Source organism: Streptomyces sp. G45 (assembly GCF_049542095.1).
In the GTDB taxonomy this organism is placed as follows: domain Bacteria; phylum Actinomycetota; class Actinomycetes; order Streptomycetales; family Streptomycetaceae; genus Streptomyces.
The window spans coordinates 8,525,462-8,638,472 of the sequence record NZ_JBMUZU010000001.1 but is presented as its reverse complement, the minus strand read 5'-3'; the positions used below and the strand labels follow the sequence as shown (position 1 = coordinate 8,638,472).

Genomic DNA, 113,011 nt, shown 5'->3' with positions numbered 1-113,011 from the left:
GGGAGCGGATCTCGGGCGCAAGCCGGTAGATCTCGCTCTGGTTGGTGATGTGCAGGGCCTGCGCCGCGAGGTCGAGCACCACGACGCCGAGGACGAGGACCGGCAGCACGGTGCCGCCGAGGCCCAGCGGCAGCCACACCACGAGCAGCAGGACGGACGAGGCGCCGGTCACCACCGGCGCCAGGCCCCGGTCCGCGAGCCGCCCGGCACGGGCCGCGGCGAGCGCCCCGGCGAGCCCGGCCAGGCCGAACAGGCCGATCACCCCGGGCGAGTACGCGTACGGCGGATCGGACAGCAGGAAGGTCAGGGCGGTCCACAGCACGCTGAAGGCCCCGAACGACAGCGCCCCGTACGCCGCGCGCAGCCGCAGCACCGGCTCGGCGGCGAAGAGCCGGAACACCGAGGCCACCAGGCGCCGGTAGCCGGGCGCGCCCTCCTCCTGGTAGCGGGGCAGGAACAGGGCCGTCGCGCCCGCGAGCAAGGCCATCGTTCCGGCGGCGCACCAGTACACGGCGTGCCACCCGGCCCACTCGGCCAGCGCCCCGGCCGCGGTGCGGGCGAAGAGGATGCCGCACAGCAGTCCGGCCATGACGGTGCCCACGACGCGGCCGCGCTCCTCGGGGGCGGCCAGCGACGCGGCGTACGGCACCATCACCTGGGTGCTGACGGAGCACAGGCCCACCAGGCCCGCGCCCAGGAACAGGGTCGGCTCCGAGCGGGCGGTCGCCATGAGCACCAGGCTCGCCGCGCAGGCCGAGGACAGCACGACGATCAGACGGCGCCGTTCGAGCAGGTCGCCGAGGGGCAGGATGAGCAGCAGGGCCGCCGCGTAGGCGCTCTGGGCCACGGTCACCAGGAGACCTGCCTGCCCTTCCGGCAGTCCGAGGTCGGTGCCGATGTCGGCGAGCAGCGGCTGCACGTAGTAGTTGTTGGCCACGGACAGGCCGGTGCCGACGGCGAGCAGCGCGACCACGCCGCGGCCGAGGCCGGTGGCCGGTCGGTGCCGCGCGGGGTGCGGGGTGAGCGGTGCGGTCATGGCTGCTTTCCTCGTACGGTCACCGTGGGGGTGCTCCTCGTGCGGGTCACGGTGGCGGGCTCTCCTCGGCCCGCGCCTTCGCCAACCGCTCCTCGATACCACGCCCTTGCCAGCGCGGGTGGACCACCACGCGCGGGGGCGCCGCCGCTCGGCCGGTGGGCGGTGGCCCGGCGCAGCCCACGAGGAAGCCGCCCAGGGCCGCCACGTGCGTGGGCGCCCCTCGGTCGGAGGCGGGGTCGGCGGGCGCCCGCGCCCCCAGCAGCCGCCGGATGGCGCGGCGGTCCGCCCCGGTCGCCGCCCTGATGTGCGGCGCCGCCGACCGGTCGCGCGGCGCGGCGGACAGCGCCTCGCGCAGGATGGCGGCGTGGTCGAAGGCGAGGCGCCGCTCGGCCCCGGCGTCCGGGAAGTGGTCCGGGGGCGCGGGCAGCGGCTGCCACCAGGCCGCCGCGGCGTCGTCGCCGCCGCGCACCCGTGGCGCCGTGGGCAGCAGCGCCGCGTACGTCAGGCTGACGTAGCGGCCGCGGGGGTCGCGGTCCGGTGCGGTGCGCCAGGTCAGCGGCACGAGGTCGGCGTCGGTGGCGTCGAGGCCGGTCTCCTCGCGCAGTTCGCGGCGGGCCGCGGTGGCGGCGTCCTCGTGGGCGTCGACCTTTCCGCCGGGCAGTGCCCAGCGGCCCTGGAACGGCTCCTTCCGTCGGCGGACCAGCAGCAGGTGCCAGCCGTCGTCGTGCGCGAGCACCACCAGGTCGGCGGTCAGGACGGTGGTGCTCATCGGGCCCTCCCTGCGGTCGGCCGGGTGCCGCCCGCCCCGCGGTCAGGGGCTCGGGGCGGCACGGAACGCGGTCAGGCGCGCGGCGAGTTCGTCGGTGGAGCCGAGGTAGTCGACCCCCGGCAGGCGGGTGGTGTGCTCGCCCACCGCCCAGACGGTCGTTCCGGCGTCGACGGCCACGATCATCTCCTGGAGCGCGCCGTGCGAGCCGGGGACGGCGACCATGGCGTGGGCGACGCTGGCGAGCACGATGTTGCGGCCGTTGGCGGTGAGGCCGGTGTCGAGGCGGAGGTCCACCTCGGCGTGCGGCTGGGTCGTGCGGTTCGCGAGGCCCGGCAGCAGGCCGAGCACGCGGCCGCCGCTCTCCTTCGCGCCGCGCGCCGCGGCCTCCATGGCGCCGCCGAGCCCGCCGGTCACCAGCAGGCAGCCCGGCTGCCGGGCCACGATCCCGCCGACCTCGTGGGCCAGTTCGTACACCTCCGGCGGGCAGTTGCGGCCCTTGCCGACGACGGCGATGAGGGTGTCCGGCCACTTCTCCACGCGTGCCTCAGCTCTCTCTCGCGGTCCCTCTCGCGCGCAGCCCGAGGGCGAAGAGCGCGTCGACGAAGCCGATCATCCGCTTCTCCCGGCTGACCTTCGGCGAGGTGTCGGAGTGCTCTCCCTGGGACTCGTACAGGTGCAGGCGCTCCTCGGACACGGCGACCACCCGGCGGCCGATCTCCTGGAACTGCTCCTCGTTGATGCGTCCGCAGTCCAGGGCGTCCGTGCAGCGCCCGTACGCGGCGAGCGGGCCCACGGTGTGCACGGAGCAGGTCTGCAGCGCCTGCCGCATCTGGTCGGCGAGTTGGCGCACGTCGTCGTCGGCCGGGGGCGCGGGCCGTGCTCCCTGGTCCATGTGGCTCACCTACCTCCCCAGGAAGGCCGGTTTCTCCGCGACGGCGCTGGCCCACAGCGGCGCCCAGTAGAGTTCCTCGCGCAGTACGCCGCGCCGGTCGATCACCGTGACGACCTCCTGGCTGGGGGCGCTGGTGCGCAGCGCGATGCAGCAGTGCGCGCTGCGCAGGATCAGGGCGATGCCCTTCGGCTGGAGCCGCGCCTCAAGGAAATTCACCGCGTCGACGACCAGCCGCTCGTTGAGCTGGGGCTGGCGCGCGAGGTAGTTGAGGCCCTTCTTGAGCTTGGAGTAGCCCGCCACCTTGCGGTCGGGTACGTAGCCGAGGTGGGCGATCCCGAAGGCGGGCGCCAGGTGGTGCTCGCACAGCGACACGTAGTGCACGTCGTTCACCAGGACCAGGTCCTGCATTCCGGGGTTGTCGAAGACCTTGAAGTCCTCCTCGATGTCGATGTCGCCCGGATTGATCGACTGTGCGTACAACTCGGCGACCCGGCGCGGGGTCTGGGCCATCACCTCGCTCTTGTCGCCCTGGCCGAGGCCGCGCAGCAGCTCGGTGATGGCGTTCTCTATCACGTCCACGTCCACCGGCTTGGGGGAAGCGGTAAGTGGGGGTGCTCTGGTTCCGCCATCGTGCCACCCTTCAGGTCCTCGTGGCCCGCACCTCGGGCGGAACGCTCGGGACACTTCTGTGAAGACAGCTACTGGGAAAGCCGCGTTACTAGGGAAACCGGGTAACTCGGGAAGGCGTGCTCCTGGGGAAGCCGTGATACTCGGGAAGCGCTGAGCGCACCGAGCAGAGGCCAGGCTAGAAACGCTTCGGTAGCCGGTCAACCAGTGAGCGGTGAAAACCCGTCAGACGTTGTTGTGACGCCTGTGCACGGTAATGCGCCGGAGTCGTTTCCCTTTCCCCGTCCACCCCGCGCGGGGGTCGCGCTCACTTGTCCTGATAGCTCGCCATGCCTTCCTTGACGCGCGGGGAGAAGAACAGCGGGCCGATGGCGTCAGCCCAGGCCATGCCCTCCGGGGTGAGCCGCAGCACCGTGTCCTCGTCGGCGTGGAGCCAGCGCTTCTCGCGGAGCAGCGCGAATTCGGCCGGAAAATCGTCCACGGGCGCCGTGCCGAAGAGCCGCCGGTAGCCGCTGACCGACAGGCCGACGGTCTCCAGGAGCCACTGCAGGACGTGCATCCGGCGCCGTTCGCCGTCGTCCATCCGGAAGGCCCACTGGACGCGGCGGAAGGCGTCCGACGGGGTCGCGATGTAGTCGTCGATGATGCGCCGCACCTCCGGCACGGCCACCGCGTAGTCGGTGGTGTAGTGCAGGGAGGTGGTGAACGAGCGGGCGCCGACGCCGAGTCCGACCATCCCGGCCTGCTGGTTGTACTCGCCGATGCTCGTGTCGTCGGCCCGGTCGGCGGCGGGGGTCCCCAGGCGCCGGAAGACCCGCATCGACGTCTGCTCGTACCCGGCGGCCAGCAGGTGGTCGCGGCCGTACCGGTACAGCCGCAGCCGCTGCTGGTCCCACTCCTTGCCGTCCTTGTCGTGCCGGGCGCTCAGGCCGGTCAGGGGGCGTACGTACAGCGGGTACAGGTAGATCTCCTCGGGCCGCCAGGCGAGGGCGGCGTCCAGGGAGACGCGGAAGGAGCGCTCGGTCTGGCCGTCGATGCCGTAGATCAGGTCGATGTTCAGGACGGGGAACGCGGCCTCGCGCAGCCTGGCCAGGGCCGCCTCCACCTCCGCGCGCCGCTGCGGCCGTACGGCGGCGCGGGCCTCCGCGTCGACGAAGCTCTGCACGCCGATGCTGAGCCGGGTGGCGCCGCGCTCGGCGAGCACCGCGAGGCGGTCGGCGGTGGCGGTGGCCGGTGAGGTCTCCACCGACCAGGGGACGGCGGCGAGGTCCGCGCCGAGGGCGGTCTCGCAGAGGTCGCAGAGCCGGGTGAGTTCGGCGGCGGTGAGGTAGGTGGGGGTGCCCCGCCGAACGCGGACATCAGGAAGCGCACCGGCCGTCCGCTCGCCTCCAGCGCTTCACGGGTCACGCGCGCCTGCCGTTCCAGCGTGTCCAGAAAGGCGCGGGTCGTGTCTTCCGGAGCTCCCGTGCGGGTGAAGAGATTGCAAAATCCGCAGCGCATCTCGCAGAACGGTATATGCACGTAGAGCGAGAGGGAGTCGAGCTGCTCGTGCTGCCATAACTCGCTCAGTAACGGCCCGTCGTCCAGGCGTCGGTAGGCCTTTTGGTGCGGGTACACGTAGACGTACTGCTGATAGGGGGTCGGAGGGGAAACCGGACTTCCCTCGGCCGTCCGGACGGGAGCGGTGGCGGTCATGGACAACACCTTCCCTCTTCCTGAAAGGGAACGGGAATACGACTGCGAAGAACGATAGCGGTAGGGGGAACCGACGCGTAGGCGTGAATGCGGCCCCGTGCGCCGGAGGCGGTCGCGGTGGCCGCTCGGCGCGCCGGGACGGGTGAAAGGAAACCGGCGCCCGTAATGACCCGAGGGGGTAACGGCATTGACTGTGAGAGTTCTCGTCGCCGCGGGCGGCGGCGGTGACGCGATCACCACCGCGATGGTCCACGCGGCGCTGCACGGCGACGAGTCCCCGGCGCTCGTCCTGACGTACGCCTGGGAGCGCCTGGTGGTCGATCCGGTGCCCGGCCCCCGGCGGCACACGGACTTCACCGGCACGGTGCGCCTCAGCGACGAGCTGTATGTGATCACGCCCGGGTCGGCGCCGGTGCCTCCGGCGGGCTCGCTGCTGCCCCGGCTCGCGGCCGATCTGCGCCCCGCGCTGGGCCTCATCGACCCGTACGGGGGCGCGGTCGGCCTCGCCCGGCAGATCGCCCAGGCCGTGGAGCACTGCGGCGCCGACCGCGTCGACGTGGTGGACGTCGGCGGGGACGTGGCCGCCGACGGGTGCGAGCCGACGCTGCGCAGCCCGCTGGGTGACGCTCTCGTCGTGGCGGCCTGCCGACGCGTGGGCGTGCCGTGCGACGTGTACGTCGCGGGGCCGGGGCTCGACTCCGAGGTGCCCGCGGCCGATCTGCTGCCGCGGCTGCCGGAGCCGGAGTTCGTCCTCACCGCCGCGCACACGCGCTGCGTCAGCGGGGTCTTCTCCTGGCATCCGTCGGAGGCGAGCGCCCTGCTGGTGGCGGCGGCCCGCGGTGTCCGGGGCGTGTGCGGCACCCGTGACGCGCCGGACCCGGTGGTGCTCGGCCCGGCCAGCGCCCAGGTGTACCGGCTGCCGCTGGCCCGTGTCCTGGAGGTCAACCGGCTCGCCCGGGCGCTCGACGGGACCGCCGGCCTGGCGGAGGCCGAGGAGGCCAGCCGCTCGGTGTGCGGCTTCTCCGAAGTGGCCCGCGAGCGTGACCGCGCCCGTCGGCTGGAGACGGCGCCCGGCCCGCGCCGGGACGGCGCCCTGGACGGCGCCTCCCTCTACCAGCGGTTCCTCACCTGGGAGCGGGCCACGGCGGCGGCGGGCATCCAGTACGTCACCACCCGCCGCTTCGCCGAGGAACTGGCCCTGACACAGGACGCCCTGACGACGCTCCGCGCCCACCTGAGCAGCACCACCCCGGCCCGGTCGGTGCCGCCGCTGTGGCAGCTCCGGGCCGCCACGGGGCCTGCCCGGCGGGGGAGGTGAACCGCGTCAGAACGTCCGCGTGGTGTGCCACGTGGCCTCGCTGCCGGGGCTGCCGGGGTGGGCGAGGTCGGTGCTGACGCCGCGGAGGCGGCGGTCCGGCTGGAGGGAGCCGATGCAGCGGCCCTCACGGCCGTCGGCCCAGTCGATGAGGAAGGAGATGTACTCGCCGTCGACGAAGCCCTCGGTGACGGTGCCGGTGGAGCGGCTGTCGGTGGCCGTGCCGCTGAGGTTGCCCCGGGCGTCCTGCGTCAGGGTGAGCGTGGCGTCGATCCCTGTGCTCTGGTACATGGTCCAGGTGCCGCTGGCGTTGAACCCGGGGGCCTTCACCTGGGGCGCGGCGGGTGCGGAGTGCGGGCGGGCGGTGGGCGCGGCGCCCGCGGCGGGCGCCAGGAGGGTGCCGCCGAGACCGGCGGCGAGGGCGACGGCGGCAGCGGCGCACCTGGTGCGCGTACGGAATCCCTTGTGCATGCGGAACCCCCTCCATGCGGGGCCAGTTGATCCGACATGAGCGGTACGTCCATGAGCGGTACTGCGGGGCCATCAGCAGGATAGGCCCCCCGCCCCGCGGCACAGTTCACTCATTCGTGTGAGGCCGTCGGGACCGCGTGACACCGTGTGCGACCGCGGCCGACGCCGGGAGGGTCGCCACCGCCCCCTGAGCGATGGCCCGGCGATCAGACCACCGCGCCCGCCACCCCCGTGCGCCCCTCGGGGACACCGGCGATCGTCACGATCACCTCCTCGCGGACGGCCTCGCCGAGCACGTCGGCCAGGGCGTCGGTGATGGCGGCGACCAGGCGGGCCGGGGCGTCCGGGACCTGGGGCAGGTGGTAGGCGGCCTCGCGCATGCTGAGCGTGACGTGCGGCGCGACCCGGTCGGTCGGCTCGCCTCCGACGCCCCGCCGACGCTGCGGGACGCCGATGAGGTCCACGCCCACGAGCCGGGAGAACTCCTGGCCGAAGACGGCGCCGACCGCGTCGGTGAGGGCGCTGATCAGCTTCGGTTCGACCGTCCCGTCGAGTGTCTCCTCGCGGATGTGCAGGCTGAAGTGCGGCATGGGGCAGCTCCGTTCACGCCGTGGATACGATGGAAACCAACTGGCTTTGCCAGCAAAACCTCTTTGCACTCAAAGGTAAATCTCGAAGGGTGTGCGATGTCAAGACCCACGGCGGGCGGCGCCGCGGCGGCGGACGACGGGAGCCACAGGAACGGCGGGCACGACGGGAGCCACAGGAACGGCGGGAACGGCGGGAGCCACAGGAACCGCGGGAACGGCGGGGGCGACGGACGCGGCGGGCACGGCGCGGGCAACGGGAACGGCGGCGCCGGGGTCGACGACGCCGTTCGCGCCCTGCTGCTTCTCATGCCCCGGTTGGTCGGCCGGGCCAAGAAGATCCCCGTGCCCGAGGCGCTGCGGTCCTTCGCGCTGGCGCCGCGCCACCTGTCGCTGCTCTCCTATCTGCTCCTCGACGGTCCGATGACCGTCAACGAACTGGCCGCCCGGCTGCGCGTCGCGCCCACCACGGCCAGCCTGCTGATCGGCGACCTGAGCCGGAAGGGCATCCTGGAGCGGCGCGAGGACGACCGGGACCGGCGCCGACGGATCATCGGGATCGCAGCCGAGCACCAGGCCGCGATCGCCGCCTGGCTGGCGCCGGGCGCGGCGGCGTGGCGCACCGCGCTCGCTCCGCTGACGCCGGACCAGCGCCGCATGGTCGTCGACACGTTGCTGGCGTACGAGGCGGCGGTCGGCGGCGGGGAGAGCGAGCAGGGGTGAGCCGGAACCCGGGCGCGGACGGCCTCGGCCGGGCCCGGGGCGCGGCCGTGCGGCTCACACCCTGCGGTGCACGTGCAGCAGGTACTCCTCGCGGTGCAGCGGATTGTGGTCCGTGCGCTGCCGGGTGCGCGGGGTCGCGGCGGGGCGGTGGTGGTCGAAGGCGGTCTCCAGGACGCCCTCGCCGCCGGTGAGTTCGGGCAGCTCCTGCTCCAGGCCGTGCACCTGGTCGGCGGGCAGCGCGCCCTCGACGACGTACGCGTCACCGTGGGCGACCGGCGGTCCCGGCACCGCGCGGCGGCGGGCGAGCGCCAGGGACACGGGCGCGTACGCCTCCTGCGGCAGCTCCAGGCGGAAGTGGTGCATCGGCTCGTGCACGACCGTGCCCGCCCGGCGCAGCGCGCCCATCAGGACCAGCGGCGTCAGACCGCGGAACTCACCGGCCGTGCTGCGGATGCTGCAGAAGCCGGAGTGGGTCATCGTCACCACGCAGTCGGGCACCCGCCAGCCGTACAGGCCCTGCCGCAGCGTGGTGTGGACGGTCTCCTCGACGGCCCGCATGTAGGCGGGCGGCAGCGAGCCGAGTTCGACCTCCCGGCGGAAGACGACGCCGCCGCCGTCCTCTCCCGGCTCGACGCGCAGTCCCACCGTGGCGTAGAACGGGTTCCCGTCGTGGTCGAGGACTTCGTACGCGGCTCCGGTGCCGCTGACCCGCTCGACGCAGATCGGCGTGGTCGCGCGGAAGGAGACCGCGATGCCGTACTCGTCGGCCAGGGTGGCGGCGAGCACCTCCTTCTGCACCTCTCCGTACAGGGACACCGACAGCTCACGGCCGCCCGCGTCCTGGCGCAGCCCGATCAGCGGGTCCTGCTCGGCGAGTTGGGTGAGGGCCAGGTGCAGGGCGCCCTGGTCGGCGGGGTCGGCGGGCACCACGGCGGTCTCCAGGGACGGCGGGGCGAAGACGTGGCCGTACGCCCGCCCGTCCGGCTCCCGGCCGATCACGTCCCCGATGCGTACGGAGCCGAGGCCGCGCAGCATCGCGATGGACCCGGCGCGCGCCGCCGTCCCGCGTGTCACCGCGCCCCGTTCGAAGACCGCCACGTCGGTGACCTTCGCCTCCGCGCCCGCCACCAGGACGCGCTCGTAGGCGTGGAGCCGACCGGAGAACAGCCGGGTGTACGCGATCTTCTCGCCGCCCTCGCCGCGCTCCACCTTGAACACCCGCCCCGACAGCGGTCCTTGGGCGTCGCCGGGCGCGGCGGGCAGCAGGTCCTTGATTCCGTCGACGAGGTCGGCGATGCCGGTGCCGGTGATGGCCGAGCCGACGTACACCGGGTGCACCCGCCCCGCGTGGGTCTGCGCGGCGAGCGCGGTGCGCAGCCGTGCGTGTGTGGCGGCGCGCGGGTCGGCCACGTACGCCTGGAGCAGGGCGTCGTCGTGGAGGGTGAGGGTGTCGAGCAGGCGCCGGGTGAACGCGGGGTCGTCCGGGGCGAAGGCCTCGGCGCGGGCGGCGCGCGTGCCGAGGCCGCTCGCGATCCGCCCCATGGGGAGCACCGGCACGCGGAGCTTCCGCTCGATCTCCGCCAGGACCCGCTGGTCGTCGGCGCCGCGCCGGTCGGCCTTGTTGACGAACACCAGCGTGGGGAGGGCGAGCCGCTTGAGCGTGCGCATCAGGAGCCGGGTCTGCGGCTGCACCCCTTCCACGGCGGACACGACGAGCACGGCGCCGTCGAGGACGCCGAGGACACGCTCCACCTCGGCGATGAAGTCGGGGTGGCCGGGCGTGTCGACCAGGTTCACGGAGACCGCCGCGTCCCCGTCGCCCAGCGGGAAGTTGGCCACGGCGGACTTGATGGTGATGCCGCGGCGGCGTTCCAGGTCCAGGGTGTCGGTGCGGGTGCTTCCGGCGTCGACGCTGCCGATCTCGTCGATGACCCCGGCCGCGTACAGCAGCCGCTCGGTCAGGCTGGTCTTACCGGCGTCGACGTGGGCGAGGATTCCCAGGTTGAGCGTGCGTGGCGTGGTGCGCACAGAGCGTCATGTCCTTCAGGTCGATGGTCGTTCCTTTCGTGGGGGACATGAACGGTCGGCGCATCCGGCTCGGCTCCTTCGTCGTGAGGGGTGGTTCAGGGAGAACCGTCACACAGGGGGAGCGCTGGCGTCGACGGAATTTCGGCGGGGCGCCGTCACGCGGCGGGGCCGCCCGGCTTGCGGGCCACGCCTCCGTAGAAGCCGATGGTCTCGCTTCCGGGGGGCGGCGGGGCGTCGGGGCGCCAGTACGGGACCTGCGCCAGGCCCGGTTCGACGAGGTCGAAGCCGTCGAAGAACCGCTCGACCTCGGGGCGGGAGCGCAGGTTCAGGGTGGCGGTGGCCTTGCTGTAGACGGCCTGCGCGGCGGTGCGGTCGGCGAAGTCGCCGGTGGCGTGCGACAGGATCAGACAGCTTCCGGGGGCCAGCGCGTCCCGCAGGGTGGCGACGATCCGCTCGGGCCGCTCCGCGTCGGTGACGAAGTGCAGGATCGCGACGAGGAGCAGGGCGACGGGCCGGTCGAAGTCGATGACGCGGCGCACGTCGGGGTGGTCCAGGACGGCCCGCGGGTCGCGCAGGTCGGCGAGGACGGTGCTGGTCGCGTCGGAGCCGCCGAGCAGGGCGTTGGCGTGGGTGTGCACGATCGGGTCGTTGTCGACGTACGCGACGCGGGCGTCCGGCGCCAGTGCCCGCGCCGTCTCGTGGACGTTGGGCGGGGTGGGCAGGCCGGTGCCGATGTCGAGGAGCTGGCGGACGCCGCCGCCGACCACGTGGCGCACGGCGCGCTGGAGGAAGGCGCGGTTCGCCCGGACGCCGATGCGGGCCTCGGGCGCGGCGGCCACGAGGTCCTCCCCGGCGCGCCGGTCCACCTCGTAGTTGTCCTTGCCGCCCAGCAGGTAGTCGTAGATCCGCGCGGGGTGCGGTCTGCTCGTGTCGATCTCCCCGGCACGTATGCCGTCCTGCCTCACGCGACGCTCCTCTCCACGGCCGTGCGGGCGCGAGGGCCCCGATGCCCCCGCCGCCCGCCGACGGCTGCGCACAGCCTGCCACACCAACTCCCCCGCCCCTGACAGCAGTTCCTGGTCAGGGGCGGCTTCGGTGGCGGGTCCCGGCAACAAACCACTGGCGGGCCCGGCCCCCGCGCACGACCATGTGCGCATGAATGATCACCCCGAGCGCTGGACCCAGGCGACCGTCTATCCCGACATGTGGACCGACCCGGACGACGACCCCCGCGACAGCGACGGCGTCAGCCCGGACGGCGAACTGCCGACGCTCCAGGACTTCCTGCGGAACTACCGCATCACCCTGCTGATGAAGTGCGAGGGCCTGGACCCGGAGCAGCTGGCCCGCCGTTCGGTGCCCCCGTCGACGATGTCGCTGCTCGGCCTGGTGCGGCACCTCGCCGAGGTGGAGCGGGACTGGCGCAACTGGATCACCGACGGCGAGCCGCTGCCGAAGCTGTACGGCGCGCGCGACGCGGACTTCCACGGGGCCGTCGCCGACCAGGCGGTGGTCGACGCCGCGTACGCCGACCTGGCGCGCGAGCAGGCCGCGCTCGACGCGGCGCTGGCCGAGCACCCGGACCTGGGCGAGCGGGTCGGCAAGGACGGCATCGCGATCCGCGAGCTGATCGTCCACATGATCGAGGAGTACGCCCGGCACTGCGGGCACGCGGACCTGCTGCGGGAGTGCGTGGACGGGCGCGTCGGCCAGTAGGCGGGACCGGCGGCCGCGGAGGGCGGCCCGGGTTACCCGGCGGCGCCCGCCAGGGCCGTGCCCGCGACGGCGGGGGCCAGCTCGCGCCACTCCCGCTCCGGCAGCCCGGACGGATCGGCGGTCAGCACCTGGAGGCAGACGTGGTCGGCCCCGGCCTGGAGGTGCCGCTCCACGCGGCGGCGGATCGCGTCCGTGTCCCCGTAGGCGACGATCGCGTCCAGCAGGCGGCGGCTGGGGCCGCCGACGATGTCCTCGTCGCCGAAGCCGAGGCGGCGCACGTTGGCTTCTTGGTGGGGTGCCATGGCCAGGTATCCGGCGACGTGCCGCGCGGCCACCTCGCGGGCCCGGTCGAGGTCCGTGTCGAGCACCACGGCCTGCTCGACGGCGAGGCACGCGTCCGGGCCCATGATCTGCCGGGCCCGCGCGGTGTGCTCGGCGGGCACGAAGTAGGTGTGGGCGCCCCAGGTGCGCGCGGCGGCCAGGGCCAGCGTCTTCGGGCCGAGGGCGGCGAGGACGCGGCGCGGCGCCGGGTCCGGTGCGGGGCCGTGCGCGGGGGCGGCGTCCATGGAGTCCAGGTAGGCGCGCAGGGTGTGCACTGCCCTGCCGCGGGTCGGCACGGGGTAGCCGTCCACCTCGTGCACGGTGGCGTCGACGCGGTGCCCGCCGAGGCCGAGGACGTAGCGGCCGGGGAACGCCTCGCCGAGCGCGCGCTCCGCGGCGGCCGTGGTGTTCGGCTCGCGGAAGGCGATGTTGGCGATGCCGGAGGCGACGGTGACACGCCGGGTCGCGGAGAGCAGCAGCCAGGCCTGGCCCACCGCGTCGCGCCCGAACGCCTCTCCGTACCAGAGCGCGCCGTAGCCCAACTCCTCCACTTCCGCGGCCGATTCGCGCACCCGCCCGGCGGGCTGCCCGTCGTAGGCGAAGGTCCAGATCCCGACCCGGCCGAGCTGTGTCGCGGCGCCGTCCGTCATGCCCACTCCTTGATCACGTCTTTGATCACGCTTTCCGGAGAACCTCTCCGGTTGACGTCGGCTACGATACGGAGAACTTCTCCGCTTGGCTATCCCCGCAGGGCCACCCCGCTCCGAAGGGCAGGACGATCGATGACATCGATGACGCCGGGAAGCGGGCGCGGCCTGGACGCGCCGCGCCGCACGGACGCGCGCCGCAACCGGGAGCGCCTGGTGGCCGCCGCGCAGGAGGTGTTCGCCGAGGCGGGCCCGGGGGCGTCCCTCAATGAGATCGCCCGCCGCGCCGGAGTGGGCCCCGGGACGCTGTACCGCCACTTCCCCCACCGCCAGGCGCTGTTGTCGGCGGTGCTCAGGGACCGCGTCCAGGCGCTGTGCGAGCGGGCGGAGGGGCTGCGTGGAGCCGAGTCCCCCGACGACGCCCTGGCCGAGTGGCTGGCCGCGTTCCTGGCGCACGCCCGGGCCCATCAGGGCATGGGCAGCGCCGTGATGGTCGACGAGCCAGGCGTCACCGGCTTCGACTGCCACCGGCTGATCCTGGACGCGGCGGCGGCCCTGCTCACCCGGGCGCAGGAGCACGGCACGGCCCGCGCCGACCTGACCGCCGACGACCTGGTCCACCTGGTCACCGGCATCGCGCTGGCCACGGCCCACGACGAGGACGCCGGGCGCGCCGGGCGCCTCCTCGGCCTGGTGCGGGACGCCGCGCACGGGGCGCCGCGCGGCGGCGACTGAGGCCCTACGGCGACCGAGCCCCGCGGCGACTGGGCTCCGCGACGGCTGAGCCCCAGGGCGGCTGAGCCCCAGGGCGACCGAGCCCCGCGGCGGCTGAGCCCCGGGGCGGCCGTCAGCCCCTCGCCCGGTCCCCTTCGCGCTCCACCGGCAGCCACAGCTCTGCGTCCGCCTCCGCCCCGTCCGGGGACATGCGGGTGCGCAGGATCTCGGGGCCGGGGCGGCTGCGGTACGGGTTGGACGGGAACCACTGCGTGAACACGTCCCGCCACAGCTCCTGGATGGCCCGCGGCACGGGCCCCGAGGTGGTGAACACCGCCCAGGTGCCCTCGGGGACGGGCAGGACGACCGTCCCCTCCGGGGCGTCGGCCGAGGTGATCACCCCGTGGTAGTAGTCGAGTTCGGTGCCTTCGGCGCGGCTCGGGTCCAGGTCGTCGCAGACCGCGACGACGCCCCGCGGCTCGTCGTCCGACAGTTCCTCAAGCCGCTCCACGTCCCGCGGGTCGATGCCGCGGACGAAGTCGACGATCGCCTGGTTCGGTCCGCTGTGCACCAGAGGTACGCGGGCCTTGCGGCCCACCACGCGGAAGCCCGGCCGGTCCACGACGCGGTAGCGCATGCTGCTGTTCCCTTCGACGGTGAGGCGGAAGGACAGCCGGGGCTGGGCCACGAGCGCGGCGCCGGTGCGGCGGGCCTCGCCGGGTCCGACGCCGTGCAGGGCGCGGAACGCCCGGGCGAACGCCTCGCCGGAGCCGTAGCCGTAGCGCACCGCGATGGCCAGCAGCGGCTCGCGCCCGGCGAGCACCTCGGCGCCCGCGACCGTGAGCCGTCGGCGCCGCACGTACTCCGACAGCGGAACGCCCGCGAGCGCGGAGAACAGACGGCGCAGGTGGTACTCCGACGTGGCCGCGACGCGCGCCAGTTCAGCCACGTCGATCTCCCGGTCGAGCCGCCGCTCGATCAGCTCCAGGGCCTGGTTGAGCCGCTCCAGCACGCCCGGCCTCCTTCCTCTTTCGTGCTCGCCACGCTAGGCGGGCGATCCCCCGCGGCACCCGACATTCCCTGCCCGATGCGGTCGGGTGCGCGCGTCCGCCCACGGCTGCCGCATCAGCCGCACGACCCGTACAACCCCCGCGCCCGGTGGCGTGTCTTCCTCTCTGACGCCTCCGTCACTGGCATCTTCGTCACTGACACCCGCGCCACCGGCACCTTCGCCATCGGCGTCTCCGCACTCGTTCCAACGGGGGAACACATGAGCCTGAACCGCATCCGCACCCGTCGTGGCACGGCCGTGGCCGCTGCCCTCCTCATGGCCGTGGGCCTCGGCGCCGCCGCTGCCGCACCGTCCAGCGCGGGCACCGCGGCACCGCGGACGCAGACGATCGCGTCGTCCGTCCTCGGCAGCGACTACAAGGTCACGCTGACCGCGCTGCGCTCCACGCAGGACGAGTACGCCGCCTCCGTGCGCCTCCAGGTCTACAAGCAGGCCGACGGCGCCTGGAAGGAGTCCGACCGCGTGACCGTGGGCGAGGTCGACGGCTGGTTCTGGTACCCGCTCACCGGCAGGGGCGCCGTCTGCGAGTTCTCCACGGCCAGCACCGAGCCCGCGCCGCTGACCGTGAGCCTGCTGGTCACGCCGTCGATCGGCTGCTCCGACCCGGCGCACTTCACGGTCAAGGACGGCAAGGTGTACGCGGGCTGAGCCGGAGGTTCCGGGTGCGTGGGCACCACGCACCCGCCCTCGTCGGCCCTGGCGGCCGGGCCGTCACGCGGCGGCCCGGCGCGCGTACACCTCGATCTCGATCTTCATGCGGGGGTCGGCGAGGCCGCACACGAGCATCGTCGCCGCCGGGCGGACGTCGCCGAAGCGGCGGCGCAGGACCGGCCAGCAGGGTTCGAAGTCCGCGCGCTCGGGCAGCAGGTAGCGCACCCGGACCACGTCGGCGAAGCCGCAACCGGCCTCGGCGAGCGCCGCCTCGATGTTGCGCAGGCACTGCTCGGCCTGCTCCACCACGTCGTCGGAGATCGTCATGGTGGCGTAGTCGAAGCCGGTCGTGCCGGACACGTGCACCCAGTCGCCGTCGACCACGGCACGGGCGTAGCCGATCTGCTCCTCGAACGTCGAGCCGCTGAGGATCGCGCGTCGCTCTGTCATGCGCCGAACGCTAGGTGACCAGCGCGGATACGTCTAATACGGCGTCCGGCAGCACCCGGCATCCCCGGGCGTATGGGGCGCCCTGACAGCGGCGTACGGGGTGCCCTGATACGTCTGGGCGCATGGAGCACCCCGAACGCCCCCCGGCGAGCGTCCGCCGCATCCGCCTCAAAGGCGTCGCCTTCCGCCGCGTCTCCCCCGCGGGCACCCGCACGCGCGTCGCCGTCGCGTGGCGCGAAGCCGACCGCGATCCCCTGGTCACGCGCCTCCCGAAGACCGCGAGCCCCCACTCACCCGACCTGCGGCGGAGCACGGGAGACCCCGATCGGACCGCTCGGTTTTGAGCCAAAGCCCGCCAGCGGTCGCTAATGATCATGAACTTGATGCAGTATTCACACGTCAGCGGGAACGCTCTCTTCGCTGACGTTCGCAGACGTTCGCATTCCCGGTCAGATACGTAGGTCAGCGGGCCGCGCGGCTCGTGCGCGCGACCTTCTGATGTCGTCGATATGGGGTAGCGGTGCCCGAGAGCAACGGGGTCGACACAGCCATGATCAAGCCCGCCGAGTGGTCCAGACTCAGCTACATCCGTCGCCACTCCTGTCACCGCGGGACAGCCGGGCTCTAAGGACGCTCGACCCCTGCGCCGCGCCCCCGGGCACGGCGCCCCCACCGCACCCCTCACCCCACCCCCTCGCCCGCCACGCCCAACAGGCGTGCCGCGACGCCGAGTCGACCACTCGGCGCACACCGAACCCTCAGCGCACTAAGGGGCAGAACGTGAAGGTGACGATCTCACCTCGTTTCTCCGAAGTCGACGTGCTCGGCCATGTCACCAACTCCGCCGTACCCGTCTGGTTCGAGCACGGACGGCTGCCGATCTTCCGGCTGTTCAGCAAAGAGCCCAACATGCGTGACCTCTCCCTCATCCTGCGCCGGTACGAGATCGACTTCGTCCGGCAGATCGTCGCGTCCGCCGACGTCACCATCGAGACCAAGGTGGCGAAGCTCGGCAACACGTCGCTCACCATCGAGCAGACCGCCACGCAGAACGGCGCCGAAGTCGCCCACGGCACCTGCGTGATGGTCCACTTCGACTACGAGAGGGAGACCACCACGAGCATCCCGGACCACCTGCGGGACGAACTGACCAGGCTCTAGCACCTCCGCCCACGCACGTCCGGACCTCCACGCGCCGCGCGACCCGCGCCGCGCGCGGCAGGCGTGCCGCCACAAGCCGTGCGCGCCGCCAGAACCTTGTGCTGATCGAGATGGGACCAATGCCATGAGTGTGCCCCGCAACCCGTTGCTGGACCTGGACACATCCGCGTTCCTGGAGCAGTTCCGGCGCGGCATCGACGCCTTCGACAGCGCCCGCCTCCCCCAGGAGCCGCTGCCCAAGGAGAGCCTGCGGCAACTCGTCGACCTCGGACTCTACTTACCGGCCATCCCCCGCGAGTACGGCGGCCGCGAGAGCCACCGGGAGATGTGCGAGATCATCGAGATCATGTCCGAGCGCAATCTGCCGATGGGCATGTACACGATGATCGTCACGGTGCTGTTCCTCCGCAACGTGGCGTCCAGCGGGGACGACGTGCTGAAGGAGGAGGTCTTCGACGACTTCCTGCACCACCCGGTCATCGGCGGGCTCGCCTTCACCGAACCGAGCAGCGGCTCCAACCTGGCGCGGATGCGGACCACGTACCACGAGGACGGCGACACCTACCGCATCACCGGCACCAAGCACTGGCAGGCCTTCAGCGAGCAGGCCGACTGGTGGATCATCTGCGCCAAGCACCCCGAGCGCAAGGAGTTCGCGTACTTCGCCCACAAGCGGTCGGACGGCGGGTTCGTCACCACCGAGGTCTACGACAGCCTGGGCCTGAAGAACCTCGGCTACGGGCTCAACACCCTGGACCTGCGCGTCCCCCGCCACTACCGGCTCGCCAAGACCCGCCCCGGCCTCGGCGACGCCGCCGAGATCCTGTGCGGCTCGCGGTTCAGCAAGGCCGCCATGGCCAGCGGCTTCCTGCGCCGCCTGAGCACCGAGGCGCTCCGCCAGACCACCGGCCGCAGGATCGGCGACGCCACGCTGCACGACATCGACTACGTGCGCTACAAGGTGAACCGCATCCGGCAGAACTACGTCGTGTGCAACGCGCTGTACCGGCACCTGCTGCTCGCGGAGGACTACTTCACGGACCTGGAGGAGAGCATGTTCGCCTCCCTCGCGACCAAGGTCCTCGCCTCCGAACTCATGCTGGAGTCCGCCATCGACTACCAGCAGCTCTGCGGCGGCGAGGGCTACCGGGTGGGCGCGCCGGACAACATCGCCGCGTACGCGCTGCTCGACGCGCGCGTCTACACCGTCTTCGACGGCACGAACGACCTGCTGTGCCAGCACCTGGCACACCTGTTCCTGCGCCGCTTCGAGGAGTCGGGGCTGCGCTCGCCGCTGGAGTTCGTCGGCCGCTTCCCCTATCTGGAAGCCGCGTTCTGCCACCTCACCGACGTCAACCTCAGCCATCTCACCGAGGCGCCGTCGCAGGACCGGATCGTCATCCTCGGCCGCATCCTGTCGCGGATGTACGGCATCGGCGCGCTGGCGAAGGCCTCCCGGTCCCCCGCGCCCCACGCCCGCCTGGCCGTGGACGAGGCCGACCACCCCAAGGCGGTCGCCGTCCTGAAGAACGACATCGTCGGCCTCGTCAACGAGTACGAGCTGGCCGGGCGCCTCGCCGAGCCCCCGGCGGCCACCGGCGCGCCCCGCCCGCGCACCACCAAGATCACTGTCAACTCCAAGGTGGGAACGCACTAGTGCCCAACGGCAACACTAAGCTCAGGGTTTCGCTGATCGCGTCGGTGTTCGTCATCATCTACGGATCAGGTTTCGTGGGCGGCCGGTACGGGCTGCCCTACGCGGAGCCCTTCTACTACCTGGCCATCCGGTTCGGCATGACCGCGGTCATCCTGCTCGCGCTGATCGTGTGCTTCCGCATCCGCTGGCCGCGCTCCGGCTACCGGCACCTGGTCATCAGCGGCATCCTGCTCCAGGGCGTCTTCTCCGCCGGGGTGTTCTACGCGCTCGACCAGGGCATGACGCCCGCGGTCTCGGCGCTGATCATCGCGCTCCAGCCCCTCCTGGTGTGGCTGATGGTCTCCGTCGTGACCGCGCGGAAGGTCCGGCCGCTGTCCGTCATCGCCCTGGTCGGCGGTCTCCTCGGCGTCGCCATCACGGTGTACCAGGGCCTGGCGTCGTCGTCGGGGCTCACGCCCACCAACGTCGCCTTCGGGGTGCTCGGCCTGGTCGGCCTGTCCACCGGGCAGTTCTACTACCAGGTGAAGAACCCCGGCACGCACCTGCTGATCAACGGGTTCGTGCAGTCCGGCTCGTCGGCGGTCGTCATGCTCGTCGGCGCCCTGATCTTCGAGAAGGGCGTGATCCGGTGGACCTCGCAGCTCGTCCTGTCGGAGCTGTGGATGTCGGTCGGGGTGTCGATCGGCGCGCTCAGCCTGCTGTTCGTCCTGATGCGCTCCGAGAGCGCGGACCGGGTGGCGTCGTACTTCTACGGCGTGCCGATCGCGGCCGGGCTGATCGCCTGGCCCGCGCTCGGCCAGCGCCCGACCGGCGCGGAGATCGCCGGGTTCGCGGTCATCGTCGTCTCGATCCTGGTGTTCAACCGCAGCAGCCAGGAGCCGGACACCGGGCGCGGGCCGTCGGGGCCGCCGGTCGACAAGTCCGTGCCGGTGACGGAACGCCCCTGAAGCCGGTCAGCGGGGGCGGGTGAGCGGCGGTGGGGAAAATCCGTCGACATCCGCCCCCGCCACGCGCTGTGATGATCCCGACCGCCCGCTGACCGCAGGGGGCCGACCGCGGGAGCGACTTCTGTGACAGCCAGAGCCACGGCACCGGCCGGGGACACCGACGACCCGCGGCCCGCCGTCGATACGGCGCTGGTCCGGCGCCTGGTGGACACACAGTTCCCGCAGTGGGCGGGTCTTCCGCTGACGCTGGTGGACCCGTCCGGCTCGGACCACGTCATCCACCGGCTCGGCGCGGAGCTGTCCGTGCGGCTCCCGCGGCACTCCGGGGCCATCACGCAGGCCGAGAAGGAGTCCGCGTGGCTGCCCCGGCTCGCCCCGCGCCTGCCCCTGGCCGTCCCCGTACCGGTCGCGGTGGGGCGGCCGGACCTCGGCTATCCGTGGCCGTGGGCGGTGTCCCGCTGGCTGGACGGCGACGTGGCGACCGTCGAGGCCCTCGCGGACTCGGGCGAGGCCGCCGTGGCGCTGGCGGAGTTCCTCACCGCCCTGTGGGGGTTCACGTCCGAGGACGGCGCGCCGCCCGAGGCCCTCGGTCAGCTCGCCGACCGGGACGCCGCGACCCGGGCCGCCATCGCCGAGGTCGACGGCGCCTTCGACGCCGCCGCCCTGACCGCCCTCTGGGACGCGGCCCTCGGGGCCCCGGCGTGGGACCGCCCCGCGGTGTGGGTGCACGGCGACTTCCACACGGGCAACCTGCTGACCACCGGCGGCCGCCTCAGCGCGGTCATCGACTTCGGCGAGCTGGGCCTCGGCGACCCGGCCCGCGACCTGATCGTCGCCCACACCCTGATGTCGGCGCGGTCCCGCGCCGCCTTCCGCGCCGCCCTCGGCGTGGACGACGCCACCTGGCTGCGCGGACGCGGCTGGGCCCTCGCCACCGGGCTCAACGCCTACGTCTCCTATGCCGCCGTCGACCCGCGCGTCGCCGCACAGACCACCCGTCAGATCACTCAGGCCCTCATCGGCTAGTCGTGGCCACCCGTGTCGCCCAGGGCTCCCGGAACCCGTCCTTCACGAGGAGACTGCGCGCATGGCCGCCTCCCGCGAGGCGCGGCCCCGGCACGAGCCCGGCATCCCGACCGCGGCGGTCCCCGAGGACCGCCTGGAGATCCAGGCCCTGCTGCTGGCCGCCGACGAGGACGCGTTCCGCGAGATCTACGAGCGGTACGCCCCGCTGGTGCGCGCCCTCGCGACGCGCATCACCCGCGACCCCACCGCCGCCGACGACGTCGTCCAGGAGGTCTTCGCCCGGCTGTGGGAGCGCCCGCTGTCCTACGACCCGGCCCGCGGCCCGCTGCGCGCCTGGCTCGCCGTGGTCGCCCACCACCGCGCCGTCGACTGGGTCCGCCACGAGGAACGGCACCGCAGGACCGCCGAGCGGCACCCGCCGCCCCCGGGCGACGAGACCGCCGACACGGTGACCGCGCGCCTGGAGGCCCTCGGCGTCCGCTCCGCCGCGGCCCGGCTGCCCGACACCTTGCGCACACCGCTGCTCCTCGCCTACTACGGAAGCCGTACCTACCGTCAGGTGGCCGGTGACCTCGGCATCCCCGAAGGAACCGCCAAGACCCGCCTGCGGGCGGCGCTGCGGGCGCTGGCTGCGGCACTCGCGGAGGAAGGGATCACGCCATGAGCGGTGCGCCCCACCCCGCACCCGACGAACACGCCGCGCTGGCGCCCCTACTGGGCGCCTGGCTCCTCGACGCCTGCTCCGCGGCGGAGAGTTCCGCCGTGGCGGCCCACGTGGAGCGGTGCGCCGCCTGCACGACGGAGGTGCGCGAGCTGTATCCGGCCGTCGCCTCCCTCGCCGCGAGGGCGCCACACGAGGCCGAGTCTCCGTACGAATCTCCGTACGAACGTGAAGCTCCGTACGGTGAGGCTCCGTACGCGCGTCCCGTGCCGCTCGGCGGCGCCTCCCGTCCGTCCCGCCGCTCCCCGCGCCCCGCCGCGTACGACCGCCTCGCCTCCCGCGTCCGCACGCGTCGGCCGCCCGCGCCCCGTGACGTCCCGGCCCATGTGCGCCCGTACACGGACCACGTGGCCACTCTGGACGCCGTCCTGCGCGACCTGGGCGGCGCGGAGTGGCGGGCGCCCACCGTGGAGGGCTGGTCCGTGGCGCAGTTGGTCGCCCACCTCGCGGCGACCGACAGCCTCCTGACCGGGGCACTCGACGCCACCGCACGCGGCCCGCTGGACCTGCCCGGCACCACCGTCCCCGCCCGCACCCGGTCGTACACCGACTGGGCGGCCCGGCAGCCCCCCGAAGCCGTCCGCGCGGCCTGGCGCGCGCAGGCCGACGCGCTGCACGGCGTCCTCGTCCGCGGGGCGGACGAGGCGGCGGGAGCCGGGAGCGCGCACGCGCCGGAGGACCGGCTGTCCTTCGCGGGCGGCCCGCCGCTGGCCGTCGCCGACCACACCACCGGGCGGGCCTTCGAGACGTGGATCCACACCCGTGACATCGCGCTGGCCACGGGCCGTCGGCTGCCGCCGCCCGCCGCCCGCAACCTGACGCGGATGTGCGCCCTCGGCGTCCGGCTGCTGCCGCTCGCCCTGCGGATGCGGGGCACGCCGCTGGGCGAGCGCGTGCTGCGGGTGGACCTCTCGGGGCGCGGGGGCGGCACCTGGCTGGTGGGCGAGGCCGGTGAGGAGGCGCCGTCGCGTCCGCCGGACGCCGGTCTCGCCCTGGGGTCGGTGGAGTTCTGCCTGCTCGTCGGGGGCCGCCTCGACCCGGCCGAGACGGTCGCGCGGGCCCGGGTGACCGGAGCGGCCGCGCTGGCCGAGGCGGCGCTGACCGCCGCCCCGGCCTTCGCCGGTCCCTGAAGGCCCGGCCGGGATCAGCCGCGGGCCAGCAGGCCGTTCGCCGCGAGCAGCGGCAGGACCTGGTCGCGCACCGCCGGGGCGAGCCGCACGTCCGGCTCGCCGCCGGTGATCCAGCGCAGGTCCGCCAGCTCGGCGGCGATCCGGGGCTCGCGGTCGAGGTCGGCGGCGTACACCGTCATCGTCATGGGCACGCCCTCCAGCGCGGCGAGCGCCCGGACCTCGGCCAGGAAGCGGGGCGCCACCGGGCGGGCGCCCAGCTCCTCGTCCAGCTCCCTGGCGAGCGCCGCCAGCGGCTGCTCCCCGGGGTCGGGCTTGCCGCCGGGCAGGTAGAAGACCTCCGGCGCCGCCTGCTTGCTCACTACCAGGAGCCGCCCGTCCCGGACGACGACGGCGGCCACGACGGCCAGGGACCGCGCCTGGTCAGGGCCGTCGGGGGTGATCACCTCGCTGTTATGTGCCATATACAGCATTCTCTCAGGCGCCGAGCGGTGCCCGCTCACACGCTCGCGTCGCGGTGCGTGGGCGTCCCGTCGAGGACGGTGAGCAGCACCGGCAGGTCCGGCAGGTCGGTGGCCGCGGTGGTGAGCGGGTCGGCGGCGAGGACGGTCAGGTCGGCGCGGTGGCCGACGGCGATGCGGCCCGCCTCGTGCTCCTCGCCCGCCGCGTGGGCGGCGTTGACGGTCATGCCCTGGAGGGCCTCCAGGGCGGTGAGGGCCTGCTCCGGGCCGTGCGGGGGCTGGCTGAGGTCGCGCGACGGCCTGCGGTGGCGGGCCCCGGCCATGACGCCGAGCGGCGGGAAGGGGGCGATGGGCCAGTCGGAGCCGAGGACGACGACGGCGCCGGAGTCGTGCAGGTCGCGGCAGCGCCAGGCGCGGGCGGCGCGCTCCTCGCCGAGGCGGCGCGACCAGTTGTCGGTGTGGTCGGCGCGGGTGAAGTCGCAGCAGTGGGTGGGCTGCATGGAGGCGATGACGCCGAGTTCGGCGAAGCGGCGCAGGGTGTCGTCGGGGACGGTCTCGATGTGCTCGACCCGGTGGCGCACCGGGCGGCCCTCCTCGGCCTGGGCCTTCTCGACGGCGTCGAGGACGTGGCGTACGGCGGCGTCGCCGATGGCGTGCGTGGCGGTGGGCACCCCGGCCGCGTGCAGGGCGGCGATGACGCGGGTGTACTCCTCGGGGTCCGGCCAGAAGGCGTGGCGGGACTCGCCGTGGCAGTCGGGGTGCTCCAGCCAGGCGGTGCCGTTGTCGATGGTGCCGTCCATGAAGATCTTCACGCCGTCGGTGCGCCACAGTCGGCCGCCGGTGCCCTGCTGGTCGATGAGGGCGCGCAGACCGTCGGCGTCGGTGCCGGGCTGGCACCAGGGGGCGACGCGCAGGCGCAGCGGGAGCTGTCCGGCGGCGTCGAGTTCGGCGTAGAAGGCGAGGCTGTCGCCGCCCGCGTCCATGACGTGGCCGCCGGTGAGGCCCGCGGCGGCCATGGCGCGCAGGGTGGCGGCGAGGCGCTCGCGGCGCTCCTCGTGGGTGGGCCTGGGGGCGACGCGCTCCACGAGGGCGCAGGCGGCGTCTTCGAGGAGGAGTCCGGTGGGTCGGCCGTCGGCGTCGCACACGACCTCGGCGGTGGCCTGGTCGAAGGTGCGCGGCCCGTCGACCCCGGCCAGCTCCAGGGCGCGGCGGCTGGCCAGCATGGAGTGGGCGTCGAAGAGCAGCAGCAGCGCGGGCACGCCGTCGAGGACGGTGTCGAAGGGGGCGGTGCCGACGGGGCCGCCCGCGAAGACGTTGGGGTCGAGGCCCCAGCCGTGCAGCCAGGCGCCGGGGGCCAGTTCGCGTACGGCGTGGGCGAGGGCCGCGCGCACCTGGGCGAGGTCGGCGCAGCCGGACAGGTCGAGGCCGCGGGTCAGTTCGGCGCCGGTGACGGGGTGGGTGTGGCCGTCGACCAGGCCGGGCGTGACCACCGCGCCCTTCAGGTCGATGACCTCGGTCGAGGGGTCGGCGAGCGCGCGGATCTCGGCGCTGTCGCCGAGCGCGGTGATGCGTCCGGCGGTCGCGGCGAGCGCGTCCTGCGGCAGGAGTTCGCCGGTGGCCGGGTCGAGCAGGCGGGCCGAGAGGAGGACGAGGGAGGTGCGCACGGTGGCTCCTTGGGGTCGTGCGGGGTCGCGCCGCCTGATGCCGCACGGTGCGGGACGGCGCGGGAGGGGTCACTCGGGGGTGGCGGCGCTCAACGTGCCGGGGCTCAGGCCGAGTTCGCGTTCGGCCGTGGCGGCGGGCAGGTCGCGGACCTCGGGGGGCTCCCCGGCGGGGGTGTCGCTGTTGACGAGCATGCCGAGGCCGTCGATGACGACCAGGATCTGAATGGCCGTCAGCAGCGGGTCGGGGGTGTGGAACTCGCCCCGCTCGACGCCGTCGCGGATGACCGCTTCGAGCCGGTCGCGCCAGGCGGTCTCCTGGGCGGTGACGCGGGCGCGCAGGGCGGGGCGGTAGCGGCTGAGGTGGCGGGCGTTGAGCCAGAGCCTGCTGATGTCGTCGTACGCCTCCCCGCTCGCCCGGGCGAAGAAGCGGGCCAGGTGCCGGGTGGGCGTGGCGTCGGCACGGTCGGCCGGGAGGAGTTCCTCGAGTTCGCGCCCGACGGCGGTGCCGTAGGCCTCGGCGACCAGGTCCTCCACCGCGGGGAAGTAGTGGCTGATGAGGCCGGGGCGGACGTCCAGCTCCTCGGCGACGCGCCGCAGCGTGACGCACTCCAAGCCTTCGGCCAGGGCGACACCTGTCGCCGCCGCAACGATTTCCGCACGTCTGGCCGCTGGAGATTTACGGATTCGCTTGTTCGGGAGGGTTGACGTCATGGAATCCATGCTATTGAGTGTCCGACCAATAAACAAGCAGGTGGGTAACCAGCATCCGGAGGGGCCGCATGGCGTCCACGATTCCCGAGCCGCACCAGGGCCCCCGCACCGCGCCGGACGCGGCCCCGCTCCCCTCCGCGGGCACCGACGGCGCGCGCCGCGTGGAGACCCACGGCATCGACCACATCCCCGAGCACGAACGCCACGGCCACCCGCGCCGGTTGTTCTCCGTGTGGGCGGCGGCGAACGTGAACTACCTGAGCCTCGTCATCGGCGGCACCCTGATCCTCATGGGCCTGACCCTGGGGCAGGCCCTCGCCGTGATCGTGGTCGGCAACCTGCTCTGGCTCCTCACCGGGCTGCTCGCCACCTCCGGCCCGGCGGCGGGCGCGCCCAGCGAGGTGATCACGCGCGCGATGTACGGAGTCCGCGGCAACCGCGTCAACAACGCGGTCGTCGGCTGGATGATCTCCGTGGCGTACTTCGCCCTGAACCTGGCCGCCGCCGCGACCGCCGCCTTCTCCCTCGTCGAGCGGACCGGCACCGCCGTCACCACCGGCGTCAAGGTCGCGGTGGTCCTGGTCATCGCCGCCCTCACGCTGACCATCGGGGTCTACGGCCACGGTCTGATCATGCGGCTCTACCTGCCCATCACCCTCACCCTCAGCGCCGTCTTCGCCGTCGTCGCCTTCGGGGTGTTCCGGCACGCCGACTACGGGTACGCACCGGCCGCGCCGCTGACCGGCACCGGCCTGTGGGCCGCCCTGTTCTCCGGTGTCACCCTGGTCGGCGCGGCCCCGCTGTCGTACACCACCAGCGCCGACTTCTCCCGCTACCTGCCCCGCTCCACCCCGGCGGGGGCCGTCCTCGGCTGGACCGCCCTCGGCGGCTTCCTGCCGGGCGTCGCCGTCTGCTCCCTGGGGGCGCTCGCCGCGACCACGCTCGACATGTCGGATCCGCAGGCCGGGCTCCAGCAGATCCTGCCGGGCTGGTTCGACCCCGTCTTCCTGCTGTCCCTGGTCCTCGGCACCATCGCCCTCAACGCCCTGACCTCCTACAGCGCGGGCCTCGCCCTCCAGGCCGTCGGCATCCGCGTCCGCCGCTCGCTGAGCGTGCTCGCCGACGGCGCCGCCGCCGTGTCGCTGACCCTGTACGGGCTGCTCGTCTCCGACTTCCTCGACACCGTGAGCAACGTCCTCCAGCTCACCGTCGCCCTGCTGGGCCCCGCCACCGCCGTCTACGCCACGGACATCGTGCTGCGCCGCAACCGCTACGACGGCCCCGCCCTCATGGACGAGTCCCCGGCCAGCCCCTTCTGGTACGCCTCCGGCGTCAACCCGGCGGGCGCGCTCGCCCTGGCGGGCGGTGTCACCGTGGCGTCGCTGTGCGTCGACACCCTCTACACCGGCCCGATCGCCCGGGCGCTCGGCGGCCTGGACGTCTCGCTGCCCGCGGGCATCGCGGTGTCGGCCGCTCTGTACGCCGTCCTCACGCGGACGCGGTCGCGGCACTGTGCCGCCGTTGACTCCCCGTGACGTCCGGTGATGTCCGGGGGCACGTTCGAGTGGGGCCTGAGCGGGCACCCGGACACCGGAAGACATTCGACGCGCTCGACGAAAGGCCGCACCATGGCCGACAAGCCGACTGTCCCCGCCCGTGAACTCGACACCCTCGACACCCTCGACACTCCCGAACGCGACGCCCTCGACCTCGGCACTCTCGAACTCGACGCGCTCTGGGACGAGTTCCACCGCGTGGTGAACATGACCTCACAGGAGCTGAGCGCCTGGCTCAGGACCCTTGAGGCCGGTGAGCACAGCGAACCACTGCCGGAGTCGGCGGGCCCGGAGGCGGGCCGCCACGTCCTGGCGATCCTCCAGAAGCGCCGCACCGACCTCACCGACGACGACGTCCGCCTCATGGTGAAGGTGGTGGACCTCGTCAGCGCGGCGCGCGAGCCGGAGGAGGCACGCGAGCGGCAGGAAGCCCGGGAGCGGGAGGAGGGCGCGCCCGGCGCGGTCGACCGGCGCCGCAGGCACTGGCTGATGTCCCTCGGCCACGACCCGCTGAAGCCGTCATGACGCCGCGCACCACCGTGCGGTCCCGGCGCGAGGCCGTCGTACGGGCCCTGCTCGACACCCACGGGCGGACCTACGCGCGGGACGCCGGGATCCGGCTGCGCGACACCCCGCAGCCGCTGTACCAGCTCCTCGTCCTGAGCTGCCTGCTGAGCGCCCGCATCCGGGGCTCCGCCGCCGTCGCGTCCGCCCGCGAGCTGTTCGCCGCGGGCCTGCGCGACCCCCGGCGCATGGCGGACGCCGCCTGGCAGGACCGGGTCGACGCGCTCGGCCGCGGCGGCTACCGGCGCTACGACGAGCGCACGGCGACCCAGCTCGGCGACGGCGCGCGGCTCGTGCGGGACGAGTACGGCGGCGACCTGCGGAAGCTGCGCGCGCGTGCCGACGGCGACCTCGCGGCCCTGCGGCGGCTGCTGCGCCGCACCCCCGGCCTCGGTCCTACGGGCGCCGACATCTTCCTGCGGGAGGCGCAGGGCACGTGGCCCGAGGTGGCGCCGTACTTCGACGAGAAGGCCCTTCAGGGCGCGCGGCGCCTCGAACTGCCCGACGACCAGGACGCGTTGGCGCGGCTGGCGCCCGGGGACCCCGCGGTGTTCGCGGCGGCGCTGGTGCGGGCCGCGCTGGACCGGCGCGTGGCCGACGAGGTCGCGGGCACCGCCGCCTGACCCTCCCCTGGCGGGCGGCCCGGCCCATGCCTCGGGCAGCCCGGCCCACGCCTCGGGCAGCCCGCCACCGCACACCACCCGACATCACATGCCATCGCATGACACTGCACTCCATCGCACCGATTGATCGACTGGGGGCGGCCATGACCGACCGCGGACAGAACAAGACGGGCCCGCTGCGGGACGACGAGCTGAAGAAGCGGACGCGGGGCGAGTTGAAGGCCGCTCACGCCACCCGCGCGCAGGAGGAACGCGAACCGGAGCCGCCCGGCGAGGACCAGCCCGCCGTGGACCGGATGCCGCGCCCGCCCCGGCCGGGCTCGACCCCGCCCGGACTCTCGCCCGAGCAGGCGGAACTCCGTTCCGAGCTGGCCCGCCACCTGGGCCGCGGGCCCTTCCCCGCCGACCGCGCCGCGATCCTGGCGGCCCTGCGCGCGCACCACGCGCCGGACAGCCTCCTCGACATCGCCGCGCGGCTTCCCGCCGAGGGGCGGTACGACACCGCGCAGGACGTCGTGCGGACGCTGACCGACGGCTAGGGCGAAGCCCTCACGGGAGACGACACGCCCTCACGGGAAATACAGCGACGCCTTCTCCAGGACGTGCCCCGTGAACATCCCCCCGTACCGCGCGCGGCCCCGGTAGAGCGCCACGCGCGTCCGCCCCGGCTCCGACGTGTCCACCGTGACCGGCCGCCCGATCACGGTCGCCGCGAGGACCCGGGCGTCCTGGGCGGCCCACGCCGCCGCTGACTGCCGGACGTCGTCGCTGACCAGGGCGGGCAGCACCATCGCGGCGTTGCGGGCGCCGGGCAGGCCGCCGCGCAGGCCCTTCGCGTGCTCCAGGGCCCAGCCGGTGAACGCGGCCAGCGTCGGCTGATCGACCTCGGGCACGGCGGACGCGCACACGAACAGCTCCGACCTGGTGCCGAACCACCGCGCCTTGCGGTCCGACCTGCTGCCGACCACGACGTCGTGGTCCCGCCACGTGGCCGCGGCCACGTGGCATCCGTCGGCCGCGAGCCGTTCGGCCAGTGCCGCCACGTAGGCGACGGCCGCGTCGGCCGCCGACGTTCCGCCGGTTCGCTGCTGCGTCATGGGCGGGATCCTCCACCACCGGAGCGGCACGGGGAAGACATCGGGGAGGACGGGGAGGACGGGGAGGACTCCGTACGCCATCACGGACGCGCCCCCGGACACGGCCCGGATACCGCCCGGACGCGCGCCAGACGCGGCTACGGATGCCATCGCTCACCGCGCTGGCGGTCCCCGCTGGGGAGATGGTGGGTCGCGCCCGCTGCGCCGGGTGCGACCCACCACCGGATCGCGGTCCGCCCGGCTGTGCGGCATGCTCGCCGGGTCGGACCGGTCACCGACCGGACGCCGTCGCGTGGCCGGGGCCCCGTTCCAGCGACACCCACCTGGGGGCCCGGGCGCCACGGAGGCGACGGCAGGGCACCGATGCTACGAGCGCCAACCGTTCACTTCTGCACATCCGATGGTCGCTGGCTGAAAATCCGGGGCGGTATGGCAGGTTCCGTGCGCACGGGTGCCGCCCCGCGCCGGGGGATCGCCAGGCTGCCCGCGCCGGGGCTAACCTGCCCTGAACGGCAGCGCGTACGGACGTCAGGCACAGCACGGCCAGGAGGCGTGGCATGCGGATCCCGGGCCCCGAACCCCGCGCGGACGGCGGCGTCGGCGCTGTCACGGCGGCGGGCGGGCTGCATCTCTACCAGTTGCAGCTGCATGACACCTACGGCCCGGTCGTACGGTTCCAGCTGCCCGGCGGGGAGATGGCCGTGTCCGTGGCCGACCCCGTCCTGCTGGAGGCCACGGCCCACCTCGACGAACGGCCGCCGCGGCTGTTCGAGTTCCTGGCGCCGCTGTGCGAGGCGGAGAACCTCCAGGTGCTCCCGGCCGACGAACACGCCCCGTGGCGGCGGCTGCTGCTGTCGGTGTTCGCCGGACGCCCCTCCCACGAGCGGCACTTCGCGCGGTTCACCGCGCTGGCGACACGACTCGCCGACGACTGGGCGGCGCGGGCCGACCGCGGCCCCGTACCGCTCCAGAAGGACCTCACCGCGCTGACGCTGCGCATGATCTGCCAGTACGCGCTGGGCGGCGCCGCCACCGAACCCGACCGCGTCATCGCCGCGTTCGAGGAGGTCCTGACCGAGTACCTGGGGCGCCTCTACCACGTGCCGCTGCCCGGCACACGGGCCGAGCGCGCCGAGCGGGCCGAGCGCGCCCTTGCCTACCTCCGGGCGACGGTGGACGAGGTCGTCGCCGCGCACGCCTCCGGCGGCGACCGGGAAGACCGGGCGGACCGGGCGGACCGGGCGGACCGGGAAGACCAGGCGGACCGGGAAGACCAGGCGGACCGGGAAGACCGGAGCGATCTGATCGGGGCGCTCGTGCGGGACGGCGCGTCCCCCGCGCGCATCCGCGACACCGTCATGGTGACGCTGCTCGCCGCCCACCACACCACCGGTGTCGCCGTCTCCTGGACCCTCCATCTGCTGGGCCGCCACCCGGAGGTGGCCGAGCGCGTCGCCGACGAGCTGGACGCCGTGCTCGGCGCCCGCGCGGCGCCCTCGTACGCCGACATGCGGCGCCTCGGCTACCTGGAGATGGTGCTCAAGGAGTCGATGCGGCTCTACCCGCCGGGCCCGTACGGCGCGCGCGTCACCACCGGCGCCCTGACGCTCGGCGACTACGAGATCCCCGCCGGGACCACGGTGTTCTACCCGTTCTGGGCCGTGCACCTGAACCCGGAGTACTGGCCCGAGCCCCAGGAGTTCCGGCCCGAGCGGTTCACCCCCGAGGAGGCGGCCGGGCGGCCCCGGCTCGCGTACGTTCCGTTCGGGCTCGGGCCGCGCGCCTGCGAGGGCGCCCAACTGGCGATGGTCGAGGCCGAGTTGATCCTGGCCGTGCTGCTCAGGCGCTTCCGCTTCCGGCCCGTCCCGGGGCACGACGTCACCCCCGTCGAGCGCTTCGTGCTCTGGGCCGCCGACGACATCCCCATGACGCTCAGCCCTCGGCTTCCGGCGCGGCAGGGCTGAGGGCCGGGGGGCCGTCGGGCCCCGGTACGGGGGGTTCGCGGATGGCGGGGTACCGCGACCGCCCCGCCGCCGGTGTCGACCTGCGGGTCCTGCCCCGCCCGGTCCTCGTCCTCGTCATCGGGTTCTGGGGCGGCCCGTACGTCGTCGAGGGCGCCGCGGGCCGCCAGTCGCCGCGCGGGCTCGTTGCGGCGGTGCCGCCCACGCGCTGCTCGGTGTTCCCCGCGCGAACTGGGCGCCGCCGCCACCGGCACCGACGACCTCGGCCGCCACACGCGGGTCATGGACATCGGTGGCGGCGACCCCGAAGGGGCTGGCCCAGGCAGAGGAGCCCCGGCGAGGCCTCCCGAGCGGCGACGGCGGCTCGTCTCGGGGGCCGTGGGGTGGCACTGGGACGGGCCGGGCGTGACAGGAGGTCACCCCGTGCCGAGTCGCACCGGCAGTTCCCGCACGCTGTTGCTGACGAAGGACGGCAGCGGCACCAGTTCGGTCGGCGCGACGGCGAGCGCCATGCGCGGGAAGCGCGCGAACAGGGCGGGGAGCGCGACCCGGGCCTCGAGGCGGGCCAGCGACGCGCCGAGGCAGAAGTGCGGCCCGAACCCGAACGACAGGTGCCTCGGCGTGGGCCGGTCGAGGTCGAACTCGGCGGCGTCGGGCCCGAATTCCTCGGGGTCGCGCCCGGCCGCCGCGTACGAGGCCAGGATGGCCGCGCCGCGCGGGATCACCACGTCACCGACGGCGATGTCGTCCAGGGCGTAGCGCAGCGGGAAGTGCGCGACGGGCGGGTCCCAGCGGAGGGTCTCCTCGATCACGGCGCTCCAGGGCCGCCGCCCGCCGGTGACGGCGGCGCGCTGGTCGGGGTGGGTGAGGAGGGCCCTGGTCGCGTTGGTGATCAGGTTGAGGGTGGTGCCGTGGCCCGCGACCAGCATCAGGATCAGGGTGCCCACCACCTCCCGCTCCGTGAGCCGGTCGTCGGCCTCGCGTGCGGCGATCAACTGGCTGGTGAGGTCCTTCCGGGGCCGGGCGCGGCGCTCGGCGACGAGGTCGGCGAGCAGGGCGCGCAGGCGCCGCTGGGTGGCCAGGGTCTCCTCCGGTGTGGTGGCGCTGCTGGTGACGCTGGCGGACAGGCTCCGGAACTCGTCGAAGCGGTCCACTGGTACGCCGAGGAGGTCACCGATAACCGTCATGGGCAGGGGGTAGGCGAAGTGGCGGCGCAGGTCCACGGGGGCGGAGGCCTGGCCGGGCGCGCGCCCGCCGTCATGGCCGTCTTCGCCGCCTTGGCGGTGCTCGTGCCCGAGACTGTGTGCGGCGAGGGCGTCCAGGAGGCGGCCCGTGGTCGCCTCGATGGCGGGCCGGAGCGCTGCGACGCGGCGCGGTGTGAGGGCCTGGGTGACGAGGTCGCGCAGGCGGCGGTGGTCCGCGCCGTCGGCGGTGGTCATGCCGCGGTTGGTGACGAAGTCGATCAGCGGCCAGCCCTCGGGGACGGCGCCCTCGCGCAGCGCGGGCCAGTGCTCCGGGTCCTTGGCGACGCGCGGGTCCGCGAGCAGGTCGCGCAGCAGGCGGTGCCGGGTGACGACCCAGGCGGGCACGGAGCCGGGCAGTTCCACACGGACGGCGGGGCCGAGCGCGCGGAGCCGCTGGTTCTCGCCGTGGACGTCGGTCGCGTTCGTGTCGAGGCGGAGGAGGGGGGTGGGGGGCGTCATGGGGGTGCGGTCGTCCACGGGTCACCTCTGCGCGAGTGGTCCGGGGCTGTCGGGAGGCGCGGCGGCTCGGTCCGGTGGGGCGGAGCCTAGAGCCCCCGGCGGTCCCGGTGAAGAGCACCGGCGGTGCTCCCCCGCGGTGGCGCGGGCGGCCCGACGGACAGGGCGTGGCGGAACACCCCGCGCGGGTCCCAGCGGGCCTTGACCGCACTCAGGCGGGCGTGGTTCGCCCCGTAGTAGAGGGTCTCCCAGGGCGTGCCCGAGATGTTCCAGCGCGGGTCGGCGAGGTCGGTGTCCGGGTAGTTGACGAAGGCCCCGTCGGCGGTCCCGCCCGGCACGGGCACGCCGCCGGTGTCGGCGAACAGGTCGTGGTAGCACGCGCGGATCCAGGCCAGGTACGCGGACCGCTGGCCTGGGCGGACCCAGGAGGCCAGGCACGACAGCATGAGCACGCTGTCGCGGTGCGGCATCGCCGTCGCCTCCGGCGGCAGTGCGTTGACGGCGCCGCCGTAGGTGTTCAGGACGACGCTTCCGTTGACCACGTCGGTGTCGGTGCGGGTGAGGTGGTGGTACGTCGCGGCGATCTGGCGGTCGGTGAAGCGGCGGCGCAGGAACGCCGACTTGATCTTGATGTGCCACTCCCCCACCGGCTCGCCGGAACCGCGCAGCGCCGCCGTCAGCCAGGGCAGGCGTGCGGTCCTGAGCGTGCCGGGACGGCCGACGCCCGCGCTCAGCGCCCCGAGGAAGCCGTCCAGGAGGCGCCGGTCCTCGCCCGGCACGGCCGCGACCTGGCCGAACAGCAGGTGCGCCCCGGCCGCGCGGCGGGCCAGCGCGAACTCGGCGTAGAGGGCGGCGGCCGGATCGTCGGCCGCCGCGTGCCGCTCCGCCCACCGGCCGTGGTTGCGCACCAGGCGGCCGAAGCGGTCCTCGCCCATCCCCCGCCAGCTCCACTGGGCGGTGAAGGTGAGCGCAGTCCTGGCGGGGACCGGCAGCATCCGGCCCGGGTCGGTGTGCCGGTCGGCCCCGGGGGAGCGGAACCACATGCGGGTGACGACGCCGAAGGTGCCGCCTCCGCCGCCGGTGTGCGCCCACCACAGCTCGCGGTGCGGGTCGTCCTCCTCCCGGCTGGCCACCACCGCCCGCGCCCGCCCAGCGCGGTCCACCACGACGACCTCCACGGCGTACAGGTAGTCGCTGACGAGGCCGAACAGGCGGCACAGCGGCCCGTATCCGCCGCCCGGGACGTGGCCGCCCGCCCCGACCTCGCCGTGGTACCCGGCCGGAAGTGTCACGCCCCAGCCGAGGTGGAGCGCCCGGTAGACCTCGCCGAGCGTCGCCCCGGCCTCCACCACGAACGCCCCGCGCCGCTCGTCGAACGCCACCTGCCGCATCAGCGACATGTCGATGACGGCGGTGACGGACGGGTGGTCGACGAAGTCCTCGAAGCAGTGGCCGCCGCTGCGGACCGCGAGCCGCCTGCCGTCGCGCACCGCCTCCCGCACCGCCCGCACCACGTGCCGCGTCGAGCCGACCAGGTAGACGCACTCGGGTGTCCCCCGGAACCGGTTGCTCGCCCCGCGCGCCACCAGGTGCCCGTAGCGCGGATCGCCCCGGGTCACCCGCACGAGCCCCGGCGGCCGTCGCGCCGGGCCGCCGTCGCTCCCGGGCGCCGCGCGGGCCGTCGGCGCGGCCAGGGGAAGAGCCGTCCCCGCGAGCGCGGCGGCGCGCAGCACGGCCCGTCGAGCGTGGTCGTTCCCGGCACCCATGGCGGCCTCCTAAGACGGCGGAACACGGTGGCGCCCGTCCGACGGTAGGCAGCGGCGGCGCCCGGGGCAGACCGGCTACGGCGAGGGTCCGGGGTGTACCCGGCGCCACCCCGCCGCGGGCCGCGCCCACCGGGCGGGGCGTGATCACCGCCGCGTACGGCCTGCCGTAAGGTATCGACGCCCCACCGCACTTCCGTACGAAACCGGAGCAAGTTCCGTGTCCCCGTCCCTCCAGCCGGTCCTGGACCGCATCGCCGCCGAGGTCCGGTCCCTGCCGGGCCGGGGCCGCCCCGCCGACTACATCCCCGCCCTGGCGTCGGCGGACCCCGGGCGCTTCGGGATGGCCGTCGCCGAACTCGACGGCACGGTGTACGGGGTCGGGGACTGGCGGGTGCCGTTCTCGACGCAGTCCATCACCAAGGTGTTCACACTGGCGCTGGCCCTGTCGCTGGAGGGCGACCCGCTGTGGGAGCACGTGGGCCGCGAGCCGTCCGGCAACCCGTTCAACTCCCTGGTGCAGCTGGAGTACGAGAACGGCATCCCGCGCAACCCGTTCATCAACGCCGGTGCCCTCGTCGTCACCGACCGCCTCCAGACCCTGACCGGTGACGCGGCGGGCACCCTGCGCTCCTTCCTGCGCGCCGAGTCCGGCAACCCCGGCCTGGACGTCGACGAGCGGGTCGCCGACTCCGAGTCCGCGCACGGCGACCGCAACGCGGCCCTGGCCCACTTCATGGCGTCGTACGGCAACATCGCCAACCCGGTGCCCACGCTGCTGCGGCAGTACTTCCGGCAGTGCTCGATCGAGGCCTCCTGCGCCGACCTCGCCGTGGCCACCGGGTTCCTCGCCCGCCACGGCATACGGTCCGACGGCTCCACGCTGCTCACCCGCAGCCAGGCCAAGCAGGTCAACGCGGTCATGCTGACCTGCGGCACCTACGACGCCGCAGGTGACTTCGCCTACCGGGTGGGCCTGCCCGGCAAGAGCGGCGTCGGCGGCGGCATCATCGCCGTCGTCCCCGGCCGCTGCACGGTGTGCGTGTGGAGCCCCGGCCTCGACCAGCGGGGCAACTCGGTGGCGGGCGTCGCCGCGCTCGACCGCTTCACCACGCTGACCGGCCTGTCGGTCTTCTAGGCGCCGCCGACGCCCCGAACCCTCGTGCCGTGCGCCGGGGTCGGGCGGAACGTCCCGTTACGGGGCGCGGGGGCGCGTTCGGGCGCTGGCGTGGGTTCGTCACGTCCTGTACGACCCGTGACGGATCCGTCCCCGTCCGGTGGCGGCACCTCCCTCGGAGCGACTGTTGGCAGTGCGGCGCACCCGGCCCCTCCCGCTCGGCGGCCACCCCGCTCAGGCCCTGCGCTTCGCCGCCGTCGTGGCGGCGTACTACGGCGCGGGCCGCTGCGGGCTGCTCCTCGAAGTGGTACGCGGACAGGTCACCCCGCTGTGGCCGCCCACCGGCATCGCGGTGGCCGCGCTCCTGCTGTGGGGGTTGCGCCTGTGGCCCGCGGTCGCGCTCGGCGCGGTCCTCGTCAACTGGCCGTACGGTCCTTCGCTGTGGGCGCTCGCCGGGATCTCCACGGGCAACACGCTCGCCCCGGTGTGCGCCGTCCTGCTGCTGCGGCGGGTCTGCTTCAGCGCGGCGCTCGGGGCGCTGCGCGACGCGCTGTCCCTGGTGTTCCTGGGGGCGCTGACCGGCATGCTGGTCAGCGCCACCGTCGGCACCGCCGTCCTGGCGGGCGCCGACGCGCTGCGCCCGGGCCGGTTCTGGGCGACCTGGTCGGTGTGGTGGACGGGCGACGCGATGGGGGTGCTGCTCGTGACGCCGCTGCTCCTGGTGCTGTTCGGCAGCCCGTGGCCGCGGCGGATCCCCGCGCCGCGCTGGGCGGAGGCGGCGGCGCTCGCGGCGGCCACGGCCGCGGTCACGCTGCTCGCCACGCGGACGCCGCTGAACCTGCCGTTCCTGGTCTTCCCCGTGCTCATCTGGGCCGCCTACCGCTTCCAGGTCGTCGGCGGCGTGGCGTGCGCGCTGCTGATGTCGGTGCTCGCCGTACCCGCGGCCGACGCGGGCACCGGTCCCTTCGCGGGCCACGACGTCCCCGTACGCATGCTGATCCTCCAGGCGCTGAACGGGTCCGCCGCACTGACCTCCCTGGTCCTCGCCACGGTCGTGGCGCAGCGCGACCGCGGCCACGAGGAGATCGCCCGGGTCTGCGTCCAGCTCTCGGAGCTGATCGGGCAGTTGACGCTCCTCAAGGGTGCCCCCACGCTGCCCGCGCCCGCGCCCCGGGAGCCGCCGGTCGCGCCCCGGTCGCACGGCGGGCCCGGGTGAGGCCGCGCCCCGGCCTCGGCCTCAGGTGAGCAGTGCCGCTGCCGCCGCCAGCAGGTCCTCGTTGTGCCCGGTGACGTCGCGCCTGGTCAGCGCGTGCAGCGCGTCGGCCCGGACGCCCAGGTCCTCCAGGGGGACGTCCACGTTGCCGCGGGCGCGGGTGGCGCGGCGCAGGGCGACGCGGAAGCCCGCGCCCCGGGCAGCTCGCCGAGGAGTTCCGGCAGCCAGACGCGCAGCAGCTCGTGGGTCCACACGTTGGCGCCGCCCGCGCCGGTGCGGGGCGCGGTGCCGAGGACGGGGCCGAGGCCGTTGTCCTGGAACCCGGCGGCGAAGACGTCCGCCGCGGAGTACGACAGCGCGTCGACGATCAGCACCTTCGGGCCGGTGTGCCGCGGCAGCCCGGCGGCGATCGCCTCGGGGTCGGTGAGCGGGAACCCCTGCGAGTACACCTCGCCGGTCTCCACGGCGGCGCGGATGGAGCTGGTCCAGGCGCGCAGGCCCGGGTTGGCGCGGGCGAGGGCGAGCGCGGCGCGGTTGGTCGACAGGGAGAAGCTGACCGGCGTGACGGGTGTCCCGCTCAGCACCTGGAGGGCGGACTCGGCGGCCGGGACGTGGCCGCCGGGGTTGCCGCGGACGTCCACGATGAGGCCGCGCGCGGGGGCGCGCGCCACGATCCGGGCCACGTCCTCGGCGAACCGCCGTGCTCCGGCGACGTTGAACGAGAACACCCGCAGATAGCCGTACGTGCGGCCGCCGACGCGCACGGTCCGGTGGTCCAGGGCGCCGCGTCCGGCGCGGGCGGCCGGTCCGCGCGCCGGTGTACGGGCGAACAGGGCGCGCTTGATCTGCCGGGTGGTCTCGCTCCCGGCGTCGATGCCGAGGCCGGTGGCGAGCGTGGGCACGGGGTCCTGGGCGCGGCCCGCGTGCTGTTCGGCGGTGCGCACCCGCCAGGGGACGCGGGTCTCGCGGCGGCGGCCGCCACGGGTGCGGTAGGCGAGGTCCACGTGGAGTTCGTCGGGCGGCGGTCCGGTCCGCAGGGGGCGCAGGGTCAGGGACTCGAGTCCGCGTGCGAGGCGCGCGTCGAGGTGGAGCCCGCCTGCGCGGCGGCGTGGCGTTCGACGGCCCGCTCGATGGGGACGCCGTTCCAGGCGCGGAGTTCGGCGCCGACGTCGAAGCCCGCGTGCGCCAGCGACCGGTCGATCTTGGTGACGATGTGGTGCGGGGTCCCGTCGGGGTCGGTGTACCGCTCGACGAGGAAGCCGAGGGTCGCCACGTGCCCGCGGTAGGGGTCGGGCAGCTGGTAGACGGTGTGCAGGTCGCGCACGTCCCGGAAGACGGCGGCGAGTTCGGCGTGGAACTGCAGCTCGCTGAGGGGTTCCAGGCGCCGCTCGAACAGGCGCAGCCGCTGCACGGGGTCGATGGCGTGCATGGCCCGCTTCAGCGGCAGGTGGACGTACAGCTCCTCCAGCAGGACGCGGGCGGCGGCCACCAGGCGGTAGCGGTCCGCGAGCGGCAGCGGGTCGGCGTCCACCTGCCGCAGGAACGCGTCGAGCCCCGTGGACCCGGGCAGGGTCCTGGCGGGTTCGCCGAGGGTGGGGCTCACCGGTAGTAGTCCTTGAGGTGCTTCAGCCGCGCCGGTCCGCCGCGGGCCACGGCGGCGAAGTACGCGGCGTCGTGGGCCAGCGGGTCGAGGCGCGGGACGACCAGGTCCAGCGGAACTTCCCCGGCGGCGGCGAAGGCTCCGGTGTCGCCCTCGGGCATGTCGCCGAACAGGGCGAGCGGCGCCTGGGGGTCGTCGAGCGGTCCGCCCCAGTCGGCGAGCGCGTCCTGCGCGGCGCGCCAGGCGGCGACCGGGTCGCGGCGGACCTTCTCCAGGGCGCGCTTGACGCCGGGCCAGTCGAGGGTGGCGTCGGTACGGCCCGGCTGGCGCACGGCGACGCGGCGGCGCTGCCCGGCCACGGTGAGCGCGTCGGTGTCGCCCGCCCCGGCGGCGGCCATCAGGGACGGCGTGCCGTAGAAGGGGCGGCCGCGCACCAGAACGAGGCGGATGTGCCGCTCGGTCGCGTCGATGAGGTTGCGGTACGGGTCCTTCGCCGGGGCGTGGCGTTCGAGGACGAGCAGGTCGGCGGCGCCGCCCCGCTGGATGCGGCCCACCTGGGGGCCCCAGGCGGTGGCGAGGGCGTCGCCGGGGTTGGCGGTGACCATGTCGCACAGGTCGCGGTCGCTGAACCGCCCGTCGAGTTCGTGGCGGTTGACGGCGTCGGCGACCTTCAGCTCGCCGAGCACGTGCTTGGTGCCGGACGGCGACCAGTCGGAGCCGAGCGCGATGCGCAGGCCCTTCTTGTCGGCCTCGACGACGTCCGTGGTCTCGTGGTACAGCCAGTAGTTGGAGAACGGCGACCACACGAGGGTCGCCTTCTCGTCGGGGCTGATCGCGGTCACGGCGCGCTGCCACTTGGCGAAGTCCGCGGCGGTGAGGGCGGTGCCGTGCACGCCGATCAGGCCCGGCTTCAGACAGGGCTCCAGGTCGTCGAACTCGCGGTGCACGAGGGAGCCCTGGCGGCCCTCGGCGACGTGGTAGATCAGCACGCGGGTGCCGTCGAGCTTGGGCGCCCGGTCGTCGCGCAGCACCTCGGGGTCGAGTTGGAGGGCCGCGGTCATCACCATGTCGGTGCCCGCGGGCAGCTTCTCGGTGTCAATGATCCGCAGCAGCCAGCCGTCGACGGGGCGGGTGGACAGCGGGGCGCCCTGGATGGCCGTGGTTCCACCGATGAGGGCCTTGACCTCCACGTACTTCAGCAGGGCCTCGGGCGCGGCCTGGCCGAGCACCTTCGCGGGCCAGGTCACCGAGGTCGCGTAGTCGGGCGGCTTGCGCTCGCCGACCCAGCGGTCGTGGTGCTGGTAGGGCACGCCGACCGCCTCCCACAGCGGCAGCGTGTTGTACAGCAGGTGGTTGTGCAGGTCGATGAGGCCGGGCAGGATCAGCGCGCCGGTGTCGAGGCGCGGCGCGGCGGCGAACCCGGCGGGCGCCGCCCGCCCTGGCTCGCGGACCGCGGCTATGCGGCCGTCGTCGCCGACGTACACGACTCCCGGATCGAGGACGCGGTGGTCGCTGTCGCAGGTGACGACCGTGCCTTCGAGGACGAGCGCCATCAGCCCGGCGCCTTCCACATCAGGGTGTGCCCGTCGTCCGGTCTGGGCCGGGTCACGGAGTTCTGGGCGTCGCCGGGCCGTGCGCGCACCCAGGCGTCGTCGCCGAGGAAGTCCGGTGCGCCGAAGGGCAGGTCACGGCGCGGGACGGGGGCGTAGTCGGACTCCTGGAACGCGGTGCCGTAGGCGGGCCCGGTGTTGTCGCCGTCGTCGTCCGGCGTGACGACGGCGCGCAGCCGGATCACGGCGGCGCGCCAGGCGTCGAGCAGCGCCGTCTCGTCGTGGCTGGAGGGGTGCGGCACCTCTTCGAGGGGCACATCGGGGCGGCCGGTCCACTGGCGCACCGCCTCCCGCGCCATGAACCCCATGGCGACCACCGCCTCCAGGGACGCGTCGGTCGCCCGGTCGTAGACCGCGTTGCGCCACCGGGCCTGTTCGGGGTCGGCGAGGCGGCCCTTCATCGCGAGGGCCTGGCCGGGGTGGACCGCGTACGCCCAGGCGTTGAGGCAGACGTAGGAGCGGGTCAGGCCGAGCTTGCCGAGGAAGCCCTGGACGCGCTGGCCCGCGTTGCCCACGAGGCTGCGCCCGGCGACACGCTCGGTCGGGCCGGGGTCCGACGCGACGATCAGGACCCGGGCCGAGCCGTCGAGGCGCCCCCGGTAGAAGACCGGACCCCAGTCGAACCAGAACGCCGCCTTGTCGGGCGGGTCGGGCACCTGGGCAAGGAGCGCGGCGAACTGGTCCGTCGGCCCCCGGTCGAATGCGGGCATGATCCCTGCCTCCTCACCGGTCGCCTGGCGCACGCGGTGGGCCGCGCGGCCCGGGGACGGGCGTCTCGGGGGCAGCGGGGCGGCGGGGCGCCGTGGCCTCGGGGTCGGGGCCTGGTGGCCGTAGCCGGTGTTCGATTCAGTGGATCACTCCGGCGCGGCGGCCGCAAACGGAGGCGCTGGGAGCCGTGGGTCCGCCTCCGCCGCCCGTGTGGCCTTCTCCACCGCGCGCGCCAGCCGGTCCCTGGCCTCGATCTGCGCGGCGATGCGCGCGTCGATGACGGCCAGGCGCTCCCGGGCGAGCCGCAGGGCCGTGGGGGACGGCGGTGCCGCGGCGACATCGCCGTCCAGGCAGGCCGCGAAGTAGCGGACGTCGGCGAGGGTGTACCCGGCGTCGAGCAGATAGCGGATGTTGCGTACGCGGACGGCGGCGCGCTCGTCGTAGTCGCGGTAGCCGTTGCCGGCCCGCGCCGACGCGATCAGGCCCTCCTGCTCGTAGTGGCGCAGCGCGCGCGGTGTCGTGCCCGTCGCCTTCGCCAGCTCGCCGATCCGCACCGGCCTCACCTCCCCCGCCCGTTCTATCAGGCGGTGTGGTGAGGCCGGTGCGGGCGGGGGCCGCCGTCCGGTCAGGCTCAGGCTCAGATTCAGGTTCAGGTTCAGGCGAGGACCAGGCCGCCGTCGACGGGCAGCACCACGCCCGTCACGAACGAGGCGTCCGGTGCGGCGAGTTCGGCGATGGCCCAGGCCACCTCCTCGGGGCGTCCCCTGCGTCCCGTCGGGGTGTGGCTGACCTGCCAGTCCTTGACGGCGGCCGCGGCCTCGTCGGACAGGCCCTGGTGCTGGGCGATCGGGGTCTCGACCGCCCCGGGCGCGACGGCCACCACGCGGACGCCGCGCGGCGCGTAGGCCACCGCCCAGCTGCGGGTGAGCAGTTCGAGGGCCGCCTTGGTCGCGGCGTACGGCGCGGTCCCCGGCCAGGGCCAGCCGCGCTGGCCGACCGACGTGGTGACGTTGACGACGACGCCGCCGGTCCGCTCCAGGTGCGGCAGGGCCGCCTGGGTGAGGAGCAGGGGCGCCACGAGGTTGGTCGCGAGGAGCGGGTCGAGGTCGCCTTTGGTGTGTGTGCCGTCGGCCGCGCGGGCGCCGCCGACGACGGCGGCGTTGTTGACCAGGACGTCGAGGCGGCCGTGGCGGGCGAGGGCGTGCCGCACGATGTCGTCGGGGGCGCCGTCGGCGGTGATGTCGGCGGCGTACGGGGTGATGGTGTCGTGCCCCTGGGCCGTCTCGGCCAGCGGCTCCGGGCGCCGCCCGACGGCGACCACGCGGGCGCCGCGCGCGGCGAAGGCCCGCGCGGTGGCCCGCCCGATGCCCGTGCCTGCTCCGGTGACGATGACGACCCGCTGGGCGGGGACGGGGCTGGTGGGGTGGGGCCGTTCCGTGGTGCTCGTGTCGGTGGTGCTCGTGTACGCGGTGCTCGTGTCGGTGCCGCCCGCGTACGGGGTCCTCGTGTCGGTGGCGCTCGTGTGCGTGCCGTGCGTGTCGGTGCTGTTCGTGTCGGTGCTGTTCGTGTCCCTGCTGTTCATGGGGGAGTCTGAAACCCTGCCGCCAGCGTCAAGGTCAAGCGCCCGACGCGTGCCCTGGTCGGAGCCCTGCCCTGACCAGGGGGCTCAGCGCGTCGGCGCGGCCACGGCTCAGCGGCGGCCGGTAGCCAAACCGGGGGCGCGGGCCGTAGCGTCTGCCCGTCTCAGGCACGACAGATCAAGGGGTAGGTCCGTGGGGGCGAGGTACGGGAAGGCCGCGAGCGCGCTGGCCGTGGGGGTGCTGCTCGTGTCCGGGTGCGGCGCGGGGACGACGCGGACGAGCGCCCGAACGCGCGGGGGTCCGCGTCGGCGGAGGCGCCACCGTCGTCGCCGGGGGCGGCGCCTTCCGGCACGCCCCCCGCGCCGACCCGTCCGACGGCACCGCCGCTGACGGCCGCGCAGCTCAAGGACCTGCTGCTGACCGAGGACGAGGCGCGCCGGGCCGGGAGCGTCGAGCGCACGACGGTGCAGAGCCCGGTCCCGCCGTACGCCCCGGGGGCCCGGATGGCGGGCGCGGACTGCCAGGGGGTCTTCGAGGCGCTCGTGGCGCGCGGGTCGTCGGCGTGGGTGATCCAGGACTTCTGGTGGATGGGCAGCCGCTGGGCGGGCCGGACCTGGCTGGCCTCGTACGCGGAGGCCGACGCCGAGCGGCGGTTCCAGCGGCTCAGGGACGGGCTCACGACGTGCCGGGCGCTGCGCGGCACGACCCCCGAGGGCCAGCTGGACTCCCGCGTCAGCGGCGTGCGGCGGCCCGCGCTGGGCGACGAGGCCGTCTCCTTCGCGCTGAGCATGACCGGCAAGGACGGCGCGGTCCTGACCGACCACACCTACCTGGTCCGCGTCGGCCCGCTCCTCGTGGGCGTCAGCGACCGCAACCGCCCGGGCACCCCCCGCTTCCCGCTGGATCACGTGGCCGACCGGCAGCTCGCCCGCGTCGAGGACGCGCCGCGCACCTGACCCGTCGGCCGCGCGCCTGGCACGTCGGCCGCACACCAGACCCATCGGCCGCACCCCTGGCGCGTCGGCCGCCCGGCGGTCCGATCGGTGCCGTCGGGGGCGGGCGGCACACAGGACGCGAATTGCCGCTTCCGCAAGCCCATTTGTCGTTCCGGCACACATGGCGGCACCTTGGGGCGCGGAGGTGGTCACCGTGACCCGACAGAGTCAGCTCAGCGAGGACGAGCGGTACGACGTGGTGATCGTCGGCGGCGGCCCGGCGGGCCTGAGCGCGGCGCTCCTGCTGGGGCGCGCCCGGCGCTCGGTCCTGGTGGTCGACAGCGGGGAGCCCCGCAACGCGCCCGCCGCGCACCTGCATGCCTTCCTCTCCCGGGACGGGCTCCCGCCGGGGCGGCTGCTGGAGGCGGGGCGGCGCGAAGTGGCCGGATACGGCGGCGTGTTCCGCGACGGCCGGGCGGTGTCCGCGGGGCGGGACGGCGGCGGGTTCACCGTCGCGCTCGACGGCGGCGGCACCGTGCGGGCCCGGCGGCTGCTGGTGGCCGGTGGCGTCACCGACGAGCTGCCCGACGTCCCGGGGCTGCGGGAGCGCTGGGGGCGCGACGTGCTGCACTGCCCGTACTGCCACGGCTGGGAGGTGCGCGACGAGGCCATCGGCGTCCTGGCCACCGGGCCGACGAGCGTGCACCAGGCCCTGCTGTTCCGCCAGTGGACGGACCACGTGACCCTGCTGGCGCACACCGGGCCGCGCCCCACCGGCGAGGAGGCCGAACAGCTGGCCGCGCGGGACATCGCGGTGGTGACCGGCGAGGTGACCGGTCTCGAGGTCGCCGACGACCGTCTCACCGCGGTCCGTCTGGGCACCGGCGGGCGGGTGCCGCTGCGCGCCCTCGCCGTGGCGCCGCGGGCGGTTCCGCGCGCGGAGGTCCTGGCGTGCCTCGGCGTCGAGCCCACGCCGCACCCGCGCGGCATCGGCGCGTACATCGCCGCCGACGCCACCGGCCGCACGGCGGTGCCGGGCGTGTGGGTCGCGGGCAACCTCGCCGATCCGGTGATGCAGGTGCTCGCGGCGGCCGCGTCCGGCGCCACCGCGGCGGGAGCGATCAACGCCGACCTCGTCGCCGAGGACACCCGGCGCGCCGTGCGCGACCGCGCCGACCCGTTCTCGGCGCAGACGGAGGCCCGCGTCTGCGAGCGGGTCCTGGGCCACCGGCGGCACGGCCTGTGACCTGCCGCGGGTACACCGCCCGAACATGATGCAGACCACATCGATCAGGGCCATTGGTCCCGGTTGCCGACGGCGTGGATGAGAAGGAGAACAGAGGCAGGAGAAAAAGAGCAGGACCAGACAGCTCAGAACAGAACCGGGTGGCCGGACGGTGCGCCCGGAAGCGTAAGGAGGCCCCATGACCCGCGCCATCGCCGTCGGAGTGGACGGATCCGCCGAGAGCCTGGCCGCGGCCGACTGGGCGGCGCGCGAGGCCGTGCTGCGGGACACGCCGCTGCACGTCGTGCACGCCTGGCAGTGGCAGGCCCTCGACGTGCCGGTCACCCAGGAGAAGGAGCAGCAGGCCGAGGCCGCGGACGGTGTGCTGCGCGAGGCCGTCACCCGGGTGACCGGGCGGCACCCGAACCTCACGGTGACCTCAGAGGTCGTGCACGACACGGCGGTCGCCGCCCTCGCCCGGGCGGCCGAGCAGGCCGGGACACTGGTCCTCGGCACCCGCGGGCACGGGGCCCTGATGGGGTTCCTGCTCGGGTCCGTGGGCCAGCAGGTGATCGCCGACGCCGCCTGCCCGGTGGTGTCCGTGCGGGCCGGTACGGGCACGGGGGCGCAGGACGTGACGGGCGACGTGGTGGTGGGCCAGCACGGCGACGCGACGGACGGCGAGGCCGTCCTCGGCTACGCCTTCGAGGCCGCGGCGGCGCGGGGCGCGGGCGTGCGCGCGGTCAGGGCGTGGGCCCTGCCGCCGCTGTACGCCTACTCGCCCGGTTCGCTCCGCATCGCGGACGAGGCGGGCGGACTCGAACCGTACGAGAAGGAGGCGCTGAGCGCCGCGCTCGCGCCGTGGCGCGAGCGGTACCCGGACGTGCCGGTGACCGAGCACGTCGAGATCGGCAGCGCGGGCCAGGTCCTGTTGGCGACGGCGACCGACGCGCGGCTGCTGGTCGTGGGCCGCCGGACGCGCCGCTCCCCCATCGGCACCCGCATCGGCTCGGTCGCGCACGCGGCGCTCCACCACGCGCCGTGCCCGGTGGCGGTCATTCCGCAGGAGTGACCGCCACCTAGAGTGATCCGCGAAGTGATCCATAGCGTGACCCATAGAGTGACGCGTGGAGCGATCCGTGGAGCGATCCGCCTCAGCGTGAGCGTCGCCCCGTGCCGAGTCCGGCGCGGGGCGTTCGGCTGCCTCGGCTCGTCCGACCTGGCGTCACCTCGCGTCGTCGTACCTCGTCTTGTCCTGAAAGGGAGTTCCTCTTGTCCATGCACGCACGGTCTCTGCGTACGTTGTCCTCGGCCGCCGCGGCGGGCACCGCGGCGGTGGTCTGCCTCACGGGGACGGCGGCGGCGCACCCGGCAGCGCCCGGCAGCGGGCGCGCCGCCGTCAGCGCGCCCGCGACCGCGGCGACCGTCATCACGGAGGGGCAGGTCAAGGAGGCTCCGGCGGGCGGGGTCATCCGGTACCCGAGCGTCACCAGCTGTCTGACCGTCACGGTCCATCTGCGCGGGGGCGGCGCGGTCGGCGCGCACGCGAGCCTCTTCCAGGTGCCGGGCGAGCTGCGCTCGGATCAGATCCTGGCCCGGGCCAAGAGCGTGACCGGCGCCCGCGCGGTGGCGTCGGTGGAGGTCCAGGGCGCGGTCGGCGCCTGGCATCCGAGCTACTTCGGCAAGGCCATCGAGAGCTACGGCGACGGGGAGCAGGTCCCCGTACCCGAGGGCCAGGACGTCCCGGGTCTGGCGGCGGCCGTCGCGCGGGGCCTGGGCGTGGCGCCGGACACCGTGACGGTGACGGACGTGCCCGACGGCGACCAGGTGGTCCCGCTCCCCCGCGCCTGACGCCGCCTCGGACCGCCCCGGCAGGCGCCCGGCCGCTCACGCACTGGCGTACGGCGCCCAGGAGCCCAGCGCGAAGCCGCCGCCGCGCGCGGTCACGTGGAGGGCGCCGCCCGCTCCGAAGTGGGCGGGGAACAGCAACTCCCGCTCGTCGGCGGCGCGTTGGAGGACGCGGCGGCGGCTGGCGGCGGCCTGGGCGGGGTCGAGGCAGTAGCAGCTGTTGTGGTCGGGGTGGAGGATCTGCGTGGGGCTGTGCAGCAGGTCCCCCACGAACACGGCCCTGTCCGTGCCCGACTTGAGCCGGACGACGCTGGAGCCCGGGGTGTGGCCGGGGGCGGGTTCGAGGGTGAGGTGCTCGTCGATGCGGTGGGCGTCCCGCCACAGGACGGCCTGACCGGCGCGGTGGATGGGCGCGACGCTGTCCTCGTGGATCAGGCGCACGTGGGGGTCGGGGCCGCCGCCTCCCGTCGCTCCGTAGTGGTTCTCCGGGCCGTAGTAGTGGTCGTCGGCGGCGGGGATGAGGTACCGCGCGCGGGGAACGTGGGCACCCACTCCCCGTTCTCGTCGCGGGTGTTCCAGCCGACGTGGTCGAAGTGCAGATGCGTGTTGACGACGACGTCCACGTCCTCGGGGCGCACCCCGGCGGCGGCGAGACGGCCCAGGAAGTCCCCGACCAGTGGTCGAACTGGGGGAACGCGGGCCGGGTCCGCCCGTTGCCGGTGCTGGTGTCGATCAGCACGGTCCGTCCCGCGCTGCGCAGCACCCACGTCTGGAGCGTGAGCTGCATGGTGCCGTCGCCCGGGTCCCAGTGCTGGGGCACCAGCCAGTCGGCGTTGTCCCGCCAGGTGGCCGCCGGGATCCCCGGCAGGAACGACGCCGCGGGCTCGAAGGGCCCCCGCCACTCCACGACGCGGATGACCTCCACGTCGCCCAGCGTGATCCGGTCCGTGCCGCACACTGTCATGCCCCGACTGTAGCCGCCCCGGCCCGCTCGGCCCCGTGGCGGATCGGCGGCATGCACACCGCACCGGTGGGCACTCGTGCCGCGCATGATCCCGGGACGCGCACCCGCGGCACGCCCAGGGCATCGCCACACATCCACACAGTCACGTAGCCACATCGCTATCGCTTCATAGCCACATCACTCCATGGCTCCATAGCCACATAGCCACATAGCCAAGCGGACGCCTGACCCCGCGGACAGGAGAGCGCCATGCCCGTAGCCACCTACTGCCTCGTCGCCGTGGACTGCCCCGATCCCCCCGCGCTCGCGGGCTTCTACGCGGGCCTGCTCGGCGGTGAGATCAAGCAGTACAACGAGGACTGGTACGACCTGTACGCGCCGGGCGGGCACCGCATCGCCTTCCAGCGGGCGCCGGACCACCGGCCGCCGCGGTGGCCGCGCGGCGACGACAACTCCCAGCAGCTCCACCTGGACTTCCACGTCACCGACATGGCGGCGGCCGAGAGCCAGGCCCTGGCACTGGGCGCGATGCCGCTGGACCTCGACGATCGCGGCGGCGAGCGGGGCTTCCGGGTGTACGCGGACCCGGCGGGACACCCCTTCTGCCTGTGCCGCGCCTGACGCGCCCCCGCGCCGCGCCACACGAGAGGCCCCCCATGGCGTACCTGGCGCACCGGAAGTCGCTCCGCACGCTCGCGGAACTCCTCGCCTGGTGGGTGGCGCTGACCGCGCTGTGGCTGGTCCTGGTCAGCGCCGTCGACGCCCTGGAGGCCGCGGTGGGCGCGGGCTGCGCCCTCGCGGGCGCCGTGGCGGCGACGGCGGCGCGCGGCGCGGCGGGCACGCGGTGAACGCGTGGCTGGGGTGCGGGGCGGCGCTGCTGGCCCTCGGCGTGCCGCCCGTCCTGTGGGGCGCGGCGTCGGGCCCGCTGCCCCGGCGGATACTCGCGCAGAACGCGGGCGGCACCGTCGTCGCCCTCGCCGTCCTGCTCCTCGCCCAGGGCTACGGCCGCCCCTCGTACATCGACCTCTCCCTGGTCCTGGCGCTGCTCGGCCCCGTCGGGACGCTCGTGTGCGTCCGGCTGCTCGCCGAGGACCTGGCGCCGGGCCCGCCGCGCGCCGCCACCGCCGTCACGGCCGGGTGCGTCACGGGGTCGGTGGTGGTGACGGCCGCCGTCTGCGCGGCCACGGCCCCCGGCAGGGCCACGGTCAAGCTCGCCACGACCGGGGCGCTGGTGGCGCTCGGCAACGTGATCGCCGCGCGGGCGCTGTCCGCGCGCCTGGTGGAGGCCGAGGACGAGTCCGGCGGCCGGGTGGGCCCGGGCGACGGCCCTGGGCAGCGGGCCTGCCCCTGCCCCGGCGGACAGCGCACGGGGACAGCGACGGACGGTGAAGCGGCCATGGACGGCCATAGACGGCCACGGACGGCCATGGACGGCCATGGACGGGGGGACGCGATGAGCGACGACCTCGGGGGCAGTGGATGAACGACGACCTCGGGACCAGCGGATGAGCGACGACATCGTGATCGCCGTGTGCCTGCTGCTCGTCGCCGCGTCGGCGACCGTGGCGGTCGCGGTGCGCGAACCGGCCCGGCAGGCGCTGGTCCTCTCCGTGCTCGGGCTGTGTCTGGCCGCCCTGTTCACGGTGCTCCAGGCGCCGGACGTGGCCCTGTCGCAGCTCGCGGTGGGGTCGGTCCTGACGCCGCTGCTCATCCTGCTGACGGTGCGCAAGGTCAGACGGCGACGGCGGCCCCCGGCGCGGGACCGGGCCGAGCCATGAGCGGCCGGGTGCGGCGCTGGGTGCTGGTGCTCGGCGCGCTCGGCCTGGCCGCGCTGTTCGTCGGGGCGGCGCTGCGGCTGCCCGCCTTCGGCGGCGAGCGCCACCCCTACGGCGAGCGGGCCACCGCCGCCGCTCTCGCCCGGCGCACCGCGAACGCCGTGTCGTCCGTCACCTTCGACCAGCGTGCCTTCGACACCCTCGGCGAGGAGTCCATCCTGTTCGCGGCCGTGCTCGGCACCGTCGTCCTGCTGCGCCAGGCCCGGGACGAGGACCGGGCGCCGCCGGGCCTTGCCGGTGTGGACCCCTGGGTGCGGCGCTACGCGCTGGCCCTGCTGCCGGTCGTCCTGGTGGTGGGCCTGTACGTCGTCGCCCACGGGCAGCTCAGCCCCGGCGGCGGCTTCCAGGGCGGCGTCGTCGTGGCGACGGCCGTGCACCTGCTCTACGCGGGCGTGGGCTACCGGGCCCTGGAGCGGATCCGCCCGATGGGCCTGTACGAGGCCGGTGACGCGGTCGGCGAGGCGGCCTACCTGCTGGTCGGCGTGGCCGGGCTGCTCGGCGGCACGGCGTTCCTCGCCAACACGCTCCTGCCGTACGGCACGTTCAACACGCTCGCCTCCGGCGGCACCGTCCCGCTGCTCAACCTGGCGGTGGGCATCGAGGTGGCCAGCGCGGTCGTCGTCCTGCTGTCCCGCTTCCTCGACCAGACCGTCGAGATCACGGACGAGGCGCCCGGCACACGGAGGGCGGGCCCGCGATGATGGCCGTCCTGCCCTACCTCGCCGCCGGGTGGATCTTCCTGGTCGGCTGCTACGGCCTCGCCACCAGCCGCCATCTGGTGCACGCCGTGGGCTGCCTGACGGTCTGCCAGTCCTCGACGTACGTGCTGCTGCTGGCCGTCGGCTACCGCGCCGGGGGCACCGCACCCGTCCACTCCGACGTGCCGCCGCGCTCGCGTCCCCTGGTCGACCCGGTCGTGCAGGCGCTGGCGCTCACCGACGTGGTGGTGGGCGCGACGGTGACCGCGCTGCTGCTCGCCCTGGTGGTGCAGGTCGCCAAGCGGCACGGCACGGCCGACCCCGACGAGCTGTCCGAGCTGCGCGGATGAGCGGGCTGCTGCCGCTGGTCGTGGCGCTGCCGCTGCTGGGGGCCGCGCTGCTCGTGGCGCTGGGCCGCCGGTTGCCGCGCGCCGCCGCCGAGGCCGTCGCCGGGGCGGTGGCGGCGGCCAGCGCGGTGCTGTCCGCGCTGCTGCTGGCGCACGCGTCGCCCGGCGCGTCGGAGTGGGTCGGCGGCTGGGATCCGGTGCGCGGCCACAGCGTCGGCATCGTCCTGGTCGGCGACGTGCCGGGCACCGCGCTCGCCACGCTCGTCTGCGCCCTGACGGTGTGCGTCCTCGGCTACTCCTGGCGCTACTTCGACGAGGTGCCGCACCGTCAGGCGGGCACGTTCCCCGCCCTGGTGCTGCTCTTCCAGGCCGGTATGTGCGGCTTCGCACTGACCGGCGACCTCTTCAACGCCTTCGTTTTCTTCGAGCTGATGAGCGTCGTCGCGTACGCGTTGACGGGCTACCGCGTGGAGGATCCGGCGGCCGTGCAGGGGGCGCTCACGTTCGGCGTGGTCAACTCCCTGGGCGCGTACGCCACGTTGCTGGGCATCACGCTGCTGTACGCCCGCACCGGCCAGTTGGAGATGCGGCGGATCGGGGACGCGCTCGACGCGGCGCGCGAGCCGGACGCGCTGGTCCTGTGCGCCTTCGTGCTGGTGCTTGCCGGGCTGCTGGTGAAGGCGGCGGCCGTGCCCTTCCACTTCTGGCTGCCCGACGCCCACGCCGTGGCGCCGACGCCCGTGTGCATGCTGCTGTCCGGGGTGATGGTGGAACTCGGCGCGTACGGCGTGTGGCGGGTGCACGCCACCGTGTTCGCCGGTCCCGGCGGGCTGCCCGCCGCGGACGTCACCCGCTGCCTGGTCGCCCTGGGCACGGTCACGGCGCTGCTCGGCGCGGTGATGTGCTGGCAGCAGCACCATCTGAAGCGGCTGCTCGCCTACTCGACCGTCGCGCACACCGGCCTCTTCCTCGTGGGGATCGGCCTGCTGCGCCCGGAGTCCACGGCCGGTGCGGCCCTGTACGTGGTGGGGCACGCGGGCGCCAAGGCCGCCCTGTTCGCCTGCACCGGCATCCTGCTGGACCGCTACGGCAGCGTGGACGAGCACGAACTCCACGGCCGGGCCCGGGAGTTGCGCCTCCTCGCCGTCCTGTACGGAGTGGCGGGCACCGCCCTCGCGGGTCTGCCGCCGTTCGGTACGGCGCTGGGCAAAGGGGCGGTGGAGGAGGCCGGAGGCGTCGCGACGACGGCGCTGTGCGTGGCCGTGTCGGCGCTCACCGGCGGGGCGGTGCTGCGCGCGGCGGCCCGCGTGTTCCTCGGCGCGGGCCCCCGCCCCAAGGGGCCGTCGCCCCTGGACACGGACCCCGCCCACGAGGAACCCGAGACGCCCCGACCGCTCCGGCGGGTCCCCGCCACCATGCTGGCCGTCCCGGGCGCCCTCCTGGTGGGCGCGCTGGCCGCGGGCCTCGCCCCCGCCGTCGCGTCCGGGGCTGGCGGTGCCTTCGGCGCCCCCGAAGGCACCGCGCCGCACTGGGCTCCGGCGGCCGTCGTGACCGGCGGGCTGTCCGTGGGGCTCGCGGCGGCGTGCGCGGCCCTGGCGGTGCGGCGGCGCACGGCCGGGGAGCCGTACGCCTGGCTCGCCCCGCTGCGGCGCCTCCACTCGGGCCACATCGGGGACTACGTGGCCTGGTTCGTGGCGGGCACGGCGGTGCTGGGGGCGCTGGCACTGCCGGGGGTGGGGGCACGGCTCTAGGGAGACCTGAGGTCATCCGAGGTGACCCGAGGTGGTCCGAGGTGGTCCGAGGTGGTCCGAGGTGGGAGGTTCAGTCCGTGGACTCCTCGGGGTCGGGGTGTTCGGGGTGCACGGTGTCGGAGCGCTCCTCGTCCTGTCGCCGCGCGCCCGGCTGGTCCACGCTGGGGGCCTGCCCGTCCGGGCGGTCGGCGTTCTCGGCGCTGCCCTCCCAGGGGTCGGCGTCGGCCCCGGCCTGCTGGTCGGGAGGGTCGCGCGGGATCGGCTTCTCGTCCTCGCCCGGGGTTTCGTACCGGCGGTCGGTCACGGTGCGCTCCGTTCGTCTGCTCGCCTGCTCATCTGCTCGTCTTCCGCTCATCTGCTCGTCTTCCGCTTCTCTACTCGTCTTCGGGTTCCGTGGATTCGCGGTCTCCGAGGGCTTCAGAGGGGTCCGGCGGACGCACCTGTGCGATCACGAAGCCGCTGCGGGGCCTGGTCGGGACGCGGCGCAGCGGGATGCGCAGGTCCTGCTCGGGCACCTCGTAGTCAAGGCGCGCGAGCCGTGGCAGCAGGGCGGTGAGGATCGCGAGGGTGACGTCCTCGCCCGGGCAGCGGTGCCCCTGGGCGGCTTCGCCGCCGCCCTGCGGCACGAGTTCGTCGCGGCCCGGTTCACGGCCGGTGAACCGCTCGGGGTCGAAGGCGTACGGCTCCCGCCACAGCCCCGGGTCGTGGTTCTGCCCGTACAGGTCGAGCAGCACCAGGGTGTCCTCGGCGATGGGCTCGCCGTGCCAGTCCACGTCCCCGGCGGCGAGCCCGGCGACGAACGGCGCGAACGGATAGAAGCGCCGCACCTCGTGGGCGAACGCCCGGGCGTAGTCGTCGCCCTCCTTGGCCAGGCGCGTCCGCAGCTCCGGGTGCCGGTGCAGCGCGTGGGCGCCGAACACGGCGTACCAGGTGACGGCAGCCGTCGGGCGGATCACGTTGAGGATCTCGACGGCGGCGGTGCGCGGATCGAGCAGGGTGCCGTCGGCGTCGCGGTGCTCGGCGACGGCGCGCAGCACGGTGTGCGGGCCCGCCGCCGGGCCCTGCTCCGCCGCGCCGTCCCGCGCGGCGTCGGGCTCCCCGGCGGCAGGCGCGCGGGCCTCCTCGACCGCGCGGGCCAGGCGCTCCTCCTGGCGTCGCCGCGCGCGGCGGGCCCGCCAGTACCGGGGCCCCGCGGTGGCGAAGCCGTCGATCATCGCCACCAGGTCCCGTGCCGTCTCCTGCGCCTCGGCGTCGGTGCGCACGCTCTGCGGGACGCCCGCCCAGGCGCACACGGCACGGGTGATCAGGACGCTCACCTCGTCGAACAGGGTCACCTCGGAGCGCTCCGCCCACTGCTCGCGGGACCGCTGCCACTCCTCGGCGACCCTCCGCGCCAGGGCCGCGACGCCGGAGGGGTCCTTGAGCAGTGAGACGAAGACGGCCTTGCGGGCGCGGTGCTCCTCGCCGTCGAGGGTGTGCACGGCCCCCTGGCCGAACAGGGTGCTGAGCACCGGCTCGGGCAGGGCCGCGCGGCGCCGCACGTGGCGCTCGTCGTAGAAGAACGCGACGGCCGCGGGACCGCGCAGCGCCAGGGCGGGCCTGCCCAGCAGCCGCGTGCGGACGGGCCCCGGGCCCTGCCTGCGGCTCAGGTCTGGGAGCCACGCGTAGCCCTGGGAGAGCAGCGCCAGCGTGTTGTCGACCATCGGATCCTCCCGGGTGGTGCCGACTCCTCGGACGGGGAGTACGGGTGCCCGGGGCCGCCCGGATGTATCACACGCGACGCGGCTGCCCACGGGCTCCTCAGCCGCCCTGCTCGCCGTGCCCTTCCTCCCGCCGACCGCCCCGCGCGTCCTGACCGCCCCGCGCGTCCTGGGCGCCCGGCCCGCCCTCCGCGCCCGCCAGGCTGAACTCGCGCATCAGCGCCGCCAGCTCGTGCGCGGAGCCGGGCCGCTCGGCGAAGCGGTCGGCGACGCGCCGCTGGATCTCCGTGTCCTTCTCCTGGCTGAGCTTGAACATGGCCTGCGCGGACCGCACCTCGAAGCGGAAGGCGCCGACGGCGGGGCCGATCATGCGGAAGTAGTCAAGCGACTCGTCCATCCGCCAGCCGTCGCCGAAGTCGCGCTCGTACTGCGTGACCGTGTCCTGGACGACCCTCAGCGTGTCCTCGAAGTCCGGCAGCGGATGCAGCGTGCCCTCGACGTGGGCCGCCACGAAGTTCCACGTCGGCGCCGCCGGGCTCTGCTCGTAGACGGTCGGCGAGACATAGCTGTGCGGCCCGGTGAAGACCAGCTTGGCGTCCATGGCGTCGGACAGGGACCCCCAGTGGGGGTTGGCGCGGTTCATGTGCCCGAACAGGGTGGTGCCCGCCAGGTCGTCGGCGCCGGGGGCCGTCCCGCCCTCGGGGACCGCGTCGCCCGAGGGGGGTCTCTCGCTGCCGGGGTCGAAGATCACCGGCAGATGGGTGGCGTACGGCACCGAGGGGCCGTTCGTCACCAGCGTGGCGAGGGGGTAGCGGGCCATGACCTGCCGGATCCACCCCCGGCCCATGCTCTTGTACATCGGCGGAACGTACATGGCTACCTCGCGAGGACGGAGAGGATGGAGTCGACGATTTCGCCGGAGCGGACCGCCGTGTTGGACAGCAGCCCGGCGGCCAGGCCGTGGGAGTGCTCCGATCCGGCGCCGTGCACGTAGATGCCGCACCGCACTGCGTCCGACGTGGCCACCCGGTAGTCGCGGCCGAGGACGAGGCGGCCCTCGTCGTCGCGCTTGCACTCGCCGACGACGTCCTGGAGCAGCGGCAGCGGGTCGCTCGGCGCGTAGCCGGTGGCGCAGACCACGGCGTCGGCCTCGATGACCTCGCTCGTGCCCGTGGCCAGCTCCTTGACCGTCACGCGCACGCCGTCCGCGTGCTCCGCCGCGGCGACGACGCGGGACATGTTGCGGATCCACAGGCGCTGCTGCCCGAGCACGCGCTCCTGGTAGCTCGTGCGGTAGAGGGATTCCGCGAGCTCCAGGTCGACGACGGAGTAGTTGGTGTTCTCGTGGTAGCCGAGCAGTTGCCGCTTCACCTCGGGCGCCGCGCCGTAGAACGCGCCGACGGCCTTCGGGTCGAAGATGCCGTTCACGAACGGGCTGTCGTCGGCGACGCTGTAGCCGTAGCGGGAGAACACCGAGTGCACCTCGGCGGTCGGGAACGTCCGGTGCAGGTAGTCGGTGGCCTCGGCGGCGCTCTGGCCCGCGCCGATGACGACCAGGCGGCGGGGGGCGTCCCCGATCGTCGCCGCCCGGTCCATCAGCCGGGAGCTGTGCCAGACGCGCCGCGACTCCTGGATGCCGTCGGGCATGCGCGGCGTGAGTCCGGTGCCGACGGCGACGTTCCGGGCGCGCCGGACGACGGTGTGCTCGCCGTCGTCGCCGGTCACCCGCGCCTCCACGTCGAGGTGCGCCACGACGCCGTCCACGGTCACGGGCCTGAGCGCGACCACCTCGGCGCCGTAGGTCACGACCGGGTCGAACTGCCGGGCCACCCAGTCCAGGTAGTCGTGGAACTCCACGCGCAGCGGGAAGAGGGTCTTGCTGTTGATGAACTCGGCGACCCGGTCCTTGGTCTTCAGGTACTGCATGAAGGTGTAGCGGCTCATCGGGTTGCGCATGGTGGCCAGGTCCTTCAGGAACGAGACCTGCATGGTCGCGCCCTCGATGAGCATGCCGCGGTGCCAGCCGAACGCGGGCTGCCGCTCGAAGAACGCCATGCGCGAGCGTGGTTCCCCGGCCGTGTGCGGGGCGGTCTCCTCGAAGGCGATCGCCAGGGCCGCGTTGGACGGGCCGAAGCCGATCCCCACGAGGTCCGCGGCCGCCGCTTCCGGAGGTGTCGTGTCGTCCGGAGGTGTCATCAGGGGTGCCAACTTTCCCAGTCGTGTGCGGTCCGGCCGGGCGTCGTACGCCGGTGTCCCACCGCGGCGGGACCGGCGCGCGGCCCGCCCGGCCGGGGAGGGGTGGTCGTCCGGGCGCACCGGCCCGGGGTGGCGTCCCGCGCCGGGGGCGTGCGTGCCCGTCCGGCCAGGTCGCCGTGTCGTGTGCCGTGGGTCGTGAGGGTCGTGAGGGTCGTGAGGGTCGTGAGGGTCGTGTGCCGCGGGTCGTGAAGGTCGCCTGCCGTGGGTCGCGAGGGGCGCGTGCCGCGGGTCGTGGGCAGGGCGCGGGCCGTCAGTCAGTCCGCCGCCACGTCGGCCCGCCGCGCGGATTCCAGCGGGTCATCCGGCGGGCGCCCGGTCACCCCATCACCTCCAGCGGGCGCAGCGTGGCCCGCGCCCAGCCGACGATCTCGTCGAGGGAGTCCCGCGAGGTGAAGATCCGCAGTACCCCGAGGTCGACGAGTTGCCGCGCGTCCCCCGGCGGGATGATGCCGCCGCAGAACACCGGCACGTCCGCCGCGTCGTTCTCGACCAGGAGCTTCAGGACCCTCGGCACCAGCTCCATGTGGGCGCCGGACAGCAGCGACAGGCCGATCGCGTCGGCGCTCTCCTCCAGGGCGGTGTGGACGATCTGCTCGGGCGTCTGGCGCAGGCCGGTGTAGATGACCTCCATCCCGGCGTCGCGCAGGGCCCGCGCCACCACCTTCGCGCCCCGGTCGTGGCCGTCGAGCCCGGGCTTGGCGACCACCACCCGCACGCGCTGCGCCTGCCCCTTCGCGTGCCCCGTGTCCGCGTACGGAGCCGGTGTCGCCGTCATGCCGCCATCAGCGGAGTGATCCGGTCCTCGCCGATCCGGGCGCGCAGCGCGGGGTCGGTGACGCCGAGGCCGCGCGTGGGCGCGAGGCACAGGACGCCGACCTTGCCGAGGTGCTCGTTGAGCTGGATGGTGCGCGCCGCCTCGGCGGTCTCCTGGAACGGGTACACCGCGGACAGCATCGGCTGCACCCGGCCGCGCTGGATGAGGCGGTTGGTCTGCCACTGCTCGTACAGGTTCGCGCCGTGGCTGCCGACGATCTTCTTCAGCCGCATCCACAGGTAGCGGTTGTCGAAGGTGTGCTGGTAGCCGGTGCTCGAACCGCAGGTCACGATGGTGCCGCCGCGCCGGGCGACGAACACGGAGATGCCGAACGTCTGGCGGCCGACGTGCTCGAAGACGATGTTCGGGTCCTCGCCGATCTCCCGCCTGATGATCTTCCCGAGGCGCTTGCCGGTCGCCACGGTGACGTCGGGGTCGGCGGAGATCTCACCGATCTCGCGCCGGTCGATGACCAGTTCGCAGCCGAGCCTGCGGGCGATCTCGGCCTTCTCGTCGGAGCTGACGATGCCGATCGGGATGCCGCCGCCGTTGCGCACGAACTGCACGGCGTAGCCGCCGAGGCCGCCCGCGGCGCCCCAGACGAGTACCACGTCGCCCTGGCGCATGTTCGCGCCGCGCTCGCTGACCAGCATCCGGTAGGCGGTGGCGGCGCACAGCGGGTTGCTGGCCGCCTCCTCCCAGGTGAGGTGGGCGGCCTTGGGCAGCAGCTGGCTGGCGCGGACCACCGCGTAGTCGGCGAGGCCGCCGAAGTTGGTCTCGAAGCCCCAGGCCCGCTGCTCGTCGCCCAGCATGCCGTCGTGGTGGGTGAGCGGCGCCTGGTCGTCGACGTGGGCCGTCGCCACGGCCACGTGGTCGCCGACCTTCCAGTTCCGCACGCCGTCCCCGACGCGCACGATCACCCCGGCGGCGTCCGAGCCGAGCACGTGGTACGGCTGGTCGTGGCGCGCGGCCCAGCCGCCCTGCTTGGCGTAGTGCCGCAGGAACGTGAAGGTGGGCAGCGGCTCGAAGGTCGCCGACCAGATCGTGTTGTAGTTCATCGCCGCGGCCATGACGGCGACGAGGACCTCGTCCGGGGCGAGTTCGGGCATCGGCACGCGGCCGATGTGGAGGGACTTGCGTACGTCCTTGTCCTCCACACCGGCGAAGATGCCGACGTCCTCGGCCCGCAGATAGGCCGCGTTGTAGTCGCCGGGGACCGGTGTCCGGGCCAGTTCGTCCGGGGCGGCGCCCGCGATCACGGCTGCCGAGAGGTCGTCCATGGTCATCCTTCCTTGGGGGCGGTGTCAGGGGCGGTGTCGGGGATGGCGCCGGAGATGGCGTCGGGGTCGGTGCCGGGGGTGGCGTCGGGGCGGGTGATCCTGATGCGTCCCGGCAGGTCGCTGCCGTGCAACCACCTCCGCAGGTGGGCGCGCAGCTCCCGGGCGCTCGGGGCGTCGGGCCCGCGCCCGGTCACGACGAGCACCGCGGTCTCGGTGCGGGCCTTCTCCAGGCGTACGTCGGCGTCCTCGACCCATGGGTGGGTGCGGGCGGCGCGGGTGACGGCGGCGGCGTCGATCAGGCTCCGGGTGCGGATCCAGCGGCCGTCGCGCGGCCCGATGAGCCGGGCGTCGCCGTCGGCGGCCACGTACCCCAGGTCGCCGGTCGGCACCTCGCGGCCGTCGGGGAGGCGGGCGTGCAGCGTCCCCGCGACGGACCGCGGCAGCGCCTGTCCCGCGCGCCCCCGGGCGGTGAACGCGACACCGGCGGCGGGCAGCAGGCGCGGCGGGTTCGGCGCGTCGTCGTCCACGACGGTCCCCGCGCGGACCCCGCCGCGCACGTACGGCGTGCCGGTGGCGTCCGGTGCCGGGCGGTCGGCGACCGCCGCGGTGACCGAGGGCGTCGTGCGGTCCGCGGCGAAGTCGGCGACGGCGGTGCGGAAGTCGGCGAGGAGCTGCTCGGCCTCCGCGGCCCCCATGAGGTCCTGGCGGTAGTCCAGGCGCACCCGGCAGTGCGGCCAGTCCGCCCGGATCTGGAGGGTGCGGGCCAGGGCCGCGTTGGTGTTGGGCGTGAAGAAGTCCCAGTCGGCGCGCAGGCCCGGGACGTCCAGGTCGAGCCCGGCGGGCGGCCGTGGGAACGACAGGCCGAGTGCGGTGCTGAGCCGTCCGAGGGGCTTGCCGGGCACACCGGCGATCAGGTCGACGAACGGGACGCGGCGGTAGCGCGCCAGGTGCCCGAGCGCCCCGCGCGCGGCGGCCACGGACTGCTCGACGGTGGCGCGGGGGGCGATCTCCACGGGTACGGGGACCACGTTGATCTGGAGTCCCGCGATGTGGGCGGTGCGCTCGTCGCTGACGTCGGACGCCAGGCCGAGCAGCGGATGGGCGTTGTCGTACGCGGCGAGCTGCCGGGTCAGCGCCGCCAGGAGCATGGTGAAGGTGCTGACCTGGTACGCCTTGGCCATGCGGCGCAGCGCGGCGACCGCGTCGGGGTCCAGCGCGACGGTCGGCGACGAGACGATGGACCGGTCCCCCAGGCGCCCGCCCTCGGGCAGGGCGAGCGGGGACGCCCTGTCGACGGTCTCCCGCCAGAAGGCGAGGGCCTCCTCGATCACGTCCGTGGGGGCGACGGGCGTGTCGAGGGCCGCCAGGGGCTCCGGGGTGACGGGCTCGCCCGCGCGCAGGGCGCGCAGGTACCGGGTGAACTCCCGGGCGACGACGAACTTGCTGCGCCCGTCGAATCCGGCGTGGTGCGCCTCGAACACGACGGAGCGGCGCTCGGGGCCGTGCGTCAGGAGCCGGAAGCGGATGGGCGCCTCGGTGCCGAGGTCCCAGTGGCGGCGCTGCTCGGGCCGCTGCCGCCAGGCGCGGACGGCCGCCGCCTCCTCGCCGTCGGGGCAGGCGAGTGCGGCCTGGTCGAAGGCGCAGGCGTCGCGCGCGGACAGGACGCACTGGCGCAACTGCCCGTCGACCAGGCGCAGTACGGAGCGCAGCGGCTCGTGGCGGTGCAGCACGGCCCGCGCCGCCGCTTCCAGGTGGTGCGGGTCGACGGCGCCGCGGAGGGTCGCCACGAAGTAGCCGCCGCCGCTGATGGAGGGGTCGATGGCCGCCTCCGCCCACAGCGCGTACTGTCCGGCGTCGGCGGGCCGGTCGTGCAGGATCGCCGTCATGGGCGGCCGTCCCCGCGGTCGTCCCGGCGGCCGTCCCCACGGTCGTCCCCGCGGTCGTCCCGGCGGTCGTCCCGGCGGCCGCCCTCACGCCCGTCCCGGCGGCGTCGGCGGCGGCTCAGGTCGTCCGCGATGAGCGTGACGACGGCCTCCCGGTCGATCTTCCCGCTGGGGGTGCGCGGCAGTTCGGGCAGCTCGGTCACCGAGACCGGCACCGCGACCTCCGGCAGCACCTTGCGCAGCCGCTCCAGCGTGTCGGCCTCCACGGACCCGCCGCGGCCCTCGCGCGGCACGACCGCGGCGCGCAGGCTGGTGTGCCCGGACCTGGTCGGCACCAGGGTGGTCGCGGCGGCGGCGACGTCGGGGTCCGCGAGGAGCTGGGCGTCGACCTCCAACAGGTCCACGCGGATGCCGCGGATCTTGGTCTGGCTGTCCATGCGGGACAGGAACCGCACGCCGTCCGGGGTGAGTTCGACCAGGTCGCCGGTGCGGAAGGCGCGGGTGTGCCCGGCCGGGGACGGGGCGATGGTGAGATAGCGCTCGGCGGTCAGCTCGGGGCGGCCGAGGTACCCCTCGGACAGGGGGTGACCGGCCACCAGGAGTTCCCCGATGTGCGGGGTCTCCGGGTCCTCCGGGTCGATGAGCAGTTCGCAGCCGGGCAGCGGCACCCCGATCGGGGGCAGATGGGGCCACTCCCGGGGGTCGGGGCCCAGGATGTGGGAGGTCACCATGGCGGACTCGCTCTGCCCGTAGTGGTTGACCAGGCGGCAGCCGGGCAGCCCGGCGAACAGGGACCGGATGTCCTCCGAGCAGACGACCTGCTCACCGGCGGTGTTCACCTCGACCAGGCGCAGCGGGGCGAGGGTCTCGGGGCGGGCGGTCACCGCCAGCATCTGGAGGGCGACGAACGGCAGGAAGAGCCGCTCGATCCGCTGCTCGGCGAGCCAGCGAAGCAGCCTCGCCGGTTCGCGCCGCAGCCGCTCCGGCATGACCGTGAGCGTGCCGCCGCCGCACAGCGTGCCGAGGATCTCCTGGAAGGAGACGTCGAAGTTCAGCGGCGCGAACTGGGCGGTGCGCAGGTCGGGGCGCGGCGAGTGGGCGGCCTGCCAGTCGACCATGGCGTCCACGCAGCGGTGGGTGAGGGCCACGCCCTTGGGCCAGCCGGTGGAGCCGGAGGTGTAGATGACGTACACCGGCAGGTCCGGGTCACAGGCGGCCGGGCGGAGGTCCGGGGGCGTGGTGGCGTCGGGTGCCTCGCCGACGCCGAGGACCGGGCCGTCGTAGCGGAGGCGGGTGTGCTCGGTGGCGACGACGGCCCGCGGACGGCAGTCGTCGACCATGAACTGGAGGCGGTCGACGGGGTACTCGGGGTCCAGCGGCACATAGGTGGCGCCGCGGAGCATCACGCCGAGCAGCGCGGCGACGGCGCCCGCGCCGCGCGGCAGCGCCACCGCGACCCGGTCCCCGGTGGCGACGTCGGCGGCGGCCAGCTCGGCGGCGACCGCCTGGGCCCAGGCGGCCAGTTCCGCGTAGGTGTAGGAGCGGTCGGCGTCGACGAGGGCGGTGCGCAGCGGGTCGGCGCCGACGTGCCGGGCGAAGGTCGCGAGGAAGCAGTCCGGCGTCACCGGGCCGCCCCACAGCGACAGGTAGGCGGGCGCTGTCACGCGGTGGCTCCCTCGGACGCGGCGGCGGCCAGCTCCTCGTCGACGGCGTCCACGAACTCCTCGAGGGTGGGGTTGTCGAACAGCAGGTGCAGCTCCGCCTCCAGGCCGTACTCGCGCTCGATCAGGGCGAGGATCTTCGCGGCCACGAGGGAGTCGCCGCCCAGGTCGAAGAAGTTGTCCTCGGGCGTCAGGCCGTCCTCGCCGGTGGCGCGCTCCCAGAACGCGACGATGGTCTCGGTGAGCTGCTGCTTGTGCTGCTGGGTCATGTCTCTTCGCTATCCACTCGGGTGCTGGTCCCGGACGCGTCCGGGGTGGGGAAGGGGGGGTTACGCGGTGCCGTCGGCCCGTGGGCCCGACGCACGCGCCGCGGGCGCCGCGGCGACCGGCGCGGCCACTGTCACGGCCGCCGTGGCCGCCATGACCGCCGTGGCCGTCACGCGCCCGGCGGCCGCGCCGGTGCCGGTGCCTGTGCTTGGAGCCCGTCCGCCACGGCCCGCTGCATCTGGCCGATGCTGGCCCGCGCCCGGGCCGCCGCGATCATCGAGTCCATGACGTTGCGTCCGGCGGCGACGTCCTCGGTCAGGGCGCGCAGTTCGGCCTCGCACGTCCCGCGCCGGAAGGGCCGCCGCCGTCCGGGCACGACGCCGGAGCGCAGCTGCCGCTCGGTGAGCCAGTCCTCCTCCTCGGACTCCTCGGCGTCGGCGACGCCGACCGTGGGACCGGCTCCCTCGTACGCCATGTCGTCGATGCGGGACTCCAGCCAGCCGCTGCGCAGGCAGGCGAGGAGTCCGCCGCGGGCCTCGATGTCGTCGAGCCAGCCGACGGCCTCGGCCTCGATCTCGTCGGCGATGCGGGCGATCGCGTCGGAGCCGCCGAGCGGGTCGACGTACCGGGCCAGGTCGGTCTCCTTGAGGAGGATCTGCTGGACGCGCAGCGCGACGCGCGCGGACAGCTGCCCGGGCGTCTGGGCGGCCTCGTCGAAGCCGCACACGTGCAGCGACTGGACGCCGCCGAGGACGGCCGCCATGGCCTGGACGGTGGTGCGGGCGATGTTGTTCAGGGGTTCGCTGGCGGCGAGGGCGGAGCCGAAGGTGTTGACCTGGATGCGCATCCGGGTCGATTTGTCGTTCTGGGCGCCGAACAGCTTCACCATGCGCCGCGCGTACATCCGGCGCAGCACGCGGAACTTGGCGGCCTCGGCGAGCACCTCCATGTGGGTGCCGAAGATGAAGCTGAGGCGCGGGGCGACCTCGTCCACGGTGAAGCCCCGGTCCAGCATGCCCTTCAGGTACTGCTCGGCGTCGGCGATGCCGAGCGCCACTTCGAGGGACCGGCTGGCCCCGGCCTCGCGGGCGTGGCCGCCGGAGATGGAGACCGGGTTGACCTTGGGCAGGTGGCGCACGCAGTGCTCGATGACGTCGAGGGAGAAGCGGAAGCTGTCGTCGAGGTCGAACACGAACGCCTTGCGGGCCGCGTGCTCCTTCAGCATCTCGTTCTGGAGGGTGCCGCGCAGCAGCGCCGGGTCGACGCCGGACTCCTCCGCGACGACGATCCACAGGGCGAGGATCATCGGCGCGGTCGCGTTGATGGTGAACGACACCGACACCTGGTCCAGCGGGATGCCCTCGAACACCGCGGCGAGGTCGTCGACGGTGGCCACCGACACCCCGGCGCGGCCGACCTCGCCGACGGCCGCCGGGTCGTCGGGGTCGAGGCCGAGCTGCGTGGGCAGGTCGAAGGCCAGGGAGAGCCCGGTCTCGCCGCGGTCGAGGAGGTAGTGGAAGCGCTTGTTGGTGTCGAGGCCGTCACCGAGGCCCGCCAACTGCCTGATCGTCCACGGCCGGGACGTGTACCCCTGGGGATGGATTCCGCCCTCGTACGGAAACTCACCGGCTCTGGTCATCGACGCCACCTTCCAGTTCGGCGTGCAGCAGGTCGCCGTAGGCGGCCACCGCATCGGGACTCACCATGTCGTTGTGCTCGCAGTCGACGGCGTACTCGGTCACCCCGCCGGTGACGTAGGGCGTCCAGTCGCGGGAGTAGCCCGTCGCGGTGTCCTCCGCGGCCGCCGTGAACACCACGGCGGTGCCGTCGAACACCTCGGGTGTGTGGCCGTGCCACAGCTCGGAGTTGGAGCGGAGGTTGTGCACGACGTGCCGGATCATCCAGGCGGGCGGGAGGGCGGCGCCCAGGCCCGTCTGGCTCTCCACCCACGCCGCGATCTCGTCGTGGGTGGTCAGCTCGGGCGGCGCGGGCAGCTCGGCGTTCTTGGAGACGAAGTACCTCAGGACGTCGGTCTCGTCGAACTCCTCGTCCGGTGACCGCGCGGCGCCGGGCTCCACGAGGGCCGCGTCGAGCAGCACCAGGTGCCGCACGGTGGCGCCCCTGCGCTGGAGGGCGACGGCGACCTGGTGGGCGACGACGCCGCCGAAGGACCAGCCGAGCAGGTCGTAGGGGCCCTCGGTGTGGAGGGACTGCACGAGGTCGGCGTATCGCTCGGCCAACTCGCGGATGGTGGGCGGCCGTTCGCCGCCGTCGGGGGTCTGCTGGATACCGATGACGGGGCGCTTCAGGGCGCCGCCGAGGGCCCGGTAGGCCCAGCTGACGCCGCCGCCGGGGTGGACGCAGAACAGCGGCGTTCCGCTGCCCTGGCGCACGGTGACGACCTGGGGCATCTCGTCGGCGTCCGACCAGTCGTAGAGCTGGCGGCTGAGCCCTCGGACGGTCGGCGCCTCCATCAGGGCGCGGACGCCGACTTCGGAGTCGAAGGACTCGCGTACGGCGGCCACGACCCGCATCGCGGACAGCGAGTTGCCGCCCAGGTCGAAGAACGAGTCGTCCACACCGACCCTCGGCACGTCCAGCACCCGAGCGAAGATCCCGGCAAGGATCTCCTCCACGGGAGTGGACGGCGCCCGGTACTCCCCTCCGGTGAACTCCGGCTCCGGCAGGGCCCGCTTGTCGAGCTTGCCGTTGACGGTCAGCGGCAGGTCGTCGATCACCATCACCACGGCCGGGACCATGTACTCCGGGAGGTGCACCGCCACGTCACCGCGCACCGCGTTCCCGTCGACGCCCTCATCGGCGGGCACCACATAGCCGATCAGCTGCTTCCCGGCGTCGGTGTCGCGGACGACCACCGCCGCCCGCTCCACACCGGACGCGTCGGCAAGCGCCGCCTCCACCTCACCCAACTCGACCCGGAACCCCCGGATCTTCACCTGGTCGTCCGAACGGCCGACGTACTCAAGGTCCCCGTCGCGGTTCCACCGCACGAGGTCGCCCGTGCGGTACATGCGCGTGCCCGGCGGGCCGAACGGGCAGGCCACGAAGCGTGCCGCCGTCAGGCCGTGGCGGCCCATGTAGCCCCTGCCGACGCTGCGCCCGGCCACGTACAGCTCGCCCACGACGCCCACCGGCACCCGGCGGAGCCCCGTGTCCAGGACGAACAGCGCGTCGCCCGGCACCGGCGCTCCGATGGGCGCGCCCGCGCCGGGTCGCAGGGGCCGCTCATCGAGGCGTAGAACGTCTCGGTCTCCCCATAGCCGTTGATCATGGCGCGGCCGGGGGCCCAGCGCTCCACCAGCCCGGGCGGGCAGGCCTCGCCGCCGACGAAGACGGTCCGCACGCCGTCCAGGCCCTCCGGGGAGAGCATGTCGAGCGCGGACGGGGTCTGGTTGACGGTGGTGACCCGCTCGTCGACGAGCAGCCGGTGGAAGTCGTCGGGCGAGCCGACGGCGTGCTCGGGCACCACGACCAGGCGCCCGCCGTGCAGCAGCGCGCCCCACATCTCCCACACCGACACGTCGAACACATAGGACGCGAACAGCGACCACACCTGGTCCGGGGTCGGCACGAAGGCCCGCTGGGAGGGGGCGTACATCTGCGTCACGTTCGCCTGGGTGATGCCGACGCCCTTGGGGACGCCGGTCGTTCCGGAGGTGTAGGTGATGTACGCGAGCTGGTGCGGGTCCGGCAGCGGCAGCGCCTCCGCGGGCCCGGTGGCGGCGGCCGGGTCGTCGACGTCGACCACGGGGACGCCGGACGCCTCGACGCGGTGCGCGAGCCGGGCCGTGGTGAGGACCGCGACGGGAGAGGCGTCGCCGAGGACGAACTTCAGGCGCTCGTCGGGGTGTTTGACGTCGATCGGCAGATAGGTCGCGCCCAGCTTCAGCACGGCCAGGATCGCGATGACGGTGTGCTGCGAGCGGGGCAGCAGCAGGGCGACGACGTCGCCGGTGCCGATGCCGCGCCCGGCGAGGTGGCGCGCGAGCCGCGTGGTGGTCGCGTCGAGGTCGCGGTACGTCCACGACCGGTCCTCGTACACCAGCGCCACGTCGTCCGGGCGCTGGCGCACCTGGTCGGCGAAGAGCGCGGGGATCGACGGGTCGCTGGCGGGCTCGAACAGCGCCGAGCGCTGTCCGAGGGCGTCCAGGTGCGCCCGCTCCGCCTCGTCGAGGAGGTCGACGGCGAGCACGGGCCGGTCCGCGTCGGCGAGCAGCGTCGCCAGCAGGCGCTGCCAGCGGTCCACGACGCGGGCGACGGTCTCGGCGTCGTACACGTCGGTGCGGTACTCGACGACGCCGCCGATCCCGGCGGGGCGACCGGAGTCGTCGTACCGCTCGCGGAGGCTGAAGGTGAGGTCCATGCGGGCGGTGAGGGTGTCCGCGCGGAGCGGGGCGATGGCGAGGCCGGGCAGGGACAGGTCGGGCAGGGTGACGTTCTGCCAGGCGAACAGGACCTGGATCAGGGGATGGTGGGCCTGGGTGCGCACCGGGTTGAGCCGGTCCACCAGCGCGTCGAACGGCACGTCCTGGTGCGCGAACGCGTCCAGGCTCCGCTCCCGCACCTGCCCCAGCAGCTCAGCGAAGCTCTCCTCACCGGACACCTCGGTGCGCAGCACCAGCGTGTTGACGAAGAACCCCACCATGTCGTCGAATTCCGACCGGCCACGCCCCGCCGTCGGCACACCGAACGCCACATCGGCACTCCCGCTCAGCCCCGACAACAGCACCGAGAGGGCGGCGGACATCACCATGAACGTGGTCGCGTTGTGCTCGCGTGCCGCGCGCTGGACCCGCTCCTGGAGTTCCGCGGGCCAGTCGACGAGGACCTGGCCGCCGCGGTGGTCGGCCACCGCCGGGTAGGGCCGGTCCGTCGGCAGCTCCAGCAGGCCCTCGAATCCGGCGAGGTCCTTCTCCCAGAACTCCATCTGGCGGCGCAGCGCACTGTCGGCGTCCGCCTCGCCGCCCAGCAGCTGGTGCTGCCAGAGCGTGAAGTCGGCGTACTGCACGGGCAGTTGGGACCACGCGGGTGCGGTCCCCGCGCGGCGGGCCTGGTAGGCGGTGAGGAAGTCCCGTACCAGGGGTGCGAGGGACGAGCCGTCCCCGGCGATGTGGTGCACGACCAGGGCGAGGCGGTGTTCGGTGGCGGTGACGGCGAAGAGCCGTGCGCGGAAGGGGACGTCGGCGGCCAGGTCGAAGGTGTGGCGCGTGACCGCGCCGACGGCGTCGTCGATCTGCTGCCCGGTCCACGCGGTGGCGTCGACGGCCTCCCAGTCGACCTGCGCGGCATCGAGCACGCGCTGTTCCGGCACGCCGTCCACGGCCGGGAACACCGTCCGCAGACTCTCGTGGCGGGCCACCACATCCGCGACCGCCGCGCCCAGCGCGTCCACGTCCAGCTCACCGGTCAGCCTCAGCACCAGCGGGATGTTGTACGTCGCCGACGGCCCCTCCAACTGGTGGATGAACCACAGGCGGCGCTGCGCGAACGACAGCGGCAGCCGCTCAGGACGCACCACCGGCACCCATGCCTGCCCCGGCCCCGACGGGTCGCCCACGAGCCGGGCGAGCCCCGCCACCGTTGACGCGTCCATCAGGGCGCGGACGCCGACTTCGGAGTCGAAGGACTCGCGTACGGCGGCCACGACCCGCATGGCGGACAGCGAGTTGCCGCCCAGGTCGAAGAACGAGTCGTCCACGCCGACCCTCGGCACGTCCAGCACCCGGGCGAAGATCCCCGCAAGGATCTCCTCCACTGGCGACGACGGCGCCCGGTACTCCCCACCGGTGAACTCCGGGGCGGGCAGGGCCCGCTTGTCCAGCTTGCCGTTGACGGTCAGCGGCAGGTCGTCGACGACCATCACCACGGCCGGGACCATGTACTCCGGGAGCCGCACCGCCACATCACCGCGCACCGCGTTCCCATCGACGCTGGTGCCGGACGGCACCACATAGCCGACCAGCTGCTTCCCGGCGTCGGTGTCGCGGACCACCACCGCCGCCCGCTCCACACCGGACGCGGCGGCGAGCGCCGCCTCCACCTCACCCAGCTCGACCCGGAAGCCCCGGATCTTCACCTGGTCGTCCGAACGGCCGAGATACTCCAGCTCCCCGTCGCGGTTCCACCGCACCAGGTCACCGGTGCGGTACATGCGCGCGCCCGCCGGGCCGTAGGGGTTGGCGACGAACCGGGACGCCGTCAGGCCCGGGCGGCGGACATAGCCGCGCGCCACGCCGTGCCCGGCGATGTACAGCTCGCCGACCACCCCCACCGGCACCCGGCGCAGCCCGCCGTCCAGGACGAACAGCGCGTCGCCCGGCACCGGCGCCCCGATGGGCGCGCCCCTCCCGGGACGCAGGGGGGCGCTCATCGCCGCGTAGACGGTGCCTTCGGTCGGGCCGTAGGCGTTGACCAGGGCGCGGCCCGGGGCCCAGCGGTCGACGAGGTCGGCCGGGCAGGCCTCGCCGCCGACGAAGACGGTCCGTACGCCGTCCAGGCCCTCGGGCGTCAGACGGCCCAGGGCGGACGGGGTCTGCGTCAGGACGGTGACGCGCTCGTCGACGAGCAGGGCGTGGAAGTCGGTGGCGGACCGGACGGCGTCCTCCGAGGCGACGACCAGGCGCCCGCCGTGCAGCAGCGCGCCCCACATCTCCCACACCGACACGTCGAAGACATACGAGTGGAACAGCGACCACACCTGTCCGGGCGCCAGCTCGGACGGCCGCGCGGACGCGGTGAACAGCTGTGTCACGTTGGCGTGGGTGACGGCGACGCCCTTGGGGGTGCCGGTGGTGCCGGAGGTGTAGATGACGTAGGCGACACGGTCGGCGTCGGGGGCGGGCAGGGCCGCGGTCGGCTGCTGGGCCAGGGCCGGGTCCTCGACGTCCACGACGGTGACGTCATGCCCGTGCGCTCGCCGAGCGAGGGTGCCCGTCGTGACGACCGCCGCCGGTGCGGCGTCGGCGAGGACGAACGCGATCCGCTCGTCGGGGTGGTGGACGTCGATCGGCAGATAGGCCGCGCCCAGCTTCAGCGCCGCCAGGATCGCGACGACGGTGTGCTGCGACCGGGGCAGCAGCAGCGCGACGACGTCGCCCGCGGTCACCCCCCGGCTGGCCAGCAGGTGCGCGAGCCGCGCCGACGCCTCGTCGAGTTCCCGGTAGGTCCACGAGCGGCCCTCGAACACGACGGCCACCGCCTCGGGGCGCTGCCGCACCTGTTCGGCGAACAGCGCGGGGATCGACGGGGCCGCCTGGGGCCTGGTGAGCACCTCGCGGTTGCCGAGCGCGTCCAGGCGCGCCGACTCGTCGCCGCCGAGGACGTCCAGCGTGGCAAGGGGCCGGTCCGCGTCGGCGGCCATGGCCGTCACCAGCGTCTCCAGCCGGGCCAGGATCCGCTGGGCGGCCCGCTCGTCGTGGATGTCGGTGCGGTACTCGAGGCGCAGCCGCAGCTGGTGGCCCGGCCAGGCCTGGAGCGTGAGCGGGTAGTGCGTGAACTCGCGGCTGGACGCGATGCGCACGCCGAGGCCGTCGCTGTCGAGCTGCCCGCGGGACGCCTCCAGCGGATAGTTCTCGTACACGAACAGCGTGTCGAAGAGGCGCTGGTGCCCGGCGGCGCGCTGGATGTCCGCGAGCGACACGAACTGGTGGTCGAGGCCGTCGTGGTAGGCGTCCCGCAGCGCGTCGATCAGGTCGGCGGCGGTCGTGCCCGCGGTCATGCGGGCGCGCACGGGCAGGGTGTTGATGAACATGCCGACGGCCGACTCGCTGCCGGGCAGGTCCGCGGGGCGGCCGGAGACGGTGGTGCCGAAGACGACGTCCTGGGCGCCGGTCAGCGCTCCGAGGAGGCGGGCCCAGGCGGCTTGCAGCACGATGTTCAGGGTCGTGTTCCGGGCGCGGGCCAGGCGTTCCAGGGCGCGCGTCGTGCTCGCCGGGAGGTCGGCCCGCAGCAGGGCGCGCCCGCCGGTGCCGGGGTGGCCCGCCCGGTCCACCAGGGTCGGCGCGTCCAGGTCGGCGAGCAGGGCCCGCCAGTGCCGCTCGGCGGCGTCCCGGTCCTGCGCGGCCAGCCACTCGACGTAGCTGCGGAAGGCCGGGGCGGGCGGCAGGGGCTCACGCCGGTAGGCGGCGAAGACCTCCCGCAGCAGGATCTGCAGGGACCAGCCGTCCACGACGATGTGGTGCACGGACAGCACCAGCGTGTGCCGGTCCGGCGCGGACCGGCACAGCAGGGCGCGCAGCGGCGCCTCGTCCGTGAGGCGGCCACAGGCGGCGAGTTCCGCGTCGAGCAGCTCCCGCTCGCCACCGTCGGGGCCGTCGGGGCCGACGGGCAGCACCGTCCAGGGCACGCGTGGGTGCCGGGGGATGATCTGCACGGGGTCCGCGAGGTGGTCGGTGACGAAGCGGGCCACCAGGTTGGGGTGGCGCGCGACCACGGTGTCCACGGCGTCGCGCAGCCGCTCCGCGTCCAGCGGGCCGGTGATCTCGATGCCCAGCTGCACGGTGTACAGCTCGGCGGGTTCGGTGCCCTCGGACCGGCGGTGGAAGAGGAGTCCGGTCTGGAGCGGCGTCAGCGGCAGCAGGTCGGCCGGTTCCACGAGCTGTTCGAGGCGGGCTATCTGCTGCCGGGTCAGGGCGGCCGGGGCGACGTCGGAGGGGGTGAGGCCCCCGCCGCCCCGCCGCACGTACGCGGCGATGCCCGCCAGGGCGTCCTGCCAGCGCGCCTGGAGTTCGGTGACGTAGGCGCTGTCCAGCCGCTCCCCGCCCAGCTCCAGGTGGCGTGGAGTTCGGGCCGCTCGCCGTTGTCGAGGACGACCGCGTTGATGTCGAGGGTGTGCGGAAGCAGCATCGACCGCGCGGTGAGGCGCCGGGCGTCGGGCGACTCCAGGGGGCCGAGGATCCGCCAGTCGTCGCGGTCCCCGCCGGTGGGGGGCGCGCCGCGGCGGCCGAGGTAGTTGAAGCCGACCGCGGGGTCGCCGCCGGGCAGGTCGGCGCTGTCGCCGAGGTACTTCAGCAGGCCGTACGTGAGTCCGTCGGGGACGGCGCGCAGCTGCTCCTTGGCGTCCTTGACCCAGTCGCCGAGGGCGGCGCCACCGGCGAGGACGGTGTCGCGGTCCAGGGGCGGGGCGGTCAGCGCCACGGGGTGCTTGGCGGTGAACCAGCCGACGGTGCCGGTCAGGTCGATGCCGTCGGCGACCTCGTCGCGGCGGCCGTGGCCCTCGACGTCGACGCGGAAGGGCGCGCCGAAGTGCCGGTGCTGCTGGGCCAGGGCCGTGCCGAGCGCGATCAGCAGCAGTTCCTCGACGGTGACCCGCAGTGCGGCGGTGGCCCGGGTGACGAGGGTGTCCGTCAGGTCGGGGGCGACGGACATCGACAGCTGCTCCACGGTCGCCCAGGGGGTGGCGGCCGGGTCCGGCGGCGGCAGCAGGGCGGCGGCCGACTCTACGCGCCGCCAGCTCGGCAGGTGCGCGGTGACGGCGGGGCTCGTGGCGTGCTCGGCGAGGGTGGCGGCCCAGCGGCGGAAGGAGGTGCCGCCGGTGGTGCGGGCGATCGGTCGGCCCTCGGTGAGCTGCCGCCACCCGGCGGCGATATCCCGCTGGATGATCCCCCAGGACACGGCGTCCACCGCGAGGTGGTGGACGACGAGCAGCAGGTGCCTGGCGGGCGCGGCCCACAGGGCGCGCACCATGACGCCGCGCCCGGGGTCGAGCTGCCGCAGCGCGTCGGTGAACGCCGCGTCGGTGAGCGCGTCGACGGCGGTGACGTGGTCGGCGGCGTCGACCGCTCCCGCGGGCGGGATCACGAGCTGCCAGGGGGCATCCGACGGGCGGCCGTCCGCCGGTACGGTGCCGTCCACCGGGACGGTGCCGTCGCCCGCCCGCAGCCGCAGCATCGCGTGCCGGTCGAGGAGCGCCTGGAGCAGTGCGACCACGTCGCCGTGCTCGGCCCGCTCGGGTGCCTGGAACAGCATGGTCTGGTTGAACGCGCCCACGGGCGCGCCGAGTTGGTTCAGCCAGCGGATGATGGGCGTGGCCGTCAGCGGGCCGCTGTCGTCGTGCGGCTCGCCCGTGGGCGGGGCGTCGGCGCCGGTGGGCTGCGCGACGCGGGCGACGCGCGCCACGGTCTGCTCGACGAGGATGTCACGGGGCTTGCAGTGCAGGCCGACCTCCCTGGCCTGGGAGACGACCTGCATGGACGAGATGCTGTCGCCGCCGAGGTCGAAGAACGAGTCGTCGACGCCGACGCGGGCCACGCCGAGGACGCGGGCGTAGATGGCGGCCAGGGCCTCCTCGGCGGCGGTGCTCGGGGCGCGGTGGCCGTCGGTGTCGCCGTAGGCGGGCTGAGGCAGGGCGCGCTTGTCGAGCTTGCCGTTGACGGTCATCGGCAGGGCGTCCACCACGACGACCGCCGCGGGCACCATGTACTCGGGCAGCCGCTCGCCGGTGCGGCGGCGCAGCGCGGCGCCGTCCGGGGTGCTTCCGGCGGCGGGCACGACGTAGCCGACGAGGCGCTTGTGGCCGGGCGTGTCCTCGCGGACGACGACGGCGGCCTGGGCCACGCCCGGCGCGGCGCGCAGCACCGACTCGACCTCGCCCGGCTCGACCCGGTAGCCGCGGATCTTCACCTGGTCGTCGGCGCGGCCCACGTACTCGAGGTCGCCGTCGCGGTTCCACCGCACCAGGTCGCCGGTGCGGTACAGGCGCGAGCCCGGCGGGCCGTAGGGGTTGGCGACGAACCGGGACGCCGTCAGGCCGGGGCGGCGCACATAGCCGCGGGCGACGCCGCGCCCGGCGACGTACAGCTCACCGGCGACGCCGACCGGCACCCGGCGCAGGCCGCCGTCGAGGACGAACAGCGCGGTGCCGGAACCGGGGGCGCCGATCGGGACGGCCGCGCCGGGGGCCAGTGGTGCGCTCATCGACGCGTAGACGGTGCACTCCGTCGGCCCGTACGCGTTGATCATCGCGCGGCCGGGGGCCCACCGCTCGACCAGTTCGGCGGGGCAGGCCTCGCCGCCGACCAGCAGCACCTCGACCGATGCGAGGCCCTCGGGCGACAGGCGGGCGAGCGCGGACGGCGTCTGCGTGAGGACCGTGACGCGCTCCCGCACCAGCAGGTCGTGGAAGTCCGCGGGCGCGTACACCGTCTCGTCGGGTACGACGACCAGGCGGCCGCCGTTGAGGAGCGCGCCCCACGTCTCCCAGACCGCGAAGTCGAAGGCGTACGAGTGGAACAGCGTCCACACGTGGTCCTGCGGCCGTGCGGCGGCGGTCCGTCCGGCGGCGGCCAGGCGGTCGAGGTGCGTGGCGACCAGGTCGGCGATGCCGCGGTGGGTGACGGCGACGCCCTTGGGGGTGCCGGTGGTGCCGGAGGTGTAGATGACGTACGCGGCCTGGTCGGCGTCCGGGTGGGGCAGGGCGGTGGTGGGCTGCTGGGCGAGGGCGGGGTCGGCGACGTCGACGACGGGCGTCCGGCGGGCGTCGAGCCGGTCGGCCAGCTCGCCGGTGGTGAGGACGGCGCGGGGCGCGGCGTCGTCGAGGACGAACGCGATCCGCTCGTCGGGGTGGTGGACGTCGATCGGCACATAGGCCGCGCCCAGCTTCAGCACGGCCAGGACGGCGGTCACGGTGTGATCCGAGCGGGGCAGCAGCAGGGCGACGACGTCGCCGGTGCCGATGCCGTGCCCGGCGAGGAGGTGCGCGAGCCGCGCCGACGCCTCGTCCACCTCCCGGTAGGTCCACGACCGGTCCTCGTACGCGAGGGCCACGTCGTCCGGGCGCCGCCGCACCTGGGCGGCGAACAACTGCGGCACCGACGCCGGGGCGCCCGGCTCGGTCAGGGCCGACCGCTGGCCCAGCGCGTCGAGTCGGGCCAGCTCGTCCTCGTCGAGGACGTCGAGCGACGCCAGCGGCCGGTCCGGGTCGGCGGCCAGGGCCGTGAGGAGTCGCTGCCAGCGTGCCACCATGCGGGCGACGGTGGCGGCGTCGTAGAGGTCGGTGCGGTACTCGACGACGCCGCCGATCCCGGCGGGGCGGCCGTCGTCCGTGAACCGCTCCCGCAGGCTGAACGCCAGGTCCATGCGGGCGGCCCCGATGTCGACGGAGGCGACGTCGAGGTCGAGGCCCGGCACCTTCAGGTCGGGGAGCGCGTTGTTCTGCCAGCCGAACAGGACCTGGATCAGCGGGTGGTGGGCCTGGGTGCGCACCGGGTTGAGCCGGTCCACCAGCGCGTCGAACGGCACGTCCTGGTGCGCGAACGCGTCCAGGCTCCGCTCCCGCACCTGCCCCAGCAACTCGGCGAAGCTCGCCTCACCGGACACCTCGGTGCGCAGCACCAGCGTGTTGACGAAGAAACCCACCATGTCGTCGAACTCCGACCGCCCACGCCCCGCCGTCGGCACACCGAACGCCACATCGGCACTCCCGCTCAGCCCCGACAACAGCACCGAGAGACCGGCGGACATCACCATGAACGTGGTCGCGTCGCGCTCCCGCGCGACCCGCCGCACCGCCTCCTGGAACGCGGCGGGCAGGTCGACGGCGAGGCGGCCGCCGCGCTGGTCGGCCTCGGCCGGGTAGGGCCGGTCGGTCGGCAGCTCCAGCCTGCTCGGCAGCCCGGCCAGCGCCCGCTCCCAGTACTCCGTCTGGCGGCGCAGCGCGCTGTCGGCGTCCGCCTCGTCGCCCAGCTGCTGGTGCTGCCAGAGCGTGTAGTCGGCGTACTGCACGGGCAGCGGGGTCCACTCCGGTGCCGCCTGGGCGTGGCGGGCCTGGTAGGCGCTCCACAGGTCGCGCAGCAGCGGGGCGAGCGACCAGCCGTCCCCGGCGATGTGGTGCAGGACCAGGACGAGCCGGTGCGCGGTGGCCGAGGTGGTGAAGAGCGTTGCGCGGAAGGGCAGTTCGGTGGCCAGTTCGAAGCCGTACCGCCCGCGTTCCCGTACGGCGTCGTCGACCTGCCGCTCGGTCCACGCGGTGGCGTCGACGACCTCCCAGGCGACCTCGGAGGCATCGAGCACGCGCTGTTCCGGCACGCCGTCCACCGCCGGGAACACCGTCCGCAGACTCTCGTGGCGCGCCACCACATCCGCGACCGCCGCACCCAGCGCATCCGCGTCCAGCTCACCGGTGAGCCTCAGCACCAGCGGAATGTTGTACGTCGGCGACGGCCCCTCCACCTGGTGGATGAACCACAGGCGGCGCTGCGCGAACGACAGCGGCAGCCGCTCGGGCCGCGTGGCGACAACCCACGGGGAGCCGTCGCCGGGCGCGTCCTCCCCGGCCCCGTCCAGCAGGCGTGCCATCCCGGCCACCGTGGAGGCCTCCCACAGCGCCCGTACGGCGATCTCGGAACCGAAGGACTCGCGTACGGCGGCGACGACCCGCATCGCGGACAGCGAGTTGCCGCCCAGGTCGAAGAACGAGTCGTCGACACCGACCCTCGGCACATCGAGCACCCGGGCGAAGATCCCGGCAAGGATCTCCTCCACGGGCGTGGACGGCGCCCGGTACTCCCCACCCGCGAACCGCGGCTCCGGAAGCGCTCGCTTGTCCAGCTTGCCGTTGACCGTCAGCGGCAGGTCATCGACGACCATCACCACGGCCGGGACCATGTACTCCGGGAGGTGCACCGCCACATCACCGCGCACCGCGTTCCCGTCGACGCTGGTACCGCCGGACGGCACCACATAGCCGACCAGCTGCTTCCCGGCGTCGGTGTCCCGCACCAGCACGGCCGCCCGCTCCACACCGGACGCACCGGCAAGGGCCGCCTCCACCTCACCCAGCTCGACCCGGAAGCCCCGGATCTTCACCTGGTCGTCCGAGCGGCCGACGTACTCCAGCTCGCCCGCCCGCGTCCAGCGCACCACATCGCCGGTGCGGTACATGCGCGTGCCCGGCGGGCCGAGCGGGCACGCCACGAAGCGTGCCGCCGTCAGGCCGGGACGGCCCACGTATCCCGTGCCGACGCCGGGCCCCGCCACATACAGGTCGCCGACCACGCCGGTCGGCACGCGCCGCAGGCCCGTATCGAGGACGAAGAACGCCAGGTCGGCGAGCGGCACGCCCACGGGGCTCACATGGCTGTCCAGGTCGGCCGGGGTGATGGTGCGGAAGGAGGCGTGGACGGTCGTCTCCGTCGTGCCGTACATGTTGATCATGTGCGGCCAGGTGGTGCGGCGCTCCAGCCACGGGCGCAGCTTGGACGGTTCGAGGGCCTCGCCCGCGAAGACCACGGCTTCCAGGGCGTCGAGGCCGGGGCCGTCCTGCTCGCGCAGGTCGGCCGCCTGGAGGGCGTAGAACGCGGACGGGGTCTGGCTGAGGACGGTGACCCGCTCGTCGGCGAGCAGGCGGCGGAAGTCGTCGGCGGACCGCACGACGTCCTCGGGTACGACGACCAGGCGCCCGCCGTGCAGCAGCGCGCCCCACATCTCCCACACCGACACGTCGAACGCGTACGAGTGGAACAACGACCAGACGTGCTCGGGGGACGGCACGAAGCCGGGGGCCGTGGACGTGAACAGGCGGGTGACGCTGGCGTGGGTGATGGCGACGCCCTTGGGGACGCCGGTGGTGCCGGACGTGTAGATGACGTAGGCGGTGCGGTCGGCGTCCGGGGCCGGGAGCGCGGCGGTCGGCTGGGTGTCGAGCGCCGGGTCCGTCACGTCCACCACGGGGACGTCGAACGCGGTGACGCGCCGGGCGAGTCGGGCCGTGGTGACGACGGCGGCCGGAGCCGCGTCGCCGAGGATGAAGGCGAGGCGCTCGTCGGGGTGCTTGACGTCGACCGGCACATATGTCGCGCCCAGCTTCAGCACGGCGAGGACGGCGGTCACGGTGTGCTCCGAGCGGGGCAGCAGCAGCGCGACGGTGGCGCCCTCGCCCACGCCGCGCCCGGCGAGGAGGTGCGCGAGCCGCGCCGACGCCTCGTCCACCTCCCGGTAGGTCCACGAGCGGCCCTCGCAAACCAGGGCGACGGCGTCGGGGCGCTGGCGCACCTGGTCGGCGAAGAGCGCGGGGATCGACGGGGCCGCCTGGGTCCTGGTGAGCGCCTCGCGGTTGCCGAGCTTGTCGAGGTGGGCGCGCTCGTCGCCGTCGAGGAGTTCCACCGCGCGGACGGGCTGGTCCATGTCGGCGGCCATCGCGGAGACGATCCGCCGCAGCCGCGCCACCATCAGCTCGACGGTGGCGGCGTCGTACACGTCGGTGCGGTACTCGACGACGCCGCCGATCCCTGCGGGGCGGCCGGAGTCGTCGTAGCGCTCGCCGAGGCTGAACGTCAGGTCCATGCGGGCGGCGCGGGAGCCGGTGCGCACGGGTTCGGCGTCGACGCCGGGCAGGCGCAGGTCGGGCGTGAGGGCGTTCTGCCAGCCGAGCATCACCTGGACCAGCGGGTGGTGCGTCTGGGAGCGGGCGGGGTTGACCAGGTCGACGAGCGCGTCGAACGGCGCGTCCTGGTGCGCGGAGGCGTCCAGGGTGCGCCGCCGGACCTGCTGGAGCAGTTCGGCGCAGGTCAGGTCGGCGGAGACGTCCGCGCGCAGCACCAGCGTGTTGGCGAAGAAGCCCACGAGGTCGGCGAGGTCGGCGTCGCGCCGCCCGGTGGTCGGCACGCCGAAGGCGACGTCGGGGGTGCCGCTCAGACGGGACAGCAGCAGCGAGAGGGCGGCCGAGACGACCATGAAGCCGGTCGACCGGTGCGCGCGGGCCACCTGCCGTACCCGCTCGTGGAGTTCGGCGGGCCAGTCCACGGCGACGCGTGCGCCCCGGTAGTCGGCGACGGCCGGGTAGGGGCGGTCGGTGGGCAGCTCGAGCCTGCCTTCGAAGCCGGACAACGCCCCTTCCCAGTAGCGCAGTTGGCGGCTGAGCACGCTGTGGGGGTCGGACTGGTCGCCGAGGGCGTCGCGCTGCCGGAGGGTGTGGTCGGTGTAGCGGGTCGGCAGCGGCTCCCAGTCGGGTTCGCGGCCGGTGGCGCGGGCGCGGTAGGCCCGTTCGACATCCCGCAGGAGCGGTGCCAGGGACAGGCCGTCGCAGGCGATGTGGTGGGCGACGAGCACCAGGAGGTGTTCGTGCGCCGCGAGCCTGAAGAGGCGGGCGCGGAAGGGGACTTCGGCGGCCAGGTCGAAGGCGTACCACGTGGCGTCCGCGACGGCGGCGTCCCGTTCCCACTGCTCCCAGCGCTCGGCGTCGACGACCTCCCACCCGGAGTCGGCGTCGGCCGCGTCGAGGACGCGCTGTTCCGGCACGCCGTCCACGGCGGGGAACACGGTCCGCAGGCTCTCGTGCCGCCGCACGGCGTCGGCGACCGCCGCGCCCAGCGCCTTGGCGTCCAGGTCACCGGTCAGCTTCAGCACCAGCGGAATGTTGTACGTCGCCGACAGCCCTTCGAGCTGGTGGATGAACCACAGGCGACGCTGGGCAAAAGACAACGGGATCAATGCTCAACCTTACTTCCGCCTGGCAGCGCGGAACTGCCAGTGAGCTACAGGGAGGCGGCGACGGCACACGGCGCGCGGGAACAGCGCGTGCCGCGTGTACGGAAAGCGGGAATGGGGGTGACGAGCGTGCGGAGTGCGGGCACGGTACGTACGGAGGCGTCGAGGTATGGCGTCAAGGTGTGGCGTCAAGGTGTGCGCGCACGCCGAACCGGCGCGAGCGCGTCAATGCGTAGGCAAGTCGTTAGCGGTCGGTATTCAGGGGAAGCACACAAGGGAGCTGACGGACAAGGCATTCCGTTGAGTACGGCGGATCCGGCCGGTGCGGCAATGTCTACAGGATGTCCACGACATCGGCCGTCATGAATTCGCGCATTCTGATGACACCAGAGGCAAGGGCGAAATAACGGGAGGTGAGTTCGGGGGACTTGGCAACGCCGTGCAGCATTCGCAATCTTGCCTTGGTCGGGCGGAGATTCGCAAGTTCGAGCGTGCTCGTATAGGGCTCGTGCAGCGCGGAGTTCATGGCCTTCTCGTACTGCGAAAGGGCCGTGTCGACCGCGAGGGAATCCGCGGCGTCCACGCCGGTGAGGGCGTCGGCGATGAGGTCGGCCTGGATGAGCGCGTTGGTGATGCCGCGGGCGGTGATGGAGTCCAGGTGGTGTGCGGCGTCGCCGATCAGCGCCCAGCCGGGGCCGTGGGGTTTGCGGAAGTAGTTGCGCTGGTCTCCCGTGCCGCGCCAGCGGTCGGCGCGCTCGGCGGACGCCATCTGCTCGTACAGGTCCGGCGCGGTCGACTCGACGGCCGCCAGATAGGCGGCGCCGGGGTCGCGCCGGGCGGTGGCGAATTCGTCCTGCGGAAGGTAGGCGGCCACGATCGTGAGGTCGTCGTGCGTCGGAATGCGGGCGATCCAGCGTCCGACGCTCTCGTGGAAGCCGAAGCCCGTGCTGATGCCGTGCCAGAACGTGTAGTAGACGCAGCTGGCCAGCGGGTCCGACCGCAGCACGGGCGCGTCGACCAGTTCGGCGACCTTGGAGCGCATGCCGTCGGCGCCGATGACCAGGTCGGCCGACACCGTTGTCGTGGCGTCGCCCGCGCGCATGCGGACGCCGGTGACCCGGTCGCCGTCCCTGATCAGGTCCTGGACGCGGGCGCCGTCCACGAAGTCGGCGCCCGCCGCGACGGCGGCCCGGGCGAGCAGGTCGTCGAGGACGTACCTCCTGGGTGCGTACGAAGCGGAGAGGCCGTCCAGGGTGGGGAGCGGGGAGGTCAGGCGGAGGCCGTCGATCTGGTGGCTGATGGTGTCGAGCGGGGGGCAGCCGGAGGCCACGACCGCGTCGAGGACCCCCCACCGCGCGAGCCGCAGCACGCCCGGCTGGTGGAGGTAGAGCGTCGACATCGTGTCGGACGGGAACGACGCCTTGTCGACCAGCAGGACGCGTCTTCCCTGCCGGGCGAGGAGCAGCGCCGTGGACGCGCCCGCGCAGCGCGCGCCCACCACGACCACGTCGTAGTCACTCATTCACGAAACCCCCGATTCGCAGGCGAAGGCGGAAAGCGCTCCTTCGGCCTGGCGTGCCGTGCTCCCGAAATCGGGAGCGGCCGTGCGGTTTTTGGACAAGTCCCTGGCATGTCCGACACGTTCGACCGCGTTCGGCATTGAGCGTCGTAACCAGGCGTCCCGGTGCGGCGCGTCCCCGTCACGAACGACGGGGCTGGGTCGAACTGTCATGCGGAGGAGCATACCTACGTGCCAGTAGCGGCGGAAGGCGGACTTTCCACGGGACGCGCTGTTCATGCCGCCTACACCTACGCATGGCAACTCCCGTTGGTGCGCGCTACATCCACCGGTTCAGCACGGCGCGGGACCGCCGCGTTCCGGCAGCGCGCACCGTGGCTGAGCCCCTCCGTCAACCATCATCCATCGATACCCCTTTGCCAACTCTTAAACCGTCACTGGTCAGCTCTTGGCGGCGGCCTGGCGTGCCCTTTGAGCCGATGTCCAGAACGGTCCGGGCGCCTTTGCCGAAGGAGTTCGCCAAGGTCCGTGGCGGGCGCCGACTTTCGCACGGATGCGGTGGACGTCCCTTTTCGTAGGGATACTTTGGGATACCTAGGGATACCTGCGGGGTGGCCGGAACGCGCTGGCCCGGCGGCCGTTCCGGGAACGCGCGAAGCCTCCGCCGGGACGGTGTTCCGGCCGGTTTCCCGGCCGTTGGTCCGTCCCCCGGAGGCTTCGAGGGGCTTCGAGGAGGTGCGAGGGGCTTCGCGGTGCTTCGAGGGGTTCCTGGGGGCGGCGCGGTGGAGGGTGCCGCGCACCCGGCTACTTGCCCAGCTTCGCGGCGTTGGCGGCCCGCTTGGCGAACATCCTCTCCTTGGACTCCTCCATCTCGCGCAGCGCCGACTTGCGCTCCCGCTTGGAGAGCCGGTCCAGGTACAGCTGGCCGTACAGGTGGTCGGTCTCGTGCTGGAGGCAGCGGGCGAAGTAGCCGCGGCCCTCGATCACCAGCGGGTTGCCGTCCTTGTCCCGGCCGCGGACGACGGCGCGGTCCAGGCGCGGCACGACGCGGTAGGGGCCGGGCACGGACAGGCAGCCCTCGGACTCCTCGACCAGCGTGCGCTCGCTCGTCTCGACCTCGTCCAGCACCGGGTTGGCGATGTGCCCGACGTGGCGCACCCCCCAGTCGTCCGTGATGTCCCAGATGAACAGCTGGAGGTCCACGTCGATCTGGTTGGCGGCGAGGCCCGCGCCCTCCGCCGCCTGGTTGGTGGCGAACATGTCGTCGATCAGCCGGGCCAGCTCCGGCGTGCCGAACTCGGCGTCGGTGACCGGCTTGCAGCGGCGATGCAGAACCTCCTCGCCGACGACGGTGATCCGGCGCACCGCGCCCCGCTCGACCTCCGGCGCCAACCGCGGGTAGGAGTCGACGGGTTCGCCCTGCACGCGCACCCGGCGGTCCTGCGAGGTGTCACCGAAACCAACAGCCATGGAGTTTCAACGCCTTCCGCACATGCGTGAGCCGACCGGGGAGCGCGCCCCGGTCGGCTGCCGCTCAGCTTGACCGAACGCTTTCCAAAGTAGCAGCCTTTGCAAAGTGAGCGATGAGAAGCGCCAAGCGGCCACCCCGGAACCGCAGTTGCCCCGCGCCCGCAGGCCGCTGCCGGACCATCCCCTGCGCGTCGCCCTCCTCGACCTGCTCGCCGAGGTCGGCACCCTGACGTCCACTCAGGCCGCCGCCCGGCTCGGCCACAGCTCCGGGCTCTGCTCGTTCCACCTGCGCCAACTCGCCCGGCACGGACTGATCGAGGAGGTGCCGCGCAAGGGCGGCCGGGCCCGGCCCTGGCGGCTGCGCTGGGAGTCCTCAAAGGCACCGGAGCACGGCGAAGGACCGGCGGCCCCGGACGCCTTCGACGCCCTCGCGCGCGGCCTTGAGGACGAGAGCTACCGGCACTGGCTGAGCCACCGCGACCAGGCGCCGGACGCCTGGCGCGCCGACGACTCCTTCAGCGCGGTGGTCCACCTCACCCCGGCGGAGACGACCGAACTCGCCGCGTCGATCCGCCAGCTCCTGGCGGCGTACCGCGAACGCGACCAGCACCCCGGCACCCGCCCCGAGGGCGCGCTGCCGGTCGCCGCGATCGCCCGGCTCTTCCCCCTGCTGCCCGAGAACCCGGCGCGGCCCGACTCTGGTCGGGGGTGACTCCGTACGGCACGTGACGGCACGTCCAGCGAGCAGGCTCCGGCGTGCGTCGAGGCACAGGAGGCGCGGGCCTGCCCGGCGTACTGGGCACGCGCACGCCGTTCCCCGTTGGTGATCTTCCTGGGCTGGGCGGCTCGTACACTGACGACGATGGAGCACTACACGGCCACCGGGATCGGTGCGCGTCCGGCGCCCGTCCTGCGGCGTTACGTCGACTCGTATGTCGGCTTCGACCTCCGCGGGCTCCCGACGGGGGTGCACTGCGGTCCGCCGAGCCGCGCGCTCACCGCGGTGATCAGCCTGTCGGACCCTTTGGAGGTGGCGGCGGGCGTTGACGACGGGTCACCGGTCGCCCGCTTCGACAGCGTGGTCGGCGGTCTGATGTGCCGGTCCGTCGCGATCCACCACGACGGACGCCAGCGAGGTGTTCAGGTGTCCCTGACACCGCTCGGGGCACGGGCCATCTACGGCGTGCCAGCCGCCGAGCTCGCCCACCGGCTGGTCCCCCTCGACGAGCTTCTCGGAACGCTCGCCGCCGAGTTGGTCGACCGGCTCCGATCGGCGACGACATGGGCGGCACGGTTCAGCGCGCTGGACGAACTGCTCCTCCGGGCTGTCAGCCGTGGCGCCCGCGGCGACCACGCGCGCTGGCCGCGCCCCGAGGTGGCCGAGGCGTGGCGCCGCCTCGTCGCCGCGCGGGGTTGCGTCCAGGTCGGTGCGCTCGCCGCGGAACTCGGCTGGAGCCGCCGGTACCTCACCGAGCGGTTCCGCGGTGAGACGGGCCTGTCGCCGAAGACCTTCGCCCGGGTCTTGCGCTTCGAGCACGCGCACGAACTGGCGGCGGCGCGGGACCCGCTCCCGTGGGGCGATGTGGCCACCGCGTCCGGCTACGCCGACCAGGCCCATCTCGTGCGGGACTGGCGCGAGTTCACGGGCCGGACGCCGACGGCCTGGCGTCGCGGCGAAGTCCTCCTCACCGCCGGGTAGCCGCCGACCGCCTGCCCGGTGCGTCGGGGTCCGTTCCCTTTTCTTCAAGACCGCCCGATCATCGGCGTGGACGATCGTCGGCATGAGACTCGTCAACCACGAACGCAACGCCATGGACCTGCGGACCACCCCCGTGCACCTCGGACTGGGATCGAGGGCGCAGGCCATCGAGGGCTTCGCCTGGGACCCGGAGGTGCTCCAGGCCTACACCGCCGCGGTCGCCTCGGACGGCGCCGAGGGCCGGATGGTGATGATCTTCGACGGCGACGGGCCCGGCGACCACTGGGAGCGCCACCCGGCAGGCGACGAACTGGTCGTATGCCTCAGCGGGTCCGTGACGGTCACCCGCGACGTGGATGGGGTGCCCGACCGGGTTCTGCTCGGGCCGGGCGAGGCCACCATCAACCCGGCCGGGGTATGGCACGCGGTCGACATGGAGGGGCCGACGTCTCTCCTGGCCATCACCGCGCCCCTCGGCACCGACCACCGTCCCCGGACGGACACCCGCCCTCGGACCGACACCAGCTCTCGGACCGACACCCGCCCGGCCGAGCGCGTCGGCACGCCCGGCCCGGAGGAAGCGCCGTGACGACACGCGTCGCGTGCCTCGGCGACAGCCTCACCCGCGCGCAGTTCAGCGTCGACTACCTGGGGCTTCTCGGACGACGCCATCCTCCCGCCGAGGTGCGGCCTGCCCGTTTCGGTGCCAACGGCGACTTCGCCCACAACCTCTTGCAGGGCCTCGACGCCGTCGTCATGAATCCACCCGATGTGATCACCGTGTTGATCGGGACCAACGACGCCCGAGCGAGCCTTCCCGGCTACCCCATGGAGCAGGCCATGAAGCGCAAGCGGCTCCCCCACCGCCCGTCGGCGGGCTGGTTCCAACAGTGCCTGGGAGCCGTCGTCGCACGGCTGCGCGCGGAGACCGACGCGACGATCGGCCTGCTGTCGCTGCCGGTGCTCGGCCAGCGGCTCGACGGCGCGGCGGCACAGGCATCGCAGGCGTACAGCCGGATGATCGCCGAGGTCGCCGCCACCAACGCGGTGGCCTACCTTCCGCTCCACGAACGCCAGGTCGAGGAACTGCGCCAAGCGGACCCGCCGCCGATTTCCTACCGGGAGGTGACGCCCGCGGACGCCCTCGGTGTCCTCGTCCAGCGCGCGGTGCTGCGCCGCAGCCTCGACGCGATCTCACGGCGGCGGGGTCTCGTGCTCACGACCGACCACATCCACCAGAACAGCCGCGGCGCCGCCCTCATCGCCGAGGTCATCGACGCCGGTCTGCTGGCCCAGAGGGCGTAGCCGGTCCCGGCGCCCGGCCAGTCGGATGCCGTCTCCCGCCCGGATGCCACCTCCCGCCCGGAGGTGGCATCCGGGCGACAGCGTCCGAGCGGGCTCGTGCACCTCAGGACGGCTCCTGCCGCCCGCGCTCGCACGCGTCGCGGCGGGTATTGAGGCGCGCGGCCCGACGCGTCAGGTAGTCGCGTTCAGGGACGCTGGCCGCCTTGCGGGCGGCCTCCGCGTACAGGCGGGCCGCCGTCGCCAGGTCGCCGTCGCGCTCGTGGAGGTACGCCGCCACCGCCGCGTGGCGCGGCAGCGCGGCGTCCAGTCCGGCGAGCGCCGCGAGCCCTGCGCGGGGACCGTCGGCCTCGCCGAGCGCGACCGCGCGGTTGAGCCGCACGACGGGGTTGCCGGTGAGGCGTACCAGCTCGTCGTACCACTCGACGATCTGCACCCAGTCGGTCTCGGCGGCGGTGGGCGCGTCGGCGTGCAGGGCGGCGATGGCGGCCTGGGCCTGGAACTCGCCGAGGCGGTCCCGCGCCAGCGTCGCCTGGAGGATCCCGATGCCCTCGGCGATCATCCGGGTGTCCCAGCGGCCCCGGTCCTGCTCGGCGAGCGGCACCAGGCTCCCGTCGGGCGCGGTGCGGCTGGCGCGCCGGGCGTGGTGCAGCAGCATGAGGGCGAGCAGCCCGGCCACCTCGGGGTGGGCGATGACGGCGGCGAGCTGCCGGGTGAGCCGGATGGCCTCGGCGGCGAGGTCGACGTCACCGGAGTAGCCCTCGTTGAAGACCAGGTAGAGCACGCGCAGTACGGTCGCGACGTCGCCGGGCGTGTCCAGGCGCACGCCCGACACCGTGCGCTTGGCCCGGCTGATGCGCTGCGCCATGGTCGCCTCGGGAACCAGGTAGGCCCGGGCGATCTGACGGGTCGTCAATCCGCCGACGGCGCGCAGGGTGAGCGCGACGGCGGAGGACGGCGTCAGCGAGGGGTGCGCACACAGGAAGTACAGGTGGAGCGTGTCGTCCGCCGAGGGCGCGGGCCCCGGCGCGGGCTCCCGCTCGGCGTGGTCCTCGCGCCGACGGCGGGCGGCGTCGGCGCGGGTGGCGTCGAGGAACTTCCGCCACGCCGCGGTGACCAGCCAGCCCTTGGGGTCCCTCGGCGGCTCGTCCGGCCAGACGCGGATCGCCTCCACGAGGGCGTCCTGGACGGCGTCCTCGGCCGCCGCGAAGTCGGCTCCGCGGCGGACGAGGACGGTGAGGACGCTCGGGGTGAGGCCGCGCAGCAGGGCCTCGTCCAGGGCGGGCACCGGTGCCGTCACTCCGTGATGGTGGGCGGGGTGCTCAGGAACGGGCGCACCTCCAGCCACTCGTGGATCGGCCTGCCGCCCGCGCCGGGGGCGGCCGACAGCTCCCCGGCCAGCTCGACCGCCCGCTCGTGGCTGTCGACGTCGACCACCATCCACCCGGCGATGAGGTCCTTGGTCTCGGCGAACGGCCCGTCGGTGACCGGCGGGCGCCCCTGGCCGTCGTAGCGGACCCAGGTGCCCTCGGGGGCGAGCGCCTGGGCGTCGACGAACTCGCCGGTCTTCTCCAGGCGGTCCGCGAAGTCCAGCATGAACCGCACGTGCGCGGAGATCTCCTCCGGTGTCCACCGGTCCATCGGAACGTCGTTCACCGCGGCCGGGGCGCCGCGGTAGTGCTTCAGGAGCAGGTACTTGGCCATGGTGTTCTCCCTGGTGCTGGTGCGGCCCATTGTGGTCGCGCTCACCCCGGGGACGGAGCCGGTCACGGGTTCTCGACATCGTTTCGGAGATTGTCCCAGGACTTCCGCGCGGGCGGACCTCGCGCGTGGGGAGGATGCCCCGCCCCGGTCCGGAGGGAGAAGCTCCGGTCCGCTCAACGGAACGGTTTCCGCTGGGCGGAACCGCAGTGGTCGCGGAGCGGAAGAGCCGGGCAGGGTGAGGTCCGCGCCGGGCAGCTCGGCCCGGCGCTCACCGCTACGCAAGGAGAGTGAGCGTTCATGACCGCTCGACTCAAGGCAGTCGGCCTCGCCACCGCCGTCATCGCTGCCGTCGGCTGCGCCACCGCCGCGTCGGCGACGTCCGGCTCCGACAGCGCCGCCGCGCCCAAGCCCCAGCCGAGGATCGTCAAGGCGCGGGTGGCGCAGGCCGGAACCCCGGTCTCCGGCAACCCCGTGACCGTGAACCCCGGGCAGAACGGCCTGTCGGTCGCGACCTGCCCCTCGGGCAAGGCGCCGACGGGCGGCGGCGGGAACACCAGCGGCTACGACATCTTCTTCACGGATTCCTACGCGTCCGGCTCCAGCTGGATCATCCGCGGCACCAACAAGGGCACCACGGCGCAGAACCTGACGGCCTTCGTGCTCTGCCAGTAGCGGCGGCGGCCCGCCACCGCGCGGTCCCCGGGGCCGATACCCGGCTGACACAATTCCGCGCGCTGCCGGATGCACGGCCCTGATCGGCTGGATGCGCGCCTCTCGGAAGCTGGGGGCGTACGCGGTGATCACCGCGTACGCCCGGCCTGGAGAGGTGGCGTGAGGTGCCGTGAGGTGGCGTTCGGTGCGTGGGTGTCAGTGGGTGGGTGCGCGGTGGCGTGCCGCGCGAGCGGGCGGGGTGCTCGGGGACGGCCGCCCGTCCCGGGGCAAGGTGGCGTGCGGCGCGGCGGCGGCGCTGCTCGTGGCCGGGGTGGCCGGCTGGATCGGCCTGCCCGGCGGGAGCGACGGCGCCGTGGGCACGACGGACCGCCCCGGGGTGACCGCGGCGGGCCGTGCCGTGGCGGAGCGGCTCGACCTGCCGTGGCCCCGGGAGGGCCAGGCGAGCGTCGCGGTCGAGGGCGTCGGCGGCCTCGGCGGCTCGGGCAGCCCGCGGCCGGTGCCGATCGCGAGCGTCACCAAGGTCATGACGGCGTACGTGATCCTCAAGGAGCACCCGCTGCGCGACGGGGAACAAGGCCCCCGGATCACCGTCGACGCGGCCGCCGCGCGGGAGTCCCACTCGCTCAGCGAGTCCACCGCGCCGCTCCGCGAGGGCCAGCGCCTCACCCAGCGCAAGCTCCTGGAGCTGCTGCTGCTCCCGTCGGGCAACAACGTCGCCCGCCTCCTCGCCCGCTGGGACGCCGGAAGCCAGGCCGCGTTCGTCGCGAAGATGAACCGGACGGCCGCGGGCCTCGGCATGACCCGCACCACGTACACCGGTGCGAGCGGCGTCGAGCCCACCACCACGAGCACCGCCGACGACCAGCTCAGGCTCGCCCGCCGGGCCGTGCGGGAGCCGGTGCTGCGCGCCGTGGCCGCCCAGCGCGACACCACGGTCCCGGGCGTGCCCGGCAGGATCGCCAACACCAACCGGCTGCTCGACAAGCCCGGAGTGGTCGGGCTCAAGACCGGCTCCAGCACCCCGGCGGGCGGCAATCTGATGTGGGCCGCCGAGGCCGGGTCCGGCGCGCGGCAGCACCTCGTGCTCGGCGTGGTCCTCGGCCAGCGCCCCCACACCACGCCCGCGGAGGGCCTGGCGGCCGCCTTCGAGACGAGCGGCGCCCTCATCGACTCCGTGCGGCGGGGCCTTCCGGCGGCGCTCGGCGCCGCGAAGGGCGCGGCGTCGTGACCGCGCTGCTCGACCGCGCGGGCGACAGCGCCGGGAACCGCACGGCGCAGGGCGCGACGGCCCCGTCCACCGCGGCCCGCGTCCGCGCCCGGCTGCGGCGGGCCCGCCGCGCGAGCGGCGGCGACCGGAGCGGCGGCGACCGCTGGCGCCGGGGGCGGCTCATCGCCCTGGCCGCCGTCCTGGTCGCGCTCCTCATGCTGGGCCACGCCCGGGTGCCGAACGGGTTCGGCCGCCTCGGCAGCCTCCTGGAGACGTTCCTGCCGTGGCTCGGCGTGAGCGTGCCGCTGCTGCTGCTCCTGGCGGCGGTGCGGCGGTCCGCCACCGCCGGGGTGGCCGTGCTGGCCCCGGCCGTGGTGTGGTGCTCGCTGTTCGGCGGCCTGCTCCTGGACAAGCGCTCCGAGCGCTCCGGCGGGGACGTCACCGTCGTCAGCCACAACGTCAACGACGAGAACCCCGACCCCGCCGGGACCGCCCGTGCCCTGGCCGCGTCGGGCGCCGGGATCGTCGCCCTGGAGGAGCTGTCGCCGCGCACGGCACCGGCGTACGAGCGGGCGCTGGCCGCCTCCTACCCGTACCACCGGGTGCTCGGCACGGTCGGGCTGTGGAGCGCCTACCCGCTGCGCGCGGTGCGGCCGGTCGCGATCATGCCGTGGACGCGGGCGCTGCGGGCCACCGCCGACACGCCGAAGGGGCCGCTCGCGGTGTACGTGGCGCACCTCGCGTCGGTCCGGGTGCGCCCCGGCACCGGCTTCGCCACGGCCCGGCGGGACGAGGCGGCCCGCGAGCTCGCCGCCGCGGTGCGGGCGGAGCCGCTGCGCCGGGTCGTGGTGGTGGGCGACCTCAACGGCACGACCGACGACCGGGCGCTGCGCCCGCTCACCGCGCAGGTGCGCTCCGCGCAGCGGGAGGCGGGCGACGGCTTCGGCTTCACGTGGCCCGCGGCGTTCCCGGTGGCCCGCATCGACCAGGTCCTGGTCCGGGGCGTCACGCCGGTGTCGTCGTGGACGCTGCCGCGCACCGGCAGCGACCACCTGCCCGTAGCGGCCGCCCTGCGCCTGTGACCCCCGCGCCAGCGGTTACCGTCTGCACCAGCGGACCCTCTCGCGCCCCCGGCCGGGCACCCACGCTCCCGGCCGCGCGCGAGGCCCGCCCCCGTACGAATCAACCCCCCAGGTGACGTGATGCGACAGCGCGACAGCCAACCGGCGCGGCGACCGGGACGGCACGACGGCGACGCCGCGGCCCCCGTGCACGTGCTGCTCGTCGAGGACGACGAAGCGATCCGCCGGTCGGTCGGCATGGCCCTCGAACGGTACGGCTACCGCGTGTCCGCGGCGCCGGACGGCCTGACCGGCCTGGAGATGTTCCGGGAGGAGCGGCACGACCTGCTGCTGCTCGACATCATGCTGCCGCACCTGGACGGCATCGGCCTGTGCTGCCGGGTCCGCGAGACCAGCCAGGCCCCGATCCTGATGATGTCCGCCCGGGGCGACTCCCCGGACGTGGTGGCCGGTCTGGAGGCGGGGCGGACGACTACGTCGTCAAGCCCGTCGACACCACCGTCCTCGTCGCCCGCATCCGCACGCTGCTGCGCCGCGCCACGTTCGCCGCGCCCGCCGCGGCCGCGGCGCCCGCCGAGGACGGCGCCGTGCTGGCGTTCCGGGACCTCAGCGTCGACACCCGGGGCCTTGAGGTGCGCAGGGACGGGCGGCTCGTCGCGCTCACGCCCACCGAGCTGCGGCTGCTCCTTGAGTTCGTGGCCGCGCCCGGCATCGCCCTGGAGCGGCAGACGCTGCTGCGCAAGGTGTGGGACTACGGCTGGGACGGCGACAGCCGGGTCGTCGACCTGACCGTGCAGCGGCTGCGCCGGAAGATCGGCGCCGAGCACATCGAGACGGTGCGCGGCTTCGGCTACAAGTTCCGCCGCTGACATGGGCCCCACGACCGACCCCGCCCAGGGCACGGAGCCCGCTCGGGACCGGCGCGCCGCCGCCCGCTGGGCCGCCGCCAGTGCCCGCGCGCTGCGCCGCCTCGCCGACCCCCGCTCGCTGCGCTGGAAGATCGCCGCCGGTGTCGCCGCCGCGGCCTGCGCGATGGCGGTGGGCATCGGCTTCCTCGTGCACCAGACCAGCGCGGACCGCTATATGAACGTCGGCCGCTCCGACGCCCTGCGCGAACTCGGCGACGCCGAGACCGAGTTCCGCAGGGCGCTGTCAGCGGGCCGGGACCCCGCCGCGCCCACCGACGCCTACGCGGTCGGCGACAAGGTGCCCGACGAGGTGCGGCGGCGGCTCGGCGCCTCCTCGGGCCCGGTGACGTGGTACGACACGCGCAGACCGCTCCAGGGGCCGTTCATGTGGGCGGCGACCCGCATGGACGACCCCGGCGCCACCGTGGTGGCCGTCTCCGTGTACCTGGGCAGCGAGCTGCGCAGCCTCCAGGCCCTGGACCGCCACATCAGGTACGCGGCCGTCGCCACCCTCGCCGTCGTCGTGCCGGTCACGCTGCTCGCCGCCGAGCTGGTGCTGCGGCGCCTGCGCCGGGTCGCGGGCACGGCCCGGCGCATCAGGAACGGCTCCCTGGACGCGCGCACCGGCGGCCGCCGCCGCGATGAGATCGGCGAGATCTCCCTGGCCGTCGACCACATGGCGGACGCACTCCAGGACCGGCTGCGCGGGGAGCAGCGCTTCACCGCCGACGTCGCCCACGAGCTGCGCACCCCGCTCGCCGGTCTCGTCACGTCCGCCTCGCTGCTGCCGGAGGGCGAGGCCACCGACCTCGTACGGGACCGGGTGCGGGTGCTGCGCGGCCTGGTGGACGACCTGCTTGAGATCTCCCGGCTCGACGCGGGGGCCGAGCGGGCCGACACCCAGCGGGTGCCGCTCGGTGACCTGGTCACGGAGTCCGTACGGCGCACGGGCCTGGACACGCGGATCACGGTCGTCGGCGCTCCGGTGGCCCGCACCGACCCGCGCCGCCTGGACCGCGTCGTCACCAACCTGGTCGTCAACGCCCACCGGCACGGCGGCCCGCCGGTCGAGGTCACCGTGGACGGCGCCGCCATCGTCGTACGCGACCACGGCCCCGGCTTCCCCCAGGACCTGCTGGACCACGGCCCGCAGCGCTTCCGCACCGGCGCCGCCGAGCGCGGCCACGGGCACGGCCTCGGCCTGACCATCGCCTTCGGACAGGCCGGGGTGATCGGCGCGCGGGTGGCGCTGGCGAACGCTAAGCCGCGGGGGGCCGTCGCCACCGTGGAGCTGCCGCCCGCGTGACGCCCCCTCAGGGCCGGTGCGGGCTCCGGGCCCGCGTCGCGAGCAGCGCGCCCAGGGCGCAGGGCGCGAGCAGCAGGGCGAACGCGGCGCCGTAGCCCACGGCGTCCGCCGCGTGGGCGGCGAGGGTGGCGTTGAACAGGGCGGAGGCGAGGCCGAGGACGGTCACCTGCCCCAGGTTCTGGCTGGTCTGCATCGCGCCGCTGGCGTACCCGTGGCGCCCCGCGCCGCTGTGGGCGAGCGACAGGACGGTGAGCGACGGGGCGTACAGGCCCATGCCGACGGCGGCGACGACCATGGCCGACGCGGCGGTGTACGCGGGCGTCGCGGGCAGCGTCCCGGCGATGGCGAGCCCGGCCGCCGCCGCCTGCGTCAGCGCACCGGCGGCGACCAGGCGGTGGCGCGGCGCCCGCTCCAGGAGGCGGCCCTGCACCCAGGACGAACCGGCCCAGGCCACGGCCGCGCCGGTGAAGGCCAGGCCGATCACCACCGGGGGCGCGCCCCGTTCGGTGACCAGCAGCAGCGGTACGTACGCCTCCAGCGTGAAGAACACGCCCGAGCCGAGTCCGCACAGCAGGACCGTGGTCGGCAGTCCGCGCCCGGCGCGCCAGGTGCGGGGCGGCAGCAGGCGGGTGGCGAACACCGCGAGCAGCGCGAACCCGGCGGCCGCGCACAGCAGGTGGCGGGCGTTCCAGCCGGAGACGCCGTACTGGCCGAGGGCGGCGCCGAGGCTCACCGCGGTGGCGACGAGCAGCGCGGGGCGCGGTGCCCGCTCGGCCTCCGGCGGGGCCGCGGCGGACCAGGAGGGGCCGCGCAGCACGGCCACCACGGCGAGCGCGGGCAGCGCGGTGAGGGCGGCGAGGCCGAGGAACACCGCGCGCCAGGACCACCACTCCGACACGAGCCCCGCCAGCGGCGGGCCGACCAGCGACGGCACGATCCAGCAGGTGCTCATCAGGGCGAGCACGCGCGGCCGGAGCCGGTCGGGGTAGGCCTGGCCGATCGCGGTGTTGATCGCGACGGCGACCATGCCGCCCGCGAGCCCGTCGAGGAACCGCCCGGCGGCGAGCTGCCAGATCGACGTGCTGGCGCCGGACACCAGCAGGGTGGCCACCGCGAGCAGCAGGCCCGCGGCCAGCGGCCGCTGCGCCCCGGCACGGTCGGCCCAGTGCCCGCCGACCACGCCGCCGAGCAGCCCGGCGGCGACGAAGCACCCCGCCACCAGCGGGAACAGTGCCACCCCGTCCAGGTCTCGCGCGGCCGTCGGCAGCGTGGGCACCACGGCGAGCGCGGCGAGCCCGGTCAGGAACATCACCGCGGCGAAACAGGTCGTCGCGGCGGCGTAGGGCCCGGAGAACAGCCCGCCCCCGCCCCGCTCCCCCGGGCGCTCGACCGCCCGCGCGCCACTCGTCAAGGTTTCCGGATCACGCGTCACGCCCGCCGAAGCTAGGCGCGGACCGCACCTGGACGCCACCGGTTTTGCCGCCGCTCCTGGACGCCACCGGTTCTGCCAGCGCACCCGGACGCCACCGGTTCTGCCCCCCGCTCCCGGCCGCACCCGCTGTCATCGCGTCAACCCGGGTGTCCATGACGCCCGTTCCCTACCCTCTTCACCGATCCGCCCCGATACTTCCTCGCAGCCGCCCCCACTCCGTCAGAGGAGCCGCCCCCTCTCGCCCCCTCACCCCCGAGGAGCCCCGCATGGACCAGCACCCGATCCTCGTCCTGGACCCCACCGGCCGCGACCGGCACCGCGAGAGCGCCGAGCTGCGGGCCCGGGGCCCCGTCACCCGCGTCGACGTGCTCGGCGTCGAGGCGTGGGCGGTCAGCGACCCGGGGCTGCTCAGGGCGCTGCTCACGGACCCGCGGGTGTCCAAGGACCCCCGGCGGCACTGGCCCCGGTTCCCGCAGGACATCGTCGGGCGGTGGCCGCTGGCGCTGTGGGTGGCGGTGGAGAGCATGTTCACGGCGTTCGGCGGGGACCACCGGCGGCTGCGCCGCCTGGTCGGCCCGGCCTTCGCGCCCCGCCGCGTCGCCCGGCTCGCCCCGGCCGTCGAGCGCCTGGTCGACGCCCTCCTCGACGACCTGGCCGCCACCGCCCGCCAGGAGCCGGGGCGCCCCGTCGACCTGCGGGAACACTTCGCGTACCCGCTGCCGATCCGTGTGATCGGGGACATCCTGGGCCTGCCCGAGAGCACCCGGGCGGCCTTCCGCCGCCTGGTCGACGGCGTCTTCGACACCACGCTCAGCGCCACCGCGGCCGACGCCAACACCGAGGGCCTGTACGCGATCCTGTCGGACCTGCTCGCCGCCAAGCGGGCCGAGCCGGGCGACGACATGACCTCCGCCCTCATCGCCGCCCGCGACGAGGACGGCTCCGCGCTCACCGAGCAGGAGCTCGCCGACACGCTGCTGCTCATCGTCGGCGCGGGCTACGAGACCACCGTGAACCTCATCGACCAGTGCGTCACGGCGCTGCTCGGCCACCCCGAGCAGCTCGCCCGGGTGTGCTCCGGACAGGCCGGGTGGAGCGCCGTCGTCGAGGAGGCCCTGCGCTACGAGGCCCCCGTCGCCCATCTGCCCCTGCGCTACGCCGTCGAGGACATCCCGCTCCCCCACGGCCCGGTCCTCCGCGCGGGCGAGGCCATCCTCGCCTCGTACGCGGCGGCCGGGCGGGACCCGGCGGTGTACGGGCCCACCGCCGACGCCTTCGACGTGTGCCGCGCCGACACCTCGCACCTGGCCTTCGGCCACGGCGCGCACGTCTGCCTCGGCGCGGCGCTCGCCCGCCTGGAGGCCGGGACCGCGCTGCGCCGCCTGTTCACCCGGTTCCCGCGGCTGGCGCTCGCCGTGCCCGTCGACGCGCTGCGCCCCGTCCCTTCGCTCATCTCCAACGGCCACCGCGAACTGCCCGTCCTGCTCGGCCCCGAGGCGCCGCCGCCCCGCCGAAACTGACTGGCCGCGCCGGGGCGGCCCCGCCTACGGTCGGCCCATGGCCGACGAGAGCTTCACCCACCCCCGGCTCGCCGCGATCTACGACGCGCTCGAAGCCGACCGGGGCGACCTGGACGCGTACGACCGCGTGGCCCGGGAGTTCGACGCCCGGCGCGTGCTCGACATCGGCTGCGGGACGGGGGTGTTCGCGCTGCGGCTCGCGGCGCGGGGCGTCGAGGCCGTCGGCGTCGACCCCGCCGCCGCCTCCCTCGACGTGGCGCGCGGCAAGCCGGGCGCCGAGCGGGTGCGCTGGATCCACGGGGACGCGCGGACCCTGCCGCCGCTGCGCGTGGACCTCGCCACGATGACCGGGAACGCCGCCCAGCAGATCACCGGCCATCAGCAGTGGCACGACACCCTGCGCGGCGCCCACGACGCTCTGCGGCCCGGCGGGCGCCTGGTGTTCGAAACCCGCGATCCGGCGCGGCGCGCCTGGGAGGGCTGGACCCGGGAGGCGACGCACGCGGTGACCGAGGTGCCGGGCGTCGGCGGCGTCGAGAGCTGGACGGAACTGCGGGACGTGAGCTGGCCGTTGGTGACGTTCCGCTCGACCTATGTGTTCGCCGCCGACGGGCACGTGCTCACCTCGGACTCGACGCTGCGCTTCCGCGAGCGCGCGGAGGTGGAGGCGGATCTCGCCGCGCGGGGGTTCGCGGTGGAGGACGTGCGGGACGCCCCCGACCGTCCGGGCCGCGAGTTCGTCTTCGTCGCGCGCCGCCCCCAGGACGCCTGACCCGCGCCCCGGCCCGTCCCGGGCCCCGGGGCCGGTGCGGGGGTACGGGGCCGTACGAGGATCATGTACGGGTGACCCGCATTCTGACCCGAAGTGATCTGCGCCAGGTGCTCGAACCCGGGGCCTGCCTCGACGCGCTGCGCGACGGCTTCGGCCGCGCGCCCGCCCCGGTGCCCGGCCAGCGCGTGCGGACCGACCTGCCCTTCCCCGGTACGGCGACCGCGCTGATCCCCGGGCTGCTGCCCGGCGTCGAGGCGTACACGGTGAAGGTGAACGCCAAGTTCCCCGGGGCCCGCCCCGCCCTGCGCGGGACGATCTGCCTGCACAGCGGCGCGGACGGGGAGCTGCTGGCCCTGGTGGACTCCGCGACCGTCACCGCGTGGCGCACCGGCCTCGCCGCCGCCCTCGGCACGCACGCGCTCGCCGCCCCCGCGGACGACGCGGTGCTCGGCGTGGTCGGGGCGGGCGCGCAGGCCGACCTGATGGTGCGCGGCCTGCGCACCCTGCGGCGCCACCGGGACCTCGTCGTCCACGACACGGACGCGGAGCGGGCCACGGCGTTCGCCGCGCGCCACGGCGGCCGTGTCCTGCCGTCCGCGGCTGCGGTCGCGGCGGCGGCCGACACCGTCCTGCTCGCCACCTGGTCCCGCGCGCCGCTGCTGCGCCTCGCGGACACCCGGCCGGGCCAGCACCTCACGAGCCTGGGCGCCGACGAGCCCGGCAAGCAGGAACTCGCCGCCGACCTCCTCGCCGCGGCGCTCCTCGTGGTCGACGACCGCGAACTCGCCGCCGACATGGGCGCCCTGGCCGCCGCCGGGCTCCCGGCCACCGCCGCCGACGCCACGCTCGGCGACGTGCTGCGCGGCGACCACCCGGGGCGCACGGCCGCCACGCACCGCTCCGTGTACGCGCCCGTGGGCCTGCCCTGGCAGGACCTCGCGCTGACCTGGGCCGCGTACCAGCGGGCGGAGCGCCTGGGCCTCGGCCAGGAGGTCGACCTGCTCTCCTGAGCCGGGGCCGGGCGCCAGGGCCGGGTTCCGTCCCCTGGCCCAGCTCGGTCAGTCGTCTCCGAACGCCGAGCCGGTTCAGCCCGTGGCCCCCGTGCGCCGCCACCGCTCGGCCAGCAGCCCGTACAGCAGGTCGTCGGTCCACTCGCCCTTGAGCCAGGTGAACTGGGGGCGCAGCCCCTCCCGTACGAAGCCCACGCGCTCCAGGAGGCGGGCCGAGCGGAGGTTGCGGGCGTCGCACACGGCGGAGACGCGGTGCAGTCCGCGCCGTTCGAACAGGTCCCGCAGCAGCGCGCGCAGGGCCTCGGTGGCGTAGCCGTGGCCCTGGTGCTCGGGGGCGAAGGTGTAGCCGACGTCGGCCTGCATGCCGTTGTCGTGCAGGTGCACCGCCACGTCGCCGATGAGGCCGGGAGCGGCCTTGCGGTCGACGGCGTACTGGAACCAGCCGGGTCCCTCGGGGTCCTCCGCGCCGTAGCGGGCGACGAGCGCGGCGGCGTCCTCGGCCGACACGGGCGCGGTCCAGCTCTGGTAGCGGGCGACGTCGGGGTGGGAGCGGTAGGCGGTGAACACCGGGACGTCGGCGGGGGTGAAGCGGCGCAGGCGCAGGCGGGGCGTTTCCAGGAGCATCGGGTGAGTGTGCCACCGGCGGGTGTGGCCGCTCCACGGGTTTTGCCACGGGCCCGCGCCGCTCCCTGCGGCCCGCCGTCCGCGCGGGGCGGCGGGCCGTCTCCTTCGGGGTGGTTCGTGCCGTGTGCGTCAGTACACGTTCACGCCGTACGCCGACAGCGCCTCGCGGACCGGCTGGTGGATGGCGGAGCCGTTGGTGCCGGTGCAGCCCGAGCTGCCGGAGTGGATGCCGAGGGCGACGGTGCCCGCGAAGTGGGCGCCGCCGCTGTCGCCACCGGCGGAGCAGGCGGTGGTGCGGACCATGCCGTAGACGGGGCCGTCGCCGTAGTTCACGGTGACGTTGACGGCGGTCACGGTGCCGCTGGTGACCTTGGTGGTGGACCCGCTCTTCTTGAGCGACTGGCCGACGACCGCGTCGGCGGCGGAGGAGATCTCCTGGTAGCCGCCGTTGTAGAGGTTGACGTTGCCAGCCGGGGACGAGCCGTTGGTGTAGCGCACGAGGCCGTAGTCGTTGGTCGGGAAGCTGGTGCCCTCCCGGACGCCGATGACCGAACCGCCGGAGGTGGCGGACCAGTTGGCGCTGATGTTGGTGCAGTGCCCGGCGGTGACGAAGTAGCGCGTGGTGCCCTTGGCGACGTTGAAGGCGGCCGAGCAGCGGGAGCCGCCGCCGTAGATGGCGTCGCCGCCCGCGACCTCGCGGCGGAAGGTGCCGGGCACGCGGGTGACCTTCACGGCGCCGTCGAGCGAGGCGGCGACGCGGCGCAGCCGGGCCAGATCGCGCGCGGAGACGGTCCGGTCGGCCTGGACGGCCACCTGGTTGCCGCGCGGGTCGATGCCCCAGGAGGTGCCGGTGATCTTGGCGCGGGACTCCAACGCGGCCATGGCGGCGTCGAGTTGGGCGGCGCCGCGCCGCACCTTCCTGGGGGTCGCGCCGGTCGCGCGGACGCGGTCGGCGGCGGCGTCGGTGGTGACGGTGACGACCAGCTTTCCGGTCTTCCGGTCGAGGTAGGTACCGGCGCTGTCGGCGCCCAGCTGCCGCTGGACCTGGGCGTTGAGGGCGTTGACCTGGGTGGGCGCCGGGGCCGGTTCGCCCTGCGCGCCCGCGGGGGCGGCGCCGAGGGCGAGGGATCCGGCGGCGAGGACGACGGACAGGGCGAGGCGCGCACGGGTGGTGCGTCTCATGTGGGGGGTCTCCTTCGTCGGTGACGCGTGACGTACCGCGGTACGTGTGGGACGTACCGATCAGGAAAAATGTCATGCGCACGTCAATCCCGCAAGAGGCCGGGACCGCCCCTGTTTCCTGAGGTGCCGGGCTTTCCGGCGGAGTCGCACGCGGTCGCACGCGGCTTCCCGGCGGAGTCGCGCACGGGCCTGGCGACGGCCAAGCGCCAGCGGAGAAGCGGCACCGCACCAGCGCAAAAAGAAAGGGAAAGGAACCTGGCCGCTCCTTTCCACTTTCAACTTATAGCGCACAGGGGGGCTTGCGGCAAGGCCCCCTTCCTCCCGCACAATCACCGGCCTGATCCCCCAACCCCAAGAGAGTGCGGGAGTGCTGACGTGCGCGTACTGGTGTCGACCTACGGGTCGCGTGGAGACGTCGAGCCGCTGGCCGGGCTCGCGCGGCGGCTGCGGGAACTCGGCGCGGAGGTGCGGGTGTGCGCGCCGCCCGACGAGGACTTCGCCCTGCGCCTCGCCGAGGTCGGCGTGGAGCTGGTGCCGGTCGGTCCGTCGGCGCGCGAGCTGACGCTGGCGGCGCCGCCGCCCTCGTCCCTGCCCCGGTACGCGGCCGAGCTGATCGCCGCCCAGTTCGAGCGGGTGGCCCCGGCCGCCGAGGGCTGCGACGCGGTGGTGGCGACGGGCATGCTCCCCGCGGCGGCGGGCGCCCTGTCGGTGGCGGAGAAGCTGGGCGTCCCGGCGGTGTCGGTGTCCTTCCAGCAGCTCGACCTGCCGTCGCCGTACCACGCGCCGCTGGCCTACCCGGGCCGCCCGTTCCCGCCGAAGGAGAAGGACAACGACGTCCTGTGGGACCTGGACGTGGAGCACGTCAACGCGCTGTTCGGCGAGGCGCTCAACGGCAACCGGGCGGCGCACGGCCTGCCCCCGGTGGACAACGTGCGCGGCTATGTCGTCGGCGAGTGCCCCTGGCTGGCGACGGACCCGGTCCTCGACCCGTGGCGGGAGGTACCGGACCTGGAGGTCGTGCAGACCGGCGCGTGGATCCTGCCGGACGCGCGGCCGCTCCCGGCGGACCTCGTGGCGTTCCTGGACGCCGGGGCCCCGCCGGTGTACGTCGGCTTCGGCAGCATGCCGCTGCACGCGGCGCCGGACCTCGCCGAGGTCGCCCTGCGGGCGGTCCGCGCGCGGGGCCGCCGGGTGGTGCTGGCCCGCGGCTGGGCCGGGCTCGCCCCGGCCGTCGGCGGGGCCGACTGCTTCGTCGTCGGCGAGGTCAACCAGCAGGCCCTGTTCGCGCGGGTCGCCGCCGTCGTGCACCACGGCGGCGCGGGCACCACGACGACGGCCGCCCGGGCCGGTGCGGCGCAGGTCGTCGTGGCGCAGGCCGGGGACCAGCCGTACTGGGCCGAGCGCGTCGCCGCGCTCGGCGTCGGCGTGGCGCACGACGGTCCGGCCCCGACCGTGGAGTCCCTGTCGGCGGCCCTCGCATCGGCCCTGTCCACGGAGACCCGCGCCCGCGCGACCGGCGTGGCCGGGACGGTCCGCGCCGACGGGGCGACGGTGGCCGCGCACCGCCTGCTCGACCTGGTCGCCCGGGAGAGGCGCCCGGTGTCCGCCTAGCCAGGACGGGGCCCATCGAGGTCCGGACCCATCAAGGGCCGGGCCCAGCCACGACGGGCCGCCACACCCGTACGCGAGCACCCCACCCCCGTGACCCCCGTGGCCGCACACGACCTGAGAAACCCGGAGCTGACGGAGTGAATTCCCTGACCACCAGCGCGTTCGACCTGCCCGCCCGCCGCGCCGCCAAGGCCGACCCGGCCCTCATCGCCGACGACGAGCGGCACTTCGCGGCCATCGCGCGGTGTCTGGAGGAGTCGATCGCCGACGTGTCCGACCGGCTCACCGCCGCGCGCCGGGCCCCCGGCGGCACGGGCCGGGAGGCGATGGACCGGGACACCGAGATCCACCGGCTCACCGCACGGCTGCGCCTGCTGCGGCGCTTCGGCCTCGACCTGTGCCTCGGCCGCATGGTCGGCGAGGACGGCGCGGAGCCGGTGTACGTGGGGCGGCTCGGGCTGAAGGACAGCTCGGGGCGCCGTCTGCTGGTCGACTGGCGCTCCCCCGCCGCCGAGCCGTTCTTCGGCGCCACCCACGCCCGCCCGATGGGCCTCGCGAGCCGCCGCAGGTACCGCTGGTCCAAGGGCCGGATCAGCGACTACTGGGACGAGGTGTTCACCGCGGAGCGGATCGCGGGGCACGCCGCGCTCGACGACCAGTCCGCGTTCATCGCCAGCCTGGGCAGCGACCGCTCGCCACGGATGCGGGACGTGCTCGGCACGATCCAGGCCGACCAGGACGCCATCATCCGCGCGGGCTCCCGGGGCGCGCTCGTCGTCGACGGCGGCCCCGGCACCGGCAAGACCGTCGTCGCGCTGCACCGCTCCGCCTACCTGCTGTACTCCGACCCGCGCCTCGGCCGCCGCCGCGGCGGCGTCCTGTTCGTCGGCCCGCACCAGCCGTACCTCGGGTACGTCTCCGACGTGCTGCCGAGCCTCGGAGAGGAGGGCGTGCGGATCTGCACGCTGCGGGACCTCGTCCCCGAGGGCGCCGCGGCGGGCGTCGAGGCCGACCCGGAGGTGGCCCGCCTGAAGGCGTCCGCGGACCTGGTGCGGGCCGTCGAGACCGGCGTCCGCTTCTACGAGGAGCCGCCCGCCAAGGGCATGGCGGTGTCGACGCACTGGTCGGACGTCTGGCTGGACCCCGACGACTGGGCGGCGGCGTTCCAGGCGGCGGAGCCCGGCACGCCCCACAACGAGGCGCGCGACCAGGTCTGGGAGGAGCTGCTGACCATCCTCGTGGAGAAGCATGGCGAGGTCGGCGACGAGGACGGTGAGGTGTCCGCGGAGTCGCTGCGCCGGTCCCTGGCGCGCGACCGGGAACTGCTCACCGAGTTCAACCAGGCGTGGCCGCTGCTCGACGCGGCCGACCTGGTGGGCGACCTGTGGACGGTCCCCGCCTACCTGCGGATGTGCGCGCCCTGGCTGAGCCGCGAGGAGGTGCGGCGGCTCCAGCGCGCGGACGGGCAGGCCTGGACGGTGTCGGACCTGCCGCTGCTCGACGCGGCCCGGCAGCGGCTCGGCGACCCGCAGGCGTCCCGGCGGCGGCGCCGCCACGAGGCCGTGCTCGCCGCCCAGCGCGAGCGCATGGGCCAGGTCGTCGACAACCTCATCGAGGCCGCGTCCCACTCCGGCGCCGACGCGGACGACGGCGAGGGCCTGGTCACGATGCTGCGCGGCCGCGACGCCCAGGTCAGCCTGGTCGACGAGTCCGAACTCCAGCTCGCCGAACCGGACCTGCTCGCCGGGCCGTTCGCGCACGTCGTCGTGGACGAGGCGCAGGAACTCACCGACGCCGAGTGGCAGATGCTGCTGGCGCGCTGCCCGTCGCGCAGCTTCACCATCGTCGGGGACCGGGCGCAGGCCCGGCACGGGTTCACCGAGTCCTGGCGGGAGCGCCTGGAGCGCGTCGGGTTCGACCGGGTCGCCCTGGCCTCCCTGACCGTCAACTACCGTACGCCGGAGCAGATCATGGCCGAGGCGGAGCCGGTCATCCGGGCGGCGCTGCCGGACGCCAACGTGCCGACCTCCATCCGCACCGGTGACCTGCCCGTCGTCCACGGCTCGACCGCCGACCTGGGCGCGGTCCTCGACGGCTGGCTGGCCGCCCACGACGAGGGCACCGCCTGCGTCATCGGCGACCCGTCGTTCCGGCCGACGTCCCGGGTGCGCTCGCTGCCGCCCGAGCTGTCGAAGGGCCTGGAGTTCGACCTGGTGGTCCTGGTCGACCCGGAGCGGTTCGGCGAGGGCGACGAGGGCATCGCGGGCGCGGTCGACCGCTATGTCGCGATGACCCGGGCGACGCGGCAGCTGGTGATCCTGACCAGTCCCTGACGCGCCTCGGGGAGCCGGGCGGATGACCCGCCGCCGTTCAGCGGGTCATCCGCCGGTCGAACCAGATCGTGGCCGCCGTGGGCGCGAGCCCCGCCCAGAAGAGGACCGTGGGCACGGACCGGTCCGTCCACGGGACCTCGGCGAGCAGCAGGGCGCACAGCATCGCCCAGGCCGACTGCGCCAGGACGATCCGCGCCCAGCGGCCGCGCCGGATCAGGGAGCGGGTGTGGAGCTGGACCCCCTTGCGCAGCCGACGGTAGCGGCGCCAGGCGCCGAAGCCCCAGATCGCGGCCATGATCACGAGGGTCCACAGCCGCTGCCCGACGGGCAGCGGCAGCTCGCGGGCCACCTCGCCCTCCTTCGGGAACAGGTCGAGGGCGACGCCCGCGGCCACCACGCAGAGCGCGGCCAGCCACCGGGTGCCGCGCAGCAGCCGGTACGTGGCGTGGTCGAGCTTGCCCTGCATGTGGGTCGAGCCGGGGTCGACGGCCAGGGCGTCGGCGTACAGCTCGGCGGCCTGCGCGGCGCGTACGCCCGGCGCTTCGGCGGCCCGCTGCGCCTGCCGGGCGACGGCGTCGGCGTGCTGGGGGTCGATGCGCAGGATCGCCTCGTCGAGCTGGTCGGCGACGGTGCCGTTGCCCGCCGCGCTGGCGATGCGCTGGGCGACCTCGTGGGCGTACACGTCCTCGGGGCCGAGGCGCAGCGCCTCCATGGCCAGATCCGCGGCCTCGCGGGAGACGCGGTCGACGTCGCTGTGGCTGAGCTGCCGCGCCCCGGTCCTGTTCGCGAAGTCGAGCACCGCGCGCCGCCACACGGCGTCGGCGAGCATCGCGCGCGGGTAGGCGTCGTACGGGGCGACGCGCACCGCTTCGCGCAGCACGGGTTCGACCTTGAGCCAGCCGTTGTCGCGCACCATGGCCTCGGCCCGCAGCATGAGCGCGCCGTAGTCCTCGGGCGCGAGCCGCAGGGCCTCCTCGGCGGCCTCCGCGGCGCGGTCGATCCGGCCCAGGTTGAGGTGGCAGTAGCCGGTCTTCACCCAGGCGCGCACGTCCCCGGGGTCCTCGGCGATGCGGGGGCCGAGCAGGGCCAGGGCCTGGTCGTAGCGCTTGAGCTCGATCAGGGCCTGGGCCCGGTCGAGGCTCGGGTGCGGCGCGCTCACAGCTTCCGCTTCTTCTTCAGGTAAGCGATCAGGTCGTCGTAGGCGCCGCCGTCGTTGGCGTACAGGGCGACGTTGCGGGCGGCGGCGAACCACGGCTCCGTGGAGGGCACGGTCTGCTTCGCGGCGGCGAGCAGGTCCTTCATGCCGATCATGCGGACGGTGCCGGTGCGCGCCGAGTCGAGCAGCGCGCTCTCGGCCGCCGCCTCGCACAGGTGGGCCAGATCGGCGCCGGACAGCCCTTCGGTGGCCTTGACGAGCCGGGCCACGTCGACGTTCTCCACGGGGCGCTCGCGCAGGTGGTAGCGGAGGATGGCGTCGCGGGCCGGGGCGTCGGGCGGCAGCACGAGCAGGGTGCGGTCGAGGCGGCCGGGGCGGCGCAGCGCGATGTCCACGTCCCAGGGGGCGTTGGTGGCGGCGAGCACGAAGACGCCGTCGTTGGCGGCGGAGTCGATGCCGTCCAGCTCAGTCAGGAGCTGGTTGACGGTGTTGCGCAGACCGCTGTGCTGGGTGCGGCTGCGCTTGGCGCCGAGCGCGTCGAGTTCGTCGAGGAAGACGACGCACGGGGCCTTGCGGCGGGCGGTGCGGAACACCTCGTGCAGGTTGCGCTCGGAGTTGCCGATCCACATGTCGAGGACGTCGTTCACCGACACCGACAGGAAGCCCGCCCCGAGTTCACCGGCCACGGCCCGCGCGATGAACGTCTTGCCGCAGCCGGGCGGCCCGTACAGGAGCAGTCCGCCGCGCAGGCTCTTGCCGTACAGCCTGCGCAGCTCCGGGTTGCGCATCGGCGCGAGGAACGCCGCCTCCAGGCGCTCCTTGACCTCCCGCATGCCGCCCACGTCGGCGAGGCGCACGGTGCCGGGGGCGTCCACGTCCCAGGCGGTGGCGTCACCCGGGTCGCCCGCGTCGCCGTCGGCGGTCAGGGGCGCCTCGACGAAACGGGGCGGGACCACGTCGCCGACCTGGTCCTCGGCGGCGCGCCAGTCGAAGCCGGTGCTCTTGGATACGCCGGTGCTCTCCGGTACGCCGGTGCTCTCGGGTACGGGGGTGGGGGCGGCCGGGGGCTCGGGGGTCGGGGTGGTGTCGGGGGCCGCCGGGGCGGGCGGCAGGCCCATGGCCCGGGTCATCAGGGCGCGGGCCTGCGCGTCCCCCGGCGCGTGCTGCAACGCGACGGCCACCTCGGCGACGGCGGCGTCCTGCCGCCCGGCGTCCAGCAGCAGCTCGGCCAGGTGCAGCCGCAGCGGCACGTCTGCGGGCGCCGCGTCAACGGCCGTACGCAGGCTTCGTATCAGGGGCGGGTCCTCAGACATGCGGACACCCTACGGAACCCGACGGTGCGCCCCGCCCCCGGGCCGGGGGTCCGGTTCCGGCGCCGTGACCTGGCATGATCGAAGACATGACGAATCAGGTGATCGCGGCATGTGACGGAGCGTCCAAGGGCAACCCCGGCCCTGCGGCCTGGGCCTGGGTGATCGCCGACGCCGACGGGGTCCCCGTGCGCTGGGAGGCGGGCCCGCTCGGCGTGGCCACCAACAACGTCGCCGAACTCACCGCGCTGCTCCGCCTCCTCGAAACCCTGGACCCTGACGTGCCCGTCCAGGTGCGGATGGACTCCCAGTACGCGATGAAAGCGGTCACCGTCTGGTTGCCCGGCTGGAAGAAGAAGGGCTGGAAGACCTCCGGCGGCAAGCCGGTCGCCAACCGCGAACTCGTCGAGGCCATCGACGGACTCCTCCAAGGCCGCGAGGTCGACTTCGTCTACGTGCCCGCCCACCAGGTCGACGGCGACCCCCTGAACGCGATCGCGGACCACACCGCGAGCCGGTCGGCGCAGACCCAGGAACCCGACGGCACGTCCCACGGCTCCGCCGTACCCGACGTCCCCACCGCACCGCCGGGCGAGCCCCGCCCCGCCGCCGCCCGCCCCGCCGCCCGGCGCGGCGGCCGCGCCCGGACCATCTCCGCCAAGTTCAAGGGCACCTGCGCCCAGTGCGGGCGCGCCTACGCGGCGGGCGAGCAGATCGCGAAGGGGGCCCAGAGCTGGGGGCATCCGGAGTGTGCGGGGGTTTAGGGGGAGCCCCGCGGGTGCGGGGACCGGGTGTACGAGGGCGGCGACTGCTGCGACGCGAAGGGAACATCCCTGCACGCGCGGGGACTACATCGTCACGCTGGTCGACCAACTGCTGGGCGTGGGACCACCCCCGCACGCGCGGGGACCACTTTCGGCCCCCTCCACCGGCCCCTCCGGAGCCGGGACCACCCCCGCACGCGCGGGGACCACAGGAACTGACCAGGCACGTTAGCCGAGCAGACCCCGAGTTTCATGCACTTCCAGGGAAACGGACATTCCGCCCCGGAGGCCTCAGGCCAGGCCCGGACCCCGCTCAAGCCCCCGTTAGACTGCCGTGATCGTTTCTCAGTGAAAGGCCCCGGCGCTACCCGTGAGCGAGTCCCGTCCCCACACCCTGTTCTCCTTCGGCACGCTGCGGGACGAGCGCGTGCAGACCGCGCTGTTCGGGCGTGCCGTACCCAGTTCCGACGCGTCGCTGAGCGGGTACACGACCAGGCCGCTGGCGATCACCGACCCGGAGGTGATCGCGACCAGCGGCCTGGACGTCCATCTGACCCTGCGGCGGCGGATCGGCGCCGAGGTGGCGGGCGCCGTGCTGCGGCTCACCGATGAGGAGCTGGCCGCGGCGGACGCGTACGAGGTCGACGACTATGTGCGCCGCCGGGTGGTCCTCACGTCCGGGGAGAGCGCCTGGGCCTACCTCGACGCGGACCCGCTGCGCTCGGCGGCGCGCGTCGTCATCGCGGGCGACAGCATCGCGTACGGCCGCTGCGACCCCCAGGGCGGCTGGGCGGCGCACCTGGCCGCCGCCCACATCGCGGCCGACGAGGCCCAGCACCGGGTCTTCAACCTGGCGATCCCCGGCAGCACGATGCGCGACGTCAGCGAGCAGTTGCCCGCGCTGCTCGGCCCGCGGCTGCCGGACACGGTCCTGGTCGCCGCCGGTGTCAACGACTCCGCCCGGCCGCTGGACCCGGCCGCCGCCACCGGTGACGCCCTGGCGGACGTCACCGGCCACCTCGACCGCCTGGCCGCCGCGGCGCACCGGCACAACGCGCGCCTCGTGGTGATCGGCCCCGCCTGGATCGACGAGACCCGCACCGGCGACTACGAGGGCCTGTGCTTCACGCTGGAGCGCGTGGCCGCCCTGCGCGAGCGCGTGCGGGCCTGGTGCGGTGAGCGCTTCGTCGACTTCCTCGACCTGTGGGAGCCCCTGCGCGGCCGCCCCGAACTGCTCGTCGACGGCCTGCACCCGGGCCCCGAGGGGCACAAGGAGATCGCCGTCCACCTCGGCCGCTGAGCCGGGGCGGCGCCCCCGGCGGGCTAGGCCTTGCCCCGGAAGACCTCGATGAGGCTGGCGTAGCTCGTCCCGGCGTGGCCCGCTTCGATGGCGCGCTCGGTCAGGGCCTGGACGCGGGCGGGCCAGTCGGTGTCGATCCCGGCGGCCGCGCTCTCCCGCACCAGGTACTTCATGGTGGCCAGGTGGGTCTCCAGCGTGGCGTCCTCGGCGGGGTAGGCGCCGCGGTCGATCTGGTCGGCGTAGGCGCTGACGAAGCCGGTCACGCTGGACACCCACTGGTTGGCGAAGGGCGCGAAGGTCGCCGCGTCGACCTCGGCCGCGCCGAGGAGGGCCGCGCCGTGCAGGAACGCGTTGAGCGTGCCCCACATGACGCCGAGCAGCGCCACGTCGTACAGCGAGGCGAGGCCCGGGTCCGTGCCGAAGAAGGTCGCGCTGCCGAGCCGCGACAGGGTGTCGCGGTGCTGCTCGAACGCCTCGGGCGCGCCGCTGAACAGCAGGAACGCCTCGGGCCTTCCGATCACGTCGGGGATCGCCATGATGGCGCCGTCAAGGTAGTCGCCGGTCAGCGTGGCCAGGTCGCGGGCCTCTTCGGAGGTGCCGGACGTCAGGTTGACGAGGGTGCGGCCCGCGAGCGCGTCGCGGTGCGGGGCGAGAGTGGCGCGGACGGCGGTGGCGTCGCTGAGGCAGACGACGATCAGGGGGCTCGCCGCCAGGGCGTCGGCCACCGAGTCGGCGGCGACCGCTCCCTTGGCGACCAGGTCCCCGGCCTTGCCGGGGGTGCGGTTCCAGACGGTCGTCGGGTGGCCCGCGGCGAGGAGGGCGGCGGCGAGCGCCTTGCCCATGAGGCCGAGACCGAGGACGGTGACGGGGGTCGAGGGGGCGCTGGTCTTCGGAGTGGTGTTCTGCGTGGTGTTCTGCGGGTCGGTCATGGGTCGACTGTGCGCGGGGGTGGTTCCGGTCCGTCTCCGGAAAGGTTCCGGTCGGGTTGCGGCGGAGGTGCGGCGGCCGCGGTGGAGGGGGTGGGGAGGGGTGGGGAAAGGCGTGGGTAACGTGGCGGAATGCGTTTTGGAGTGCTGGGCCCCCTGGAGGTGTGGACGTCGGACGGGCGGCCCGTCCGCGTGCGCGAGGCCCGGATCCGCGCCCTCCTGACCGCCCTGCTCGTGCACCGGGGCGAGGCCGTGTCGGTGGACCGGCTCATCGACGCGCTGTGGGGCGCGGCGCCCCCGGCGAACGACGTCCGTACGCTGCGCTCCAAGGTGTCGCTGCTGCGGCGCACCCTGGAGGACGCCGAACCGGGCGCCCGCGAGCTGATCGAGTCCCGGTCGCGCGGGTATCTGCTGCGGGTGGCCGACGACGCGGTGGACGCCGGGCGCTTCGCGGCACTGCTGCGGCGCGCCCAGGCTCCCGCCGACGGCGGGCCCCGTGCCAGGGCCGAACTCCTGGGCGAGTCCCTGGGGTTGTGGCGCGGCCCGGTCGCGTACGCCGACCACGCCGACGAGGAGTTCGTGCGCGCCGAGGCCCGCCGCCTGGAGGAGCAGCGCCTCGCCGCCCTCGAAGACCTCGCCCACGTCCGGCTGGAGCTGGGGGAACACGTCCTGCTCGCGGGCGAGTTGGGCGAGGCTGTCGCCGCGCACCCGCTGCGTGAGCGGCTGCGGGCCGCGCACGTGCGGGCGCTCTACCGCGCGGGCCGCCAGGACGAGGCGCTGGCCAGCCTCACCGACGTACGCGACCGGCTGCGCGAGGAGCTGGGGATCGACCCCGGGCGTGAGCTGACCGACCTGCACGCGGCGATCCTGCGGCAGGACGAGGCCCTCTCCCCGCCCCGGCCGCCCCAGCCGACACGCCCCCGTCCGCCACCACCCCGACAGCCACCACCCCGACAGCCACGTCCCCGGCCGCCGCACAGGCCGCCGCCGACACCAGCGCCACCGCGCCCCGCGACAACCTGCCCGTGCCGCTGACGGCGCTGATCGGCCGCGCGGCGGACGTACGGCGGATCGGCGCGCTGCTCGCGGCCGAGCGGCTGGTGACGCTGACCGGGGTCGGCGGCGTCGGCAAGACGCGGCTGGCGCTCGCGGCCGCCACCGAGCGCGCCGGGCGGCTGCCGGACGGCGCCTGGCTGGTGGAGCTGGCCGCGGCCCGCACCGCCGCCGAGGTGCACGAGGCGGTCGCCGCGGTGCTCGGCCTGCGCGACGACTCCCGGTCCCCGCCCGCGCCCTGCCCGGCCAGCTCGCCGACGCCCTCGCGCGCCGGGAGCTGCTGCTGGTCCTGGACAACTGCGAGCACGTCGTCGAGCCGGTCGCCGACCTGGCCGCCCGGCTGCTGCGCGCCGCGCCCGCGCTGCGCGTGCTGGCCACCAGTCAGGAGCCGCTGGGGATCGCCGGTGAACACGTGTGGCCGGTGGCCCCGTTGGCGCTGCCCGACGAGGACGCGTACGACGGCCCCGAGCCGCGCACACGGTCCGACGCGTTCCGCACGGAACCGGGCACGGCCGTCGACGGCGGCCGACGGGCCGCCCCTGGTCCCGGCCGCCTCCAGCAGTCCGACGCCGTCCGGCTGTTCGTCGCCCGCGCCACCGCCGCCGCCCCCGACTTCCGCCTCCACGAGGACAACGCCGCGGACGTCGCGACGATCTGCCGCCGCCTGGACGGCATCCCGCTGGCGCTGGAGATGGCCGCGGCACGCGTCCGCGTGCTCCCGGTGGCCGAGCTGGCCGCCCGGCTCGACGACCGGTTCCGGGTCCTCACCGCGACCCTGCGCGCCGCCCCCACCCGGCAGCGCACCCTGCGCGCCACCATCGACTGGAGCTGGGGCCTGCTGACCGCGCCCGAACAGGTCGTGCTGCGCCGCCTGGCCGCCTGCGCCGACGGCTGCACCCTGGAGGCCGCCGAGGCGGTGTGCGGCGGCGACCCGGTACACCGCGACGACGTGCTCGACCTGCTCGGCCGCCTCGTCGACCGGTCCCTGGTCGTGCGGCGCGACGGCCGCTACCGGCTCCTGGAGTCGGTCGCCGCCTACGGCGCGGAGCGGCTGGCCGAGGCCGACGGCGCCGACGAGCGCCGCACCCGCGACCGCCACCTCGCCCACTACACCGCCCTCGCCGAGCGCGCGGACGCCCGGCTGCGCGGCCCCGAGCAGCGGCGGTGGCTCGGCCGTCTCGACGCCGAGACCGCCAACGTCCGCGCGGCGCTCGCGCACGCGGTGCGCCACGGCGCCGCCGACGCGGCCCTGCGGCTCGTCAACGCCCTGGCCTGGTACTGGTTCCTGCGCGGCCGGTTCGCCGAGGCGCGGCGCTCGCTGGACCTCGCGCTGTCCGCCGGGGCGCCCCCGAAGGGCGCCGGTGGCCCGCCCGAGCGGCGGGCGGCGGCGCGGGCCTGGCGGGCAGGCATCGCGCTGCTCCTGCTGGACACGCGCGAATCCGACGACGTCCAGGCGGCGTTGAAGCAGTACGACACCGTGGCGGACCCGGCGGGACGGGCCCGGGCGCGCTGGTTCACCGCCCTCGGCAGGACCGGCTTCGGCGACCCGGCGGCGGCACTCGCCCTCGCCGAGTCGGCGTACGCCGACTTCACCGACCTGGGCGACCGCTGGGGCACGGCCGCGGCGCTGTCGGTGCGCGCCGAGCTGCTGCTCTACCAGGGCGCCCTCGACGGGGCGCGCGCCGACGCCGGGCGGGCGCTGGAGCTGTTCGGGGAACTCGGCGACGGCTGGGGCCGGTTGCACGCCTCGTACACCCTCGGGGACCTGGCGGAGCTGACCGGTGACTACGGGACGGCGGAGCGGCTGCGCGAGGAGGGGCACCGCTTGGCGCGCGACCTCCAGCTGTGGAACGACGCGTCCAAGATGCTGGCCCGGCTCGGCCGCACCGCCCTGCTCACCGGCGACCTGCCGCGCGCCGCCGACCTCCACGAGCGGGCCCGGCGGCTCGCCGTCGCCCACGCCTACCGGCGCGGCGAGGAGTTCGCCGAGGTCGGCCTCGGCATCGTGGCCCGGCGCCGGGGGCGCCTCGACGACGCCGAGCGGCACCTGCGGGCCTGGCTCGACTGGTGCCGCCGCTTCGAGGGGGACCACGGGGTGGCGCTGATCCTCGCGGAGCTGGGCTTCGTCGCCGAGCAGCGCGGCGACGCGGCCACCGCCCGCACACTGCACGAGGAGGGCCTCACCTACGCGGCCCGCACCGGCGACCCCCGCGCGCTCGCCCTCGCGTACGAGGGCCTGGCGGGGGCGGCGGCCCTCGCGGGCGCCGCCGAGGAGGCCGCCCGCCTGCTCGGCAGGGCCGCCGCCGCGCGCGACGCGGTGCGCGCCCCGCTGCCCGCCGCCGAACGGGGCGACGTGGACCGCGCCGCCGGGGCCGCCCGCGCCGCCCTGACCGAGGAGGCGTACGAGGAGGCGTTCCGCCGGGGAGGCGCCGACTTCCGCGCGCGGGCAGAGCCGCCTGCCGCCAGCGGCGCGTCCCGCCCCTCGTCCCCGGCGGAGGCGTAGAGTCCCCCGGCATGCACCCCTTGACCCGCGTTCTGTCATGACCGGCCGCCGCAGTGCCGGGCTGCTGCTGTTCCGCGTGCGGGAGTCCGGGCCCGAAGTGCTCGTCGGCCACATGGGCGGGCCGTTCTGGGCCCGCCGCGACCAGGCCGCCTGGTCGATCCCGAAGGGCGAGTACGGCGACGACGAGGAGCCCCTGGCCGCCGCGGTGCGGGAGTTCACCGAGGAACTGGGGCTGCCCGCGCCCCCCGGCCCCTACCTGTCCCTCGGCGAGGTGCGCCAGGCGGGCGGCAAGGTGGTGGCCGTCTGGGCCGTCGAGGCCGACCTCGACCCGGCGGCCGTCGTGCCGGGCACCTTCCGGATGGAGTGGCCGCGCGGCTCCGGGCGGACGCGTGAGTTCCCCGAACTCGACCGGGTCGGCTGGTTCCCCCTGGAGCACGCCCGCGACAAGCTCGTGGCGGGCCAGCGCGCCTTCCTGGAACGGCTCGCCGCCGCCCTCGCCGACTGAGCGGAACGGCGCCCCACCGGCCCCAGAGGCCCCGCCCGTACACGCGTGCACCGCACGGGCGACCGTCGCGGCCCAGACCGTATACGAACGGCGCCGCGCCGAGGATGATGGCCCCCTAAGGCCCGGCGCGCCGTCCGCGACTGCCGCGCGCCGCCGTCCGTGGGGGACGTGAGGGGAATCAATATGAACGAGGTGACCGTGAGGTCCACGCAGCTGCTGGCCGCGCCCACCGTCGACACACCGATCGGCGCCGGCGGCGCCGGTGAGCGCGACGCCGGGAGCGTCGTCGTCCGCGTGGAGCCGTACGCGGGCATGAGCGACGGGGACCTGGTACGGCTGCGGTGGGACACCGGCGTCCTGCGCACGTCGCACGTCGACACCCGCGTGGTCGACGCCGACGACGTCGGTCGGAGCACCGTCTTCACCCTGCCCCGGCCGACGTCGGGCACGGCCCGGGTGAGCTACCTCGTGGGCCACCGCTCCGGCGAGTGGCGGGCCTCGGAGTGGCGGGACGTCACGGTCCGCGGCTGACGCGGCCAAGGGCGGAGCGGACCCGGGCCCCGCGGCCCGGGCCGTAAATGCGCGAGCGCGCCGAGCGGGGTGGCTGCTACGGTCGCGGACATGAAGCGCGCCGCTGTGACGACGACGCCGGAGAGTGTCCCGGCGCGCTGAGAGTTGTCCGAAGCCCCGGGGTGAGTGCCCCGGGGCTTCGTCCTGCGGTCACTCGTCCCCCGTCCACGAGGAGACCGCCATGCACGACCACCGCCGACTCGGCCGCGAACTGGGCCTGTTCGACACCGACCCGCTGATCGGCGCGGGGCTGCCGTTCTGGCTGCCCGACGGGGCGGCCGTGCGGCACGCCCTGGAGGAGTACATCCGTGAGGAGGAGCGGCGCGCGGGCTACCGGCACGTGTACTCCCCCGTGCTCGGCAAGCGGGAGCTGTACGAGCTCTCCGGGCACTGGGCGCACTACGACGACGACATGTTCCCGCCGATGGACGTCGGCGGCGAGCAGGTCGTGCTGCGGCCGAGCCTGTGCCCCCACCACGCGGTCCTGTACCGGTCCCGCCCGCACAGCTACCGCGAACTCCCCTTGCGCATGGCCGAGTTGGGCGGCATGTACCGCGCGGAGCTGTCGGGCGTCCTCGGCGGCCTGTCGCGCGTGCGGGCCATCCACCTCAACGACGCCCATGTCTTCTGCACCCTGGACCAGGTCGCCGAGGAGGCGCGGGCGGCGCTGGAGATGATCCGGCGCGCGTACCGGGCGCTGGGCATCGTCCCGGCCCGCTACCGCCTCTCACTGCCCGGCCCCGGCGGCAAGTACGTCGCGGCGCCCGACAAGTGGGAGCGGGCCACCGCGCTGCTGGTCGAGGTGCTGGAGCGGTGCGGCCTGCCGTACGAGGCGGCCGAGGGCGAGGCGGCGTTCTACGGCCCGAAGATCGACGTCCAGGTCGCTGACTACGCGGGGCGGGAGTTCACCCTGTCCACCGTGCAGGTCGACTTCCACCAGCCCGAACGGTTCGACCTGCGCTACATCGGCCCGGACGGCGCCGGGCACCGCCCGGTCATGGTCCACCGCAGCGTCATCGGCAGCGTGGAGCGGGCCGTCGCCCACCTCGTGGAGCAGCACGGCGGTGCCTTCCCGGCCTGGCTGGCGCCCGTCCAGCTGGCCGTCCTGCCGGTGTCCGACGCCGAGGCGCCGAGCGCCGCCGCGTTCGCCCGGCGGTGCGCGGAGCGGGGGCTGCGCGCCGAGGTCGTCGGCGTGGAGCACGGCAGCCTCGGCGCCCGCGTGCGCAAGGCCCGGCTCGTCCCCTACCAGGCGGTCATCGGCGCCAAGGAGGCCGCCGACGACCGTGTCGCGCTGCGGCTGCGGGACGGGCGGCGGCTCGATCCGCTGCCGGACGGCGAGGCGGTCGCCCGCGTCAGCGCCCTCGTCGCCGCGCGCGGCACCGA

At 74.6% G+C, this 113,011-nt stretch carries 94 protein-coding genes and 4 pseudogenes (2 of these 98 cut by a window edge); 49 read left to right on the top strand and 49 right to left on the bottom strand.

All coding sequences use genetic code 11. The features are described from left to right. The 6 genes and pseudogenes from ACOBQU_RS36920 to ACOBQU_RS36895 form a co-directional block, all read right to left on the bottom strand. Nucleotides 1-1,036: the 5' portion of an MFS transporter gene (locus ACOBQU_RS36920; protein ID WP_423633529.1), read on the bottom strand. Its footprint begins 188 nt before the window's first position; 1,036 of the gene's 1,224 nt are visible here — the first part of the coding sequence; it begins with the start codon at nt 1,034-1,036; its stop codon lies off the left edge, out of view. Nucleotides 1,037-1,082: 46 nt separating this feature from the next. Next, nucleotides 1,083-1,805 (bottom strand): NUDIX domain-containing protein, encoded by a 723-nt coding sequence (locus tag ACOBQU_RS36915; protein ID WP_423633528.1) that lies wholly within the window; start codon nt 1,803-1,805, stop codon nt 1,083-1,085. Between the two features lie 42 nt (nt 1,806-1,847). Continuing rightward, on the bottom strand, nt 1,848-2,342 hold the full coding sequence (locus tag ACOBQU_RS36910) for an LOG family protein (protein ID WP_423633526.1): 495 nt from the start codon (nt 2,340-2,342) through the stop codon (nt 1,848-1,850). A gap of 7 nt (nt 2,343-2,349) precedes the next feature. Then, on the bottom strand, nt 2,350-2,697 hold the full coding sequence (locus ACOBQU_RS36905) for a hypothetical protein (protein WP_423633524.1): 348 nt from the start codon (nt 2,695-2,697) through the stop codon (nt 2,350-2,352). A 9-nt stretch (nt 2,698-2,706) separates the two neighbouring features. Further along, nucleotides 2,707-3,276, bottom strand: coding sequence for a GTP cyclohydrolase I (locus ACOBQU_RS36900; RefSeq protein ID WP_423633522.1), 570 nt, complete (start codon nt 3,274-3,276; stop codon nt 2,707-2,709). A gap of 355 nt (nt 3,277-3,631) precedes the next feature. After that, a pseudogene (locus ACOBQU_RS36895) lies at nt 3,632-5,019 on the bottom strand (STM4012 family radical SAM protein). Between the two features lie 193 nt (nt 5,020-5,212). Between ACOBQU_RS36895 and ACOBQU_RS36890 the strand changes: the two are divergent. Beyond that, nucleotides 5,213-6,337, top strand: coding sequence for a DUF1152 domain-containing protein (locus ACOBQU_RS36890; RefSeq protein ID WP_423634964.1), 1,125 nt, complete (start codon nt 5,213-5,215; stop codon nt 6,335-6,337). 6 nt (nt 6,338-6,343) lie between these two features. On the opposite strand, the gene ACOBQU_RS36885 is transcribed toward ACOBQU_RS36890, so the two are convergent. Together ACOBQU_RS36885 and ACOBQU_RS36880 are read right to left on the bottom strand one after the other, a co-directional pair. Further along, nucleotides 6,344-6,805, bottom strand: coding sequence for a hypothetical protein (locus ACOBQU_RS36885; protein WP_423633520.1), 462 nt, complete (start codon nt 6,803-6,805; stop codon nt 6,344-6,346). 206 nt (nt 6,806-7,011) lie between these two features. After that, the gene (locus tag ACOBQU_RS36880; protein ID WP_423633518.1) at nt 7,012-7,395 is read right to left on the bottom strand and encodes a tautomerase family protein; all 384 of its coding nucleotides are present in this window, start codon (nt 7,393-7,395) and stop codon (nt 7,012-7,014) included. Nucleotides 7,396-7,701: 306 nt separating this feature from the next. Here ACOBQU_RS36880 and ACOBQU_RS36875 point away from each other — a divergent pair, with 306 nt between their 5' ends. After that, the gene (locus ACOBQU_RS36875) at nt 7,702-8,115 is read left to right on the top strand and encodes a MarR family transcriptional regulator (RefSeq protein ID WP_423633516.1); all 414 of its coding nucleotides are present in this window, start codon (nt 7,702-7,704) and stop codon (nt 8,113-8,115) included. A 54-nt stretch (nt 8,116-8,169) separates the two neighbouring features. On the opposite strand, the gene ACOBQU_RS36870 is transcribed toward ACOBQU_RS36875, so the two are convergent. Continuing rightward, complete coding sequence (locus ACOBQU_RS36870) at nt 8,170-10,143, bottom strand: GTP-binding protein (protein ID WP_423633514.1); 1,974 nt, start codon at nt 10,141-10,143, stop codon at nt 8,170-8,172. A 155-nt stretch (nt 10,144-10,298) separates the two neighbouring features. Continuing rightward, nucleotides 10,299-11,108, bottom strand: coding sequence for an SAM-dependent methyltransferase (locus tag ACOBQU_RS36865; protein WP_423633512.1), 810 nt, complete (start codon nt 11,106-11,108; stop codon nt 10,299-10,301). A gap of 190 nt (nt 11,109-11,298) precedes the next feature. On the opposite strand from ACOBQU_RS36865, the gene ACOBQU_RS36860 reads away from it, so the two are divergent. Further along, nucleotides 11,299-11,859 (top strand): DinB family protein, encoded by a 561-nt coding sequence (locus ACOBQU_RS36860; protein ID WP_423633510.1) that lies wholly within the window; start codon nt 11,299-11,301, stop codon nt 11,857-11,859. A 32-nt stretch (nt 11,860-11,891) separates the two neighbouring features. Here ACOBQU_RS36860 and ACOBQU_RS36855 read toward each other — a convergent pair whose 3' ends face one another. Then, nucleotides 11,892-12,830 (bottom strand): TIGR03620 family F420-dependent LLM class oxidoreductase, encoded by a 939-nt coding sequence (locus ACOBQU_RS36855; protein ID WP_423633508.1) that lies wholly within the window; start codon nt 12,828-12,830, stop codon nt 11,892-11,894. Between the two features lie 141 nt (nt 12,831-12,971). On the opposite strand from ACOBQU_RS36855, the gene ACOBQU_RS36850 reads away from it, so the two are divergent. Next, entirely contained in the window at nt 12,972-13,562 is a 591-nt protein-coding gene (locus tag ACOBQU_RS36850; RefSeq protein ID WP_423634962.1) for a TetR/AcrR family transcriptional regulator, read from the top strand. 112 nt (nt 13,563-13,674) lie between these two features. Here the strand turns inward: ACOBQU_RS36850 and ACOBQU_RS36845 are convergent, their stop codons facing one another. Next, nucleotides 13,675-14,553: an AraC family transcriptional regulator gene (locus ACOBQU_RS36845; RefSeq protein ID WP_423633506.1), complete on the bottom strand. Its 879-nt coding sequence runs from the start codon at nt 14,551-14,553 to the stop codon at nt 13,675-13,677. 258 nt (nt 14,554-14,811) lie between these two features. Between ACOBQU_RS36845 and ACOBQU_RS36840 the strand changes: the two genes are divergently transcribed. Then, complete coding sequence (locus ACOBQU_RS36840) at nt 14,812-15,261, top strand: hypothetical protein (RefSeq protein ID WP_423633504.1); 450 nt, start codon at nt 14,812-14,814, stop codon at nt 15,259-15,261. A 63-nt stretch (nt 15,262-15,324) separates the two neighbouring features. Here the strand turns inward: ACOBQU_RS36840 and ACOBQU_RS36835 are convergent, their stop codons facing one another. Continuing rightward, nucleotides 15,325-15,714, bottom strand: coding sequence for a RidA family protein (locus tag ACOBQU_RS36835; RefSeq protein ID WP_423633502.1), 390 nt, complete (start codon nt 15,712-15,714; stop codon nt 15,325-15,327). 780 nt (nt 15,715-16,494) lie between these two features. Between ACOBQU_RS36835 and ACOBQU_RS36830 the strand changes: the two genes are divergently transcribed. The 6 genes from ACOBQU_RS36830 to ACOBQU_RS36805 all read left to right on the top strand — a co-directional run bounded on the left by ACOBQU_RS36830 (nt 16,495) and on the right by ACOBQU_RS36805 (nt 22,356). Then, a complete protein-coding gene (locus tag ACOBQU_RS36830; RefSeq protein WP_423633500.1) occupies nt 16,495-16,875 on the top strand; it encodes an acyl-CoA thioesterase in 381 nt (126 codons plus the stop codon). Nucleotides 16,876-16,999: 124 nt separating this feature from the next. Further along, nucleotides 17,000-18,532 carry an acyl-CoA dehydrogenase family protein gene (locus ACOBQU_RS36825; RefSeq protein ID WP_423633498.1) on the top strand — a complete coding sequence of 511 codons (1,533 nt, stop codon included), beginning with the start codon at nt 17,000-17,002 and terminating at the stop codon, nt 18,530-18,532. Beyond that, entirely contained in the window at nt 18,532-19,479 is a 948-nt protein-coding gene (locus tag ACOBQU_RS36820; protein WP_423633497.1) for a DMT family transporter, read from the top strand. The genes ACOBQU_RS36825 and ACOBQU_RS36820 overlap by 1 nt, the downstream gene beginning before the upstream one ends. A 123-nt stretch (nt 19,480-19,602) precedes the next feature. After that, a complete protein-coding gene (locus tag ACOBQU_RS36815) occupies nt 19,603-20,505 on the top strand; it encodes an aminoglycoside phosphotransferase family protein (RefSeq protein WP_423633495.1) in 903 nt (300 codons plus the stop codon). A gap of 61 nt (nt 20,506-20,566) precedes the next feature. Further along, a complete protein-coding gene (locus ACOBQU_RS36810; protein WP_423633493.1) occupies nt 20,567-21,169 on the top strand; it encodes a sigma-70 family RNA polymerase sigma factor in 603 nt (200 codons plus the stop codon). After that, on the top strand, nt 21,166-22,356 hold the full coding sequence (locus tag ACOBQU_RS36805) for a maleylpyruvate isomerase family mycothiol-dependent enzyme (protein ID WP_423633491.1): 1,191 nt from the start codon (nt 21,166-21,168) through the stop codon (nt 22,354-22,356). The genes ACOBQU_RS36810 and ACOBQU_RS36805 overlap by 4 nt, the downstream gene beginning before the upstream one ends. A gap of 14 nt (nt 22,357-22,370) precedes the next feature. Here ACOBQU_RS36805 and ACOBQU_RS36800 read toward each other — a convergent pair whose 3' ends face one another. From ACOBQU_RS36800 to ACOBQU_RS36790, 3 genes are all read right to left on the bottom strand, one after another. Next, nucleotides 22,371-22,817, bottom strand: a complete 447-nt coding sequence (locus ACOBQU_RS36800) for an NUDIX hydrolase (protein WP_423633489.1) — start codon at nt 22,815-22,817, stop codon at nt 22,371-22,373. A gap of 35 nt (nt 22,818-22,852) precedes the next feature. Beyond that, nucleotides 22,853-24,478, bottom strand: coding sequence for an amidohydrolase (locus ACOBQU_RS36795; RefSeq protein WP_423633487.1), 1,626 nt, complete (start codon nt 24,476-24,478; stop codon nt 22,853-22,855). 69 nt (nt 24,479-24,547) lie between these two features. Next, nucleotides 24,548-25,189, bottom strand: coding sequence for a TetR/AcrR family transcriptional regulator (locus ACOBQU_RS36790; protein ID WP_423633485.1), 642 nt, complete (start codon nt 25,187-25,189; stop codon nt 24,548-24,550). Between the two features lie 68 nt (nt 25,190-25,257). Between ACOBQU_RS36790 and ACOBQU_RS36785 the strand changes: the two genes are divergently transcribed. From ACOBQU_RS36785 to ACOBQU_RS36770, 4 genes are all read left to right on the top strand, one after another. Beyond that, complete coding sequence (locus ACOBQU_RS36785; RefSeq protein ID WP_423633484.1) at nt 25,258-26,724, top strand: purine-cytosine permease family protein; 1,467 nt, start codon at nt 25,258-25,260, stop codon at nt 26,722-26,724. A gap of 228 nt (nt 26,725-26,952) precedes the next feature. Beyond that, nucleotides 26,953-27,270, top strand: a complete 318-nt coding sequence (locus ACOBQU_RS36780; RefSeq protein ID WP_423634960.1) for a DUF3140 domain-containing protein — start codon at nt 26,953-26,955, stop codon at nt 27,268-27,270. Beyond that, a complete protein-coding gene (locus tag ACOBQU_RS36775) occupies nt 27,267-27,932 on the top strand; it encodes an endonuclease (RefSeq protein ID WP_423633482.1) in 666 nt (221 codons plus the stop codon). The genes ACOBQU_RS36780 and ACOBQU_RS36775 overlap by 4 nt, the downstream gene beginning before the upstream one ends. A 143-nt stretch (nt 27,933-28,075) precedes the next feature. Next, nucleotides 28,076-28,471, top strand: coding sequence for a DUF2795 domain-containing protein (locus tag ACOBQU_RS36770; RefSeq protein ID WP_423633480.1), 396 nt, complete (start codon nt 28,076-28,078; stop codon nt 28,469-28,471). 30 nt (nt 28,472-28,501) lie between these two features. On the opposite strand, the gene ACOBQU_RS36765 is transcribed toward ACOBQU_RS36770, so the two are convergent. Then, complete coding sequence (locus ACOBQU_RS36765; RefSeq protein ID WP_423633478.1) at nt 28,502-29,029, bottom strand: hypothetical protein; 528 nt, start codon at nt 29,027-29,029, stop codon at nt 28,502-28,504. Nucleotides 29,030-29,586: 557 nt separating this feature from the next. Between ACOBQU_RS36765 and ACOBQU_RS36760 the strand changes: the two genes are divergently transcribed. Next, nucleotides 29,587-30,993 (top strand): cytochrome P450, encoded by a 1,407-nt coding sequence (locus ACOBQU_RS36760; RefSeq protein WP_423633476.1) that lies wholly within the window; start codon nt 29,587-29,589, stop codon nt 30,991-30,993. Between the two features lie 413 nt (nt 30,994-31,406). On the opposite strand, the gene ACOBQU_RS36755 is transcribed toward ACOBQU_RS36760, so the two are convergent. Continuing rightward, entirely contained in the window at nt 31,407-32,693 is a 1,287-nt protein-coding gene (locus ACOBQU_RS36755) for a cytochrome P450 family protein (protein WP_423633474.1), read from the bottom strand. Nucleotides 32,694-32,779: 86 nt separating this feature from the next. Next, complete coding sequence (locus ACOBQU_RS36750; RefSeq protein ID WP_423633472.1) at nt 32,780-34,456, bottom strand: FAD-binding protein; 1,677 nt, start codon at nt 34,454-34,456, stop codon at nt 32,780-32,782. A 217-nt stretch (nt 34,457-34,673) separates the two neighbouring features. Here ACOBQU_RS36750 and ACOBQU_RS36745 point away from each other — a divergent pair, with 217 nt between their 5' ends. Then, nucleotides 34,674-35,591: a glutaminase gene (locus tag ACOBQU_RS36745; protein WP_423633470.1), complete on the top strand. Its 918-nt coding sequence runs from the start codon at nt 34,674-34,676 to the stop codon at nt 35,589-35,591. 172 nt (nt 35,592-35,763) lie between these two features. Beyond that, a complete protein-coding gene (locus ACOBQU_RS36740; RefSeq protein ID WP_423634958.1) occupies nt 35,764-36,786 on the top strand; it encodes an MASE1 domain-containing protein in 1,023 nt (340 codons plus the stop codon). Between the two features lie 86 nt (nt 36,787-36,872). On the opposite strand, the gene ACOBQU_RS36735 is transcribed toward ACOBQU_RS36740, so the two are convergent. The 6 genes from ACOBQU_RS36735 to ACOBQU_RS36710 all read right to left on the bottom strand — a co-directional run bounded on the left by ACOBQU_RS36735 (nt 36,873) and on the right by ACOBQU_RS36710 (nt 42,283). Further along, a complete protein-coding gene (locus ACOBQU_RS36735) occupies nt 36,873-37,787 on the bottom strand; it encodes a S41 family peptidase (protein WP_423633468.1) in 915 nt (304 codons plus the stop codon). A 44-nt stretch (nt 37,788-37,831) separates the two neighbouring features. Then, entirely contained in the window at nt 37,832-38,386 is a 555-nt protein-coding gene (locus ACOBQU_RS36730; RefSeq protein WP_423633467.1) for a hypothetical protein, read from the bottom strand. Then, complete coding sequence (locus ACOBQU_RS36725; protein WP_423633465.1) at nt 38,383-39,936, bottom strand: amidohydrolase family protein; 1,554 nt, start codon at nt 39,934-39,936, stop codon at nt 38,383-38,385. Before ACOBQU_RS36725 ends, ACOBQU_RS36730 begins: the two co-directional genes overlap by 4 nt. Beyond that, the gene (locus ACOBQU_RS36720) at nt 39,936-40,703 is read right to left on the bottom strand and encodes a hypothetical protein (RefSeq protein ID WP_423633463.1); all 768 of its coding nucleotides are present in this window, start codon (nt 40,701-40,703) and stop codon (nt 39,936-39,938) included. Before ACOBQU_RS36720 ends, ACOBQU_RS36725 begins: the two co-directional genes overlap by 1 nt. Before the next feature lie 144 nt (nt 40,704-40,847). Further along, complete coding sequence (locus tag ACOBQU_RS36715; protein WP_423633461.1) at nt 40,848-41,255, bottom strand: MerR family transcriptional regulator; 408 nt, start codon at nt 41,253-41,255, stop codon at nt 40,848-40,850. A 101-nt stretch (nt 41,256-41,356) separates the two neighbouring features. After that, nucleotides 41,357-42,283 (bottom strand): SDR family NAD(P)-dependent oxidoreductase, encoded by a 927-nt coding sequence (locus ACOBQU_RS36710; protein WP_423633459.1) that lies wholly within the window; start codon nt 42,281-42,283, stop codon nt 41,357-41,359. A 252-nt stretch (nt 42,284-42,535) separates the two neighbouring features. Between ACOBQU_RS36710 and ACOBQU_RS36705 the strand changes: the two genes are divergently transcribed. From ACOBQU_RS36705 to ACOBQU_RS36690, 4 genes are all read left to right on the top strand, one after another. Continuing rightward, complete coding sequence (locus ACOBQU_RS36705; protein WP_423633457.1) at nt 42,536-43,237, top strand: hypothetical protein; 702 nt, start codon at nt 42,536-42,538, stop codon at nt 43,235-43,237. 160 nt (nt 43,238-43,397) lie between these two features. Further along, nucleotides 43,398-44,462 (top strand): NAD(P)/FAD-dependent oxidoreductase, encoded by a 1,065-nt coding sequence (locus ACOBQU_RS36700; RefSeq protein ID WP_423633456.1) that lies wholly within the window; start codon nt 43,398-43,400, stop codon nt 44,460-44,462. Between the two features lie 178 nt (nt 44,463-44,640). After that, nucleotides 44,641-45,513 (top strand): universal stress protein, encoded by an 873-nt coding sequence (locus ACOBQU_RS36695; RefSeq protein ID WP_423633454.1) that lies wholly within the window; start codon nt 44,641-44,643, stop codon nt 45,511-45,513. Between the two features lie 206 nt (nt 45,514-45,719). Continuing rightward, complete coding sequence (locus ACOBQU_RS36690) at nt 45,720-46,292, top strand: hypothetical protein (RefSeq protein WP_423633452.1); 573 nt, start codon at nt 45,720-45,722, stop codon at nt 46,290-46,292. Nucleotides 46,293-46,328: 36 nt separating this feature from the next. Here ACOBQU_RS36690 and ACOBQU_RS36685 read toward each other — a convergent pair. Then, nucleotides 46,329-47,253 (bottom strand): annotated as a pseudogene (locus ACOBQU_RS36685) (MBL fold metallo-hydrolase). A 249-nt stretch (nt 47,254-47,502) separates the two neighbouring features. On the opposite strand from ACOBQU_RS36685, the gene ACOBQU_RS36680 reads away from it, so the two are divergent. The 7 genes from ACOBQU_RS36680 to ACOBQU_RS36650 are packed head-to-tail and all read left to right on the top strand — an operon-like array spanning nt 47,503 to nt 51,884. Further along, nucleotides 47,503-47,874 carry a VOC family protein gene (locus tag ACOBQU_RS36680; RefSeq protein WP_423633450.1) on the top strand — a complete coding sequence of 124 codons (372 nt, stop codon included), beginning with the start codon at nt 47,503-47,505 and terminating at the stop codon, nt 47,872-47,874. A gap of 35 nt (nt 47,875-47,909) precedes the next feature. Further along, nucleotides 47,910-48,101 carry a hypothetical protein gene (locus ACOBQU_RS36675; RefSeq protein ID WP_423633448.1) on the top strand — a complete coding sequence of 64 codons (192 nt, stop codon included), beginning with the start codon at nt 47,910-47,912 and terminating at the stop codon, nt 48,099-48,101. After that, on the top strand, nt 48,098-48,736 hold the full coding sequence (locus ACOBQU_RS36670; protein ID WP_423633446.1) for a monovalent cation/H+ antiporter complex subunit F: 639 nt from the start codon (nt 48,098-48,100) through the stop codon (nt 48,734-48,736). Before ACOBQU_RS36675 ends, ACOBQU_RS36670 begins: the two co-directional genes overlap by 4 nt. Nucleotides 48,737-48,758: 22 nt before the next feature. Further along, nucleotides 48,759-49,031: a Na(+)/H(+) antiporter subunit B gene (locus ACOBQU_RS36665; RefSeq protein ID WP_423633444.1), complete on the top strand. Its 273-nt coding sequence runs from the start codon at nt 48,759-48,761 to the stop codon at nt 49,029-49,031. Then, on the top strand, nt 49,028-49,789 hold the full coding sequence (locus ACOBQU_RS36660) for an MnhB domain-containing protein (RefSeq protein ID WP_423633443.1): 762 nt from the start codon (nt 49,028-49,030) through the stop codon (nt 49,787-49,789). Before ACOBQU_RS36665 ends, ACOBQU_RS36660 begins: the two co-directional genes overlap by 4 nt. Further along, complete coding sequence (locus ACOBQU_RS36655; RefSeq protein WP_423633441.1) at nt 49,786-50,136, top strand: sodium:proton antiporter; 351 nt, start codon at nt 49,786-49,788, stop codon at nt 50,134-50,136. The genes ACOBQU_RS36660 and ACOBQU_RS36655 overlap by 4 nt, the downstream gene beginning before the upstream one ends. Then, nucleotides 50,133-51,884 (top strand): complex I subunit 5 family protein, encoded by a 1,752-nt coding sequence (locus ACOBQU_RS36650; protein WP_423633440.1) that lies wholly within the window; start codon nt 50,133-50,135, stop codon nt 51,882-51,884. Before ACOBQU_RS36655 ends, ACOBQU_RS36650 begins: the two co-directional genes overlap by 4 nt. A gap of 70 nt (nt 51,885-51,954) precedes the next feature. Here ACOBQU_RS36650 and ACOBQU_RS36645 read toward each other — a convergent pair whose 3' ends face one another. The 15 genes from ACOBQU_RS36645 to def all read right to left on the bottom strand — a co-directional run bounded on the left by ACOBQU_RS36645 (nt 51,955) and on the right by def (nt 81,177). Beyond that, on the bottom strand, nt 51,955-52,188 hold the full coding sequence (locus ACOBQU_RS36645) for a hypothetical protein (protein WP_423633438.1): 234 nt from the start codon (nt 52,186-52,188) through the stop codon (nt 51,955-51,957). A 70-nt stretch (nt 52,189-52,258) separates the two neighbouring features. Next, entirely contained in the window at nt 52,259-53,587 is a 1,329-nt protein-coding gene (locus ACOBQU_RS36640; RefSeq protein ID WP_423633436.1) for a cytochrome P450, read from the bottom strand. A gap of 97 nt (nt 53,588-53,684) precedes the next feature. Beyond that, complete coding sequence (locus ACOBQU_RS36635; protein ID WP_423633434.1) at nt 53,685-54,458, bottom strand: FMN-binding negative transcriptional regulator; 774 nt, start codon at nt 54,456-54,458, stop codon at nt 53,685-53,687. A gap of 2 nt (nt 54,459-54,460) precedes the next feature. Beyond that, entirely contained in the window at nt 54,461-55,780 is a 1,320-nt protein-coding gene (locus tag ACOBQU_RS36630) for a lysine N(6)-hydroxylase/L-ornithine N(5)-oxygenase family protein (RefSeq protein WP_423633432.1), read from the bottom strand. A 376-nt stretch (nt 55,781-56,156) separates the two neighbouring features. Beyond that, nucleotides 56,157-56,615: a cobalamin B12-binding domain-containing protein gene (locus tag ACOBQU_RS36625; RefSeq protein ID WP_423633430.1), complete on the bottom strand. Its 459-nt coding sequence runs from the start codon at nt 56,613-56,615 to the stop codon at nt 56,157-56,159. Beyond that, the gene (gene ccrA / locus ACOBQU_RS36620) at nt 56,612-57,934 is read right to left on the bottom strand and encodes a crotonyl-CoA carboxylase/reductase (RefSeq protein WP_423633428.1); all 1,323 of its coding nucleotides are present in this window, start codon (nt 57,932-57,934) and stop codon (nt 56,612-56,614) included. Before ccrA ends, ACOBQU_RS36625 begins: the two co-directional genes overlap by 4 nt. A gap of 2 nt (nt 57,935-57,936) precedes the next feature. Further along, complete coding sequence (locus ACOBQU_RS36615; RefSeq protein WP_423633426.1) at nt 57,937-59,820, bottom strand: condensation domain-containing protein; 1,884 nt, start codon at nt 59,818-59,820, stop codon at nt 57,937-57,939. Next, nucleotides 59,817-61,481, bottom strand: coding sequence for an amino acid adenylation domain-containing protein (locus tag ACOBQU_RS36610; RefSeq protein ID WP_423633424.1), 1,665 nt, complete (start codon nt 61,479-61,481; stop codon nt 59,817-59,819). Before ACOBQU_RS36610 ends, ACOBQU_RS36615 begins: the two co-directional genes overlap by 4 nt. Then, on the bottom strand, nt 61,478-61,747 hold the full coding sequence (locus ACOBQU_RS36605; RefSeq protein ID WP_423633422.1) for an acyl carrier protein: 270 nt from the start codon (nt 61,745-61,747) through the stop codon (nt 61,478-61,480). The genes ACOBQU_RS36610 and ACOBQU_RS36605 overlap by 4 nt, the downstream gene beginning before the upstream one ends. Nucleotides 61,748-61,914: 167 nt before the next feature. Further along, nucleotides 61,915-63,384 (bottom strand): methylmalonyl-CoA mutase family protein, encoded by a 1,470-nt coding sequence (locus ACOBQU_RS36600; RefSeq protein ID WP_423633420.1) that lies wholly within the window; start codon nt 63,382-63,384, stop codon nt 61,915-61,917. After that, complete coding sequence (locus ACOBQU_RS36595) at nt 63,368-64,777, bottom strand: thioesterase domain-containing protein (RefSeq protein ID WP_423634956.1); 1,410 nt, start codon at nt 64,775-64,777, stop codon at nt 63,368-63,370. Before ACOBQU_RS36595 ends, ACOBQU_RS36600 begins: the two co-directional genes overlap by 17 nt. Nucleotides 64,778-64,824: 47 nt before the next feature. Beyond that, nucleotides 64,825-70,446, bottom strand: a complete 5,622-nt coding sequence (locus tag ACOBQU_RS36590) for an amino acid adenylation domain-containing protein (protein WP_423633418.1) — start codon at nt 70,444-70,446, stop codon at nt 64,825-64,827. After that, on the bottom strand, nt 70,392-78,182 hold the full coding sequence (locus tag ACOBQU_RS36585) for an amino acid adenylation domain-containing protein (RefSeq protein ID WP_423633416.1): 7,791 nt from the start codon (nt 78,180-78,182) through the stop codon (nt 70,392-70,394). Before ACOBQU_RS36585 ends, ACOBQU_RS36590 begins: the two co-directional genes overlap by 55 nt. Nucleotides 78,183-78,522: 340 nt before the next feature. Further along, nucleotides 78,523-79,710, bottom strand: a complete 1,188-nt coding sequence (locus ACOBQU_RS36580; protein WP_423633414.1) for an FAD-dependent oxidoreductase — start codon at nt 79,708-79,710, stop codon at nt 78,523-78,525. Nucleotides 79,711-80,511: 801 nt separating this feature from the next. After that, on the bottom strand, nt 80,512-81,177 hold the full coding sequence (gene def / locus ACOBQU_RS36575) for a peptide deformylase (RefSeq protein WP_423633412.1): 666 nt from the start codon (nt 81,175-81,177) through the stop codon (nt 80,512-80,514). A 106-nt stretch (nt 81,178-81,283) separates the two neighbouring features. Between def and ACOBQU_RS36570 the strand changes: the two genes are divergently transcribed. The 4 genes from ACOBQU_RS36570 to ACOBQU_RS36555 all read left to right on the top strand — a co-directional run bounded on the left by ACOBQU_RS36570 (nt 81,284) and on the right by ACOBQU_RS36555 (nt 84,181). Beyond that, nucleotides 81,284-81,889: a helix-turn-helix domain-containing protein gene (locus tag ACOBQU_RS36570; RefSeq protein ID WP_423633410.1), complete on the top strand. Its 606-nt coding sequence runs from the start codon at nt 81,284-81,286 to the stop codon at nt 81,887-81,889. A gap of 150 nt (nt 81,890-82,039) precedes the next feature. Beyond that, nucleotides 82,040-82,876: a helix-turn-helix domain-containing protein gene (locus ACOBQU_RS36565; RefSeq protein WP_423633408.1), complete on the top strand. Its 837-nt coding sequence runs from the start codon at nt 82,040-82,042 to the stop codon at nt 82,874-82,876. Between the two features lie 82 nt (nt 82,877-82,958). Further along, the gene (locus ACOBQU_RS36560; protein ID WP_423633406.1) at nt 82,959-83,465 is read left to right on the top strand and encodes a cupin domain-containing protein; all 507 of its coding nucleotides are present in this window, start codon (nt 82,959-82,961) and stop codon (nt 83,463-83,465) included. Next, nucleotides 83,462-84,181, top strand: a complete 720-nt coding sequence (locus ACOBQU_RS36555) for an SGNH/GDSL hydrolase family protein (protein ID WP_423633404.1) — start codon at nt 83,462-83,464, stop codon at nt 84,179-84,181. Before ACOBQU_RS36560 ends, ACOBQU_RS36555 begins: the two co-directional genes overlap by 4 nt. 103 nt (nt 84,182-84,284) lie before the next feature. Here ACOBQU_RS36555 and ACOBQU_RS36550 read toward each other — a convergent pair whose 3' ends face one another. Next, the gene (locus tag ACOBQU_RS36550) at nt 84,285-85,457 is read right to left on the bottom strand and encodes an RNA polymerase sigma factor (protein ID WP_423634955.1); all 1,173 of its coding nucleotides are present in this window, start codon (nt 85,455-85,457) and stop codon (nt 84,285-84,287) included. A gap of 17 nt (nt 85,458-85,474) precedes the next feature. Beyond that, on the bottom strand, nt 85,475-85,882 hold the full coding sequence (locus tag ACOBQU_RS36545; protein ID WP_423634953.1) for a YciI family protein: 408 nt from the start codon (nt 85,880-85,882) through the stop codon (nt 85,475-85,477). Nucleotides 85,883-86,179: 297 nt separating this feature from the next. Here ACOBQU_RS36545 and ACOBQU_RS36540 point away from each other — a divergent pair, with 297 nt between their 5' ends. From ACOBQU_RS36540 to ACOBQU_RS36520, 5 genes and pseudogenes are all read left to right on the top strand, one after another. Next, the gene (locus ACOBQU_RS36540) at nt 86,180-86,554 is read left to right on the top strand and encodes a hypothetical protein (protein ID WP_423633402.1); all 375 of its coding nucleotides are present in this window, start codon (nt 86,180-86,182) and stop codon (nt 86,552-86,554) included. A gap of 202 nt (nt 86,555-86,756) precedes the next feature. Beyond that, nucleotides 86,757-87,782: a D-alanyl-D-alanine carboxypeptidase family protein gene (locus tag ACOBQU_RS36535; RefSeq protein WP_423633400.1), complete on the top strand. Its 1,026-nt coding sequence runs from the start codon at nt 86,757-86,759 to the stop codon at nt 87,780-87,782. Between the two features lie 92 nt (nt 87,783-87,874). Continuing rightward, nucleotides 87,875-88,843: an endonuclease/exonuclease/phosphatase family protein gene (locus tag ACOBQU_RS36530; RefSeq protein WP_423634951.1), complete on the top strand. Its 969-nt coding sequence runs from the start codon at nt 87,875-87,877 to the stop codon at nt 88,841-88,843. A gap of 120 nt (nt 88,844-88,963) precedes the next feature. Further along, nucleotides 88,964-89,712 (top strand): annotated as a pseudogene (cseB, locus tag ACOBQU_RS36525) (two-component system response regulator CseB). Nucleotide 89,713: 1 nt separating this feature from the next. Beyond that, nucleotides 89,714-91,057 (top strand): sensor histidine kinase, encoded by a 1,344-nt coding sequence (locus ACOBQU_RS36520; RefSeq protein WP_423633398.1) that lies wholly within the window; start codon nt 89,714-89,716, stop codon nt 91,055-91,057. Nucleotides 91,058-91,064: 7 nt separating this feature from the next. Here the strand turns inward: ACOBQU_RS36520 and ACOBQU_RS36515 are convergent, their stop codons facing one another. Continuing rightward, nucleotides 91,065-92,366 carry an MFS transporter gene (locus tag ACOBQU_RS36515; protein WP_423634949.1) on the bottom strand — a complete coding sequence of 434 codons (1,302 nt, stop codon included), beginning with the start codon at nt 92,364-92,366 and terminating at the stop codon, nt 91,065-91,067. A gap of 389 nt (nt 92,367-92,755) precedes the next feature. On the opposite strand from ACOBQU_RS36515, the gene ACOBQU_RS36510 reads away from it, so the two are divergent. The 3 genes from ACOBQU_RS36510 to ACOBQU_RS36500 all read left to right on the top strand — a co-directional run bounded on the left by ACOBQU_RS36510 (nt 92,756) and on the right by ACOBQU_RS36500 (nt 95,791). Next, nucleotides 92,756-94,009: a cytochrome P450 family protein gene (locus tag ACOBQU_RS36510; RefSeq protein ID WP_423633396.1), complete on the top strand. Its 1,254-nt coding sequence runs from the start codon at nt 92,756-92,758 to the stop codon at nt 94,007-94,009. Between the two features lie 37 nt (nt 94,010-94,046). Continuing rightward, the gene (locus ACOBQU_RS36505; RefSeq protein WP_423633394.1) at nt 94,047-94,781 is read left to right on the top strand and encodes a class I SAM-dependent methyltransferase; all 735 of its coding nucleotides are present in this window, start codon (nt 94,047-94,049) and stop codon (nt 94,779-94,781) included. Between the two features lie 71 nt (nt 94,782-94,852). Then, nucleotides 94,853-95,791, top strand: coding sequence for an ornithine cyclodeaminase family protein (locus tag ACOBQU_RS36500; protein ID WP_423633392.1), 939 nt, complete (start codon nt 94,853-94,855; stop codon nt 95,789-95,791). A 75-nt stretch (nt 95,792-95,866) separates the two neighbouring features. Here ACOBQU_RS36500 and ACOBQU_RS36495 read toward each other — a convergent pair whose 3' ends face one another. Both ACOBQU_RS36495 and ACOBQU_RS36490 read right to left on the bottom strand, forming a co-directional pair. Beyond that, nucleotides 95,867-96,415 carry a GNAT family N-acetyltransferase gene (locus tag ACOBQU_RS36495; protein WP_423633390.1) on the bottom strand — a complete coding sequence of 183 codons (549 nt, stop codon included), beginning with the start codon at nt 96,413-96,415 and terminating at the stop codon, nt 95,867-95,869. 129 nt (nt 96,416-96,544) lie between these two features. Next, nucleotides 96,545-97,597, bottom strand: coding sequence for a S1 family peptidase (locus tag ACOBQU_RS36490; protein WP_423633388.1), 1,053 nt, complete (start codon nt 97,595-97,597; stop codon nt 96,545-96,547). A gap of 375 nt (nt 97,598-97,972) precedes the next feature. Between ACOBQU_RS36490 and ACOBQU_RS36485 the strand changes: the two genes are divergently transcribed. After that, entirely contained in the window at nt 97,973-99,208 is a 1,236-nt protein-coding gene (locus ACOBQU_RS36485; RefSeq protein WP_423633387.1) for a glycosyltransferase, read from the top strand. 137 nt (nt 99,209-99,345) lie between these two features. Next, nucleotides 99,346-101,541: an RNA polymerase recycling motor ATPase HelR gene (helR, locus tag ACOBQU_RS36480; RefSeq protein WP_423633385.1), complete on the top strand. Its 2,196-nt coding sequence runs from the start codon at nt 99,346-99,348 to the stop codon at nt 101,539-101,541. Between the two features lie 37 nt (nt 101,542-101,578). On the opposite strand, the gene ACOBQU_RS36475 is transcribed toward helR, so the two are convergent. Both ACOBQU_RS36475 and ACOBQU_RS36470 read right to left on the bottom strand, forming a co-directional pair. Then, nucleotides 101,579-102,700: a tetratricopeptide repeat protein gene (locus ACOBQU_RS36475; RefSeq protein WP_423633383.1), complete on the bottom strand. Its 1,122-nt coding sequence runs from the start codon at nt 102,698-102,700 to the stop codon at nt 101,579-101,581. Then, entirely contained in the window at nt 102,697-104,010 is a 1,314-nt protein-coding gene (locus tag ACOBQU_RS36470; RefSeq protein ID WP_423633382.1) for an ATP-binding protein, read from the bottom strand. The genes ACOBQU_RS36475 and ACOBQU_RS36470 overlap by 4 nt, the downstream gene beginning before the upstream one ends. Before the next feature lie 74 nt (nt 104,011-104,084). Here ACOBQU_RS36470 and ACOBQU_RS36465 point away from each other — a divergent pair, with 74 nt between their 5' ends. Beyond that, entirely contained in the window at nt 104,085-104,771 is a 687-nt protein-coding gene (locus ACOBQU_RS36465) for a ribonuclease H family protein (RefSeq protein ID WP_423633381.1), read from the top strand. Nucleotides 104,772-105,141: 370 nt separating this feature from the next. Beyond that, entirely contained in the window at nt 105,142-106,071 is a 930-nt protein-coding gene (locus tag ACOBQU_RS36460) for a GDSL-type esterase/lipase family protein (RefSeq protein ID WP_423633379.1), read from the top strand. 23 nt (nt 106,072-106,094) lie between these two features. Here ACOBQU_RS36460 and ACOBQU_RS36455 read toward each other — a convergent pair whose 3' ends face one another. Next, nucleotides 106,095-107,000: an NAD(P)-dependent oxidoreductase gene (locus ACOBQU_RS36455; protein WP_423633377.1), complete on the bottom strand. Its 906-nt coding sequence runs from the start codon at nt 106,998-107,000 to the stop codon at nt 106,095-106,097. 129 nt (nt 107,001-107,129) lie between these two features. On the opposite strand from ACOBQU_RS36455, the pseudogene ACOBQU_RS36450 reads away from it, so the two are divergent. The 4 genes and pseudogenes from ACOBQU_RS36450 to thrS form a co-directional block, all read left to right on the top strand. Continuing rightward, nucleotides 107,130-110,553, top strand: a pseudogene (locus tag ACOBQU_RS36450) (AfsR/SARP family transcriptional regulator). 37 nt (nt 110,554-110,590) lie between these two features. After that, nucleotides 110,591-111,058, top strand: coding sequence for an NUDIX domain-containing protein (locus ACOBQU_RS36445; RefSeq protein WP_423633375.1), 468 nt, complete (start codon nt 110,591-110,593; stop codon nt 111,056-111,058). A gap of 183 nt (nt 111,059-111,241) precedes the next feature. Then, nucleotides 111,242-111,589: a hypothetical protein gene (locus ACOBQU_RS36440; protein WP_423633373.1), complete on the top strand. Its 348-nt coding sequence runs from the start codon at nt 111,242-111,244 to the stop codon at nt 111,587-111,589. Between the two features lie 220 nt (nt 111,590-111,809). After that, on the top strand, nt 111,810-113,011 hold the 5' portion of the coding sequence (thrS, locus tag ACOBQU_RS36435) for a threonine--tRNA ligase (protein ID WP_423633371.1). It continues 25 nt past the right edge of the window; only the first 1,202 of its 1,227 coding nucleotides appear in the window; its start codon is at nt 111,810-111,812; its stop codon lies off the right edge, out of view.

What these genes read in the sequence shown, in the direction of transcription:
- ACOBQU_RS36915 (WP_423633528.1), bottom strand. Translation starts at nt 1,805, where the DNA reads ATGAGCACCACCGTCCTGACCGCCGACCTGGTGGTGCTCGCGCACGAC.
- ACOBQU_RS36905 (WP_423633524.1), bottom strand. Translation starts at nt 2,697, where the DNA reads ATGGACCAGGGAGCACGGCCCGCGCCCCCGGCCGACGACGACGTGCGC.
- ACOBQU_RS36885 (WP_423633520.1), bottom strand. Translation starts at nt 6,805, where the DNA reads ATGCACAAGGGATTCCGTACGCGCACCAGGTGCGCCGCTGCCGCCGTC.
- ACOBQU_RS36880 (WP_423633518.1), bottom strand. Translation starts at nt 7,395, where the DNA reads ATGCCGCACTTCAGCCTGCACATCCGCGAGGAGACACTCGACGGGACG.
- ACOBQU_RS36875 (WP_423633516.1), top strand. Translation starts at nt 7,702, where the DNA reads ATGCCCCGGTTGGTCGGCCGGGCCAAGAAGATCCCCGTGCCCGAGGCG.
- ACOBQU_RS36860 (WP_423633510.1), top strand. Translation starts at nt 11,299, where the DNA reads ATGAATGATCACCCCGAGCGCTGGACCCAGGCGACCGTCTATCCCGAC.
- ACOBQU_RS36855 (WP_423633508.1), bottom strand. Translation starts at nt 12,830, where the DNA reads ATGACGGACGGCGCCGCGACACAGCTCGGCCGGGTCGGGATCTGGACC.
- ACOBQU_RS36850 (WP_423634962.1), top strand. Translation starts at nt 12,972, where the DNA reads ATGACGCCGGGAAGCGGGCGCGGCCTGGACGCGCCGCGCCGCACGGAC.
- ACOBQU_RS36840 (WP_423633504.1), top strand. Translation starts at nt 14,812, where the DNA reads ATGAGCCTGAACCGCATCCGCACCCGTCGTGGCACGGCCGTGGCCGCT.
- ACOBQU_RS36835 (WP_423633502.1), bottom strand. Translation starts at nt 15,714, where the DNA reads ATGACAGAGCGACGCGCGATCCTCAGCGGCTCGACGTTCGAGGAGCAG.
- ACOBQU_RS36825 (WP_423633498.1), top strand. Translation starts at nt 17,000, where the DNA reads ATGAGTGTGCCCCGCAACCCGTTGCTGGACCTGGACACATCCGCGTTC.
- ACOBQU_RS36810 (WP_423633493.1), top strand. Translation starts at nt 20,567, where the DNA reads ATGGCCGCCTCCCGCGAGGCGCGGCCCCGGCACGAGCCCGGCATCCCG.
- ACOBQU_RS36805 (WP_423633491.1), top strand. Translation starts at nt 21,166, where the DNA reads ATGAGCGGTGCGCCCCACCCCGCACCCGACGAACACGCCGCGCTGGCG.
- ACOBQU_RS36800 (WP_423633489.1), bottom strand. Translation starts at nt 22,817, where the DNA reads ATGGCACATAACAGCGAGGTGATCACCCCCGACGGCCCTGACCAGGCG.
- ACOBQU_RS36790 (WP_423633485.1), bottom strand. Translation starts at nt 25,189, where the DNA reads ATGACGTCAACCCTCCCGAACAAGCGAATCCGTAAATCTCCAGCGGCC.
- ACOBQU_RS36785 (WP_423633484.1), top strand. Translation starts at nt 25,258, where the DNA reads ATGGCGTCCACGATTCCCGAGCCGCACCAGGGCCCCCGCACCGCGCCG.
- ACOBQU_RS36780 (WP_423634960.1), top strand. Translation starts at nt 26,953, where the DNA reads ATGACCTCACAGGAGCTGAGCGCCTGGCTCAGGACCCTTGAGGCCGGT.
- ACOBQU_RS36775 (WP_423633482.1), top strand. Translation starts at nt 27,267, where the DNA reads ATGACGCCGCGCACCACCGTGCGGTCCCGGCGCGAGGCCGTCGTACGG.
- ACOBQU_RS36770 (WP_423633480.1), top strand. Translation starts at nt 28,076, where the DNA reads ATGACCGACCGCGGACAGAACAAGACGGGCCCGCTGCGGGACGACGAG.
- ACOBQU_RS36765 (WP_423633478.1), bottom strand. Translation starts at nt 29,029, where the DNA reads ATGACGCAGCAGCGAACCGGCGGAACGTCGGCGGCCGACGCGGCCGTC.
- ACOBQU_RS36760 (WP_423633476.1), top strand. Translation starts at nt 29,587, where the DNA reads ATGCGGATCCCGGGCCCCGAACCCCGCGCGGACGGCGGCGTCGGCGCT.
- ACOBQU_RS36755 (WP_423633474.1), bottom strand. Translation starts at nt 32,693, where the DNA reads ATGACGCCCCCCACCCCCCTCCTCCGCCTCGACACGAACGCGACCGAC.
- ACOBQU_RS36750 (WP_423633472.1), bottom strand. Translation starts at nt 34,456, where the DNA reads ATGGGTGCCGGGAACGACCACGCTCGACGGGCCGTGCTGCGCGCCGCC.
- ACOBQU_RS36725 (WP_423633465.1), bottom strand. Translation starts at nt 39,936, where the DNA reads ATGGCGCTCGTCCTCGAAGGCACGGTCGTCACCTGCGACAGCGACCAC.
- ACOBQU_RS36720 (WP_423633463.1), bottom strand. Translation starts at nt 40,703, where the DNA reads ATGCCCGCATTCGACCGGGGGCCGACGGACCAGTTCGCCGCGCTCCTT.
- ACOBQU_RS36710 (WP_423633459.1), bottom strand. Translation starts at nt 42,283, where the DNA reads ATGAACAGCAGGGACACGAACAGCACCGACACGAACAGCACCGACACG.
- ACOBQU_RS36700 (WP_423633456.1), top strand. Translation starts at nt 43,398, where the DNA reads ATGGCGGCACCTTGGGGCGCGGAGGTGGTCACCGTGACCCGACAGAGT.
- ACOBQU_RS36695 (WP_423633454.1), top strand. Translation starts at nt 44,641, where the DNA reads ATGACCCGCGCCATCGCCGTCGGAGTGGACGGATCCGCCGAGAGCCTG.
- ACOBQU_RS36690 (WP_423633452.1), top strand. Translation starts at nt 45,720, where the DNA reads ATGCACGCACGGTCTCTGCGTACGTTGTCCTCGGCCGCCGCGGCGGGC.
- ACOBQU_RS36680 (WP_423633450.1), top strand. Translation starts at nt 47,503, where the DNA reads ATGCCCGTAGCCACCTACTGCCTCGTCGCCGTGGACTGCCCCGATCCC.
- ACOBQU_RS36675 (WP_423633448.1), top strand. Translation starts at nt 47,910, where the DNA reads ATGGCGTACCTGGCGCACCGGAAGTCGCTCCGCACGCTCGCGGAACTC.
- ACOBQU_RS36665 (WP_423633444.1), top strand. Translation starts at nt 48,759, where the DNA reads ATGAGCGACGACATCGTGATCGCCGTGTGCCTGCTGCTCGTCGCCGCG.
- ACOBQU_RS36660 (WP_423633443.1), top strand. Translation starts at nt 49,028, where the DNA reads ATGAGCGGCCGGGTGCGGCGCTGGGTGCTGGTGCTCGGCGCGCTCGGC.
- ACOBQU_RS36655 (WP_423633441.1), top strand. Translation starts at nt 49,786, where the DNA reads ATGATGGCCGTCCTGCCCTACCTCGCCGCCGGGTGGATCTTCCTGGTC.
- ACOBQU_RS36650 (WP_423633440.1), top strand. Translation starts at nt 50,133, where the DNA reads ATGAGCGGGCTGCTGCCGCTGGTCGTGGCGCTGCCGCTGCTGGGGGCC.
- ACOBQU_RS36640 (WP_423633436.1), bottom strand. Translation starts at nt 53,587, where the DNA reads ATGGTCGACAACACGCTGGCGCTGCTCTCCCAGGGCTACGCGTGGCTC.
- ACOBQU_RS36635 (WP_423633434.1), bottom strand. Translation starts at nt 54,458, where the DNA reads ATGTACGTTCCGCCGATGTACAAGAGCATGGGCCGGGGGTGGATCCGG.
- ACOBQU_RS36630 (WP_423633432.1), bottom strand. Translation starts at nt 55,780, where the DNA reads ATGACACCTCCGGACGACACGACACCTCCGGAAGCGGCGGCCGCGGAC.
- ACOBQU_RS36625 (WP_423633430.1), bottom strand. Translation starts at nt 56,615, where the DNA reads ATGACGGCGACACCGGCTCCGTACGCGGACACGGGGCACGCGAAGGGG.
- ccrA (WP_423633428.1), bottom strand. Translation starts at nt 57,934, where the DNA reads ATGGACGACCTCTCGGCAGCCGTGATCGCGGGCGCCGCCCCGGACGAA.
- ACOBQU_RS36615 (WP_423633426.1), bottom strand. Translation starts at nt 59,820, where the DNA reads ATGACGGCGATCCTGCACGACCGGCCCGCCGACGCCGGACAGTACGCG.
- ACOBQU_RS36605 (WP_423633422.1), bottom strand. Translation starts at nt 61,747, where the DNA reads ATGACCCAGCAGCACAAGCAGCAGCTCACCGAGACCATCGTCGCGTTC.
- ACOBQU_RS36600 (WP_423633420.1), bottom strand. Translation starts at nt 63,384, where the DNA reads ATGACCAGAGCCGGTGAGTTTCCGTACGAGGGCGGAATCCATCCCCAG.
- ACOBQU_RS36595 (WP_423634956.1), bottom strand. Translation starts at nt 64,777, where the DNA reads ATGTACCGCACGGGCGACCTCGTGCGGTGGAACCGCGACGGGGACCTT.
- ACOBQU_RS36580 (WP_423633414.1), bottom strand. Translation starts at nt 79,710, where the DNA reads ATGAGTGACTACGACGTGGTCGTGGTGGGCGCGCGCTGCGCGGGCGCG.
- def (WP_423633412.1), bottom strand. Translation starts at nt 81,177, where the DNA reads ATGGCTGTTGGTTTCGGTGACACCTCGCAGGACCGCCGGGTGCGCGTG.
- ACOBQU_RS36565 (WP_423633408.1), top strand. Translation starts at nt 82,040, where the DNA reads ATGGAGCACTACACGGCCACCGGGATCGGTGCGCGTCCGGCGCCCGTC.
- ACOBQU_RS36560 (WP_423633406.1), top strand. Translation starts at nt 82,959, where the DNA reads ATGAGACTCGTCAACCACGAACGCAACGCCATGGACCTGCGGACCACC.
- ACOBQU_RS36545 (WP_423634953.1), bottom strand. Translation starts at nt 85,882, where the DNA reads ATGGCCAAGTACCTGCTCCTGAAGCACTACCGCGGCGCCCCGGCCGCG.
- ACOBQU_RS36540 (WP_423633402.1), top strand. Translation starts at nt 86,180, where the DNA reads ATGACCGCTCGACTCAAGGCAGTCGGCCTCGCCACCGCCGTCATCGCT.
- ACOBQU_RS36520 (WP_423633398.1), top strand. Translation starts at nt 89,714, where the DNA reads ATGGGCCCCACGACCGACCCCGCCCAGGGCACGGAGCCCGCTCGGGAC.
- ACOBQU_RS36515 (WP_423634949.1), bottom strand. Translation starts at nt 92,366, where the DNA reads ATGTTCCTGACCGGGCTCGCCGCGCTCGCCGTGGTGCCCACGCTGCCG.
- ACOBQU_RS36510 (WP_423633396.1), top strand. Translation starts at nt 92,756, where the DNA reads ATGGACCAGCACCCGATCCTCGTCCTGGACCCCACCGGCCGCGACCGG.
- ACOBQU_RS36505 (WP_423633394.1), top strand. Translation starts at nt 94,047, where the DNA reads ATGGCCGACGAGAGCTTCACCCACCCCCGGCTCGCCGCGATCTACGAC.
- ACOBQU_RS36495 (WP_423633390.1), bottom strand. Translation starts at nt 96,415, where the DNA reads ATGCTCCTGGAAACGCCCCGCCTGCGCCTGCGCCGCTTCACCCCCGCC.
- ACOBQU_RS36490 (WP_423633388.1), bottom strand. Translation starts at nt 97,597, where the DNA reads ATGAGACGCACCACCCGTGCGCGCCTCGCCCTGTCCGTCGTCCTCGCC.
- ACOBQU_RS36470 (WP_423633382.1), bottom strand. Translation starts at nt 104,010, where the DNA reads ATGTCTGAGGACCCGCCCCTGATACGAAGCCTGCGTACGGCCGTTGAC.
- ACOBQU_RS36465 (WP_423633381.1), top strand. Translation starts at nt 104,085, where the DNA reads ATGATCGAAGACATGACGAATCAGGTGATCGCGGCATGTGACGGAGCG.
- ACOBQU_RS36455 (WP_423633377.1), bottom strand. Translation starts at nt 107,000, where the DNA reads ATGACCGACCCGCAGAACACCACGCAGAACACCACTCCGAAGACCAGC.
- ACOBQU_RS36445 (WP_423633375.1), top strand. Translation starts at nt 110,591, where the DNA reads ATGACCGGCCGCCGCAGTGCCGGGCTGCTGCTGTTCCGCGTGCGGGAG.
- ACOBQU_RS36440 (WP_423633373.1), top strand. Translation starts at nt 111,242, where the DNA reads ATGAACGAGGTGACCGTGAGGTCCACGCAGCTGCTGGCCGCGCCCACC.